Below are 114,803 nucleotides of genomic sequence, written 5' to 3'. Positions count from 1 at the left end.
TTTACCGAACAGATGCGTCTTGCGGGGGACTTGAGAATTTCCGGGGCAACTGGACCCGTTCTTGCATAGCAGCAAACGGGATCGGATGAGGGCAGCAGTTCTTGAGGGTCTTGTTCGTTACGACAGAGATGGACGACTTCGTCCGCGTCGGCGGACTCGGAGCCGTTTCCGCCGCCCTCCCCCGAGCGCTACGCCCCTTCGCCGATATCCGGATCATGCTGCCCGGCTATCGCGACATCATCGAGCAACTCACGCATATCCAGATCGTCGGCCGCTGCCCGCAATTCGCGGACATGCCCGCCTGCTCGCTCGGCCGTGCCGCGACCAGGGACGGCTTGCCGGTCTATGTGCTGTTGTGCTCGCAGCTCTACGATCGGCCCGGCAACCCCTATGGCGACGAGTCCGGGCGCGACTGGCCCGACAACGACATCCGCTTCGCGCGTTTCGCCTCGGCAGCCGCTGAGCTTGCCATGGGCAAGCTGGACAAGAATTGGGCAGCAGACCTGGTCCATGCCAATGATTGGCAGGCCTCGCTGGTGCCGGCCTATCTCGCCTGGCGCGGCGCCAGGTTGCCGTCGATCCTGACCATCCACAACCTCGCCTATCAGGGCCTCTTCCCGAAGGAGGCACTGCGGCGGATCGGCGCACCGGAGAGCTCCTTCCACATCGACGGCGTCGAGTTCTACGACCAGGTCTCCTTCCTCAAGGCGGGCCTCGTCTACGCCTCGCACCTCACCACGGTCAGCGGCACTTACGCGCGAGAGATCACCACGGCCGAATTCGGCTGCGGGCTCGAGGGCCTGCTCCGCCTGCGCTCGGATGCGGCCGAGCTCACCGGCATCCTCAACGGCATCGACGAGAGCTGGGACCCGCGTTACTGCGCGCAGCTCGCCCAGCAGTTCGGCGCCGGCGACTGGGTCGGCAAGAAGGCCAATGCGGATTACGTGCGCAAGCAGTTCGGGCTTGCGGTGTCGCGCGGACCGATGTTCGGCATCGTCGCCCGCCTCGTGCACCAGAAGGGCATCGACCTCGTGCTGGCGGCGGCCGACGAGATCATCGATGCCGGCGGGCAGATCGTGGTCACCGGCTCCGGTGAGCCGGCGCTCGAGCAGGCGCTGATCAACGCGCATCGCCGCCGTCCGGACGCCATCGGGGTCGCGATCGGCTTCAACGACGCCCAGGCGCGGCGCATCTTTGCCGGCAGCGACTTCACCCTGATGCCATCGCGGTTCGAGCCGTGCGGGCTCAGTCAGATGTACGCCCAGCGCTTCGGTTCATTGCCGATCGGCCACCAGACCGGCGGCCTTGCCGAGACCATCAGCGACGGCGAGACCGGCTTCCTGTTCTCGAAGCCCTCGCACGAATCCTTCCTCGGCGGCGTCCGCCGCGCCTTCTCGGCGTTCATGGCGCACGACCAGCTCGACACCATGCGCCGCAGCGCCATGGGACGATCGTTCTCCTGGAGCATCTCGGCCAGCAGCTACAGCGCGCTGTACCGCAAGCTGGCGTCGGTGTGAGCGCCGCGTACTCCGTCATTGCGAGCGCAGCGAAGCAATCCAGAGCCTTTCCGCGGAGGGATTCTGGATTGCTTCGCTGCGCTCGCAATGACGATGAGGAGAGCAGCGCACGCCCATCCATCACCGTCACCCTGAGGTGGCCGCTTCTTCAGCGGCCCTCGAAGGGCGACGGCCCGGCTGCAGCAGCGGGGCCGTGCATCCTTCGAGGCTCTCCATGGGACGCGTTGCGTCCCATGCCTCGCACCTCAGGATGACGGGGCGGATGATGGACCACCCGACCTCCCGCTGCGCACGTCCATCTGCGGCCGGCCGATCCAGGCGCGGTTGAGACAGCGGGTCATCCAGTCGGGCTGCGCTTCGCCCCGCAGCCGTGCCTGTGCTTCCTGATAGGGGCCGACATAGCGCAGCCTGTCAGGCAGCTTCGGATAGACGCGCCTGATCCAGCGCAGTGCATTGTCGGCGGATCGGATCTCGCGCTCGTCGAGCTCAAAACCAAAACCGGCACGCAAGTGCTCCGGCAACATCCTGGCCGTGAGCGCGCGATACCAGCGCGGCGGCCGCAGCCACGGACGCGCGCCCGTAAAAATCTGCGTCGCGATCTCGCGTGCCGCGGTGCTGACCGTCAGCGTGTCCGATTGCGTCATCGCCGCGGTGTAAGCGGCGAAGCCGGCCCAGTCCGCAGGCAGGTCGTCCGCCGTCAGTCCGAACAGCGCACCGAACGTCCGGCTCTCGGCCCAGTAGCGCTCGCGCTCCTCCGCCGAGAGCGGTGGCAGAACGAGGTCGTGCGCCATCAGCGCGGTGTCGACCAGCGTGGCGTGAACCCAGCGCAGCGATGGAATGTCGTTGGCGCAATAGCGCGAGCCCGCCGCGAACGGACCGACCGTCTCGGGCATCTCGCCGACGATCATGCTGTGGCGCCGGTGCAGCTGCCGCGACGACAGCATGGCCCGGTCGAGCGAGCCGAACACCATGGCGAAGACGATGTCGAAGGTACGATGGAAGCGGCCGATCGGATCGGCGAATGTTTTCGAATGCTCGGCGATGGCGGCGGCGACCCAGGGATGGGCGAGTTGCAGCAGCAGCGCGCGACCGGCGCCGAGGAAGTTCACGGCCTCCCGGTCGATCTGCCAGGTCACCGTGTCAGGACCGAACACGCCGGCAACCGGGCCCGCCGCGTCAGCGCGGACCTTGTCGAGTGCCGCTTCCAGATCTTTCTCAACGACCACTTGCGAGTCTCGCGACGAAGACGCCGCGACAATAGCCCAGATCGCGCGCTCGCGACATCGTCACGGCCCAATCAAATGACGGACAAGGCCCTCACTCCGCCGCAATCGGCATCTCGTCCGTATGCTCGTGCAGCACCACGCCGGCGAGCGGATCGAACTCGCCGATCCAGGGCCTGCGCGCCAAGACCGATCGCGTGTGAGCGTAGCCGGCGTGCCAGCGCCGCGTGATCCCCGACGGACTGAAGTCGATATCCTTGGTATGGGTCTCGTGCTCGAGCTGCGGCGCCAGCAGCCGCACCACATGCATGCGGGTCGAGCAGCCGTAGCTCATCAGCTCCCTCACCGCGGGATCATTCAGCTCGCCCTCGGGCAGCCGCGCCGCGAGCTGGTTGATGACATGGCGCAGGCGATGGGCCTGCTGCTGGCGCACGATCTGGCTGGCGATCCGGCTGGAATATTGCACGTCCTTGTGCCGGTTCATCACCTCCGCCATGGTGGCCGGCTCCGGCCCGACGGGATTCCACAGATGAACGGAAAAGATCAGCGAATCCCTGCGTGGATTGTCGTCGAACACCGCTTCGGTCGGCGTGTTCGACAGGATGCCGCCGTCCCAATACAGCTCGCCGTCGATGCGCACCGCTGGGAAAGCCGGTGGCAGCGCGCCCGAGGCCATGATGTGCTTGACCGTCAGCTCGCCGTCGCGGCTGTCGAAATAGCGCATCTCGCTGGTGCCGACATGAGCCGCACCGACCGTCAGGCGCGGCGCGCGGCGATTGGCCAGATCGAAATCGACCAGCTCGCGCAGCGTCTGCTCCAGCGGCGCGGTCGAATAGAAGCCGGCGTGATCGGCACCCAGCGGATATGAATCGCCGGCATGCGCCAGCGGATTGGGCCGGAAGAATCCTGGAATACCGTGGGTGACCGTCGACCAATAGGCCAGCTTCTCGTTGAAGCCGGGAAACGCGGCGCGCCAGTCCCAGACCGGCTGCTGCTCCATCCGCTTCCAGAACTCCCTCAGGCGCGCCAGCCGGTGCTCCCTTGCGTTGCCCGCAATCAGGCTCGCATTGATGGCGCCGATCGACGTGCCGATGATCCAGTCCGGCTCGATGCCGGCCTCGTGGAGCGCCTGGTAGACGCCCGCCTGGTACGAGCCGAGCGCGCCGCCGCCCTGCAGCACGAGAACGACCTGCCCCGGCAGGTCCAGACCTTTACGCTGCAAATTGTCCTGCATGCCGTTCATGTCTCGCTCCTGTCGAGCCTATGGTTACCATTCGTCAGGCGTAAGGCTATTGTTACGTCCTGCCGTTCTCGGCGATTGTCGGACCTTTTGGAAATGCCGGCTGGCTTCCATAACCATACGCATGCGCTATCGGGCCCGGGATGTCATTCTCCGTCCGGATCGGCTAGATTCCACTCGATCCTGCTGGGAGCCGATCCATGGAAATGCATCAGGTCCGCTATTTCCTCGCGGTGGCGCAGCTGTTGAATTTTACGCGCGCCGCCGAGGAATGCAACGTGACGCAGCCCTCGCTGACGCGCGCGATCAAGCAGCTCGAGGCCGAGCTCGGCGGCGACCTGTTCCGCCGCGAACGACCGGCGGCGCAACTGACCGAGCTCGGCCAGCGCATGCATCCGCTCTTGAAGCAGTGCTACGACGCCGCCACCGGCGCGCGCTCGCTCGCCTCCTCGTTCAAGAGCGGCGAGATCGGCGCGCTGCGCATTGCGCTGACGCATTCGATCGACCTGGCATTGCTCATCCCACACCTGAACGCGATCAGACGCCAGTTCAACCGGCTTGAATTCCGCTTCCTGCGCGGGACCAGCCGCGAAGTCGGCGAATTCCTGAAGAAGGGCGAGGCCGAGCTCGGCATCGCCGCCGAGATCGACGAGGCCTGGGAGCGGCTCGACGTGTGGCCGCTGTTCACGGAAGGCTTCGATCTCGTCGTCAGCAGGGAGCACCGGCTCGCCGGGCGCGATACGATCGAGCCGGATGATTTGCGCGCAGAGCAATTGCTCGGCCGGAATTACTGCGAGCATTCCAGGCGTATCTCCGCGAGCCTGCGCGAGCACGGCATCGACGTCGATCACGGCCACGAGATCTCGAGCGAGCGCGATTTGATCGAACTGGTCGAGGCCGATATCGGCATCGCCATGATGCCCCACACCTCGCCGGTGCCGGAGAGCGTCAAACGCGCGGCAGTCGCTGGGCTCGATGCGCGCCGCACCGTCAGCCTTTACGGCGTCGCCGGCCGGCAGCGCACGGCCGTCGCCAATGCGGTGATGCGGATGCTGCGCGGTGCGGACTGGCGGGAGATCGCGGGGTAGTCTCTACATTGTCGCCGCTCTTCCCTTCCCCCATAAGGGGCAATGGAAGAAAGCGTGCTCAATTCTCTCGGCTCGCGCGCTCCAGCGCCGCGATCAGATCGTCGATCTCCATGCGCTTGCGGAAATCCGGATCGACGAAGCGAGCCTTCACCAGTCCGTCACGGCCGACGACGAACACCGCGGGGATCGGCAACATCCAGCCGTCATTGCCATGAAACTTCGCCATGTCCTGATAGGACAGCAGGCCCTGGATCTCGGTGCCGAGCCAGATCGCGAGGTTGAGCGACAGCGCATAGCCGTTGTCGAGATCGGTCAGGATCGGAAACGGCGCGCCGGAGTCGGCCTTGACCTGCCGAGTGTATTCCTGCGTCTCCGGCATGATCGCGACGATCCGCGCGCCCATCGCCTCGATGCGATCCAGCGCCTGCACCACGGCGCGGACATTGAGCCGGCAATAGGGACACCAGTGGCCGCGGAAGAACATCACCGCGACCGGGCCTCGCTGCAGCAGCGCAGGCAGCGCGACGAGCGCTCCACTTTCATCCGGCAACATGAACGGCGGCATCGCATCGCCCGGACGCGGCGCGGTCTCGCCACCGCCGTTGCCGTTCAAGCGCACCACCAGGCGATCAACCGCCTCGCCATAGGCCGGAAACACCTCGCGGCTGGCATCGGCATAGGCGCGCAGCTGCTCGTTCAGCGTTCCCTCCATGTCGCGGCAGCGCTGGAAGGCAAGCCTGAGCTGCTCGGCGTCGGCTGCTGAGAGAGAGGACATCTTCCGCTCCGGCGTTTGAGGGACGAATACTAGTTTCCCGATCCGGCCGCCCGCAAGGGGCGGCCGTTGCGCGAGGTCCGGTTCAGTTCACGTAGAAATTGCCGGTGGGATCGAGCCGCCCCGACGTCGAGTACAGCGTGCCGTTGTCCATGAAGAAGACGGTGTCGGCGGGCACCTTCTTGGCGTTCTTCATCATGGCCTCGTGGTTCTTCTCGGCCGGGGCCATGGCCATCGCCGACATCTTGCCGGGCCCGCCATAGACGTAGGCCATGCCGGCCTTCAAATCCCAGGCCGCCTCCGAGAAGGCCGACGTGGCGATCACCGCGAAGGCGGCGGAAAAGATCAGGGTTTTTGACACTTTCGTCATGGGATGCTCCTCCGGATTGACGTGAAACGCCCGCCAATCGGGCGCCCGGTCATCGGACGCCAGATCCCCCGGAAGCGGAAATGCCGTTGCCCAATCGGTTCGATAGCCGCCGCGCATCAAGATAGCGCAGGGCTATCGCATCGAAAGCAAGCCGGCATTTCAACATCGGCACGGTCTCGACGAAGCTCCTGCCATAGCCGGCGACCAGCGAGGTTACGGCCAACAGAGGAGACTTCCCATGTTCAAGCAGCACATGTTGTCGCGCCTGATCTGGTCTGGCGCAGCCGTTCTCGGTGCACTGACAGTTGCGTCACAGCCGGCGCTCGCGGGCGAATGTCCGGCCGGCAAGATCAAGCCGAACGCGCAGCAGATGGTCGACCACAAGCCGGTCGGCGTCACCGACGTCACGCTCGGCGCGATCGACCTCGGCAAGCAGCCCGCCCATATCGAGGGCCGCGAGCTGCGCTTCCGCAAGCTGACCATCGAACCCGGCGGCATCGTGCCCTGGCACAGCCATGACGACCGCCCTGCACTGATCTTCGTGCAGCAGGGCGAAATCGTCGAATACGCCTCCAACTGCGTCGATCCGATCGTGCACAAGGCCGGCGACATCCGCCCCGAAGTCTACGGCACCTCGCATTGGTGGAAGAACCTCGGCAAGGAGACCGTCATTCTCTATGTCGGCGACGTCCGCAAGGATCCCAACGACCATCACATGTAACGAACGCACCCAGCCCCAGCGCACTCGTTACCGGATGTGGTGCCCGGGATCCCCCATGCCATCCGCATGCCGGGCGCCGCATTCCTCACAGGACAGTCACGCCATGACCGATCTTTCCGCTCCCATCAAACCGGCCGCGATGACGATGGACGCGCACTCGCCGGGTCTCGCGTTGCGCTCTCTCGTGATCGGCCTCACCGCCTTCCTGACCGTGGTCGACCTCTTCGCGACGCAGGCGATCCTGCCTTCGCTGACGCGGCACTACGGCGTCACACCGGCGGCGATGGGCTTTGCCGTCAATGCCAGCACCTTCGGCATGGCGACAGCCAGCCTCGTCGTCGGCTTCTTCAGCCCGCACATCAACCGGCGGACCGGTATCCTGCTCAGCCTGACGCTGCTGGCGATCCCAACCGGCCTGCTGGCGTCGGCGCCCAATCTTGCCGTCTTCACCGCCTTGCGGGTCGCGCAGGGCCTTTGCATGGCCTCCGCCTTCGCGCTCACCCTCGCTTATCTCGGCGAGCAATGCAGCGCCACGGACGCCGGCGGCGCCTTTGCCGCCTACATCACCGGCAATGTCGCCAGCAACCTTGTCGGCCGGCTGATCTCGGCGGCGGTCGCCGACGGCCTCGGCCTCGCCTGGAATTTCTACTTCTTTGCGGCGCTCAATCTGGCCGGCGCGGTGCTGGTGTATTTCACGATTCGACGCGTGCAGCCGATGCAGGCGATCATGCCGGCGGCTTCGCCGCTCGCCGCCACCATTGCGCATTGGCGCAATCCGCACCTGCGCGCGGCCTTCGGCATCGGCTACTGCATCCTGTTCGCCTTCATCGGCACCTTCACATTCGTCAATTTCGTGCTGGTGCAGCCTCCGCTGTCGCTCGGCATGATGGATCTGGGCCTCGTCTATCTCGTCTTCCTGCCGTCGGTCGTCACGACGCTTCTGGCCGGCAAGGTTGCCGCGCGGTTCGGTACGCGCGCCACGATCTGGTTATCGCTCGCGGTCGCCGGGCTCGGCCTGCCCTTGATGTTGGCGCCGCACCTGGGCGAAGTGCTCGCCGGCATGGTTCTGATCGGCGTCGGCACGTTCTTCGCGCAGGCCGCCGCGACCGGCTTCGTCGGACATGCGGCAACCGACAACCGCGGCATCGCCAGCGGGACCTATCTTGCCTGCTACTTCTGCGGCGGGCTGGTCGGCACGGCCGTGCTCGGGCGATTGTTCGACGCATTCGGTTGGCACGCCTGCGTCGCCGGCGTCGGCGCCGCCCTCGCATTGGCGGCCCTGCTCACCTTCGCCCTGAAGCCTAGCGCTTGACCGGCGCTTCCTGCGGCGGCTCGTCGTCGGCGATGGCGCGCCAGGCAGCGCCGTCGAGATCGTCGTACTGGCCGCTTCGGAGCGACCAGAGGAAGGCGACGAGACCGGCGCCTCCGAGCATCAAGGCCAGCGGTACCAGGATGACCAGGATCTCCATCACACGATCTCCCCCGAGGCGCTGCGGGCGCGCAGCGAGTTCAGCATCACCAGGATCGACGATCCGCTCATGGCGGCCGCCGCAATCAGGGGCGTCACGACGCCGCTCATCGCAACCGGCACGGCGAGCACATTATAGCCGATCGCAAGCCAGAGGTTCTGCCGCATCAGATGCAGCGCCTTGCGCGAGGCGTCGATGGCGGCGACCACGGGGGCCAGCGGCCGGCCGAGGAAGACGAGATCGGCGGTGGCCTGGCTGAGATGGGCGGCCGAGATCGGCGACATCGAGACATGGGCGGCCGCCAGCGAGGGCGCATCGTTCATGCCGTCGCCGACCATCAGCACCTTTACTCCGCGCCGCTTCAGCTCCTCGATCCGCGCGATCTTGTCGGCCGGCGTGACGCCGGCGCGCCATTCGGGAATGGACAGGGCGTGCGCCGCCGCCGTCACGGCCGGCTCACGGTCGCCGGAGAGGATCTCCATGCCGATGCCACGCGCTTTCAGCGCCGCGATCACGGCCTGCGCGTCCGGACGCAGGCCCTGGCGCACCGAGAGGATGAATTTTGCGGTCCCCTTGCTGAACGCGACTATGGACGCTTCGGGATCGAGGTCGTCGGTCAGGCCGACGAGGCCCTCGGCACCGCAAAAGGACGGCCGCCCAAGACGGATCTCGACACCATCCGCGGTCGCACGCACGCCCTGCCCGGCTTCCTCGACCGCACCGACGATGGGCGATCTGGCACCGGCAGCCTGCGCCACCGCGGCGGCCACCGGATGATGGCTCGACAGCGCAAGGCGCCCGGCGAGTTCGAAGATGTCGGCGGGGATATCGGCCGCGTTCATCACTTCGAGATCGGGCAGCGTCAACGTGCCGGTCTTGTCGAAGATGACATGATCGGCTTCCGCCAGCCGCTCGATCGCATCGCCCGCATTGAGCAGCACACCCGCCCCGAACATCGCGCCCGAAGCCACCGTCTGCACCGTCGGGATCGCGAGCCCGAGCGCGCAGGGACAGGTGATGATCAGGACGGCGACGCCGGTCACGATCGCATCATGCCAGCTTGCCCCCGCAATGACCCAGCCGAGAATGGTCAGCAGTGCTGTGGCATGCACCACCGGCGCGTACAGGCGCGAGGCACGGTCGGCGAGCCGCATGTAGCGCGAGCGCGCCTGCAGCGCGTTATCCAATAGCCGCGTGATCTCGGCGAGCAGCGTCGCCTCCGAGGCCGCCGAGACCCGCACCCGCAGCGTGCCGGAGATGTTCATCGATCCCGCATAGACCGGCGTGCCCTGCCCGGCCGTGACATAGAGCGTCTCGCCGGTGATCAGGCTCTGGTCGATCTCGGAACGGCCCTCGATCACGGTGCCGTCGACCGCACAGCGCTCGCCGGGCCGCAGCAGCACGATGTCGCCGGGATGGATCGCCGCCACCGGCACCTGCGAGATCTCGTCGGGTCCGACGAACTTGGCCGCGGTCTCCGCCTTGAGCGCGGCGAGATTGCCGGCGACCGCGCGGGTCCGCCGCCGCATGTTCTGATCGAGGAAGCGGCCGACCAGCAGGAAGGTCAGCAGCATGATCGCCGCGTCGAAATAGGCGTGCTCGGCGTGGTGGATGGTCTCGACCACGGACATGCCGAGCGCCAAGATCACGCCGATCGAGATCGGCACGTCCATGTTGGTCGTCTTGTTCGACAGCGCGCGCCAGGCCGACCGGAAGAACGGCTGGCCGGCATAGGCCGCCGCCGGCAGCGCGATCAGCGCCGACAGCCAGTGGAAGAAGTCGCGCTGCTCCGGCAGCATGTCCGAGACGTTGCCGGACCACACCGGAATCGACAGCATCATCACGTTCATGGTGGCGAATGCCGCGACCCCGAGGCATCGCAGCAGGAAGCGGGATTCGGCGACCTCGGCCACTTCCGCGCTCTCGGTTTCGAACGGATAGGCCTTGTAGCCGAGCTCCTCGAGCCGGTCGATGAAGCGGCCGGGGTCGAGCGTGCCCGCCTTCCATTCCAGCGCGACGCGGCGGTCGGTCAGATTCACGCGCGCCAGCGTGACGTCAGGAATGGCGGACAGGCCGCGCTCGATCTTGGCCATGCAGCCGGCGCAGTGAACGCCTTCGACCGCGAGGTCGATATGCCGGAGGCCCGCGCCCGCGTCGCGAACATAGTGAGAGAAATCGCGCGTGACCTGCATGACGGGATCCTTCAGTTCAGGATCACGCGGTTGCGCGAGAGGAACACACGCGCCCCTCGCGTCTCACCCTCGATCACCAGATCCCACTGCCCCGGCGCGACGGACGCGGCATTGCCGCGATAGACGCCGATGCCGGCTTCCGCGAGCTCGATCTGGAGATCGGCGCGCTTATCGGTCGGCCGCTCCAGGCGGCTGCCGAATTTCAATCCGGGGATCGGCTGACCGCTGGCGTCGCGTGCCTCGACCTGGATCGCGGCGCCACCGTCGGTGCGGCGCTCGATATGCGCACTGACCTGCCATTTGCGCGCGGCCTGGTCCTGTGCCGCCGAGATCTCGCGGTCATAGGTGAGGCCCGCTGCATAGGGACTGTCGACGTCGGTTCCGGGCAGCGTCGCGATCGCGAGCTTCATCATGGTCACGTTGACGCCGATCACGAGGCCGAAGAAGGCGACCAGCATCAGGAGCACCTTGGTTCCGGTCAGCGGCTTGGATGCCATGGCAGTCTCCTGGTCCTACGGCGCGACGAAATTGTCTGTGGCGGAGGCGACCTCGCCGAGGCCGATATCGGTGACGTGGAAGCGGACCGGGACCGACTTCTCCGGATTGCTGTCCGCCGGCGCCGTGACGAGCAGCCGCAGCTCGCTGGTGGAATCGCGGGGAATCACGACCATCGGTCGGTCCGGCGTCACGGAATCCACGCCGACGACGTGGACCGTCAAATTGGCCGGGCCGTCCGCGTCGATCGCGACGACGCGGTCGTAGCCGCTCTTGTTCAGCAGCCGCACCGTGTAGGCATTACGGATCGAGCCGTCGCTGAGCTTGACCGCGACCGGATTGCGGTCGTGCAGCACGTTGACGTCGAGCAGGCTGCGCGTCGCCAGCGTGTAGATCATGATGCCGCCGACCGCGGCGATGATCGCGCTGTAGACGATGGTGCGGGGCCGCACGATGCGGTAGATCGGCGCCTTGCCTTCCTGGCGGCGATGGATGTTGATGTCGTTGTCGTAGCCGATCAGCCGCTTCGGCCGGCCGATCTTGGCCATCACGTTGTCGCAGGCGTCGATGCAGAGCCCGCACTGGATGCATTCCATCTGCGGCCCGTTGCGGATGTCGATGCCGGTCGGGCAAACCGCGACGCACTGGTAGCAATCGACGCAGTCGCCGACCTGCTGGCCGAGCGCGCGCAGCTCGGCCGCCTTCTTCACCGAGGTGCGCTTCTCGCCGCGGTCGTAGCGGTAGGTGACGTTGAGCGCCCATTCGTCGGTGAGCGCGGCCTGGATGCGCGGCCACGGGCACATATAGGTACAGACCTGCTCGCGCATGAAGCCGGCGAGCAGATAGGTCGTCGCGGTGAGGATGCCGATCCAGATATAGGCGATCATCGGCCCCTGGAAGGTGACGAGCTCCTTCACCAAAGTCGGCGCGTCGTTGAAGTAGAGCACCCAGGCGCCGCCCGTCCACCAGGCGATCAGCAACCAGATCGAATGCTTGAGCACGATCTCGGAGATGCGCTCGAGCTTCATCGGATCGCTCGACGCGTCCTTCTTCATCCGCTCGCGCCGGTCGCCCTCGATCAGACGCTCGACGGCGTAGAACAGGTCGGTCCAGACGGTCTGCGGACAGAGATAGCCGCACCAGATGCGGCCGCCGATGGAGTTCATCAGGAACAGCGCCACGGCGGCGACGATCAACAGACCGGTGAAGTAGTACACCTCCTGCGGCCACAGCTCGATGAAGAAGAAATAGAAGCGGCTGTTGGGAAGATCGATCAGCACCGCCTGGCTCGGCGCGCCGAGGCCGCGATTCCAGCGCACGAAGGGCAGGAAGTAGTAGACGCCGAGGCAGAACGCCATCAGCCCCCATTTGATCCGGCGGAAAGTGCCGGAGACGCTCTGGGGATAGACCTTTTTGCGGGCGGCGTAGAGCGGCCCGTAATTGTCGTCTGATGTGAGCTCGTTCGGGTTCACGGTCTTGTTCATCGCGAAGTTTGTCTCGAAAAGGTGCGATTAAACCTAGACTCGACACCGCCGCATCAGTTGATCCAGCTCAAACGGGGGCGCTTTTGTTCGCCCCCGCTTGCCGCAAATCCGCTATTTTCCGCCGCCCAGCGAGTGGACGTAGACCGCCATGGCCTTGATGGTGGCGGGATCGAGCCGCCCCTCCCAGGCCGGCATCACGCCGGCGCGACCCTGGCTGATGGTCTCGATCAGCGCGGCTTCGTCCGAGCCATAGAGCCAGATCTTGTCGGTCAGGTTCGGCGCGCCGAGCTCCTGGTTGCCCTTGCCGCCGTCGCCGTGGCAGGCGACGCAGTTCTCGGCGAAGATCTTCTCGCCCTTGGCCGCATCAAAGCCCTTGCGGGTCGGAAGGCCCGCCAGCGAGCGCACGTAATTGGCGACCGTGACGATCTCGTCGGCCTTCAGCACGCCGTCCTTGCCGAAGGCGAGCATCTGGCCCTCATGCGTCTTGGCATGGCCGGAACGCGCGCCGAACTGGATGGTCTGCATGATCTGGTCGAGCGTGCCGCCCCACAGCCAGTCGTCGTCGTTCAGGTTCGGGTAGCCCTTGGCGCCGGCACCGCCGGAGCCGTGGCACGGCGCGCAATTGTCGCCGAACACGGTCCTGCCCTTGGCGCGGGCGAGCGCCAGCAAGGCCGGGTCCTTCTCGATGTCGGCGAGCGACGCCGCCGCCAATGCCGCCATCTTCTCGCCGCGCAGCGTCTCGAGATTGGCGAGCTCCACCGCGAGGGTCGCGCGCGTTGAATAGCCCAGCAGCCCGGCGGTGTTGGTGGTGATCAGCGGCCAGGCCGGATAGACGATCCAGTAGCCGATCGCCCAGACGATGGTGAGGTAGAAGGTGATCAACCACCAGCGCGGCAACGGCGTGTTGAGCTCCTTGATGCCGTCCCACTCATGTCCGGTCGTGGACCTGCCCGAAACGGAATCGAATTCGCTATGATGATCGGTCATGATCTCTTACTCCTCCCGCAACGGCAGGTGTGCGGCCTCGTCGAAGGCAGCCTTGTTACGGGGCCAAAAAGCGTAGGCGATGATCGCGAGAAAGATCGCGACGAACACCGGCGTCCAGATCGTGGTCACGAGACTGGACGCGAGATTGTCGAGGGTCAGGATGGCTTTCATCGTTGATGCCTTCTCAGCGAAGATTGGCTTTCTCGTTGTAGATCTTGAAGTCGACCAGCGTGCCGAGCATCTGCAAATACGCGATCAGCGCGTCCATCTCGGTCGGCGTTCCGGTCTTGCCGTCGAAATTGCGCACGACGGCCTTGGCGTATCGTTTGCTGAAGGCGTCGCTGCCGGCGTTATCCGGATCGGCCTGGGCTCTTAGATCGGCGCCCGCATTGGCGATCTGGTCGTCGGTGTAGGGCGTGCCGACGGCCTTCAGCGTGCGCATGTGATCGGCAATCGTGTCCGGATCGACCTCGGTCTGGCTGAGGAACGGATAGCCTGGCATCACCGACTGCGGCACGATCGCGCGCGGATTGGTCATATGGGTGACGTGCCAGTCGTCGGAATATTTGGCGCCGACGCGGGCAAGGTCGGGACCGGTGCGCTTGGAGCCCCACTGGAACGGGTGGTCGTACATGCTCTCGGCGGCGAGCGAGAAGTGGCCGTAGCGCTCGACCTCGTCACGCAGCGGCCGGATCATCTGCGAATGGCAGAGATAGCAGCCTTCGCGGACATAGACGTTGCGCCCGGCGAGCTCCAGCGGCGTGTACGGCCTGACCCCGTCGACCGCCTCGATCGTGCTCTTGAGATAGAACAGCGGCGTGATCTCGACGAGACCGCCGATCGCGATCACCAGGAGGATGCCGACGATCAGGACGATCGAGTTCTTTTCGAAGATTTGGTGGCGTGTCCAGAACGACATGGAAAACTCCTCATTCCGCCGGCTGGAGAGCGACGGGCATCTGGACTTCCGCTTCGCCCGTGCGAACGGTCATCCAGAGATTGTAGGCCATGATCAGCGAGCCGATCAGGAACAGGCCACCGCCTGCGGCGCGGATGATGTAGAAGGGATGCATCGCCTCGACGGTCTCGATGAAGGAATATTCGAGGAAGCCGAGCGAAGTGTAGGCGCGCCACATCAGGCCCTGGAGGATGCCGGACACCCACATCGCCGAGATGTAGAGAACGATGCCGAGCGTGGCGACCCAGAAGTGCCAGTTGACGAGCTTCAGGCTGTAGAGCCCCTTGCGATTCCAGGCCCACGGCACCAGGCAGTACAGCGCGCCGAAGGAGACGAAGCCGACCCAGCCGAGCGCGCCGGAGTGGACGTGGCCGATGGTCCAGTCGGTGTAGTGGCTGAGCGAGTTGACCACCTTGATCGACATCATCGGGCCTTCGAAGGTCGACATGCCGTAGAAGGCGACGGAGACCACCAGCATGCGCAGCACGGGATCGGTGCGCAACTTGTCCCAGGCGCCCGACAGCGTCATCAGGCCGTTGATCATGCCGCCCCAGGAGGGCATCCACAGCATGATCGAGAAGGTCATGCCGAGCGTCTGGGTCCAGTCGGGCAGCGCCGTGTAGTGCAGATGGTGCGGGCCGGCCCAGATGTAGAGGAAGATCAGCGACCAGAAGTGAATGATCGAGAGCCGGTAGGAATAGATCGGCCGGTCGGCGCGCTTCGGAATGAAGTAGTACATGATGGCGAGGAAGCCGGCGGTCAGGAAGAAGCCGACCGCGTTATGGCCGTACCACCACTGGAACATCGCATCCTGGATGCCGCCCCAGGCGACGTAGGACTTGGAGCCGAACACCGAGACGGGAAGCGCCGGGTTGTTGCCGAGATGCAGCACCGCGATCGTCACGATGAAGGCGAGATAGAACCAGTTCGCGACGAAGATGTGCGGTTCCTTGCGCTTGATGATCGTGACGAGGAAGACGAGCAGATAGACCACCCAGACGATGGTCAGCCACAGGTCCGCGTACCATTCCGGCTCGGCATATTCCTTCGACTGGGTGACGCCGAGCAGATAGCCCGTGCCCGCGACCAGGATGAAGAAGTTGTAGCCGAGCACGACGAACCAGGGCGCGAGGTCGCCGGCGAGGCGAACGCGGCAGGACTTCTGCACGACGTAGAAGGAGCTCGCGATCAGCACGTTGCCGCCGAAGGCGAAGATCACGGCCGAGGTGTGCAGCGGCCGCAACCGACCGAACTGGATCCAGGGCAGATCGAAGTTGAGCGCGGGCCAGGCCAGTTGCGAGGCGATGATGAGACCGACGAGGAAGCCCGCGATGCCCCAGAACATCGCCATGAACGAGGAGAACTTGATCGGCCCCATGTTGTAGTTGGGACGGCCGTTGATCTCCGCCGGCGGCAGCGCCGCCGGGCGCTCGAAGTAGCGGTTGATGATGCAGAACACCGCTGCCAGGCTCGCCGCCGCGCTGAGCGCGGCATGGAAGGCGAACGGCGCGTCGAGCGCCTTGGCCGAGGCAACCACGCAGAGGAACGCGGTGGCTGCGAACACAACAGCCAGGCCGCTTTCACCGATAGTCATGGATTTGGAGATGGAGGGCTGGCTCATGCGGATTCTCTCTGAAAGAACACGGGGCCAGAAACCACATTCACCCTCGCGGGGAATTGATTGAAATCAAGACAAATGGATTTCTGTTAATGTGAGACGCTGCCAGTCGATGCGCCCTCTCCCCTTGGCGCGGCAAACTCACTTGGGTGAGGGGTTGGCTGCGCGAGTCCAGAATCGTAGGGTGGGCAAAGGCGCACTTGCGCCGTGCCCACCATCTATCCGACACCGCGACAGACAGGGTGGGCACGCTTCGCTTTGCCCACCCTACGACTGCGGAGCCGCCGGCTCGACGTCAGTCCCTTGCCGTGGCCTTGAGCGCCTTGATGACGTCCTCGCGGGCGATGATTCCGACCAGCTTCTGCGCGCCGTCGAGCACGATGATGCTCCGGATGCGGTGCTCGACCATGATCTGGAGCACGCGCGTCAGGCGCGTGTCGGGACTGACATAGATGAACTCCGGCGTCATGACATCGCCGATCTTGCGGCTCATCAGGTCGTGATAGCGCGGCAGCATCTGGTTCGGGGTGAAGGCGAAGCACTTCAGGATGTCGAACTTGGTGACGATGCCGACGATCTGTCCGTCGTCCTCGACCGGATAGGAGTTGAAATCGTCGCGCTCGAACATCTCGCTGAGCTCGAGCATGTTGCGGTCGCGCTGCACCGTCTTGACGTTGCGCGTCATGTAGCTACTGGCGGTCTGCTCGAGAAATCTGTACACGGCGCGTCCTCCTCAACTCGCTATGGCCGACCGGCCGTCAGTGCGACAGCAGCACGCAACGCGTGGATTGCGTGACCAGATACTGGGTGACGCCGCCCAGGACCAGCTCACGGAACCTCGAATGACCGTAGGCGCCCGCGACGATCAGCCCGGCGCCGACGTCGCCGGCGACCTTCTCCAATTGCACGGCGGCGGGTTCGTTCCGCGCGGCCTCCGAGACGCGCGCGGTCGCGGTGATGCCGTGACGGGCGAGCCAGGCGGCGACGTCGGTGACGCCGGCCATCACGCTCGAACGGTCGTCGCCCTGCTCCGGAATCTCGACGATGGTGACGTCCCTCGCCTTGCGCAGCATCGGCAGCGAATCCGCCACCGCCCGCCGCGCCTCCGCCGTATCCTTCCACGCCACCAGCACGCTGCGCAGATCGAGCCAGTTGACCCGATCGGGCGCGACGAGAAGCGGACGGCCGACCTGCATCACCAGATCCCTGGGGCTTGCCAGCGCGAACGCGTCGGAGAAGGCCGGGCTCTGTCCGCCACTGACGACGATGTCGGCGCAGCGCGCCTGCGCCAGCGCAAAGCGCGCCGGAAAATCCAGGGCACTGCGCCACTCCACGTGCCCGCCGCGATTCTTCGTCGCGGCGCGGAATTGCGCCTCGAGACCCGCCAGGCGCCGCTTGACGGACGCTTCGCCCTCCTCGATCAGCCGCTGGGCCTCGGCGCCATCGGTGAAATAGAGCGGCGGGGTGAACTGCGCCGCGGCAACACCGACGATGGCGGCTTCGAATCGCTCGGCGAGCTCGCCCGCGACCTGAAGACGCGCCTCGTTGGATTGATCGAGCGCCAGGCTGACCATCACGGTCGCGTATGTCATCGGGATTCTCCGCACGGCAATGAACTGGCGCGAAATCTAGCCTCGCCGCGGCAAGGCAGGATGAGGTAGATCAAATTGCCGGGTGCCGGGTTGCGGGAAATCCGGCAATGGAATCAGACATCCGAACTTGCCTCCGGCCCGGCCATGGGCGAAATTGCCCTCATGTCTCGCTTGCCCGCCGCACCAAAATGGGAGCCGTCGATTGTCGCCGACCCGCGTAACGCATCCGCCGGACGATAGTCGCGGCGAGCATTTCCGGGTCCGGATCGAGGGATTCGGCGTCGGCACTTGGGATCTCGACCTCGCAACGCGGGAACTGGACTGGTCGGACACCGCCAGGAACCTGCTTGGCATCGCGCAGGACCAGCCGGCGAGCTACGAGCTCTTCCTGTCGCGGCTCGAGCCCCGGGATCGCGACCGCGTCGAAAGCGCGATCAAGCACGTCAGCGAACGCGGCGGCGGCTTCGACGTCTCCTTCAAGGTGGCGGGCGCCGCCAACGGAGGACAGTGGATTCGCGCCCGCGCCGGCCTCATTCGGGATGAAGCCGGCACGGCCCGCCATCTCAGCGGCATCTTCCTCGATATCGACGAGGAGAAGCAGGTCGAGAGCGCGCTCCGGACCCGCGAGACCCACCTCCGCTCGATCCTCCACACCATCCCCGACGCCATGATCGTCATCGACGGCCACGGCATCATCCAGCTGTTCAGCACCGCCGCCGAGCGCCTGTTCGGCTGGTCCGAGCATGAGGCGATCGGCCAGAACGTCAGCATCCTGATGCCGGAACCCGATCGCTCCCGGCATGACAGCTACATTGCGCGCTACCGCACCACCAGCGATCCCCACATCATCGGCATCGGCCGCATCGTGACCGGCAGGCGCCGCGACGGCACCACCTTCCCGATGCACCTCTCGATCGGCGAGATGCAGTCCGGCGGCGAGCCCTATTTCACCGGCTTCGTCCGCGATCTCACCGAGCACCAGCAGACCCAGGCGCGGCTCCAGGAGCTGCAATCCGAGCTCGTCCACGTCTCCAGGCTGAGCGCCATGGGCGAGATGGCGTCCGCGCTCGCGCACGAGCTCAACCAGCCGCTGGCGGCGATCAGCAACTACATGAAGGGCTCGCGGCGGCTGCTGGCCGGCAGCGTCGATCCGAACACGCCGAAGGTGGAAAGCGCGCTCGACCGTGCCGCCGAGCAGGCGCTGCGCGCCGGCCAGATCATCCGGCGCCTGCGCGACTTCGTCTCCCGCGGCGAATCGGAGAAGCGGGTCGAGAGCCTGTCCAAGCTGATCGAGGAGGCCGGCGCGCTCGGCCTCGCCGGCGCGCGCGAGCAGAATGTGCAGCTCCGCTTCAGCCTCGATCCGGGGGCCGATCTCGTTCTCGCCGACCGGGTGCAGATCCAGCAGGTTTTGGTCAACTTGTTCCGCAACGCGCTGGAGGCGATGGCGCAGTCGCCGCGGCGCGAGCTCGTCGTCACCAATACCCGCGTCGCCGACGACATGATCGAGATCGAGGTGTCCGACACCGGCTCCGGCTTCCAGGACGACGTCATTCCGAACCTGTTTCAGACTTTCTTCACCACCAAGGACACCGGCATGGGCGTGGGACTGTCGATCAGCCGCTCGATCATCGAGGCTCACGGCGGACGCATGTGGGCCGAGAGCAACACATCGGGCGGGGCGACATTCCGTTTCACCCTTCCGGCAGCCGACGAGAATTGATGCATGACGACCAAGGGACATGTCTACGTCATCGATGACGACGATGCGATGCGGGACTCGCTGAATTTCCTGCTGGATTCCGCCGGTTTCGGCGTCACGCTGTTCGACAACGCGCAGAGCTTCATCGACGCCCTTCCCGGCCTTGCCTTCGGCTGCGTCGTCTCCGACGTGCGCATGCCGGGCCTCGACGGCATCGAGCTGCTGAAGCGCATGAAGGCGCAGCAGAGCCCGTTCCCCATCCTGATCATGACCGGGCACGGCGACGTGCCGCTCGCGGTCGAGGCGATGAAGCTCGGGGCGGTCGATTTCCTGGAGAAGCCGTTCGAGGACGATCGTCTCATCGCGATGATCGAGGCGGCGATCCGCCAGGCCGAGCCGGCGGCCAAGAACGAGGCCGTCGCGCAGGACATCGCCGCCCGCGTCGCGTCCTTGAGTCCCCGGGAGCGCCAGGTGATGGAAGGACTGATCGCAGGTCTTTCCAACAAGCTGATCGCCCGCGAATACGACATCAGCCCGCGCACCATCGAGGTGTACCGGGCCAACGTCATGACCAAGATGCAGGCCAACTCTCTCTCGGAGCTGGTTCGCCTCGCCATGCGCGCCGGCATGCTCAACGATTGAGCCGAAGCAGATTGAGGCAAATCGGCTTGAGGCAAGTCAAGGCGGTTGCGCCCGCCTGTGCTAGCCAGTCAGAATGATCGAGATTGGCTCGCACCCTCAGCGACTCGCGATGGCGTCATCGGCAAAGCCCACTGTCTACGTGGTCGACGACGATGCCGCCGTGCTGGGCTCCCTGCGATTCCTGCTGGAAACCGACGGCTTCGCGGTGCGGACCTTCAGGAATGCGACGGCGCTGCTCAACGCCGCCGGAGCGCCGGGCGCGGACTGCTATGTGATCGACTACAAGATGCCCGATATCAACGGGATCGACCTCGCCGGCCGCCTGCGCAAGTCCGACAGCGACACGCCCGTGATCCTGATCACCGGCTATCCGGACGAGAACATCTCGACCCGGGCGGCGGCCGCGGGCGTCAAGGACGTGGTTTTGAAGCCGCTTCTCGATGAAAACCTGGTCAAGCGCATCCGCGGGGCCATCCAGGACCGCCGCGGCAAATGACCTACGGGATTCTACGTAGGTAAACGTCCTTAAGATAACGCGCGAAATTTCCGGATTGCGCAAACGCGGGTAGCGATGTTCCATCACAACGGAGATGGCGCAGATGCTGACCCAGACACTCAAAACCCCGGCGATCAACACCCAGATCGGTGGCAAGATTGCCCCTGCCCACACCGTTTCCGACCAGTTCGGCGCGATCACCGGCCATGTCGGCCTCGTCGCCACCGAGTTCTCCTACCGCAAGGACGAGGAGATCTATGGCGAGGACGAGCCTGCCGAATATGTCTACCAGGTCGTCTCGGGCGCGGTGCGCAGCTACAAGCTTCTCTCCGACGGTCGCCGCCAGATCGGCGCCTTCCATCTTCCCGGCGACGTGTTCGGCCTCGAATCCGGCGCCACCCACCGCCTCGCCGCCGAGGCCATCATCGACACCAATGTGCGCCTCGTGAAGCGCGCCAGCCTCGAGAAGGCCGCCGGCACCGACGTGCAGGTCGCCCGCAAGCTCTGGGCCATGACGGCGTCCGAGCTGCGTCACGCCGAAGACCACATGCTGCTGCTCGGCCGCAAGACAGCGATGGAGCGCGTTGCGACCTTCCTGCTCGAAATGGACCGCCGCCTCGCGGTTGCCGGCATGATGGCGCTGCCGATGTGCCGCCGCGACATCGGCGACTATCTCGGCCTCACGCTCGAGACCGTGTCGCGTGCGCTGTCCCAGCTTCATACCCAGGGCATTCTCGGCTTCTCCGGCGCCCGCCAGATCGTGCTGCGCAACCGCCAGCGCCTGCACAATCTCGACGCCTGACTTTCTTCCTCCCTGCCTACTTGGCCGGCCGAAGTCCTTCAGCCGGCCATTTCTTTGGTCACGGTCATGCCGGTGCGCCGGGTCTCCGGCATCACGAGCAGGATCAGCAGCAGCCCCGTCGCGGCAACGCCGGACAGCCCGATGAAGGCCGTGGCGTTGCCGAACTTGTCGCTGACATAGCCGCCGAGCGCCGTGCTCAGCGACGCGCCGATGCCGGTCGCAGTGCCGACGATGCCCTGCGCCAGGTTGAAATGGCCGCTGCCGAAGGCGACGTCGGCGACGATCAGCGGAATCATCACCGCGAACACCGCCGCGGTGATGCCGTCGAACACCTGCACCGCGACCAGCAGATAGGGATCGCGCACGGTCGCGAACAGCAGACCGCGAATCGTCAGCGCGCCGAATCCGATCAGCAGCAGCGGCCGGCGGCCCCAGGCTTGCGCCTTGCGCCCGACGGTCGGCGACAGCAGCGCCACGATCGCCTGCGGCACGATGATGCAGGCCGCGACCAGCACCGTCGCCCACTGGCTCGACCGCGCCGTCACCGCGCTCGCCATCAGCGGCATCATCGCCGCATTCGCGAGCTGCAACAGCAGCACGCTGAGGGCGAAGACGATCAGCGGACGCTGCCGGATCAGATGCCAGACATTGGTGTCGCCGCGGTCGGCGGCTTCCGGCGGCATCTCGCCGTGACAGCGCCTGATGTCGACCTCCTCCTCGCGGATGCGCGACAGCGCGATCAGGGTCGGGATCGCGAGCAGGAAGGTGACGAGGAACACCGAGCGGCTCGACAGTAGATATCCGGCGGTGCCCATCACGGCAGCGGCGACGCCGTTGCCGAGCGAGGCAAACCGCGCGTTGCGGCCGAGCCGCTCTCCGATCGCGAGCGGACCGACCAGGCCGAGGCTGATCGCCGCGATCGCCGGCCCCAGCACGCAGCTCGCCATCGCATGCAGGGTGGCGGCCGTCACCACCACGGCGAAGACCGGCATCGCGGCATAGGCGAGCGCGCAGGCGCCGATGGTCGCGATCGCGAGCGCTGCGACCAGCCGCTCGGATTTCGCCGCATCGATGATCGCGCCGCCCGGCATCTGTCCGATCAGGGCGACGATGCCGCCGATCGACAGCACGAGGCCGATCTCGACCTGGGTCCATTTCTGCGTCGTCAGGTAGACCGCGATGAAGGGACCGAAGCCGGTCTGCACGTCGGCGAGGAAGAAGATGAACCAGTCGAGGCCGCGCAGGCTCTGACGCGACGGCGCCGGAATGCCCATAGGCGGCGGCGCGGCGACGTTGTCCGGTTCAACGTGGCCATCGCGATCTGCATGGTTCGGCTTCCTGGACAACAGCACAGGCGGTCAGCCCTCCCGGCACCTCACTGGATCGATTGCAGCGGTTGAAGGCTGCCGGACGCGCCGAGCACGACCATCGGCGTGTCTTCCTTGTATTCCGGCGCTGCCGCGACCTGCGCCTTGGTCAGTTCCAGCGTGATGCTGTCCTTCTTGTTGGCGATCTTGCCGAACCGCATCGCGTTCCAGTCCACCACGATCTTGCGGCTGCCGACGCCGAGGAAGCCGCCGAAATCGATCACCGCCGCGCGCACGTGCCCGTCCCGGTCGACGATGACATCGACGATGCGGCCCATGTCCTCGTCCGCGGCGCTGCGCACGTCGCGGCCGAGCACGCCATGTGCATCGCTCGCGCCGATGATGGTGACCGACGGCGGCGGCGCGGCATCTTTTGGCGTCACAGGCACGGTGGAAGCCGGCGGCTGAGCCGTCGCCGGCGCATTCGCTTCACTGGGCGGAGCAGTCGGAGCCCCTGCAGGCAACTCCTCCGCAGCGCGGGATACCGCGACCGTCAGGCCTGCGACGATCGCGCTCAGGACTAACCATCCGGCCGCACGCATAACACCCTCCTCACCGCGCGCCGCTAGCGCGCCAGCACGATCGAGACCTGGATCTGGCCGCGCGTGCGCAACACCTCCAGCGCGACGTCGTCGCCATGGCGGCTGACGCGCAGATCCACGCTGGAATCGCCGAGGCGCAGGTCGTGCAGGATGACCTCGTTCAGGAACGCCGGCAGATGCGGATTGCGCAGGCGAATCTCGCCGCGCGCCACGTCGAACTCGATGCCCAGCGCCGCCTCCAGCAGCGTGAACGGCGTCGCGCTGGCCCAGGCCTGCGGCGCGCAGGCGACCGGATAGAGCGTCGGGCCGCGCCGCTTCTCGCGCCGGAAACCGCAGAACAATTCGGGCAGCCGGCGCAAATCCATATAGGTGGCGGCGTCGAACAGTCCCTTGAAGACATGCGCCACCGAATGCTTGAGGCCGTAGCGCGCGAGACCAAGCGCGATCAGCGCGTTGTCGTGCGGCCAGATCGAGCCGTCGTGATAGGACATCGGGTTGTAGCGCACCTCGCCGACAGCGACGGTGCGGATGCCCCAGCCAGAGAAGAAATGCGGCCGCATCAGGTCTGCGGCGACGAGACGGGCGCGGTCCTCCCGGATCATGCCGCTGAACAGCACCTGCCCGGCATTGGAGGTCCGCACCTTGCAGGGCCGCTTCTTGCCGTCGAGGGCCAGGGCGTAGGTGCCGAGCTCCTCGCACCAGAACGCCTGCTCGAAGCGCTCGGCCAGTGCCTTGGCTTCGGCCTCGAACTTGCGCACGAGGTCCGGCTTGCCGAGGCGCAGCGCGCACCGCGCCGCCAGCTGCTTCGCCATATAGACGTAGCCCTGGACCTCCGCGAGCGCGATATTGCCTTCCGCGAGCTGGCCGTCGGCATGGAAGATCGCGTCGTAAGAATCCTTCCAGCCCTGGTTGGCCAGCCCCTTCTCCGTCGCGCGCTGGTATTCGACGAAGCCGTCGTGGTCGGGATCGCCGGGACCGTCGATCCAGGCGAGCCCCGCCTCGATCGCGGGCCACAGCTCGATCAGGGTCTTCACGTCACCGGTGCGCTCGAAATAGCTGCCGGCGAGCAGCACGAACAGCGCGGTGGAATCGACGCTGCCGTAATATTGCGCGAACGGCACCTCGCGCAGCGCCGCCATCTCGCCGCCGCGCATCTCGTGCAGGATCTTTCCGGGCCCGGCATCGGCCAGCGGATCGATCGCCCTGGCCTGGAAATGCGCGAGCCGCCTGAGCACGCCCTTGGCGATCCGCGGATCGATCCACAGCATCTGCAGCGCGGTGATCAGTCCGTCGCGCCCGAAGGTCGTCGAGTACCAGGGAATGCCGGCATAGGGATAGCGGCCCTGCGGCGTCTCCGTCATCAGCATGTTGAGGTCGGCCATGGCCTGGCACAGCACCTCGTTGAAGATGTTGTTGGAGGTCTCGATGCTCGCCGCGCCCATGGTCGACTGCCGCATCTCGCGGCGGTGGGCGAGCAGGCCCCTGAAGAAGCGCGCCGGCTTCTCCGCGATCGGCCGGTTGCACGACGCCGCCACAAACAGCGATTTCGACTGGTGCGGATCGAGCTCGAGCTGCCAGGTGGCGGCATTGACCGAAAGCCGCGTCGGACGCGGATCGAAATGCAAACCCGTGGTGCGCTCGCAATCGTCGAGACCGCGATATTCGAACAGCACGTCGGTCGGCCCGAGCAACCGGCTCGTACCGGTCCCGCGGCGCGGGCGCCGCTCGCCGCGGACCTCGAACAGATCGGCGAAGTCGTTGTCGAACAGCAGCGTCAACTCGAAGCTGGCAGGCCGGTCGCCGTGGTTCTGCACGCCGATGCGCTGATAGGCGGTGCCGCGCCACAGGAAGACCGTGCGCACGATGTGCAGCAGGTCCTTTTGCAGCACGAGGCTGCCCTCGCGGTAGATGTCGGGGTTGGTGAGATCGACGGTCAGCGCCGAATTGTCGTCGCGCAGGTTGGAGCCGAGCAGCAGCGGCTGGAGATCGTCGAGCACGAGCTCCAGCCGCGCGAGATAACGGGTGTCGTGGTGAAACAGCCCGTCCGGCCCGCCGGCCGATGCGCCGATGTCGCCATGACTGTCGAGCACGATGAAGGTGTCATCGTGCTTGAGCGAGCGTCGCGGTCGCGCCGACGGCCCCGTCATCGGGATATAGAAGGGCTGCTCCACGACCTGCTCCACGGTCCGCGTCACAGAGACGAACTTGGTGACGACTTCGGATGCCATGAGCTGCTCCCCTGCGCTTGTTTCGAGACGCAACCAACGCGAACGCGACCGTCGGGCCTACGCGGCGACTTTCGCGAGCCGGCTCATCTCCTGCGTCACCAGCTCACGGTAGGGACCGTGGCCCTGCATCAGGCGGTCGGGCGCGCCGTCCTCGATGATCCTGCCGGCCTTCAGCACCACCACGCGATCGAAATTGCGCAGGGTCGCGAGGCGATGCGCAATCGCAACCACGGTGCGGCCGCGCATCAGGCGTGTCAACGCCTCGCGGATCGCCTCCTCGGACTCGCTGTCGAGCGCGGCCGTGGCCTCGTCGAGCAGCAGGATCGGCGCGTCCTTCAGGAAGGCGCGCGCGATTGCGATGCGCTGGCGCTGGCCGCCGGACATCTTCACACCGCGGTCGCCGACCATGGTGTCGAGGCCCTCGGGCAGGCTCTCGACGAAGTCGCAGCGCGCCGCGATCGCCGCGCGCAGCACCTCGTCGTCGGTCGCGTTCGGCCGCCCATACCGGATATTCTCGCGGATCGAGCGATGAAACAAGGAAATATCCTGCGGCACCACCGAGATCGCCTCGCGCAGGCTCAGCTGGGTCACCTTGGAAATGTCCTGACCGTCGATGGTGACGCTACCCTCGTCGACATCGTAGAAGCGCTGAAGCAGCGTGAACAGCGTCGACTTGCCGCCGCCGGAGTGGCCGACCAGGCCGACGCGCTGGCCGGGCTGCAGCCGCAGGCTGAAGCGCTCGAATATCTTCTCACCGCCGGGATAGCCGAAGGTGACGTTGTTGAACGCGATCGCGGCGCCGCTCTTGACCAGGGGGCCGGCCTCGGGATGGTCGCGCAATTCGTGCGGAACCAGAAGCGTCGCAATCGCCTCGGTCAGCCGCGCGACGTGCTGGGTGACGTCGACCAGCGCCACCGCCAGATCGCGCGTCGCATTGAGGATGGAGAGGCCGAGCGTGCATACCAGCACGACGTCGCCGGTGGTTGCCTCACCCTGCTGCCAGAGCGTGATGGCCCAGGCCATCAGCGCCACGGTCAGGACAACGGTCACGCCGGCATGGGTCAGCCGCAGCTTCTCGAGATAGCGCAGGCTGCGGCCGCGCGCGGTGAGCTCGCGATTGACGGTGGCATCGAACCGCTCATGCTCATGGCTGATGCCGCAGAAGGCGCGGACCAGCGGCATGTTGCTGATGACGTCGATCATCTCGCCGTCGACGACAGCCGCCTTGTCGGCGAAGTCGTCGTGCAGCGGCTTGCCGGCGGCGGCCAGATGGAACATCGCGATCACCATGCCGCCGGCGATCACGATCAGGCCGAGCGCCATGTAGGGACTGACGGTTCCGATCAGCATGATTGCCGCAATTGTGGCAATGCACGGCGGCAGGACGTTCCAGACGAACATGTTCTCGACCGTGAACACCGCGTTCGAGGTCGCGGTGATGCGGCTCGTCAGCATGCCGGGCATGCGATCTGAGAAATAGCTGGGCGCGTGCCCGGTCAGATGGCGAAAGATGTCGCGCCTGAGATCGCCGGTGACGCGAACGAAGGTAAAGCTCGCGGTCCAGCTCGCGATCCGCCATAGGAAGTTGTCGGCCGCGATTAGTGACATGAGCAGAAGGAATGCCAGCCATACACTGCCGCCATGCGAAGTTCCCGCCGACAGACTGTCGACCAGGGATTTGACGCCGTACTGCGTGCCCACGGAGCAGGCAACGGCCGCCACGACCGCGGTCAGAATCACGAGATGTGAGGCGAGGCGACGCCTGAGATAGCGCAAGACAAAGGCAAATGGCCTGCGCGCGTATCCAGAAAGCTGATCCATATGGCTATCGCCCCGTCGTTTTTGGTTTTTCAATTTGTACTGATCGACTTGAACATCGACCGCTTCGTCCCGGTTCCCGGGCTTGTGATCACGACATGCGGATGCGGACGATCTGCGAAGATGTCATGGCATCATCGCGACCAACGCCCAACGTGTCGAATAAGTAACGTTCGGGAGAAGGAACTTCGCAAGTGCGGGAACGTTCCCTTCGCTGGCATTGCCGGTGCCGTACAGGCGGGGGTTTCAACATCCATGATCGCAGAGGAGAAGGTGAGATGCGCATCGCGCAGGTAGCTCCGTTGACGGAGGCTGTTCCACCCAAGCTGTATGGCGGCACTGAGCGGGTGGTGCATTGGTTGACGGAAGAGTTGGTAGCCCTGGGACATGACGTGACGCTGTTTGCCAGCGGCGACTCGCAGACATCTGCAAAGCTCGATGCATTATGGCCGCGGGCGCTTCGCCTCGACGGTTCCGTACGAGACCCCAACGCCCTGCACATGGTGCTCCTGGAGCGCGTGCGGCAGAAATGTGACGACGAGGAGTTCGACTTCCTCCACTTCCATCTCGATTACTATCCGTGGTCGCTGTTTCACCGCCAGCCGACACCGTTCGTGACCACGCTGCACGGCCGGCTCGACCTGCCGGAGCATCAGCCCGTCTTCCACACCTTCTCCAAGATGCCTGTCATCTCGATCTCGAACGCGCAGCGGCGGCCGGTGCCGCAGGCGAACTGGGTGACGACGATCCACCACGGCCTGCCGGAGAACCTGCTGACGCCGAAGCCGGTGAAACAGGAATACCTCGCCGTGCTCGGCCGCATCGCGCCGGAGAAGGGCGTCGACCGCGCCATCAAGATCGCGACCCATTGCGGCATCCCGCTGAAGATCGCGGCCAAGGTCGATCGTGCCGACCAGGACTATTATGACGAGCTGATCAAGCCGATGATCGAGAACAATCCGTTGGTGGAGTTCATCGGCGAGATCAGCGATCACGAAAAGTCGGACTTCCTGAGCGGCGCGCTTGCGCTTCTACTGCCGATCGATTGGCCGGAGCCGTTCGGCCTCGTGATGATCGAGGCCATGGCCTGCGGAACGCCGGTGATCGCCTTCAATCGCGGCTCGGTGCCTGAAATCATCGACGAGGGCCTGACCGGTTTCGTCGTCGAGGACGTCATCAGCGCCGCCGGCGTCGTCAAGCGGCTTCCGCAACTGAGCCGCGCCGCGATCCGCAAGCAGTTCGAGACGCGCTTCACGGCGCGGCGGATGGCGCTGGACTACCTCGCCGCCTATCGCAGCCTGACCGAGGAGCAGGCACCGCGGATCAAGCTGGTCAGCAGCGCGGAGTAAGTAGACCCCCCAAAGGTGTCGTCCCGGACAAGCGCGCCCAAAGCGCGCGCCGATCCGGGACCCATAGCCACAGGGCGTAGTTTGGCGAAGACTCGGAGTGACCAGTTTCGTCCGACAACTTCTCCCTGGGGTTATGGGTCCCGGCCTTCGCCGGGACGACACTGAATGTGTGGTCCCTACCCCACCCCCGCCCGCTTCGGCTCGACGATCTCGAACATCCTCGGAAATTCGTCCATCAATCCCATCAGTTCGGCGAGCTTCATCGGATTGCCCGACAGCTTGACCTTGCCGGCAGCGACCGCCTCCGGAAAGCTCGTCAGCTTCGCGATGACTTCATCGAGCGTCGCGCGCGCCAGCGTGAAGCTGGCATCCGCGCCTTCCGCCTGCACGCCCTCGGCATAGGTCAGCGCGCAATTCTCCAGATTGAGCACGAAGGTCTCACCGGTGTCCGAAAAGCTCCAGTTCAGCACGATGTGCTTTCCTTCCGCCTTGGGGCCGTTGAGGCGGATGCCGAGCACGTCCCAGAGCTGCGAGGTGCGCAATGCGGCCAGCGTCTCGCGCGGCATCGGCGGGCGCGGCGGCGTCTTCGGCATGCCCTGGCGCAATTCCTGGGCGCCGAACAGATAGGCGTTGCGCCAGGTCGAGCTCTCGGCGGCATAGCCGAGCTGCTCCAGCGTATCGGCGAGCAGGCTGCGCGCCGCCGCATTGTCCGGCTCGGCGAAGACGAGATGGCCGAGCGCCTGCGCGACGAAGCGGAATTCGCCCTTGTCAAAATCCGCCCGTCCCCGCGCGAGGATGGCGTCCGCGCCGCCCATATACTCGACATACTTCTTGCCCGACGCCACCGGCGGCAGCGGATCGAGATTGACCGGATTGGCGTCGTACCAGCCGAGATATTTCTGGTAGATCGCCTTCACATTGTGGCGGATGTGGCCGTAATAGCCGCGGCCGTGCCAGGCGCCCTCCAGGCTCTTCGGCAGCTGGATCGTCTCGGCGATCTCGGCGGCGTTGAGGCCATGGTTCATCAACCGAATGGTCTGGTCGTGCGCGAACTTGTAGAGATCGCGTTGCTGGCGGATCATCGTGCCGATGCGCTCAGCTCCCCACACCGGCCAGTGGTGCTGGCCGCACATCGCCTCCACCTTGCCGTCCCACAATTGCAGCGCCTCGCCCAGATATTTGGACCACGCCAGCGCATCGCGCACATCGGCGCCGCGGAACGGCAGCAAATTGTGGAAATTGTGCGTGCAGTTCTCAGCTAAGTTCAAGACCCTGTAGCGCGGGATGAAGAAGTGCATCTCCGCCGGCGCTTCGCTGTTCGGCGCCATCTGGAATTCGAATTCGACGCCGTCGATCACGCGCTTGTCGCCGGTCGCCATGATCAGATCGGTCGGTCGCAGCAGCGCAACGCCGCCTGCCGCCATCGACTTGCCGAGTCCGTTGTCGACCTGCCCCCGCGTTCCCTTGGCAAGGAACGGCCCGAACTGATACTGCGCCCGGCGCAGCATCGCCGGGCCTGCGATGATGTTCTCGGAGACCGCGTGCTCCATGAACAGGTTCGGCGCGATGATCGGCACGCGTCCGGTCGCGAGCGCATCCTCCTCCAGCACGCCGCGCGCGCCGCCCCAGTGATCGGTGTGGGTATGCGTGAAGATCACGGCCGCGACCGGCTTGAAGCCGCGATGCCTGAAGTAGAGATTGAGCGCGGCGCGCGCGCCCTCGATCGACGTCAGCGTGTCCACGACGATGACGCCACTGTCGCCCTCGATCAGCGTCATGTTGGCGATGTCGAGCCCGCGCACCTGGTAGACGCCGGGCACCACCTCGAACAGCCCATGATGCATGTTGAGCCGCGCCTGCCGCCACAGGCTGGGGTTGACCGTGGGCGGCGCCTGCTCAGTGGACAGGAAGCCGTAAGGCTTCAGGCTCCAGACCGTCCGGCCTTGCGACGTGGAGATCTCCGCGTTGTCGATCGTGCCGAGGAATCCGCGCGCGGCATCGTCGAAATCCCGCGTGTCGGAAAACGGCAGCGCGTTCAGCATCGCATCATGCTGCGCAATGATCGACGGCGTTGCGTCCTTGGGTTCGTTGCTGGATGCGTCTGTCATTTTCTGCTTCCTCCCGGCCTGGCGCGATCATCTAACCGCATCTCGCGGTCGATTGCTATCGCTGGCGGAAGGACAGAAGCAACGGCGCCCTCTTCCCTTCTCCCCTTGCGGGAGAAGGTGGCGCGAAGCGCCGGATGAGGGGCATGTCTCCGCGAACTAGACGAGAGTTGAGCGAGCGGAGAGAACCCCTCACCCGTCTCGCGCTATGCGGCGATCCACCCTCTCCCGCAAGGGGAGAGGGTTTCAGAGTTCGCCGCTACATCCCCAGCAGCCGCGGCAGCCACAACGACAGGCCCGGCCAATACGTCACCACCACGAGGAATCCCAGCATCGTCAGCAGCCACGGCCACACCGCGACCGTGAGCTCGGTGATTCCCATCTTGGCGATGCCGGAGGCGACATAGAGGTTGAGGCCGACGGGCGGATGGCACAATCCGACCTCCATGTTGACCGTCATCAGGATGCCGAAATGAATGGGGTCGATGCCGAGCTTGATTGCGACCGGAAACAGGATCGGCGCCATGATCAGGATGATCGAGGATGGCTCCATCACGTTGCCAGCCAGCAGCAGCAAGAGGTTGACGACCAGCAGGAAGCCGATCCAGCCCAGGCCCTGGTCGATCATCCATTGCGCCAGCGCCTGCGGCACGTTCTCGTAGGTCATCAGGAACGAGAACAGCACGGCATTGGTGATGATGTAGAGCAGCATCGCCGAGAGGTTCGCCGACGACAGCAGCACCCGCGGCACGTCGCGCAGCTTCAGATCCTTGTAGATGAACACCGCGACGATGAAGGCGTAGACCGCGCTGACGGCGGCGGCCTCGGTCGGCGTGAACAGGCCGCTGTAGATGCCGCCGATCACGATCACGATCAGCAGGATGCCCCAGATCGACTTGCGGAAGGCGTCGAGGCGCTCCATCAAGGTCGCCTTGGGCATCCGCGGATAGTCGTTGCGCCAGGCGCGATAGAACGTCGTCATGCCGAGCAGCGTGGCCAGCGCAAGCCCCGGCACGATGCCGGCGATGAACAGCTTGCCGACCGAGCTGTTGGTCGAGACGGCGTAGAGCACCATCGGAATCGACGGCGGAATGAGAATGCCGAGCGAGCCCGACGTCGTGATCACGCCCGCGCCGAACCGTTTCGGAAACCCTTGCGCCACCATGGCGGGCAGGATCACCGAGCCGATCGCCACCACGGTGGCCGGCGACGAGCCGGAGATCGCGGCGAACAGCGCGCAGGCCACCACGCCCGACAGGGCGAGACCGCCGTACCAATGACCGACCAGCGCGGTCGCGAACGCGATCATCCGCCGCGCCACGCCGCCATGGGTCAGGAAGTTTCCGGCGAGGATGAAGAACGGGATCGCCATGATCTCGAAATTCTCGATGCCGGTGAACAGCTTCAGCGCCACCGATTCCGTGCGCACGTCGGTCAGCGTGAACATGAAGCTGAGCACGGTGAGACCGAGCGCGATCGAGATCGGCATGCCCGTGAGCATCAACGAGAGCAGGAGGGCGAACACGATGGCGACGCGGAGGCCTTGCGGCAGCGTGATCACGTGGCCCGCATGCGCGAAGCACAAGGCGACGATCAGGACCGGCAGCAGCATCAGGATCCAGCCGAGCGGGCTGCGCTCGTCGCGGACGACCTGGCTGCGCGTGACCGGCGCCGGATGAACCGGATCAGCCTCGACGCCTTCGACACCGGCCATGTCGTGATGTGGCAGCTCGCCGGTGCGGTAGAACGCCCAGGCGACCTGCAGGAAGCGGAAGCACATCAGGCCGGAGCCGAGCGGGATCGTGAGATACACCATCCACATCGGTGCTTCGAGGTCGTTGGACTGCTGGCCGGTCTGCCACATCTGGCCGACGAAGGCGGCGCCGAAATAAGCGACGATGGCGGTGAACAGCGCGCCGCACAGCAGGCCGAAGGTGATGACGCGCCGGCGCGACCCGCCGGGAAGGATGTTGACGAGCACGTCGACGCCGACATGGATGCCGGTCCGCACGCCATAGGCCGCGCCGAACTTCGCCATCCAGATGAACATGTAGATGCAGAGTTCCTGCGCCCAGGACAGGTCGAGCGAGGCAAGCCAGGTGAACGCGGCGCGCGCGGGCACGGCGAGGAAGGCCAGCTGTCGGGCTTCCGCCCATTTGGCGATATCGATCGACAGTCCCGCGCCGTAACGGTGCAGCACCGCGACGAAGATGAGCGACGTCGCGGCCGCGATCAACGTCGCGATCAGCCATTCCTCGAGATGATCGAGAAAACGATTCAGCACACGCAGCAACTTGGTCCCCCCGGTATTGGTTCGTCCATTCAAGAGCGAAACGGCCGGGAGTGCGATCACCCCCGACCGTTGGTGTTGTTCTCAGCAGGGCGCGGCCGTCAGTTCATCTTGACGTCGAGTTCCTTGGCGACGAGGTCGAGCACTTCCTGCCCGACCCGGCCCTTCGCCCATTTGTAGGTCGGCTGCATCGCCTCCTGCCACGCTTTGCGATCGGCGTCGGTGAGGTAATGCAGATTGGTCTTGCCCATCTTCTTGATCTCGGCCAGCGCGTCCTCGTTCTCCTGGCGCGCGATCGAGTTGGTGTAGTCGGTCGCCTCGTTCATCGCCTTGTCGAGCTGGGTGCGGATATCAGGCGGCAGGCCCGACCAGAATTTCGAGTTGACGATGACGGCATATTGCAGATGGGCGTGATAGGACACCGTGATGTCCTTCTGCACCTCGTAGAATTTCTGCGTCAGATAGTTCGACGCCGTGTTCTCGCAGCCGTCGACCACGCCGGTCTGCAGCGCCTGGTAGACTTCGGAGAACGCCATGATCTGCGGGATCGAGCCCACCAGGCGGAAATACTGATCCGCAACCTTCGATCCCGAGATGCGGAACTTGAGACCCTGGAAATCCGTCGGCTTCGTCAGCGGACGATTGGCAGAGACCATGTGGAAGCCGTTGTCCCAATAAGCGAGCCCGGTGATGCCCTTGGCCTCGAGCTTCTGGAACAGCCACTTGCCGATCGTGCCCTTCATCGCATTGGAATAGGTCACATCGTCCTTGAACAGCCAGGGCAGGTCGAGCGCCTCGAATTCCTTGATCCCGAGCGGCGCGAATTTCGCGGTCGATGGCGCGAGCATATGCACCGAGCCGAGCTGGAGCGCCTCGATCTCCTCCTTGTCCTTGTAAAGCGTGGAGTTGGGGTAGACCTCGACCTTGACCTTGCCGTCAGTGTATTTCTCGGCGAGTTCCTTGAACTTCAGCGCGCCCTTGCCCTTCGGCGTGTCATTGGCGACGACGTGGCTGAACTTGATGACGATAGGGCTCTGGGCCTGTGCGATGGCGGGGGCCACGAGAATGGCCGCGGCGGCAACCGCAAGGAGCAGCTTGCGCATGAAGAACCTCCCAACAACCTCTAAAACCGGGTCTTTTTTGTTTTGCAGTCCGGTTTGGCATTGTCAGTAGTGGCAGCAATCCGCCACCCGAACAACTAGACCTAAGCCCAATTTGCCGCAGCCAAGCTATCTTGACGACTGCTCGTGACGCAACCCGGCATCCGCTGCCGTCCCCGGCAGCGAGCGCTTATGTCGCATTGCGGCAATGCCATCAGCCTCTGCGCTGGGCAACGATGAACAGACGCCGGAACGGGAACAGCGTCTGCCCCGCCGCATTCTTCGGATACGCATTCGCGACACGCATCCCATAGGCCGCTTCGAAAGCGGCCTTCTCCTCGCCCTCGAGAACGTCGAGATAGCGCGTCAGCCACGTGCCCTTGGTCCATTCCTTCACGGGGTTCTCGCCTTCCAGCACTTGCAGATATTCGGTCTCCCAGATGTCGATATTGGCCGACATCGGCGCGAGAAGATCGTGATAGAAGGCCGGCCCCTCGACCGGCGGCGGGGTGACGAGATGCTCGACCTTGGCGCGCCAGGGACCGTCAAGCGCCGTCTCGCCGATCAGCACATGCGAGGGCGCGAGAAAATTGCGCGGCATCTGCACCGCAAGCATGCCGCCGGGCTTCACCTTCTCCATCACTGACGGGAAGAGTGCCGCATGATTGGGCAGCCAGTGCAGTGCGGCATTGGAATAGATCAAGTCATATTGCTGCGCCGGACGCCAATGGCCGAGGTCCTCATGCGACCATTCCACGCCAGGCGCGGCCTTGCGGCCGGCGGCAACCATCTCGGCCGAGCCCTCGACGCCGGTGACGGTCGCCTCCGGCCAGCGCTCCTTGATCAGCTTGGTGACGTTGCCGGCGCCGGCCCCGAGATCGGCGATCGCACGCGGGGCAAAATCGGGAATCCGCATCAGGAGGTCGACGGCGGGCCGGAGCCGGTGGCCGGAGAATTTCAGATATTGCTGCGGATCCCAGACCATCGTTCCAGCCTTTTCTTTTTCGTGTTTCCTTCAACGTGGCTCTTGGTTACCACTGCTCGTCCCGCTCAGGCAATTCGCATGGCCCGCGGGACGGGCAGGAAACGAGCAGCAACAAGCAAGAGCAAAAGCAAATAAGAGAGCGTGTAACCATGGACCTCGGGCTCACATCGAAAACCGCTGTCGTGACAGGCGCGAGCATCGGCATCGGCCGCGCCATCGCCAAAGGCTTGGCTGCCGAAGGCGTGCGCGTCGTCGGCGTGGCGCGGCGCACCGACCTGCTTGCCGAGCTGGTGAAGGAAGTCGGCTCCGGGTTGATCACGCCATTCGAGCAGGACGTGATGGCCAAGGATGCAGCCGAGAGGATCGCCGCCTTCGCGGTGAAGGAGCTCGGCCATGTCGACATCCTCGTCAACAATGCCGGCGGCAGCCGTCCCCTGCCCGTCGATGCCCCCGACAGCAAATGGGACGAGGCGATCGCGCTGAACTTCACCAGCTACCGCCGCATCGCGCATGCGCTGCTGCCGCAGATGATCGAGCGCAAATGGGGCCGCATCGTCAACATCACCGGCAAGTCCGAGCCCGAAGGCCTGAACGCCGCCTTCGCCGCCAAGGCCGCCGTCCACGCCTGGGCCAAGGGCCTGTCGCGCGAGATCGGCGAGCACGGCATCACCATCAACTGCATCCCGCCCGGCCGCATCATGAGCGAGCAGATCCGCCGCAACTATCCGCCTGACTATCGCGAGCGCTTCGCCGAGGAAGAGATCCCGGTCGGCTATTGGGGCGAGCCGGAGGACCTCGCCGCGCTCGCGGTGTTCCTGGCCTCACCGGTGGCGCGGTACATCACGGGCACGGTGATCCCGGTGGATGGCGGCTTGCGGCGGTATCAGTTCTAGGAGCGCAGGTTCTTGATGCGCGTCCGAAATATTGCTGCGTCGCCGAAGAGTGGAAGCATCGACAACGTTGATTTGCGTCAAGGGCCGGTCATTTGCAAAGGCTGTCGATGATGACGTTCTAGACTTGCGCCGTGACGGTCCGCATGACGACCGGCCTTTGGAGTGAGCGCGGTGAGCGGTTGGACGCGTTGGGTGCCCGGCATCGATACACTTCGCCACTACGAAGCTGATTGGCTTCGGCACGATGTTTTCGCGGGTCTCGTGCTGGCGACCATGCTGGTCCCGGTCGGAATTGCCTATGCCGTGGCGTCGGGCCTGCCTGGCATCCACGGCCTCTACGCAACCATCGTCCCTCTTCTGGCCTACGCGGTGTTCGGTCCGAGCCGCATCATCGTGCTCGGCCCAGACTCGGCGCTGGCAGCCGTCATCCTCGGCGTCATTGTTCCGTTGTCCGGCGGTGATCCGGCCCGTGCCGCAATGCTTGCCGCCATGATGGCGCTCGTTTCAGGAGCTGTGCTCATTGTGGCGGGCATCGCGCGGTTGGGGTTCGTGACCGAGCTCCTCTCCAAGCCGATACGGTACGGCTACATGAACGGGATTGCGCTGACCGTCCTGATCAGCCAGCTGCCGAAGCTGCTCGGCTTCTCGATCGAGAGCCAGGGACCGCTGAGAGACCTGTGGGCGATCGCCAGCGGGATCGCCGACGGCAAGATAAATTGGGTCGCATTCGCAGTCGGACTTGGCACGTTGATGGTCATCCTGCTGCTCAAGGACAGCAAACGACTGCCGGGAATCCTGATTGCCGTCGTGGGCGCGACCCTTGTCGTTGCACTGCTCGATCTCGGAACTGGTCATGGCGTGAAGGTCTTGGGGCCACTTCCTCAAGGTCTGCCGGCCTTCTCCATTCCCTGGATCGGCTATGGCGATCTGGTTTCGGTCGTGGCCGGCGGCTGCGCCATCGCTCTGGTCTCGTTCGCCGACACCAGCGTGTTGTCGCGAACCTATGCGGCTCGATTGGGCGACAAGGTCGATCCGAACCAGGAGATGGTGGGTCTCGGCGCGGCCAACCTCGCGACCGGCTTTTTCCAGGGCTTCCCGATCAGCAGCAGCTCCTCGCGTACGCCCGTTGCCGAGGCCGCCGGCGCGCGCACCCAGCTGACGAGCGTCGTCGGCGCGCTCGCTATCGCGTTTCTTCTGCTGCTTGCGCCGAACCTGTTGCAGCACCTGCCGAATGCCGCATTGGCGGCGGTGGTGATCGCAGCCGCGATCGGCCTGATCGAGATCAGCGACCTCAAACGAATCTACCGGATCCAGCGCTGGGAATTCTGGTTGACGGTGCTGTGCTTCGTGGGCGTGGCCGTGCTCGGCGCGATCCCGGGAATCGGCCTCGCCATCGCGGTGGCCATTGCGGAGTTTCTGTGGGACGGCTGGCGTCCGCACTCCGCCATTCTGGGGCGGGCGCACGGCGTCAAGGGCTATCACGACATCACGCGATATCCCGATGCCCGCCTGATCCCCGGACTGGTGCTGTTCCGCTGGGATGCGCCGCTGTTCTTCGCCAATGCCGAGTTCTTCAAGGAGCGAATTCTGGCCGCGATCGAGAAATCGCCAACACCCGTGCGCTGGCTGGTCGTCGCCGCCGAGCCGGTCACGAGCGTCGACGTCACCGCATGCGATACCGTTGCCGAACTGGACGAGGCGCTGCACGCCAGGGGCATCGAGCTCTGCTTTGCCGAGCTCAAGGATCCCGTGAAGGACAAGCTGAAGCGTTTTGGCCTGTACGCCCAGGTCGGCGAGGCCCAGTTCTTTCCGACCATCGGCTCGGCCGTCTCGCGCTACCTGGAAATCAACAACGTCGAATGGGAGGACTGGGAGGATCAGGTCGAGGTTGATTCGTAAGATGGTGGAGCGCAGCGAAACCCGTCGACAATGCCCGCCGTAAAACCCGATGGGTTTCGCAAGTGCTCCACCTATCCCACGCGCTGACCGAACTTCAACGAGAGATCCGCCAATTCAGCGTCGGGCCAGCAGGTGACATCGATCGCACAGCAAGAGACCGCCCGAAGGCGGTCTCGCACGCGGGAGAGAAGGCGCTCCGTCAAAGTTCAACCTGGATGGCAACGTTGGAGCGTACCCAATCCGATTGCCCGGCCTTCAGCCGCTTGGCTTGAAATTCAACAAAAGCCGGATCGGCGCCCAGCGACGCCAAGGTGCGGCCATAAGCTTCTACACTATCGAAGCGAGCGACGAAGGCGTAGTTCCCGACCTCGCCGCCGATCACCGACCAATAGCTGACATCGGCGCCGTGCTTCCTCCAGAGTGTCGCGCCGTCTTTTGCCAGCTGTAGGACGGTCGCAAGATCGCTACCGGGTCTTGGATGCGAAACGAACTGCATAATGACTGCAGGCATATTCCCCTCCAATAAAAAATAAGAATGATGGCGCCAGATGACCCGGCTGGTCATTTGGCCCGAGGAGAATTCCAAGCAGTGCACGCTCGAGCTTGATCTGGATCAATTCAATTTTCCGAGCCTGACGGCAGTCTGCCCGCCCTTGCGCTGAATGACGGCATTGCATGGAGATCGCCCATGATGGAGCAGCGCAATCGCGTTGTTCAGGTCAGCCGCTTCGGTGATCCCGAGACACTGGAGGTCGTCGACGCCCACCTGCCGACCGCTGGCCGCGGCGAGGTGCGCGTTCGCGTCCTCGCGTCGAGCCTCAATTATACCGAAGTGTTGATCAGGCGGCATCTCTACCCACAAACGATGCGCCTCCGTCCGCCATTCGTGATGGGCTACGATGTGGTGGGAGACATCGATCAGCTCGGCGAAGGCGTGCGCGACTTTCAGATCGGCGACCGCGTGGCCGACATGACGGTGGTCGGGTCGAACGCCGCTTATCGCACGCTTCGGGCCACCGACCTGACCCGGGTGCCGGCAGGCGTGGACGCCGCCGAAGCGGCCGCGCTGATCTTGAGCTGGACGACCGCGTACCAACTTCTGCACCGCGCGGCCGAGGTCCAGCAGGGCCAGCGCGTTCTCGTTCATGGGGCTGCCGGCGCGGTCGGCCAGGCGCTGCTCGTGCTCGGGAGACTGGCCGGCCTCGAGCTGTGGGGCACTGTACGCAGCGAGCACATGGCGCTCGTCCAAAAGCTGGGGGCAGCGCCGATCGACTACCAGCACGAGGACTTCACGCGGATTCTGCCGGGCGGGTTCGACGTCATCGTCGACGGTGTCGGTGAAGACGGCTATCGCCGCTCATACGCGGCGCTCAAGCCAGGCGGCCTGCTCTGTGCCATCGGCTTCTCGGCGAGCGTGCAGGCACAGCGTCGAATGCTCCCGATCGTGATGGAGATCGCGCGCCTGTATCTGTGGAGATTGTTGCCCGGCGGCAAGCGAGCCCGCTTTTACTCGGTCAATGCCATGCGGGCGCGACATCCCACCTGGTTCAAGGAGGACCTGGAGCAACTGTTCGGGCTTCTGGCAAGTGGTGCCATCCGGCCGCGCATCGCCGGGCGAATCTCCTTCGAGGAGGTCGCCGATGCTCACCGACGCCTCGAGGCCGGCGGTCTCGAGGGCAAGCTCGTACTTTGCCCTGATCTCTCCTCGCGACACAGCCGGCGCGCCGCCTGACGCGACCGGCGGCTGGCGATAATATTACGATGAGGCCCTCGACTTCTGGCGCCCGAGGCGTCAGCGACGCTCTGAGCTAAAAGTCACCCACGGGCCATGAGCGGCAGTCGAACTCAGTACGTGCTCTTGGTCCGGTGAACCATTGATAGCTGATATCCCGACGGCAGCTCAGGCCAACTCCGGACATTCCTTGGAGCCGCAGTCCTCCGCTCTTGACGGTATGCCGATCGGGTCTTCAGACGAAACCGCCTGTTTCTCAAGCACCTCAGGTGGCGTAGAATGCAGTTGCCGTTGAAGCGGGATGTGCCGAAGTCGCCGTTCGGGACGAACGAGCAGAACTAATGCTGTCGGCAGGTACGCATCCTTAAGAGACCGCCCCTTTTTCGGTCTCGCATGACCATTCACAGTCCAAGAATGCGTGAGCCGCTTCTGCGGCGCCGCGTTGCAGTAACTTCAGGAGAAAGCGATGAGCAAGATCAATCGAAGGTCTGCATTGGGAATCGGGTTGGCCGCGGCTACCGCCGCCGTGATGAAGCCCGCCTCCGCTCAAACCGCGGGCTACAAGGATACGACGCCGTGGCCAGGAGTGGTGGTGCGTGAATACGAGGGCGAGACACCATCCCTCATCCCCGGTTTCAAGACCGTCTCGATGCGCGACGTCATCATGCAGCCGGGGTCGAAGACCATGGGCCCCCCGATGATGAATGCCATGGTTTGCCACATCACCGAAGGGGAGCTTCGGCTCGATCAGGAGGGAAAGGTCTTTACGGGCAAGAAGAACTTTGTCTGGACCTGCAACAAGGACACGAAAGAGCAGGCGTACAATGACGGAAACGTGGTCGCAATTATGAGGATCACGGACCTAAAAGCTTAAGGCTCGTTTCTTCGAGACCGATTTGCAGATGCGGATGGCGTATTCGACTAACCGCCAGTGGTTACCGAGGAGCAGCACGGGCGGTCTCAAGGATGCTGCGCCGCCGTAGACAGCACCGCGTAGGATGGGCAGAGCGCAGCGAAACCCATCGACAACATCCGACATGAAGCGTGATGGGTTTCGCAAGTGCTCTACCCATCCTACGGGCTACGGGCTGCTGCTACGTTCGCGGCGCCGGCTGCGACGGGGATGGCGTAGCAGGCTGTTGCGATGGTGTGGCGGGAGGTTGCTGCTGCGAGGTGACGGGCTGCTGATCACCGCCGCCATGCGGGACGCACGTCCCCACGTTGCTCAACAGCCGTTTGGCCTCGGTCTCGCGAGCTTTCTTGTAGTCCCTGCGCCGGTCAATTCTCGTCGCAGCCATGCGATCCCACGCGTCGAACGCATCGGCGTAGTGCTGTCGCATTTGTTCCTCAGCGGCGAGGCATTCACTGAACTTGTCGAACACCAGATCGGTATTGACGGGTGAGACGCCGCCAACCAGGACCACAAGCATCCATTTCATGGCTTCTGCCTACATTTGCGCCCGCTCACCGGGAACGACCAACCGTCGGCAAAGTTCCCGACTGGGAAGGGGCGTCAGCGCGCCGCCTGACGCGACGCGCCGGCACGGTACACCTGCGTCCCGGCTGATGAGCTGCAAGAAAGGCGCACCGCGTAGGATGGGTAGAGCGCAGCGAAACCCATCGACACAGCCGACGTAAATCGTGATGGGTTTCGCAAGGGCTCTACCCATCCTACGGCCCTGTGGCTAACATCAGGGGCAGAGTGATCATTCACATCAAGGATCAAGGCTCGTGAACGCGAAGTCTCTTGCTAAGCTTGTTGGAATGGTCGCTATATCGGTGTTAGTGGCCACATTGCTTCTCGGTGGGAGCAAAGACGCGAACACCTTTGGTTTTGTTGGTCTCCTAGTAGCAACCTTCTGGGGAATTCCAGCCATCGTTGTGATCACGCTGTACCGCAATGTTGAAAGGCGCGATCATGATCGGTGACCTCTAAACGTCTGCTGGTTACAAACGATCTTCAACGAGAAGTACCTGGCAGGTCAGCTACCGGCTAACAGCTGACGTCGCGCGTCACTTTCCTAGCGTGGCGACAAACTGGCGGTGTCGCTCAAGCCACTCCGGCTTTTGCAAACCGATGACCTGCACGCAAAGCTCAACGCATTCATTGCAAATGGTACCGGCGGTTTGCTGGCCTTTTACGTTCACGGACACCGCGTTGACGACGGAAACAACTTCTCTCGGCTCCTTTCCACAAAAGGAGCAAACAAATTCCAAGTTCGCCATCCTCTGATCCTTCCGCCAGCCGAATTCGGTCACCCGGTGGTTCGCAGGTTGAGATGATCTTATACAACCATGCCGATGTCGGCGATGGGTCAAACGTGGTCTTTGATGAGAGGCGCTTGGCAGGTCGGTTACGGATCCAAAGCCGAAACGTCTGCCGAGCCGAAGAAACCTCGCTTTCGCCTCTGCAGCCGAGACTTGCGGCCCCTCTGCGCCCCGCTGCCATGCCCAAAACGCTTGATCTAGATCAAGCCCGCCACGGCAGCGCCACACCGGAATGGGCCCGATGGCCGCGCAGAACGCGCCGCCTCTAGCCAAGGAGATGATCGATCATGACCTCCTCGAGTTCCCTGCGTACCCTCGTCCTCGCTGCGAGCGCCCTGCTTCTCGGCACCGGCGCCCAGGCCGGGCCGATTCCGACGCATCTTTCGACGATGAAAGCGATGGTCGATCAGACCACGACGGAAGTGCGTTGGGTTGGCGGCTGGGGTGGCGGCTACGGCTGGCGTGGCGGCTATGGCTATCGCGGCGTCGGATGGGGTTATCGCGGCGGTTACGGTTATCGCGGCTGGGGCTATCGCGGCTACGGTTATCGCGGCCTCGGTTATGGACTGGCCGGCGCCGTCGTCGGCGGCGCGATTGCGCGAAGCGCTTATTATGGAAGCTATGGCGGCTACTATGGCGGTTATCCCGCTTACGGCTACGGCTACGGCTACCCGGCCGCGTCATATTATGATTATGGCAGCGACTATTGCGCGCCCTCCGGCAGCTACTGGGCCTACTAAAGCGCGATGAGATTTGGACGGATCGTCACCGCGCTTTAGGTTTTTGTTTTCTCATGATCTTTTCTGGAAAACCGCTTCGCACTTTTCCGGATCATGCCTTAGCGAAAGCGTATTCGCCGCGTCGGAGGATGGCTTGCCGCGGGCCACCATTCTCCGATGGGCCAATTCATATCGGCGGGCCGGCGAAGCTCATCCCTGGCCCGCCGGCGGGACGACATACAGCGTCAGTGCAAACACCGCATAGATGAAGATCATCAGGGCGCCGACGAACCAGGCCGAGCGTCCACTGGTGGTGATGAAGGCCGACGTCACCGTTGCAATCATCACCATGGTGACGGCGCCCGGCCAGAACTGCAGGTCCATCGGCTTCGGTCCCACGACGTAGCTGAGCAGCACCAGCGCGGGTGCGACGAACAGTGCGATCTGCGAGGCGCTGCCCAGCGCGATGCCGACGACCATGTCGAGCCGGTCCTTGCGCGCCGCGGCGAAGGCCACCGTAAATTCGGCGGCGGCGCCGACCATCGAGACGACGATGAAGCCGACAAAGGCCGGGCTCATCCCGAAGGTCTCCGCCGCCTTCTGCACCGATTCCACGAAGATTTCGCTGACCAGCGCGACCAGCACGGTGACGACCAGCAGCGTGCCGACGGCTAATCCGATCGGCCAGTGCGCCTCCTTGTCGTCGCCATGATCGGCGCTTGCAAACAATTCCTTGTGCGTTCCGAGCGAGAACAACAGGCTGAGCCCGTAAACGACGATGAGCAGGATCGAAATGCCGAGGCTGAGCTTGTTCAGGACGCCCCCGTCCTGCGGCAGGTGCGCGAGATCGGCGACTGCGGACGGCGCAAGCAGGGCGACGGTTGCCATCAGCAGCAGGCCGGACGAGAGCCGCGCGCCGGCGCGGTTGTACTCCTGCACGTGGTAGCGCAGGCCGCCGAGCAGCAGGCAGGCCCCTAACATGAACACCGCGTTGGTGACGATCGCGCCCGCAATCGAGGCCTTCACCAGCATGTACTGGCCTGCGTGCAGCGCCGCGATGGCGATGATCAGCTCCGTCAGATTGCCGAGCGTCGCATTGAGCAGTCCGCCCACGGCATCGCCGGTCTTCGCGGCGACCGCTTCGGTGGCGTGGCTGAGCAGCGCGGCCAGCGGCACGATGGCAAGCACGGCCAGCACGAACAGCAGCGTATGAGAATGCGGCGCCACCGCCTCGGCCACCAGCACGATCGGCACGAACACCAGCATCCAGAGCAAAGGGGTATCCCGGATTTCCCTGAGCAGAGTCTGCATGTCGGCCGCCCTTTCCATCGCTGCGCTGATGGAAAGGTCCGGCGGCCGCGGGGGCGAGTATTGATCTGGCTCAACGGAGAGGGCCACCTCGCCGGGGAGTGCCGCCTACCGCCTATTCATGAAGCCGCGTTTGCCAGTCCGGAGGCACCGCCCCGGCGGGTCCAGGCACCGGCTGATCCAACGGACGCGATTGCGGGCCTTGAAGCTTCGGGCCGGCGAAAGCCTGTCCCGTGCGATAGTCGTAAAACCATCGTTCGCCCGGCTCGAAGCTCGTGATGATCGGGTGACCTGTCGCCGCATTGTGTTTCGATGCGTGCTGATTGGGCGAGGCATCGCAACAGCCGATGTGACCGCATTCGACGCATCGGCGCAGATGCAGCCACCACCCGCCTGCAGCCGAGCATTCCACGCAACCCGTTCCGCTTGGCTTGGCTGCGAGGTTGATGCCATCCGTCTCAGGCTTCATAGGTCAACCCATTGCAAGTGCGCGCCGCCGGCGCAGATACATTCGCGCCGCGATCCGCCACGATCGCATCCTGCCAGTGTTTTGCCCGACGGGTCAACTTGATCGCGGCCGCGCATGCCGTCGCGACGCGTCGCGAAAATCCCTTATCGATCAAGGGCCGCTCTACTGTGCATGGGGTTGTTTTTCGACTTTTTTGTTTTAGTCCTCCAAAAACTCAGCAGCACTCACTCCGCCTGCAGGATCTCCGCGATCGCCGCCCCCGCCGCGATGGTGCCGAGCCTGCCGCCGACGTCGCGCGTCGCCCTGCCCTCACGAAGCGCCTTGGCTACCGCCGACTCGATCGCACGCGCCGCTTCCTCGTAACGAACGGCGCTCGTCTTCTCGCCATGCCAGGCCAGCAGCAGGGCCGTCGACAGGATCAGCGAGATCGGATTGGCGACGTCCTGGCCTGCGATGTCGGGCGCCGAGCCGTGCGCGGCCTGCGCCATGGCGTAGCGGTCGCCGACATTGAGCGAGCCGCCGAGGCCGAGGCTGCCTGACAGCTCCGCCGTGAGATCGGACAGGATGTCGCCGAACATGTTGGTCGAGACGATCACATCGAAGCGATCGGGGCTCCGCACCACATGCGCCATCATGGCATCGACCAGGATGTCGTCGACGTCGAGACCGGGATAGCCCTTCGCCGCCGCGCGGCAGATGTCGAGGAACATGCCGTCGCCGATCTTGAGCACATTGGCCTTGTGCACGATGGTGAGACGCCTGCGCCGCTTCATGGCAAGGCGGCAGGCGGCGTGCGCGATGCGCTCGCAGCACAGGCGCGTGATCCGGCGCAGCGAGATCACGACGTCGGGCGTGACCAGCATCTCGCCATTGCCCTGCTCCATGTTGCGGTCGGCGTAAAAACCTTCGGTGTTCTCTCGGACGACGACGAGGTCGAACGCGCCGAGCCGGCCGGGCCGCCCCTCATAAGTGCGCGCGGGCCGGACATTGGCATAGAGGTCGAGGTTCTTGCGGAAGTGCCTGGACGGGTTGATCTCGCCATGCGCCTCGTCCTTGAAGTCGAAGGTCGCGGTCGGCCCCAAGATGAGGCCGTCGGCGGCGCGGACGATGTCGAGCAGTTCGGGCCGCACGGTGGTTCCTGATAGCTTCAGGCTCGCATGCCCGACCGCATGCTCCTCGAGGCGCAGATTGAGCTGGAAGCGTTCGGACGCCGCGCGCAGCACGCCCGATGTCGCGGTCGTGATCTCGGGGCCGATGCCGTCACCCGGCAGAACGACGATTTGCATGGCGTTTCCCTGTCATTGCGGCAGCCGACGCGATCATACGCCAGAGCGCAGCCGCATCGCCTCACCTTCGTGCATACACAGCATGCAAGCATATGCCTGTGGCAGCGGCCTTCGGCGTAGTACATGCCAAAAGTCCGTTTTAGCCACGCCGCCGGAGCAACGCGCTCACGCAATGACAATCACGTTACCTGCCGCAGCGCGCGAGCCCGACCACATCACCGCCGACGGCCTTCCGGCTGCGCAGCGGCGCTGGGCGATTACCGCGATCTTCACCGCGCTGGCGATGGCCTCGCTCGACACCGCGATCGCCAACATCGCCCTGCCCGCCATTGCCGCCGACCTGCATGTCACGCCGGAGCAGTCGGTCTGGGTGGTCAACGTCTACCAGATCGCGCTGGTGGCGACGCTGCTGCCGCTCGGGGCGCTCGGCGAGATCGTCGGGCATCAGCGCATCTATCTCGGCGGCCTGATCCTGTTCACCATCGCCTCGCTGTTCTGCGCGGTGGCGTGGTCGCTGGACAGCCTGCTGGTCGCGCGCACGCTGCAAGGCCTCGGCGCCAGCGGCATCATGAGCGTCAACACCGCGCTGGTGCGCTTCGTCTATCCCGGCAGGATGCTGGGCCGCGGTTTCGGTCACAACGCGCTCGTGGTCGCGACCGCCTTCACCTTCGGCCCCTCGATCGCCTCCGCCATCCTCGCACTCGGCCCGTGGCCGTGGCTGTTCGCCGTCAACATCCCCTTCGGCCTGGTCGCGATCGGCATCGGCTTTGCGATGCTGCCGAAGACCCCGCGCGCCGATCACGGCTTTGACTTCCTCGGGGCGATCCTGGCGTCGGCCTGCCTCGGCCTGTTCATCACGGGCATCGGCAGCGCCGCGCATAATCTGTCGCCTGTCGTCGTCGGCATCGAGCTGGTCGCGGCCATCGCGTTCGGCTTCATCCTGACGCGCCGCCATGCCGACCATCCCGCGCCGATGCTGCCGATCGACCTGTTCAGCCGTCCGATGTTCGCGCTGTCGGCTGCGACCGCGGTGTGCTCCTTCGTCGTGCAGGGCCTCGCCTTCGTCTCGCTGCCGTTCTATTTCGAGGACGTGCTCGGGCGCTCCCAGGTCGAGACCGGCTTCTTCATGACGCCATGGCCGCTGGTGGTCGGCATCATGGCGCCGATCGCGGGGCGCCTCTCCGACCGCCACAAGGTCGGCCTACTCGGCGGCATCGGCCTCGTGCTGCTTGGCCTGGGCATGGCCTTGCTCGCGATGCTTCCGTCCAACCCCGCCATCCCCGACATCATCTGGCGGATGGTGATCTGCGGCATGGGATTCGGATTCTTCCAGGCGCCGAACATGAAGGCGGTGATGTCGAGCGCGCCGCCCCATCGCAGCGGCAGCGCCTCCGGCATCGTCGCGACCGCGCGCCTGACCGGCCAGACCACGGGCGCGGCGCTTGCCGCGCTCTGCTTCGCGCTTGCCGGTCACGACGGCGCAACCGTCGCGCTGGCCCTCGGCGCGGGCTTTGCCGCGCTCGGCAGCGTCATGAGCTTCTTGCGGCTCGCGGTGAAGTAAACCGCTCAGGCCAGGTGCCGGGCCGCCGTCACGTCAATGGCCGCCGCGGGGACGACCGGCTCGTCATCGATCGCAGCGAGGCGCGTATCGATGGCTTCGATGACCTTGCGCGAGAACGGCCCGAGATGCGCATAGGCCGCGATCATCTGCACCGCGATCCGCGCCGATGAGGTGTCGCGCTTGGCGCAGTTCATGAAGGTCTGCCACAGCGGCCCGCGCGCCTCGGGAAGCGCGGTGACCACGCGGTGCACCGTTTCCATCGCGCCGAGCCTGGCGCGGATGTCTCCTTCGGCGAGTTCGGGGCGCTGCCTGGAACGGTCGAGCAGCGTCATCAGGCGGTCGACCCGCCGCGCATACGCCGCCGGGCTGTAGATGTGCTCCAGAACGCGCTTGTAGTCGGTCAGGATGTCTCGCAACGGGCGGACCGGATCGAAGTTGATGCCGGCCGTGCACTGATCGGCACCGATGGTCGGCGCCACGTCGTGGCCCTGATGCAGCCGGCCCTCGCGCTCGAGGCGCCGCGTCAGCTGCGTGTTCGGCAACGCGTAGAGCAGGCCGACCATGGCGACCGGAATCGCGGCCTCCTCGATGAAATCGATCATCGCCTCCGCCATCGAGACCTTCTCGTTGTCGAAGCCGACGATGAAGCCCGCGGTGACGAGTATGCCGGCGGCGTAGATCTTGTGGATGCTCTCGGCGATGTTGCGCCGCGTGTTCTGCTTCTTGCGCATCGCGACCAGCGTCGCGGGATCCGGACTTTCGATGCCGACGAAGATGCCGAAGAAATTTGCGGCTCCCATCAACTCCAGCAATTCAGGATCGTCGGCGAGATTGACCGAGGCCTCGGTCGACAGCTCGAAGGGATAGTTGTGGGCGCGCTGCCACTCGGCGAGCTGCGGCAGGAACTGCCGCAACGACTTCTTGTTGCCGATGAAATTGTCGTCGACGAAGTCGAGATGGCCGCGGTAGCCCATGTTGTAGAGCGTCTCGAGCTCGACGAACATCTGCTCGGTCGTCTTGGTCCTGGGCACGCGGCCATAGAGCTCGATGATGTCGCAGAATTCGCAGGTGAAAGGGCAGCCGCGCGAATACTGCACGCCGATATAGAGATAGTCCTCGAATTTGAGCAGGTCGAAGCGCGGCACCGGCGTCTTGGTGACGTCGGCCTGGAATTTCGGCGCGGTGAAGACACCGGAGCGGGCCCCGCTTTCCCAGGCGGCGATGAACTCGTCGATGACGCCCTCGGCCTCGCCGAGCACCCGGAAATCGGCCCGCTCGTAGATGTGGGGGCTCGAGGTGGGATCGGGCCCGCCGACAACCACCGGCTTGCCGGCGGCGCGGCCGAGCTCGATCAGGCGCAGCGTATCGGACTGTTGCGGCAACATGCCACCGGTGAAGACGACGTCGGCCCAGGCGAGGTCCTCGTCACTGAAGGCTTGCGTGTTGCAATCGATCAGCCGGACCGTCCAGCTCTCGGGCAGCATCGCGGCAACGGTGATGAGGCCCAAAGGGGCGGCAGGACGCTTGACGCCCATCACCTTGCAGGATTCGCCAAAGCTCCAGAAGGACTCTGCCGAAAACAGCGGATAGAGCATCAGCACGTTGGGACCCGGCACCTTCATGGAACTCCTGTTGCGTCGGGTGCAGTGTAGCAAAGCATTTCCGTCTTGCACCCCGGCAAAAGGGACAAACTGTCGCCGCAACGCGGCGGTAATTGGGCCAAGAACCTGCGTTCATGGCCGGGTGTCGCTTCAGGCCGCATATCTGGCATTCCGGGGGGCTGGAACCCGGCCCGCCCCGGGGTGAGCCGATCAGGCGCGCTCGGTCGCCAGCATCTTCCGGCTGCTCGCCAGGACATCGCTGCACCAGGTGAAGAACGCGCCGAGAAACTCCCGGCCGGCCGCATCCGTGCGGGCATGCTGCCGCAAGGTCTCGAACCCCTTCTCCATCCGGGATGCATTGCGCGCGAGCAGCGCACGGATGTCGCTGCGAACGAGCGGGTCCTCCTCCTGCTCCAGCATGTGCACGTCCAGCTGGGTGACGTGGATGAACGAATATTGCGCGTGCAGCACCGCCGTCATCGGGCGCGGCCGGTCGACCACGATCGGGCTGGGATAGAGCTCGTCCTGCGGATTGCTGATGATCCGGATCGCATTCTCATTGGCGACGCCGAATGCCCGCAGCTTGTGATGCGCCATTTCATGAACGATCGCCTGCGCGGTCGCGAGCGGGCAGTTCACCGTCAGGCCGATGACGCCGAATCGCGCATCGACCGAGTGGCTGGCCGAACCGAGGCGGCCGGGCCCTTCGGTCGGCTGCTCGGTGTCGTGATAGCACTGGATCGTATGCACGATGTCAGGCCACTGCCTTGCGGCGAGCGGCCAGCGGCGGACGTAGTGAAGCGCCTGCTCCATTGCCGGGACCGCTTGCGCGTCGGGGACGAAGCGCGGCGCGGGCAGCAGCGGATCCTCGGTGCGCAGGGCAACCCTGCCCTCCGCGATGGTCGGCGCGCCGTTCACCGGAGGCCGCTGCGGCGGCAGCGGTCGCCACGGTGTCGGCTCGCTTTCGATCAAGCCGAGGGCGACCGCGGTGTCGTAACCGTCGGCCTGCGGTCGTGCCGTGCGTTCCCAGTCAATCGACGTCGCATTCATGGCGCGTTCTCCTTCGAACCGGTCAGTGCAGGCGATCATTCGCCGGCGAGAGCGCCGCAGAGACTCTCGCTGCCCGTCCAGGCAACAAGGCGAGCCCCATCGCTGCGGCATACGTAGTCATGTCCTTGAACCGGTGCAGCGAGCGGTCGGTGCCAATCACGATCACCGTTTTTGCGATCGCGCGGACCGCGGCCAGCGCGTCGCGGCCGCCAAGCTGCTCCGGATCGACGAAGGCGAGGTCGATTCCTTCGGGTACAAGGCGCGACAGCGCCGCAAGCGCCTCGATGCTGGACCCGCCCAGCACCGGCAAGGATGCGCCGAGGCACCGGCGCGCGGCCTCCGCGGCCGCAGCATCTTCCTCGGTGCCGTACAGTCTCAGCTTGGGCCTCGTCTGCGCGATCAGCTCCAGCAGGAGCCCGTCGCGGCACCCGACATGCACGGCTGACGTGGCGCGGCGCAACGCGGCGGTCTGCTCCCACACCACCGTGCTGAAGCGCGAGCGCATGGCGAAGGGGCTTTCGAATCCGGCCGCTTCAAATCCATTGCCGAGTTCGGCGAGGATGTTGGCGTTGTCCGCGGGTTCGACCGGCGCGGCCTTGCGTTTTTCCGGGCGCCTCACCGCGTGACGCAGCGGCCGAGCCCGCGCCGTTCCCTCGTCGGAGAGCCACGTGCAGCGGAAGGCCGCCGTCGTGACCTCGGCGATGCCGTTGACCAGCGAGGCATCGACGGCCCAATCGGCGATCTCTTCGAGCCATGCCATCTCTTCGACAAATCCGAGTTCGCGGCCGAGATCGAGGAACGCGCGGGAACGATCTCGCGTCGCGGAACAATGCGCCGAACACGGCGCGTGCCGTACCGGCCCCAGTCCCAGAACCGCGAGCGCGAGGTGAGCCGGCATTCGCGCCTTGTCGTCGCACGCGAGAAGGCTCGCCAGCGGATCGCTTCCGCCGTGCCGGAGGTAATTCGCCCAGGACCTTGTGCAGCATGCGGGATAGCCGAACCGCATCGCCGCTTGCTCCAGGCCATCCGCCGCAGGCCCCGCGATCAATGCATCGAGCGGCGGAGCACCGATCAGGAACGCATAGTCGAGCAGCCTCTTCGGCTCGTCGATCGATGCCTCAAGCGGCCAGTCCGCGGCATAGCCGAGCGAGGCCTTGAGCGGCTTCGCTTCGAGACCGATCGCGCGCGCCCGCTCCGTCAAGGCATCGACGCCATCATAGCCAGTCCACACCAGCGTCGCCGGAAGGCGCCCTTGGCGCACCATCTCGAATTCGATCGCGAGCGCGGCATGCCGAAGACGTTCCAGACGCGGCTGCCAGAGCGTACGGGCTTGCGGGCCGCTGAAGCTGATGCGTTGTGCAGCCGCCTTGGCGGCAACAGGCTCGCGCGGGGTCGCCGCAAGCGGAGGACGCGGCCATGTCAACCAGGCGGACGTCATGGTGCGTCCACCTGCTGGATCAGCGAATGCAAGGTCGGATTGTCACCGATCGACCAGGCCGCGATCATCTTGGCTTCGAGGTCGGAGCGGCGGTCCGACCGGCTGATCACGGTTTCCCCGTTCGCCTGAAGCTCGGTCTCGATGTCCTCGAACAGACCGAACCATACCGGGCAGTCGACCGAGCGCATCCGCCAGTCTCCCCCGATCGCCGTGCCCGGACAATTGCCCTTGCAGGCCAGAAAGAACCTGCAGCCCTGGCATCCGCCATCGGCCTGCGGCGTGCGATAGAGCGAGAGCTGACGCTCGAACGCCTCGCGACTCGCGCGCAGATGGGTCACGCCGTCCTTGTTGGTTCGGCCGCAATTGCCGAGCCGGCCATCGCTCTCGACGCCCACCACGGCGCGGGTCGCATAGGGATCGCAGGCATGGAATACGCACGAGGTGCGGGCGTCGTCACCCCGGAGCATCGCGGCCATCTCGGCGAAGATGTCGAACTGGATCGATGGCAGCTCCCGTTCGAGCCGGCGCAGTCGCCGCAGCGCCGCCAGGTTCTCCTGCGCGGTGAGTGCGAGACCCTCGCCGGCTTCCGTTTCGTCCTGCTCCAGCAGATGCAGGCGCAGCTTGCGCACACCGAGCCCGCCCAAAAATCCGATCCAGTCGCACAGCACGCCCAGCCGATCCGGCCCAGCGTTCATCCGGTTCAGCGTCACGATCACGTTCGGCGGCATACCCTCCCGGCACAGTGTCTCGATCGCGGCCTCGATCCGCGCGGTCGCGCGCCGCGTTGCCGGAAGGCTCCCGGCCCAGCGCGCATCGTTGAGCGGTCCCGGTCCGTCGATCGAGATGCCGATGCGCACGCGATATTTCCTGAAGAGCTCGATGTCGCGCTCCTCGATCAGCGTGCCGTTGGTCTGCATGCCGACACCGCCGTGACGGTCGAAGCCGAGCTGCATCAGGCGCTCCAGATCGGCCCGGCGCGTCATCATGATCTCGCCGCCGAACAGGCTGAACGGCTCGGCCAGCCGGTCCAGCGTTGCCATGATCGCGTCGAGATCGTAGCGCGTCGGAACGTTGCCGGCGGTGCGGATGCCCTCCTGATAGCAGTAGCGGCACTTGATGTTGCACTTGTCACCGAGCGGACGGACTTCGACGGTCATGGCTGCACCCGTTCCAGGTCTGCCGGCTCGTCGTGGACGTCCAACAAGGCCGCGCGAACAGCCGTGCGTTCGCGTGGCAGGACGAATCCGAGCGGAAACTCGGCGCGGGCATCTGCGTCAAAGATCTCGCGGCCGGCCTCCGTGACCAGCGACAGCATCCGACCCTCGATCTCGACCGCGAACCGCCGCGCCAAAACCGCGTCCATCGCGGCCTCGACCGACGCTGCATCGAAACGATCGGCGAGCTGCGCAACGGCGCTTGGCCGCGTGCAGGGATTGCGCAGCAGATTGAGCACGGCAATCTCGGCCGGTGCCGGGCAATAGAACGGCTGAAGCGCGCATGCCCGCGTGTCGCTGACGAGATGCGCGGTGCCGACGGCCGTCATCGCCAATTGCGGGGCAAAGGGCTGGTCGAACCAGCGCGCGCGCCAAGCAGCACTCGCGTCCTTGAGCAACACCAAGTCCTGCTCACACGCAGCATCGGGCGCATCCCCCTCAAAGAAATAGGCAAGGTTAGCGAGATCCTCGTCCGGGACGTCGTAGATCGCGCCATAGGCCGGCATCGGCGTGACATTGCGAAAACCGATCTCTGCGGCGCGCTCGAAATTGGGGCTGAAGCGGTCGAGCCGAATGCGGCCGCAGCCGACCGGCGGCTGCAGATGTTCCAGCAGCGGGACCATCTCGGCGACAGTGTCGTAAGCCTCGGGCGGCTCTCCGGGGAAGCCGTAGAGGATCGACCAGACCAGCCCGACGCCGAGCTCGCGGCAATTGCGCAGCAGGCGTAAATTGAGCAGAGCGCTCACGCCCTTGCGCATGAGATGCAGCACCGGATCCGACAGGCTCTCGATTCCGGGCTGCAACCAGACCGTCCCCGCAAGCGCCAGCGTCTCGAGCTGCGCCTCGTCCATGTTGGCCTTGATCTCGTAGAAGAAACGGAAGCCGCGCGCCGGGCGTTCGGCGAGTTGTCCCAGCACGCCATCGATGTGGGACATGCCCAGGATATTGTCGGTCGCGGCGAACCTGATGATCCCGAACTGCGCATGCAGCGTCTCGATCTCGTCGAGCACGCGCGGCGCCGACTTGGCCCTGAACGCCATGCCCTCCCCGTTCAGGCCGCAGAATGTGCAATGGTGTTTCTGGCCCCACCAGCAACCGCGCGAGGACTCGAACGGGATCGAGGGCCGCACACGCGCGGCTTCGGACAGCCCGGCCAGTTGCGCGAAATAATCGGCGTAGTCGGGAATCGGCAGCGCATCCATCGCGGTCGGACCGGCCGCTGCACCCGTTGCGGGCTGGTCGCGCGACAGGCATCCCGGCAGGCCGCGGGGCTGTTCGCCGCGCAGGATCGCCTCCACGGCCGGGCCGAACACGGTATCGGCCTCGCCATTGAAGACGTAGTCGATCTGCGCAAAATTCTTCAGCAGCACCGCGCCCATCGGACCGTGGCAATTGGCGCCGCCGAAGCAGACCACGACTGACGGATCGCGCGCCTTGACCGCGGCCGCAATCGCGAGCGAAGCCGCCGTCTGCTCGAACATCGAGGTGAAGCCGATGATTTTGGGATTTCGCTCGAGCAGCCGGTCGGCTGCCTCGGCGACGAAAGACGGGATCAGGTCGCGGCGGATCTCGTAGAGCTGCTCCAGCCCCTTGCGCGCGATGGCGGCGCCGAGCTCGCGGATGTGGCGCTGCGCCTGCGGCCGGTCGGGCCGCGTGCCCAGGCAATCGGCAAACAGCCAGTCGCCGGCCAGGAGCTGGCTCGGGAGCTTCTCCGCAAGCTGCTCGTTCAAATCGAGCCCGACGCGGTCGGCGAACATCAAATTCAGATAGAGCGTCTCGGCGCGAATGCCTCTCTGCCGCAGCAGCGCCTGCAACAGGCCGAGCGCCGCCGACGGCCGCACCACGGACATCACCGGCGCCGAGCAGAAGAGGACATCGACGCTCATGGGACGGCCGCAATGTTGGAAGGCACCGGTTGTCCGTCCAGCAGGATCTCGCAGGTCTCGATCTGGCCGCGGCGCGTTTCGGCAGCTTCGCGCACCCGCGCCAACAGCTCCGGCGAGCGGAAGATGCGATCGCATGCGGTGCAGATGCCGTCAAAGTCCTCCGCGCGCATCGGCACGGGGTCGTCGGCCGTGACAGCGGCGAGGATGGCGACGGGTCCTTCCAGCCGGATCCATCTATAGAGCGGGTCGTCCGCGGCCGTGCGCATGGCGGCTTCAATCCCTTCCTTCTCGATATGCCCCACCTTCAACGAGTCATAGTGAGGCAGCACGCCGCAACACGGCCGAATCCCGCCCTCATGATCGACCGTAACCGTATGAAGAACGGACTCACAGGGACCGCGATAGGCCGAGGCATGGTGAACGCGCCCGGCCTGCGTATCCGCGTCCGTGCCCTCGCCGCGGCCCGTCGAATTGGCGACGGTCTCATAGATGTTGACGCCGGGCTCGTCCTGAAGACCGAGATCGGCGCGCAGGCTCGCGGCGGTGATCTTCGAGCCCGCTTCAACCACCACCGCGATCCGAAGCAGCAGGCCGCACTCGCGCGCTGCCGCCACCGCATTAGCAATGAAATTGAGCGGCACGAACTCGGCATGGGGATCGTCGTAAGACAACGTCATTTCGGTGAGGCCGGCCGTGCGCAAACGCCGGACGGCCGCCGTCGCGCGCGCGGGCGACTTGGCCCAGAATGCGCTCGTGGTGATACCGGCGCGCAAGCCCAGTGATGCCGCCAGCGCGACGGCTTCGGCAACGATATCGGCATGCAGCATCGGATCGCCACCGACGAAATGGACGATCTCCATCGACGGGATTTCTGCGGCCTGGCGAATGCAGCGATGGACGTCAGCGGCGGACAGATGGCCGCCGTGAAACATGTCAGACGAAAAGCAGCAGTGCGAGCATTTGAGCGGGCATTTCAGGGTGACGTTGAGAACGAGATTGGCGGGCGTCACCCTCGCCGCACGAAAATCGGATAAGAATTGTGCGCCGAACGCCATGGCCGACGACCTCATATCCCGGCTGCCCGGCGAACCGGTCAGCCGGCCATCATGATCTGCCGACGAGATATTTGCCGACGCGGGATCAGAGGATGTCGATATGGATCGTTCCGGCCTGCACGCCGCCGCTCCGCGTGGCGAGCTTGCTCCGCAACATCGTCGCCGTCTGGTCGTCGAGCTGAACGCCAACGCTGCTCAGATACGAGACGGGATCCTTGCTGACGTCGCTGGCAAGGCCGAGCAGGTCTGCGTGTGTCGTGAGTCCAGAAGGCGACTTGGCTTTGAGATCGTTACCTGACGCGAGAACTTTTTCGAGATCAATCGTGACGATGCGGCCCATGGCACTTCTCCCTTAGGATGGACTAATGATCCACCAAACGCAAAGGTTGTACAACGCCCTGGGTTAGTCAAATTAATTCTGTGCGGCTAAGCGCTGCGGCCATGCACCGCCGTTCACACGCCGCAACACCGCGCGCCCAACATTCTTCCCCGCGCGTTTCGATCTCTTTGACGGCCACCCCTCGGACTCTTGATTTGAACAGTTCCAATTTGCCGGACACATTGCGCCCCTGAGTCTAATCGGTGGATTGGGCCAATCAGGGGACTGCGATGGCAAACCTAACAATCAACGGAAAAACCTTCACACTCGACGTCGAGCCGGATACGCCGCTGCTCTGGGCGATCCGCGAGAATGCCGGCCTGACCGGCACCAAATACGGCTGCGGCATCGCACAATGCGGCGCCTGCACCGTCCACCTCGACGGCGTGGCGATGCGCTCCTGCGGGATCACGGTCAGCGAGGCCGAGGGCAAGAAGATCACCACGATCGAAGGGCTCGCCGTCGGCGGCACGCTGCACAAGGTGCAGGAAGCCTGGATCGCGAAGGACGTTCCTCAATGCGGCTATTGCCAGAGCGGCATGATCATGGCTGTGGCGGCGCTGCTGAGCGAGAAGCCGAAGCCGACCGATGCCGATATCGACGAGGCCATCACCAATATCTGCCGCTGCGGCACCTTCCAGCAGGTGCGCGAGGCGATCCATACGATCGCAAGCGCCTAAGGAGCCGCCTCATGAACAAGCACGTCTCTCCCAAGATGAACCGTCGTGCCTTCGTCATCGGCAGCGCTGCTGTCGGCGCGGGCCTGGCAATCGGGCTCGACATCCCCTTCGGCGGCCCCACTGTGGTGCGCGCCGCCGACGGATCGCCCGAGATCGGCGCCTGGGTCGTGGTCAGGCCCGACGACACCGTCGTGATCCGTATCGCTCGCTCCGAGATGGGCCAGGGCTCGCTCACCGGCCTCGCGCAGCTCGTCGCCGAAGAGCTCGAATGCGACTGGTCCAAGGTCACGACCGAATATCCGACGCCCGGCCAGAGCGTCGCCCGCAAGCGCGTCTGGGGCGATTTCTCCACCGGCGGCAGCCGCGGCATCCGCTCCTCGCAGGACTATGTCCGCAAGGGCGGCGCTACCGCGCGCGTGATGCTGATCGAGGCCGCCGCCAATGAGTGGAAAGTGCCGGCCTCCGAATGCACCGTGGCCAGGGGCGTCATCACCCATAAGGCATCGGGCCGGACCACGACCTACGGCAAGGTCGCCGAGGCCGCCGCAAAGCTGACGCCGCCAGCCGACGTCAAGCTCAAGGATCCCAAGGACTGGACCATCGTCGGCAAAGGCCTGCTGCGGCTCGACACCGCCGACAAGACCACCGGCGCCATGACTTACGGCATCGACGTCAAGCTGCCGGGCATGCTGAACGCCGCGATCAAGGACTGCCCGGTGTTCGGCGGCAAGCTGAAGAGCTATGACGAGGCCAAGGTCGCGGGCATGAAAGGCGTCAAGAAGGTCGTCAAGGTCGGCGATACTGCGGTCGCGGTCGTGGCCGACACCTGGTGGCACGCCAAGACCGCGCTGGAGGCGCTGCCGATCGTCTGGGACGAGGGCGACAACGCCAAGGTCTCCAGCGAGTCGATCGCGAAATGGCTGGCCGAAGGCCTCGACGACGGGCAGCCCGCCTATGTCGGCAACAAGAACGGTGACGCGAAGGCGGCAATCGCCGGAGCCGCGAAGAAGGTCGAGGCTGTCTACAGCTATCCCTACCAGAACCACGCCACGATGGAGCCGATGAACGCCACCGCGCTCTACACCGCGGACAAGTGCGAGGTCTGGTGCGGCACGCAGAACGGCGAAGCCGCCTTCGCGGCGGTGCTGGAGGCTTCCGGCCTGCCGGCGGAGAAGTGCGACGTGCACAAGGTGATGCCCGGCGGCGGCTTCGGCCGGCGCGGCCAGACCGACTATGTCCGCCAGGCGGTCATGGTCGCCAAGCAGATGCCGGGCACACCGGTCAAGCTGCTGTGGTCGCGCGAAGAGGATATGGCGCACGGTCGGTATCACCCGATCACCCAGTGCAAGATGACCGGCGCGTTCGATGCCAACAACAACCTCGTCGCGCTGCACTACCGCTTGTCGGGGCAATCGATCCTGTTCTCGCTCCGCCCCGAAGCGCTGCAGAACGGCATGGATCCGGCGGCATTCCAGGGTGTCGCCCAATCCGGCGAGGCCGCGATCGGCTATTCGGTGCCGAACCTTCTGGTCGAGCATGCGATGCGCAATCCGCACGTCCCGCCGGGCTTCTGGCGCGGCGTCAACGTCAATCACAACGCGATCTACATGGAATGCTTCATGGACGAGCTCGCCCATGCTGCAGGCCAGGACCCCCTGGAGTTCCGCCGCAAGCTGATGGGCAACCATCCCAAGCATCTTGCGGTGCTCAATGCGGTCGCCGAGAAGATCGGCTGGACCACGCCGGCGCCGCAAGGCGTCTATCGCGGCATCGCGCAGGTGATGGGCTATGGCAGCTATGTTGCGGGCGCTGCCGAGATCTCGGTGACCGAGGGCAGCAAGATCAAGGTGCATCGCATCGTCGCCTCCACCGATCCCGGCTACATCGTCAATCCGGCGCAGGTGGAGCGGCAGATCGCCGGCTCCTTCGTCTATGGCCTCTCGGCGCTGTTCTATGGCGGCTGCACGGTCAAGGACGGCAAGATCGAGCAGACCAACTTCGACACCTACAATTCGATGCGCATCAACGAGATGCCGAAGGTGGAATCGGTGATGGTGCCGAGCGGCGGATTCTGGGGCGGCGTCGGCGAGCCGACCATCGGCGTCGCGGCGCCGGCGGTGCTCAACGCGTACTTCGCAGCGACCGGCAAGCGCATCCGCTCGGTGCCGCTGCGCGACCAGAACATCACCTTCGCCTGAAGCAACATGCTGCGGCGGCGAGAGATTGCCGCCGCAGCCCTTTCCAGATGCCCCTGATGACCACGCGCCCGGTGACACGGCGCAATGCCGTGTTCGGCATCACCATGGCGGCCGCAGCATTAGTGCGGCCATCGATTTCGTACGCGCAATCCACGGGACGTATCGTCGTGGTCGGCGGCGGTTTCGGCGGCGCGGCTTGCGCCCGCGCGTTGAAGCGCGCGCAGGGAGATTTGCAGGTCATCCTGATCGAACCCAACGCGATCTTCACCTCCTGTCCCTTCAGCAACGAGGTGATTGCGGGCCTGCGCGATATCGACGCGCAGCGATTCGGCTACGACAAGCTCGCAGCGGATGGCATCACCGTGATCGGCCAGGCCGTGACCGCAATCGAGCCGGACCGGCGCAGCGTCATGACGACTGACGGCGTCGCGCTGCCTTACGACCGTCTCGTGCTCTCGCCCGGCATCGACTTCCATGTCGAGGCCCTGCCCGGCTACGACGAGACCGCATCGGAAAAGATGCCGCATGCCTGGAAGGCCGGCGCGCAGACGCTGTTGCTGCGCAGGCAGCTGGAAGCAATGGAAGACGGCGGCACGGTCGCCATTGCAATCCCCGCCAATCCCTCGCGCTGCCCGCCGGCGCCCTACGAGCGCGCCAGCCTGATCGCGTATTACCTGAAGACGAAGAAACCGCGCTCGAAAGTGCTGGTCCTCGACGCCAAGGACAATTTCTCCCAGCAGCGGCTGTTCGAGAAGGCGTGGAAGGAGCTCTACGGTGACATGATCGAGCGCATCGGTCTGTCGCAAGGCGGCCGCGTGACCTCGGTCGATGCCGCGACCAGGACCATCGTCACCGAATTCGGCAACTACACGCCTGAGGTCGCCAACGTCATTCCGCCGCAGCGTGCCGGGCGCATCGCCGAAATCGCGGGCGCAGCGGACCACACCGGCTGGTGCCCGATCGATCCTGTGACCTTCGAGTCGAAGCTCGTTCCGAACATCCACGTCATCGGCGATGCCTGCCTCGGCGGCGGCATCCCGAAATCGGCCTCCGCTGCGAGCGCGCAAGGCAAGGCCTGTGCCGCGGTAATTGTCGCTTTGCTCGCAGGTGGTGCACCGGAGGCGCCGCGGCTGACCGGCGTCTGCTACAACACCGTCGCTCCCGGTTACGGCTTCTCGCTCGCCGGCAATTACCAGCCCAGAGGCGATATCTTTGCCGAGGTCGAAGGCGGCACGACGAGCCCGGTCGATGCTCCGCGCGAATTGCGCGCGCGCGAAGCAACTGAAGCCGAGCGCTGGTTTCAAACCATCACGGCGGACACCTTTGGCTAGAGCATTCGTGCACATCGCAGCGCTGATCGCCGCCAGCCTCGCCTTTGCCCGCGATGCGTGCGCTGACGAGCTTGTGCCCTACAAGATCGTCGGCGACAGCATTCCGCAATCGCTCACCGGCGCGCCCGGCGATGCCGCGCGCGGACGCGCGCTGGTGCTGGCGCGCACGACCACCTGCATCCTCTGCCATTCCGGTCCGTTTCCGGAAACACGGTTCCAGGGCGACCTCGCGCCCGATCTCACCGGCGCCGGGAACCGGTGGTCGGCGAGCCAGTTGCGGCTTCGGCTGGTCGATGCGTCCCGCTTCAATGCGGAGACCATCATGCCATCCTATTATCGCAACGACGGCCTCGTCCGCGTCGGGCGCAATTTTGCCGGCAAGCCGATCTTGTCGGCTGCGGAGATCGAGGACATCGTGGCTTTTCTTGCAACGCTTCGGGACTAGGCTCATGCCAACCACGCGACGACGATTTTTGAGCCTTGCCGGAGGCGTCACGGCTGCCGGGACGATCCCGATCATCACGCTGCGGCCGCTCGAGGCGACGCCTGCGATGCTCACCGCAGCGATCCGCAACGTCGTCGGCGAGGCATCGATCCGCACCGGCAGGGTGAAGCTCGACATTCCGCCGCTGGTCGAGAACGGCAATACCGTGCCGATGATGGTGAGCGTCGCCAGCCCGATGACGGCGACCGACTACGTCAAGAGCATCCACGTCTTCAACGAGAAGAACCCGCAGCCGAACATCGGCAACTTCTATCTCAATCCCTCCTCCGGCCGTGCCCAGGTCTCGACGAGGATCCGGCTCGCCGACACCCAGAAGGTGGTGGCGATCGCGCGGTTGTCCGACGACACCTTCTGGCAGGCCATGGCCGACGTGGTCGTGACGCTGGCCGCCTGCACCGAGGAGATGAACTGATGGCCGCGCTCATCAACGTTCCCGCAAAGGCGAAACGCGGCGACATCATCGAGATCCGTACCCTGACCTCGCACATCATGGAGACCGGCTTCCGCCACACCGCGGACGGCAGACTGGTGCCGCGCGATATCATCACGAGCTTCACCTGCCGCTACAACGGCGCCGAGATCTTCCGCGCCGACCTGTTTCCGGCGATCGCCGCGAATCCGTATCTGTCGTTCTTCACCGTGGCGAAGGAGAGCGGCAAGTTCGAGTTCGAATGGACCGGCGACAACGGCTATTCATCCACCGCCTCCGCATCGATCACGGTCGAATGATTTTTTGGCGCGCGATAGCGGCGGCGATGCTGCTGGTCACGGGCCCCGCCCTGCTCGCCGGCGAAATCCCGCCCGATGCGCGCCGCTCCGGCTATTCGTTCATGGGCCCGGACACGCGCGCCATGCAGGACGACGACACGTCCAATCCGGGCATGCTGTTCGTGCTCGACGGCGAGACGCTCTGGAGCAAGAAGACGGGCGACGCCGGCAAGGCCTGCGCGGATTGTCATGGCGATGCGCGCAGCAGCATGAAGGGCGTCGCGGCGCGCTATCCCGCCTTCGACAACGCGCTGGCGCGTCCCGTCACGCTCAACCAGCGCATCAATCTCTGCCGGGCCAATCATCAGCAGGCACCGCCGCTACCTTACGAGAGCCGTGACCTTCTGGCCCTGTCCGCCTTCGTCGGCCACCAGTCGCGCGGCATTCCGATCGCCGCGGGCGACGATCCGCGGCTCAAGCCATTCGTCGACCAGGGCCGCGACCTCTTCGTGCAGCGCGAGGGACAGCTCAATCTCGCCTGCACCAACTGCCACGACGACAACTTCGACAAGCGCCTCGCGGGCGCGCCGATCACGCAAGCGCAGCCGACCGGCTATCCGCTCTACCGCCTGGAGTGGCAGACGCTGGGGTCGATCGAGCGCCGGTTGCGCAGCTGCATGAGCGGCGTTCGCGCCCAGGCCTTTGATTACGGCTCGCCCGAGCTCGTCGCGCTCGAACTGTACCTGATGTCGCGGGCGCGCGGCCTGCCGATGGAGACGCCGGCCGTACGTCCCTGATCGTAGATTAGGACTAGGCAGGCGTGGTACGGCCGCTAGTATCCCTTCCAAAGAAAATGAGTCAGAGGGAGGGACTGCATTGGCCAACCACAACATCTCGCGCCGCACGCTGCTTAAGGGCACCGCCGCAACCGGCGCGCTCAGCCTGACCGGATTGCCCGCGCGCGCCGAGGTCAACTGGAAGAAATACGCCGGGACCAAGCTGGAGGTGATCCTCGCCAAGGGTCCGCGCGGCGACAACCTGCAAAAGAACATCAAGGAGTTCACCGAACTCACCGGCATCCAGGTCGAGTCCGAGCAGATTCCCGAGCAGCAACAGCGCCAGAAGGTCGTGATCGAGCTCACCTCGGGACGGCCGAGCTTCGACGTCGTGCATCTCAGCTATCACGTGCAGAAGCGGCAGTTCGAGAAAGCCGGCTGGCTCGCAGACATGACGCCGTTCATGAAGGACCCGACGCTGACCGCACCGGATCTCGTCGAAAGCGATTTCTCGGCCGCCGGCCTGCAATACGCCAAGAACGACAAGGGCCAGATGCTGTCGCTGCCCTGGTCGGTGGACTATTTCATCCTCTACTACAACAAGGAGCTGTTTCAGAAAAAGGGCGTCGCTGTCCCCAAGACCTTCGACGAGATGGTCTCGGCCGCCGAAAAGCTCACCGACGCCAAGGACGGCACCTACGGCTTCGTCGGGCGCGGCCTGCGCAACGCCAACATGACGTTGTGGACCAACTTCTTCCTCAACTATGGCGGCGAATTCCTCGACGCCAAGGGCAATATCCTCACCGATGGCCCGGAAGCGGTCGCGGCGACGAAGCTCTATCAGACGCTGCTGACGAAGGTCGCTCCGCCCGGCGTCGTCGGCTTCAACTGGATGGAGTCGATGGCTTCGTTCACGCAAGGACGTTCGGCAATGTGGATCGACGGCGTTGGCTGGGCGCCGCCGCTGGAAGATCCTGCGGCCTCGCGCGTCGTCGGCAAGGTCGGCTACACCGTCGTCCCCGCCGGACCGAAGGGGCAATATTCGGCCACCTATGGTGACGGCATCGGCATTGCCGCGGCGAGCAAGAACAAGGAAGCCGCCTATCTGCTTTGCCAGTGGGTGGTCTCGAAGAAGCAGGGCGCACGGCTGCTGCAGGCCGGCGGCGGCGTGCCGTTCCGCAACTCGATCCTGAATGACCCCGAGGTCCAGAGCGGCGTAAAGATGCCCAAGGAATGGCTGCAGTCGGTGATCGATTCCGCCAAGATCAGCAAGCTGGGCCTGCCCGTGATCATCCCGGTCGCCGAATTCCGCGATCTTGTCGGCGCCGCAATTACCTCGACCATCACAGGTACCGACCCCGCCACTGAGCTGAAAAAAGCCCACGAGCAGTTCCGGCCGATCCTGGAGCGCAGTGAAAAAGCGTGAGTGCGTTGACACAATCGACTCCGGCCGCGGCTCAGTCTGATGCCGCGCCGGAGAAGGAGCTGCGGCCGCCGTCCTACTGGCCCTTCGTGGTGCCTGCGCTGGTCGTCGTGCTCGCGATCATCATCTTCCCGTGGGTCTTCACCATCTGGATGAGCCTGAACGAATGGAAGGTCGGCTCGCCGACCACCTTCGTCGGGTTCTCCAACTATCTGCGGCTCACGAGCGATCCGCGCTTTCTCGAGGCGGTGGGCCACACGCTGGTCTACACCGTGCTGTCGGTGGTGCTGCCCCTGATCCTCGGCACGCTCTCGGCCGTGGTGTTTCACCAGAACTTTGCCGGCCGCGGATTTCTGCGCGGCGTCTTCATCATGCCGATGATGGCGACGCCGGTGGCGATCGCGCTGGTCTGGACCATGATGTTCCACCCGCAGCTCGGCGTGCTGAACTATCTGCTGTCGCTGGTCGGGATCCCCGCACAGCTCTGGGTCTTTCACCCCGCAACCGTGATTCCCTCGCTGGTGCTGGTCGAGACCTGGCAATGGACGCCGCTGGTGATGCTGATCGTGCTCGGCGGCCTCGCCGCGATCCCGACAGAGCCTTACGAGAGCGCGCAGATCGACGGCGCCAGCTTCTGGCAGGTGTTCCGCTTCATCACGCTGCCGCTGATCATGCCGTTCCTGTTCATCGCCGGCATGATCCGCATGATCGACGCGGTGAAGAGCTTCGACATCATCTTCGCGATCACGCAAGGCGGACCGGGGTCGGCCTCGGAGACCATCAACATCTACCTCTACAGCGTCGCCTTCACCTATTACGACCTCGGCTACGGCTCGGCGATCGCGGTCGTGTTCTTCCTGCTGATTGTCCTGCTCGCGGCGGTGATGCTTTACGCCCGCCAGCGCATGCTGTGGACCGAAATCGCGAGGGGCGCATGACACCCCGTCAGATCATCGGCAAAATCGGCCTGTGGCTCTCCGTCTTCATCATCGTCTCGCCGGCGATCCTGTTCTTCCTCTGGATGATCTCGCTGTCGCTCAAGTTCGAGGTCGACAATGCCGCCTACCCGCCGGTGTTCTTTCCGGATCGCATCGCCTGGAAGAACTATGCCGACGTGCTCGCCTCCAACCGCTTCCTGACCTATTTCATGAACAGCCTGATCGTCACCGGCAGCGCGACCGTGCTGGCGCTCATCGTCGGGGTCCCCGCCGGCTACGGCATCGCGCGCATGGCCGCGCATAAATCCGCGATCGTGATCCTGATCGCCCGCATCACGCCGGGCCTGTCCTACCTGATCCCGCTGTTCCTGCTGTTCCAGTGGCTCGGTCTGCTCGGCACGCTGGTGCCGCAGATCATCATCCATCTCGTCGTGACCGTGCCGATCGTGATCTGGATCATGATCGGCTATTTCGAGACGACGCCGATGGAGTTGGAGGAAGCCGCCCTGATCGACGGCGCCAGCCGCTGGCAGGTGTTCCGCCACGTCGCGCTGCCGATCGCAAAGCCCGGCGTCGCGGTCGCCTTCATCCTCGCCGTGATCTTCTCCTGGAACAATTTTGTGTTCGGCATCGTACTGGCCGGGCGCGAGACGCGCACCCTGCCCGTCGCGGTCTACAACATGATCTCGTTCGACCAGCTGAGCTGGGGACCGCTGGCCGCCGCCGCGCTGATCGTCACCTTCCCGGTGCTGCTGCTGACGGTGCTGGCGCAGAGGCAGATCGTCGCCGGACTGACGGCGGGGGCTGTGAAGGGCGGATAACAGATGAAACGGCCGGGCGACACGACGTCGCCCGGCCGGTTTTGTTGCTGTCGTCCGTTCCTACTCCGCCGGCGCGGCGTGCATCTCCGGATGCGCGGCGTAGTGCTCGGTGGTGCCGAGCTTGCTCGCCGCGAACAGTCCGGCCGCCATCACGGCGTAGGCAAATGCCACTGCGGGCGTGACGCCGAAGCCGCCGCCGATGCCGACGGCTTCGCCGTGCATGAAGCCGAAATAGGTCAGCACCGCACCGACCAGAGCGAACGCCGAGGCCTTCTCGAAATCGCGCTCGATGATGAAGACGCCGATCGCGCCGAGGATGAGGCCGCCGAGAATGGAGCCGCCGCCCATCACCTCGAGGCCGTGATAGAATACGCCCTGCTGCGGCAGCGCCGCGACCGCAGCCGTCTTGACCGCGTCGGCCTTGTCGGCCGCCATGCCGCCGACGGTTGCCGCCGCACTCATGGTCGAGGCCAGCATGGTGTCGATCTGGAGCTTGGCCCAGGCCGCCAGATGCGGCGTCAGCGCCAGCACGATCGCGGGCGCGTGCTTGACCGGCGTGGTCTGGAACGCCTGCGCGCCGATGAGCATGCCGATATAGAGCAGGATCGGCGAGATCGCGACAACGGGCACCAGCGCCAGCAGCACCGAGATGATGCCGAACCAGGCCAGCACCACCACCATGATGCCGGTCGCGGCCGAATAGCCGATGCGGCCGCCCATCGCCTTCCAGCCGGGATGACCGATATAGACCGCGTTGATGAAGGGATTGCCCATCAGGCAGCCGATTAGGCTGACGACGCCGTCGGCGGTGAGCACGCGCGTGGTCGGATATTCGTCGCCGGCCGCTTCCGCGCTCTCGACATTGTCCATGGCCTCGACGAGGTCGTAGATGCCGAACGGAATGGCCGTGACGAGGATGATGCCGAGAAATTCGAAGCCGGAGAAGACGTAGCCCACGGCGGGAATCGGCACCGAGAAGCCGAAGTTCGCGAAGGCTGCGCCAACGCCCGCAATGCTCAACCCGCCGAGGCCAAGCCCGAACAGGTTCGAGCCCCAGGCGATGATCATGCCGGCCGCAATGGCGACGAGGCCCGCGGGAATGCCGCGCCAGTATTTCACGCCGCCGAACCAGCTCACCAGGATGATGGCGAAGCAGACGAGACCGATCTGCGGCGTCATGTACATCTCAAGTGCAGGCCGCATCGAGATGAAGGTGACGGAGACGCCGGCGAGCGTGCCGAGCAACGCCGCACGCGGCGTGATTTTTCGAATGAACGGGGCAATGAAGCCGCCGATCATGAGGATGAAGCTCTGGAAGAACACCCAGACGAGACCGGCCGACCAGCCCTTGAGCGGATCGCCGGTCTTGAGCGTGATCGGCAGCATGATCACGAAAGTGACGATGAACATGTGCGGCACGCTGACGCCCGACGGCAGCGCGCAGACATCGTCGCGGCCGGTCTTCTGCGCGAGGCGATAGGCGAGATACGCATAATAGAAGGTGGACAGGCACATCATCAGCCCGAGCGCGGGCAGGATGCGGCCGAACACGAGGCTGTCAGGCATCTTCAGCACGAAGCGCAACAGGCCCGTGAGCACGAGCATGTTGACGAGGATGTTGGTGCCGAAGCCGAAAAACGCGTTCCAGTCGCCCGATGTCCATAGTGCCGGCTTGAAATCGGACTTGCTCAGATCAGATTTGCCGGCCGTCCCCGTCAATGTGCTCATGATAATACCCCTATGTGGTCGAAACTTTCATTGCCTCCAGAACTGCGGCTGAGTCCGCGACCCAGCCGAAGATGCCGCCCTGGGCCTTGATCATCCTCAGGCCCATCTCGTGAAACTCGGGGAAGTACGATGCGCAGCCGTCCGAAATGACGACGCAGCGATAACCGCGGTCGTTGGCTTCGCGCACGGTGGTGTTGACGCACACTTCAGTGGTGACGCCGCACACCAGGAGATTTTCGATGCCGTATTTCTCCAGCACGTCCGTGAGCTCGGTGGCGTAGAACGCGCCCTTGCCGGGCTTGTCGATCACGACCTCGCTGTCGAGCGGATAGAGCTCGGGGATGATGTCGTGGCCGGCCTCGCCGCGAATGAGGATGCGGCCCATCGGGCCGGGATCGCCGATGCGCAGGGACGGCGCGCCGCGCTCGACCTTCGCCGGCGGTGCATCGGACAGGTCAGGCAGATGGCCCTCGCGGGTGTGGATCACCAGCATCCCGGTGTCGCGCGCCGCCTTCAGCACGGCGCCGATCGGCTTCACCGCGCGCGCGAGCTGGCTGACGTCATTGCCCAGCGTCTCGCCGAAGCCGCCGGGCTCCATGAAGTCGCGCTGCATGTCGATGATGAGAAGCGCGGTGGCGGGCCAGTCGAGCTTGATCGGCTCGGGCTCGGCGCTGATGACGCCCGGTGTCGGCTTGGCTGAGTTCAACATGACGCAGGCCCCCACGAGAACTCTCTTTGCCAGGAGTTCTGCAAGCGCCGTGCCATTGTGTACAATAACGATCGGACCGACGGCGCGCGGAAATTTACTGCGCTGTCAGAATGTTATCGGAGGAGCGCGGGTCTGCTTATTCGCTGTGCGACGGCTTTACGGCGTGCATTTGCTCAAAGCATGAGCGACGGCCGAGCCCGCTTTTTTAGCGGGCAGTATCTCCGTACAGCCGCCGATACTCCTCCTCATACGGCGCATAGGAGTCCTTCAGCGTCGCCATGTTGAGCAGCATCGTCGCCACCACCGTACCCGCCTTGTCGAACACGCGCGTCTTTGCCCAGGCGCTTTCGGTGCGGCGGCTGCCGGAGAGCGCGACCACCTCGCGCTCGACTTCATATTCCTCGTCGACAAAGAGCGGGCCCTTCACCAGGCGGATCTCCTGGTCGGCGAACAGACCGACGGCCGGTCCCCTGGCCGGCAGCGGATCCTCCTTGGAGCGGTACTGGAACAGCACGCTCAGCATCTCCATCGGGATGATCGGCCTGCGCCAAGGATTCGCAAAAGCATTGTCCGCGCCCGAATAGTACGGCGAGCTCTCGGTGATGACCGCGAGCTTTTGTCTCAGGGAGAACGGATAGAGGTCGCCCATGTTCTGGTCGAATGCCATCCGCACCGTCTGCCGCTTGCTCGTCTGCGCCACCTTCACGTCGCGCAGGATGACGGGATCGGTGAGCGGCTTGAGCTCGCCAAGACGCGTCTCGAGCGCAGTCGCAACCTGTGCATCCCCGACCGAGGCCGTCCCGCGCAGCACCTCGGTGCCGTCGCGCTTCACCATCTGGATCTGGCATTGGCTTGTGCCGGGCAGCGGCTTCGACAGGATCGCCTGCACTTCCTCGCCCTCGTAGCAGACGCTGCGATAATGCGCGGACAGGCAGCCGCTCTCGAACCAGGCCTGCCCCCACAGCCGCGCGCCGAGCGGGGCGAACTGGCTGAAATGCGTCGGGCCTTCGATGGTGCCGCCCTTGAAGCCGAGCTTCTGGGCGGTGGCATCGTCATGGATGGAGGCGTGCGCATCGTAGGTTTGCGCCTGAAGCATCTGGCGCGGCTTGCGCCACGGCCCGATCAGCGCCTCGGCGGTCTCGGTGATCTCGGTTCCGAATGCGTTTGCAGTCATGGCTTTCCTCCACAGGCAGCCATGACTAACAGGACCGCCACGGATGCGGCCAGCGATATTGACTTCGGTGGTCCATGCTTTTGACTGGCAACACCCGCCTCGCAGGGCCGCACCTTTTTCCGCGGCGCAAAATCCCCGCCGGACCAAGAAGAACAAGGACATCGAAATGACGCTGATGCAGGTCGAGCTGGACGATAAATACCGGCTCGAATCGAAGCGGATCTTCCTGTCCGGAACGCAGGCCCTGGTTCGCCTCCCCATGTTGCAGCGCGAACGCGACCGGCTTCAGGGCCTCAACACCGGCGGCTTCATCTCGGGCTATCGCGGTTCCCCGCTCGGCATGTACGACCACGCGCTGTGGCGCGCGAAGTCGCATCTGCAGCAGCACGACATCGCCTTCGTCCCCGGCCTGAATGAGGATCTGGCGGCAACTGCCGTCTGGGGCAGCCAGCAGGTCGGCCTGTTTCCCGGCGCCAAGGTCGATGGTGTGTTCGGCATCTGGTACGGCAAGGGGCCGGGCGTCGACCGCTCGGTCGATGCGCTCAAGCATGCGAATGCGGCCGGCACCTCGCTCAATGGCGGCGTGCTCGCGCTCGCCGGCGACGACCATGGCTGCCAGTCCTCGACGCTGGCACACCAGAGCGAGCAGGTGTTCGCGGCGGCGATGATCCCCGTGATCAATCCGGCCACGCTGCAGGATTATCTCGACCTCGGCCTCTACGGTTTCGCGCTGTCTCGCTTCTCCGGCTGCTGGGTCGGCTTCAAGGCGATCAGCGAGACCGTCGAGAGCTCGGCGTCGATTGACAGCGATCCCGAACGCATCAAGATCGTGCTGCCCGATGATTTCGAGATGCCGCCCGGCGGCCTCAACATCCGCTGGCCCGATCCGCCGCTGGAGGCTGAGAGGCGCCTGTTCGGCCCGAAGATGGCCGCCGTGCAGGCCTTCGCCCGCGCCAACCAGTTCGACCGCATCATGCTCGATTCCAGGCCCGCAAGGCTCGGCATCGTCGCGACCGGCAAGGCCTATCTCGATCTGCGCCAGGCCCTCGCCGATTTGGGCATCACCGACAAGGACGCGCAGGATCTCGGCCTTCGCATCTACAAGGTCGCGCTGACCTGGCCGCTGGAGGAAAGCGGCGCCAAGCGTTTCGCTGAAGGTCTTCAGGACGTGCTGGTGGTCGAGGAGAAGCGCGGCTTCATCGAAGACCAGCTGATGCGCATCCTCTACAACATCGACGCTTCAAAGCGCCCGACCGTCACCGGCAAGCGCGACGAGCGCGGCGCGCCACTGTTGCCGAGCGAGGGCGAGTTGACGCCGACGATCGTGGCCTCCGCCCTCGTCGCGCGGCTGCGCAAACTCGGCCATCACAGCCCGGTGCTCGAGCAGCGCCTGGCGCGGCTCGAGGCCTTCGACAATCCCGTCACCACGAGCACGCAGATCACGCTCGCGCGCACGCCGTTCTTCTGCTCGGGTTGTCCGCACAACACCTCGACGCGCGTGCCCGAAGGCAGCCGCGCCATGGCCGGCATCGGCTGCCACGGCATGGCCCTGAGCATGCCGACCCGTCGCACCGATTTGATCTCGCATATGGGCGCCGAAGGCGTGAACTGGATCGGCCAGTCGCCCTTCACCACCGAGAAGCACATTTTCCAGAATCTCGGCGACGGAACCTACACCCATTCCGGCCTGCTGGCGCTCCGCGCCGCCTCCGCCGCCGGCATCAACATCACCTACAAGATCCTCTACAATGACGCCGTGGCGATGACCGGCGGCCAGCCGGCCGAAGGCGCCTTCAACGTCGCGCAGATCGCGCATCAGGTCTGGGCCGAAGGCGTCAAGCGGCTTGCGATCGTCTCGGACGATCCCAGCAAATACCCTGAAGGCAATTACTTCCCGCAGGGCGCGACCATCCATCACCGCCGCGAGCTCGATGCCGTGCAGCGCGAGCTGCGCGATATCAAGGGCCTCACGGTCATCATCTACGACCAGACCTGCGCAGCGGAAAAGCGCCGCCGCCGCAAGCGCGGGCTCTACCCGGATCCGGCCAAGCGCGCCTTCATTAACGAGCTGGTCTGCGAAGGCTGCGGCGACTGCTCGCAGGCGTCCAACTGCGTCTCGGTGCAGCCGCTGGAGACCGAGTTCGGTCGCAAGCGCCAGATCGACCAGTCGAACTGCAACAAGGACTTTTCCTGCGTCGAGGGCTTTTGCCCGAGCTTTGTGACCGTCCATGGCGGTTCGCTGAAGCGCATGAAGACCTCGGCCGTGGATTCCGGGCAGCTGTTCGCCGATCTGCCGCTGCCGCCGGCGCGTGAGCTCGACGGCCCCTACAACATCCTCGTCACCGGCATCGGCGGCACCGGCGTCATCACCATCGGCGCCCTGCTCGGCATGGCCGCCCATGTCGACGGCCGCGGCTGTTCCGCGCTCGATTTCACCGGCCTGTCGCAGAAGAACGGTGCGGTGATGAGCCATGTCCGCATCGCACGGAGGCCGGAAGACATCTCCGCCGTGCGCATCACCACCGGCGGCGCCGACGTCATCCTCGGCTGCGACATGATCGTCTCGGCCGGCCCGACCGCGCTCAGCCGCGCCGAGCGCGGAATGACCAAGGCCTACATCAACGCCGATCTGCAGCCGACCGCGAGCTTCGTGCAAAACCCCGATCTCGATTTCGAGATGAGTACGATGCAGACTGTCTTGCGCGATGCCGTCGGCGACAAGAACCTCGACATCATCGACGCCACGGGCATTGCGGCCGCGCTGATGGGCGACAGCATCGCGACCAATCCCTTCATGCTCGGCTTCGCCTTCCAGAAGGGCGCGATCCCGCTCTCGCTGGAGGCCCTGCTCCGCGCCATCGAGATCAACGGTGCCGCCATCGAGATGAACAAGCTCGCCTTCACCTGGGGCCGCCTCGCCGCCCACGACATGTCGCGCGTGCGCAGCGTGCTCCAGTTCAAGGCCCGCGCTTCCGCGACGGCGAAATCGCTCGACGACATCATCGCGACCCGCGCGGAGTTTTTGACCGGCTATCAGGACAGGGCGTATGCCGACCGCTACCTTTCGGCGGTTGCCAAGGTGCGCAAGGCGGAGAGCGCAGCTTCGCCCGCGTCCACCGAGTTGACGGAAGCCGTGGCGAAGAACCTGTTCAAGCTGATGTCCTACAAGGACGAGTACGAGGTCGCGCGGCTCTACACTGATGGCAGCTTTGACAAGAAAGTGTCAGAAAAATTCGATGGCGACTTCACGTTGAAGTACCATCTGGCACCGCCGATCTTCGCCAAGCGCGACAAGACGACCGGCCGTCTTCAGAAGCAGGAGTTCGGCGGCTGGATGGTTCATGCGTTCCGCGTTCTCGCAAAACTCAAGTTCCTGCGCGGCGGCGCGTTCGATCCGTTCGGCCGCACCGAAGAACGCCGGACCGAGCGGAAGCTGATCGAGGATTATCTGGCGATGATCGATGGGCGGGTCGCCGGGCTGAAGGCGGAACAGATCCCGCTGCTGGCACGGCTCGCGCGCGTGCCCGAGACGATCCGCGGCTTCGGCCATGTCAAGGAAGCCAACATCAAGCTGGCGGCGGCCGAGAGGGCGCGGCTTGAAGCGGAGCTGGAGAACAGCCGCTTTGCCGCGGCTGCGGAGTAGCGGCCGCATTGTCACCAAGCACACAGGTGTCGTCGCCCGGCTTGACCGGGCGATCCAGTACTCCGAGACGGCAGTGAAATACAGATAGGCCGCGGCGTACTGGATGCCCCGCCTTCGCGGGGCATGACAGCGGTGGGGATGGCTAGACTGGTGTTGTGGCGACGCTTGGTGGCAGCAGCACCACCCCACCCTCCGCCAGATGCCGCCCCGCGATGTACCCGAACGTCAGCGCCGGTCCCAGCGTAATCCCCGGCCCCGGATAATTGCCGTTCATGATCGAGCCCATGTCGTTGCCGCAGGCATAGAGCCCCGCGATCGGAGTGCCGTCCTCGCGCAGCACGCGGGCCTGCGCGTCGACCTTCATGCCGATCGCGGTGCCGAGGTCGGCGGGATAGATCCGCATCGCAAAGAACGGCGCGCGGACGATCGGCGCAACGCAAGGGTTGGGCTTGTGGGAGGCGTCGCCGAGATGGCGCTGGTAGATGGTGCTGCCGCGGCCGAATTCGGGATCGCGCCCCTCCTTCGCGTCGGTGTTATAGGCCGCGATCGTCGCAGAGAGCGTGGACGGCTTGATGCCGATCTTCGCCGCGAGTTGCGCGATGTCGGGGGCCTCGACCAACTCGCCACTCTTCACATAGCGCCGATAGCCGCGCGTAAACGGCTTGATGCGGCCGAGGCCATAGCTCCAGAGGAACTGACGGTCGCAGACGAGATAGAACGGCCGGTCCGACTCACCATTGCCGTCGCGCAGCATGGCAAGCACGAACTCGTGGTAGGACAGCGCCTCGCTGACGAAGCGGCGGCCCGCGGCGTTGACGGCGATCACGCCGGGCTTGGCGCGGTCGGTCACCGTATGCGGGAACACGCCGCGGCTGCCGTCGGCGCGGCGGAACAGCGAAGCCGGCACCCAATAGGCCGGGCTGGTCGCGTCCGTGTTGAGCGCGGCACCGGCTGTGGCCGCAAGCCGAAGCCCGTCGCCGGTGCCCGATATGTTCGTCGCCGAGACAAATCCCGCAGCCGCAGGGAAGAAGCGCTTGCGCAAAGCGGCGTCGTGCGAGAAGCCGCCGGTCGCCAGCACCACGCCGCGGCGCGCGGCAATCAGGCGGTCGCGGGCGCCGTGACGGATCACCACGCCGGCGACGCGATCGCCTTGCATCGACAGATCCTCGATATCGGCGCTGAAGAGGATTTCGACCTGCCGCGCCAGCAGCGAGGCGTAGAGCCGCGCGGCGAGCGCGTTGCCGAGATGCAGTGTCGTGCCGCGTGGGCTGCGCAGCCGCTGCAACGCGTATGCGGACACCAGCCGCGCCGCGCGCAGGGTCGAGCGCAGCGATTTTCCGACACGCCGCAGATGCGGAATGTCGAGCCGGTTGACCATCATTCCGCCGAACAGCGTGAACTCCGGCAGCGGCGGCCGCAGCCGCGCGAAGGCCTGGCCCAGCCGCGTGCCGTCGAAGGCCACCGGCTCGAGCACGCGACCGCCTGATGTTGCGCCAAGCCGCTCCGGATAATAATCCGGATAGACCTTGACGGGCTGGAGCCGCACCTCGGTATTGACCTCGAGCCATGCGACCGCCTCCGGTCCGCGCGCGAGGAAGGCGGCGCGCAGGCCAGCATTGGCGGGCTCGGGCACCGTGCTCGACAAATACTGGACGGCATCCGTGACGCTGTCCGAGAGCCCCGCCTCTTTCATCTTGGCATTGGCGGGGATCCAGACCATGCCGCCGGACCATGCGGTGGTGCCGCCAACGTAGGCGGTCTTCTCGATCACCAGCACGCGCAGGCCTTGGGCAGCCGCAACGGCCGCGGCCGTCATGCCACCGGCGCCAGCGCCGATGACCACGACGTCGTAGGTCTCATGCGCCGGCATCATGCGGCGGGTGTCCGGAGGCGGGGCATGACACCGTCATACCCCGCCCGCGAGCTTGCAGCTAGCGCTGCGGCTTCCGCTCGATCGGGTCGATGTCGATCGCCCGCAGGCGGCCGAGCCGCAGCACGTCCATGGCGAGACGGCGGCCGATGCGGTCGCGGTCGAGCACGCGGATCAGATCGTCGACGCCGTTGATCTCGACGCCGTCGAGCCTGATCACGACGTCGCCGGGCAGCAGGCCCGCCTTCGCCGCCGGTCCATCGGGCTCGATCTGCATCAAGAGCGCGCCCATCTTGTTCTCGACGCCGGCCAGCACCGCATGCCGCCGCGGCACCGGCGCGGTCTGCCCGGCGACGCCGATATAGGCGCGGCGGACATAGCCGTGGCGGATGATCTCCGACAGCACGAATTGCGCGGTGTTGCTGGCGACCGCAAAGCAGATGCCCTGCGCGCCGTTGATAATGGCCGTGTTGATGCCGATTACCTCGGCATTCGACGACACCAGCGGCCCACCGGAATTGCCGGGATTGAGCGCGGCATCGCTCTGGATCACGTCCTCGATGGTGCGGCCGCTGACCGAGCGGATCGAGCGCCCGAGCGCCGAGACCACGCCGGCGGTCACGGTCGACTCGAAGCCGAGCGGATTGCCGATCGCGATCACGAGTTGGCCGCGCCGGAGCGTCTTGGAGTTACCAAGCGCGGCATAGGGCAGATCGCGCACGCCATTGGCGCGCAGCAGCGCAAGATCGGTGTCGGGATCGACGCCGAGCACCCGGGCGTCGCCGACATGGCCCTCGACGTCGCGCAGCCGGATCTCCTTCGACGTACCGACCACATGGCTGTTGGTGAGGACGAGGCCGTCCGGCGAGATCACGATGCCGGAGCCGAGCCCGCCGCGCTCGCGGCCGTTCGGCACTTTCGGCCCGGTCTCGACGCGCACGACCGCAGGACCGACGCGGTCGGTGACGTCGATCACGGCATTGGAATAGGCGTCCAGCAGCGCCCGGTCATCGGCCGGAGCAGCCGCCGCCGTTCGCGATGACGGGGCGTCATCGGCGATATCTGAGGTGTAATCCAGCATGGCAAGAGTCCTTGAGGCTCACACAGATGGTGGCCTGTTCCCGCCAGCGCAAGGGACCCGTCTGGAGCGCAAGGCTGTGCTGCCCAGTGGACTGCCCAAGTGGCTAGGGCGCGCGCCGCAGCGTGCCCGCCCTCGCCTTGACCGGATCGAGCAGCGACCAGTCACCGTCGGGGAGCACATGGCCCTTCGGAAACGGCGCGCGCAGCTCCAGCCCGAGCGATCGCAGCACGCGGTCGTCCCGGTAGTAGCATTGCATAACGACGCGGACGAGCGTTGCTGCCGGCACGCCGCCGTGCTTGCGGAACTGCTGCGCGACGCCGTCGCGTGCGTCGGGCGCGAGCTCGGCGAGCGGCATCCCCGCGAGCCGCGCCAGATGGTCGAGCGCCGCCGCGACCAGCCTGGTATCCCGGCCAAGGGTTGCGAGGATGTCGGCCTGGATGATGTCGTCATCGGCAGCGGGGACGCGATATTCCTCGCTCGCTGGAATGATCATCGCGGCGATCGTGCGCAAGTCCTGGCGCTGCCGCGGCGTGAGGGTCATCTGCTCGGACATGTCGGTCCTCTAGTCGAACAAATTGGCGAGGCGCTGCTTCATCTGGTCGGCGATGTAGAGCGCGAGGGCCTGGATGGTGGAGGTCGGGTTCACGCCGCCGGAGGTGACGAAGATGCTGCCGTCGACGATGAAGAGGTTTTTGACGTCGTGCGAGCGGCCCCATTCGTTGACGACGGAGCGCTCGGGGTCGGTGCCCATCCGCGCCGTGCCGAGCAGGTGCCAGCCGCCCCATGGGATCGGCGAGTTGACGCAGATGTCGCTCGCCCCCGCCGTCTCGAGAAACTCCCGGCCGCGCGCCAGCGCATGCTCCATCATCTTCCGGCTGTTCTCGCTGATGGTGTAGTCGATCTTCGGCGCGGGAATGCCGTGGCTGTCCTTCAGGATCGGATCGAGCGTGACGCGATTGTGCTCCTCCGGGAGGTCCTCGCAGATCGCGGAGAAACCCAAGCGATGGCCGTTGAGCTTGCGGAAGACGCGGTGATGATCCGCGCCCCACGGCAGGATGCCCTTCTGCTCGCTGACGACGGCCTCGAACACCGGCCCTGCTCCGCGCACGAACTGAACGCCGTAGCCGCGCACGAAGCCGCGCGACAGGTCGGTGTCATACCATTCCTTGCTCCACAGGCAGGTCGGCGGCGCGCGGTTGGAGTCAGTCGGCTCCTTCACATAGCCGTAGATCTGCGCATAGGGATGGAACATCAGGTTCTTGCCGACGAGGCCCGACGAATTGGCCAGACCGTTCGGGAAGCGGCTTGAGGCCGAGTTCAGCAGCAGCCGCGGCGTGCCGACGCCGTTGCAGGCGATGATGACGACATGCGCCGGCTGGAACTGCTCGACGCCGTCCTTGTCGTAATAGACCACGCCCGAGGCCATGCCGTTCTCGTCGGTGGTGATCTCGCGCACCCGGCAATGGGTGCGCAGCTCGACGCCGGCGCGGATCGCATGCGGCCAATAGGTGATGTCGGTGGAGGACTTTGCGCCTTGCGCGCAGGCCGGCGTGCAATGGCCGAGATTGATGCAGCGCGCCCGCCCCTCATAGTCCATCGTCGCGACCGTCGTGTCCGACGGCCACCAGTGCCAGCCGAGCTCGTTCATGGCCTTGCCGATGATGGCGCCGGACAATCCCATCGGCTGCTGCGGCATTGGCGGGTGGGTCAGCGGCGAGAGCGGATCGCCTGAGAGCCCCGACGTGCCCATGATGCGGTCGTTCTCTTCGAAGAACGGCGTCAGCGCATCGTAATCGATCGGCCAGTCGTCGGCGACGCCGTCGAGCGTCTTCACCTTGAAATCGGACGGGTGCAACCGCGGCCAGTGTGCGGTGTACATCACGGTCGAGCCGCCGACCGCGTTGTAGTTCACCACCTTGATCGGCGAATTGTCGTCGTTGATCGGGTAGTCCTCGGGCCGGCCGCGAACATTGGGGCTCGACGACCACTCGCCGTAGAACTTGGCCTCCCAATCCCGGCCCGTACTGGGATATTCCGCCGGGTTCATCCAGCCGCCCTGCTCCAGGCAGAGAATGTGCATCTTGGTTTCGGCCAGCGACCACGCCACCGCCGCCCCCGATGCGCCGGCGCCGATGATCAGGACGTCCACGGGATCTTTCATCGCAACCTTGTCCTCCCCCTCGCCGCTTACCGGGCGATTCGGCCGTTCGCGCTCCGCGAGGCCGGCGAACGATAGGGTCAGAGCTGCGGCCGAGTAAAGCCGCGAGGCCGGAATGTCGCACTTCGCAGGGCGCAGACCATTGGTATCGCCACGTCCGGATGCTAGGAACAGGGCGCACGAGCAATCGATAGCGAGACCGCATGTCCTTCCGAAATTTCTTTGCCGCCGCCCGCGCTTTTGCGCTCGTTTTATTTTTCGTTTTGTCCGGATTTCTGGCGTCTTCCGAGCCGGTCTCCGCCCTGACCGCCGCCGCGACGGTCCGCGACGGCAATTCCATCCAGCTTGGCGACGTCACCTACCGGCTTGACGGCGTCGACGCGCCGGAGCTGGACCAGGTCTGCATCGACGACCACGCCGATCCCTGGACCTGCGGCATCGAGGCCCGCGACCAGCTGACGAAGCTGATCAACAAGCGCTCCGTGCGCTGCGACGATGTCGGGCCGGAAAAGAGCTTTGGCAAACGCCACCGCGCCATCTGCACGGCCGAGGGCGACAAGGCGACCTTGAACGAGCAACTGGTCAAGCTCGGCTATGCTGTCGCGCGCGAGCCGATCAAGGCGAACGTCAAGCCGGCGGCGTCCGAGGCGAAGACAGCCTCAGCCGGGATCTGGAAGGGCTGCTTTGTTGCACCGCAAGAATTCCGCAGCGGCAAGAAGGACGGTGCGCTGCTGGGCGCCGCCTGCCGCTCCGATCGCGACAAGGAGATCCGCGCCGTGCTGTTCCCGGACGAGCTGACGATGCCGCCGAGCTGCAGCATCAAGGGCAAGCTCGCGGTGCGCGCCCGCGTCACCGGAAATATCGGCATCTATCATTTGCGGGGCTGCCCAAGCTATCCCGCGACCACCAAGCCGGACCGCTGGTTCTGCTCCGAGGACGACGCCCAGGCCGCCGGCTTTCGCAAGGCCTATAATTGCCGCCGGCCAAAGTGAAAAATTCCTTCACGCATCCGTGAGTGGTAGTCCGAGACCGTATTGATCCGGAATTGAACCTCGGCGGGAGTTGCTGCACTTATCAAAGTGCGCACGCGCTTTGCGCGAGCGTTTCCTTGGCAGACGATCCTCATCGGATTGTCTTTGCTCGGGCGTTTCCTCCCTAGACTTGGGCCGCTTGTCACAACAAGCGGCTCTTCTTTTTTGGGGCGGGCCCTGCATCGTTCCCGCTACTGGCGCATCATGATCTGGTCCATCGGCGGCATGTTGCCATTCAGATGCGACATGATCCAGACGGTGCCGCCGACCACCAGGAACACGACCAGCAGCCCGAAAGCCAGCGCCAGCACGTTGTTGGTGTTGTCAGGACCCGTGGTGATGTGCAGGAAGAACACCAGGTGCACGCCCATCTGCGCGATCGCCAGCACGATCAGCGCGACCGGGATCGAAGGCTGCCAGACCAGATCGGTCCCGGCGATGAAGAACGACGTCGCCGTGAGCAACAGCGCGAGCACAAGGCCGACGACATAACCCAGGATCCGCTCACCGACACTGTGCTGCTCTTCCTCGCCCGGCGCGAGATCGTGCCCGGCCGGAATATGCGTCTGATCGCTCATGGGGCACCCCCAAGCAGGTAGACGACGGAGAACACCCCGACCCAGATGATGTCGAGTGCGTGCCAGAACAGCGCAAAGCACATCATCCGCCGCAGCACGTCGGCGCGAAAGCCCTTTGCAAAAACCTGGGCCATCATGGTGAGCAGCCAGAGCACGCCGGCGGAGACGTGCAGGCCGTGGCAGCCGACCAGCGAGAAGAACGACGTCAGGAAGGCGCTGCGCGAGGGGCCATAGCCGCGCGCGATGAGATCGGCGAATTCGCGGAACTCGATGACGAGGAAGATCACGCCGAGCAGGCAGGTCACGGCCATGCCAAGATAGAACCACAACCGGTTGCGCACATCGGCGGCAATGCTGGCCATCCCGCAGGTAAAACTCGACAGCAGCAGGCAGACAGTCTCGATCGCGACGTTCCGCTGCTCGAAGATCTCCGAGCCCTTCGGGCCATCCGCGGTCTGGCCGGACAGCACCGCATAGGCCGCAAAGAAGCAGGAGAACATCACGATGTCGGAGAGCAGGAAGACCCAGAAACCGTAGGCGGTGACGATCCGCTTCGACGCGGGCCCGGGATGCTCGATGACGACGCCGATGTGATGGGGATCGGCGCGGGCATGGCCGACGGTCGCTGTCATCGCCATCAGACCGCTCCCGCCATGCTGACGAGGCTGCGCCGCTCCTCGAGATTGACGCGATCGATGCGGGCGACCTCCTCGGCGGGAATGACGTATTCGTCATGATCGCGCCAGGCGAACACGACGAAGGTCGCGAACGCGCCGATACCGCCCAGGATCACCATCCACCAGATGTGCCAGATCAGCGCAAAGCCCATGATGCTGGCAAAGAACGCGCAGACGAACCCGGTCGGCGAGTTCCTGGGCATCTCGATGTCCTGATATTCGGGCACGTCATGCTCGAACGATTGCTGCTGGGCGCGCGCCTTCATGTCCCAATAGGCGTCCTCGCCGCGGACATCGGGATGGAAGGCGAAGTTGAACACCGGCGGCGGCGAGGACGTCGCCCATTCCAGCGAGCGGCCATCCCAGGGATCGCCGGTGCGGTCGCGCAGCGCCTCGCGATTGCGGATGCTGACCACGAGCTGCATGATCTGGCAGATCACCCCGATCGACAGCACGGCCATCCCGAATGCCGCGACGATCATCCAGGGCCGCCACGCCGCGACGTCGTAATGCTGCAGGCGCCTGGTCATGCCGAGCATGCCGGCGATGTAGAGCGGCATGAAGGTGATCCAGAAGCCTGTGAAGGTGAACCAGAACGCGGCCTTGCCCCAGCGCTCGTCGAGGCGGAAGCCGAAGGCCTTCGGGAACCAGTATTCGAAGCCGGCAAAGGCCCCGAACAGCACGCCGCCGATGATGACATTGTGGAAGTGGGCGACCAGGAACATGCTGTTGTGGAGCATGAAGTCCGCCGGCGGCACCGCGACCAGAACGCCCGTCAATCCGCCGATGATGAAGGTCACCATGAAGCCGACCGACCACAGCATCGGCGTCGCAAAGCGGATGCGGCCGCCATACATCGTGAACAGCCAGTTGTAGATCTTCACGCCGGTCGGGATCGCGATGATCATGCTGGCGATGCCGAAGATGGCGTTGACGTCCGGCCCGGCGCCCATGGTGAAGAAATGGTGCAACCAGACCATGAAGGAGACGACGCAGATCGCCATGGTCGCGAGCACCATCGAGCGGTAGCCGAACAGCGCCTTGCCGGAGAAGGTCGACACCACTTCGGAGAAGATGCCGAAGGCCGGCAGCACGAGGATGTAGACCTCGGGGTGCCCCCAGGCCCAGATCAGGTTCATGAACATCATGACGTTGCCGCCGGCCTCATTCGTGAAGAAGTGGAAGCCGAGATAGCGGTCGAGCAAGAGCATCGCGAGCGTCGCGGTGAGGATCGGGAACGCTGAGACAATCAAGAGGTTCGAGGCCAGCGTGGTCCAGCAGAACATCGGCATACGCAGATAGTTCATGCCCCTGGTACGCAGCTTCAGCACCGTGGTGACGAGATTGATGCCGGCGACCAGCGTGCCGACGCCGGAGATCTGCAGCGACCAGGCGTAATAGTCGACGCCGACGCCGGGTGAATAGGACAGTCCCGACAGCGGCGGAAACGCGAGCCAGCCGGTGCGCGCGAACTCGCCGACGACCAGCGAGATATTGACCAGCAGCGCGCCGGTCGCGGTCAGCCAGAAGCCGACCGAATTGAGCGTCGGGAACGCAACGTCGCGGACGCCGAGCTGGAGCGGCACGACCAGATTCATCAGCCCGATCACGAACGGCATCGCTACGAAGAAGATCATGATGGTGCCGTGCGCCGAGAAGATCTGGTTGTAATGCTCCGGCGGCAGATAGCCCTGCGACTGGTAGGCGACCGCCTGCTGGATCCGCATCATGATGGCGTCGCTGCCGCCGCGCAGCAGCATCACCGAGGCCAGCAGGATGTACATGACGCCGATGCGCTTGTGATCGACGCTGGTGATCCATTCATGCCAGAGATAGGGCAGATGCCCCCTCACCACGACCCAGATCAGCACGGCGAGGATCGCAACCAGCACCACCGCGCCGGCGACGAGCGGGATCGGTTGATCGAACGGAATGGCCGACCAATCGAGCTTACCGAGCATCGTGGCCTCCACTGTGCGGCCGGCCGGCAGCCGATATCAGCTCTGGGCCGGGCCCTGGCGGAATGTGCTGGGTCGCGATCAGGTCGAACAGGCGCGGGTCTTCGAGGCGGTAGGTCGGCCGGCCCCGCTCGATGCCCTGCTGCATCAGCTTCTTGTAGCTGTCCTCGTTCAGCACGGCATCGCTCTTCGCCGTGGTCGCCACCCAGTCGGGAAACGCCAGCGGCGAGATCACGTTGACGTCGAACATCATGTCGGGAAAGCCGTCGCCGGAGAAATGCGCGGAGAGGCCTTGCAACTTACCCTCATTGTCCGCGCGCAGGTTCAGCCGCGTGACCATGCCGTTCATGGTGTAGATCATGCTGCCGAGCTGCGGGATGAAGAACGTGTTCATCACGCTCGACGACGTCAGCTGGAAATTCAGCTCGGCGCCGGCCGGCACCGTCAGCGTGTTGACGGTGGCAATGCGCTGGTCCGGATAAATGAACAGCCATTTCCAGTCGAGCGAGACGGCCTGGATGCGCACCGGACTGCCGGTCCCCGGCACGGGCGCTGCGGGATCGAGCTGGTGCGAGCCGATCCAGGCGACGCCGCCGAGCAGGATGACGGTCAGCGCCGGGATCGACCACACCACCATTTCGACGCGGCCGGAGTAGACGAAGTCAGGCTGGTAACGCGCTTTCGGATTCGAGGCGCGAAACCAGAACGCAAAAGCCAGAATCGCGAAAATGGTCGGGACCACGATCACGAGCATGATGAAGACGGAATCGACCAGGATGGTGCTGTTGGCCGCAGCCACGGGCCCTTGTGGGTCGAGCAGATTCATCGGCAAGCCACTGGCGATTGGGAAGCCCCGGGAGAGAGCCTAGCGCGGAAAAGGCTCCGCAACAAACGCGATCCCGTGAGATCGGTTCCTGCGCAGCAGCAAACCAATGGCCGGCAGGTGCTTTTCGCGGGAGCGACGCAGCCATGCATGTTCTGTCTTCTGCCGCTGCTCCCACGTGCTATCGTGATGAAAAAGCAGGGAGAAAACGTCATGCGCATGAACGACAAGGTCGCCATCGTCGTCGGGGCCGGGCAAAGCCCCGGCGAAGGGATGGGCAACGGCCGCGCCACCGCACTGACTTTCGCGCGCGAAGGCGCGAAGGTTCTGTGCGTCGACCATCATCTGGAATCGGCGCAGGAAACGGTGGCGATGATCACCGCGAAAGGCGGCACCGCCGCAGCCTTCAAGGCCGACGTGACCAAGTCCGCCGACATCAAGGCGATGGTCAAGGACGCGCAGACGCGCTGGGGCCGGATCGACGTGCTGCACAACAATGTCGGCGTGAGTCTCTCCGGCGGCGATGCCGAATTGCTGCAACTGACCGAGGAGGCGTTCGACCGCGTCGTCGCCATCAATCTGAAGAGCTGCATCCTCGCGGCGAAAGAAGTGATCCCGATCATGCGCGCACAGAAGGGCGGCGCCATCATCAACATCTCCTCCATGGCGGCGATCACGACGTATCCTTATGTCGCCTACAAGGCGACGAAGTCGGCGATGATCGCCTTCACCGAACAGCTCGCCTACCAGAACGCCGAATACGGCATCCGCGCCAACGTCATCCTGCCCGGCCTGATGAACACGCCGATGGCGGTCGATACCCGCGCCCGCGAATGGCACAAGACCCGCGCCGAGGTCGAAGCCGAGCGCGACAGCAAGGTGCCGCTGCGCAGGAAGATGGGCACGGGCTGGGACGTCGCGAACGCCGCGCTGTTCCTGGCGTCGGACGAGGCGGGCTTCATCACCGGCGTGACACTGCCGGTGGATGGCGGGGCGAGCGTGAGACGGGGGTAGAAGCGAGCACGCTGCTCTTACCCTCCCCTGGAGGGGTCCGAGACGAGCGAAGCTCGCTCGTGGGTCGCTACGCATGAAGCGTAGCGCAATGCGTAGCGGGGTGGGGTGAAGATCCCTCCCCGTCCAACAGTGTCCGTGTGGAGAGATCACTCCACCCCGCTCGCGCTGCGCGCGATCGACCCTCCCCCTCCAGGGAAGGGTAAGATCAGTGCGTCACCCGCCAGATCGTGCCGTTGCCATCTTCCGAGATCAGCAACGACCCATCCTTGGCAACTGCCACACCCACCGGCCTGCCCCACACCTCCGTGTCACTCACGACAAACCCCGTGACGAAATCCTCATACTCGCCCGTCGGCTTACCGTCCTTCATGCGGATGCGGATCACCTTGTAACCGGTGCGCTTGGAGCGGTTCCAGGAGCCGTGCTCGGCGGCGAAGGCGTCGCCCTGGTACTCCGATGGAAACTGTGCGCCTTCATAGAACGTCATGCCGAGCGAGGCCGAGTGCGGCTGGATCAGCACGTCGGGCACCGTCACCTTGTCCTTGAGGTCGGGCCGCGCGCCGGCATGGCGCGGGTCTTCATTGTTGCCGATATAGAACCAAGGCCAGCCGTAGAACGCGCCCTCCTTCACGCTGGTCACGTAATCCGGCACGAGGTCGTCGCCGAGGCCGTCGCGTTCGTTGGTCGAGCACCAGGGCAAGCCTGTCTGCGGCTGCATTGCAAGGCCGACGCAGTTGCGGATGCCGGTGGCGTAGACCTTCCGCTCCTTGCCATCGGGATTGAAGGCCAGCACCGTGGCGCGCTCGAGCTCGCTCGCCCACGTTGCGCCAAGCGGCTGCGCCTTCGCCCACGCGTCCATCCCGCCCGGCGGCGTGCCCATGCCTTCGGCGACATTGCTGAGCGAACCCACCGAGACCAGCATGCGCTTGCCATCCGGCGTGAAGACGATGTCGCGGGTGGAATGGCCGCCGTCATGCGGCAGGCTTGCCACGATCGTCTGCGCCTTGCCGCGCGCCTTGAGATCGCCGGCCTGATAGGGAAAGCGGACGACGCTGTCGGTGTTGGCGACATAGACCCATTGCGGGTTGTCGCCATTTGGAAAGAAGGCGATGCCGAATGGCTGCTTCAAGCCGCTGGCAAACACCTCGTTGGTCGCGACCTTGCCGCCCTCCCCAGTGCGCAGCACGCGAATGGTGCCGGCCCGCGTTTCCGCGACGAAGACATCGCCGTTCGGCGCGACCCTGATGATGCGCGGCGCGCGCAAGCCTTCGGCGAACAGCTCGATCTTGAAGCCGGCCGGCACCTGGAGCGATGCCTGCGACGGCCGCGGCACCACGCGCGAGAAGCTGGCAACCGATGGCGTCGCATTGGGCCTGGCGAGGTCCTGCGGCCGGATCACCCTGACCGCGCCGGGCTTGTCGGCCCGCCAATCGCCATAGGCGTCCCTGCCCTGCAGCACCGGCTCGGCTTGCGCGCCGTTTGTGGCCGCAGCCAGCAATCCCGCCGCCAGTGCTGCGGTCCATGTCCTGCTTTTCATCTCGCCTTCCTCCCGGCCTGCATGTCTCGCACGTCAACGTCGATCGACCTGCAAATGGTCCGCGACAGGCAAATCGCCTGCCGCATCCCACATCAGCTCATGCCCGCACGATGTGCATCAGCCACGATCCATCGTACTGGAAAACACCGCGGATAGGTGCAACACATTGCAAGGGAGCGGCCGCCGGTTGCGGTCATCAAAGCTGCGGCGTCCATGCCGCACCTGATGGGGTGATCATGTGGGGATCCATCATATCGGAATGGGCGAGCCTGCTGCTCCGCTGGCTGCATGTGGTGGCGGCGATCGCCTGGATCGGCAGTTCCTTCTACTTCATCGCTCTCGACCTCAGCCTGAAGCCGAGGGATGATCTGCCTGACGGCGTGCAGGGCGAGGCCTGGCAGGTCCATGGCGGCGGCTTCTACCGGATCATGAAATATCTGGTCGCCCCCAGCCAGATGCCGGACGAGCTGACCTGGTTCAAATGGGAGGCCTACACCACCTGGCTGTCCGGCTTCGCGCTGATGGTCGTCGTCTATTATCTCGAGGCCGACCTGTTCCTGGTCGACAAGTCGATCCTCGATCTCACGCCATTCCAGGCCGGCCTGTTTAGCTTTTTCAGCCTGGCTCTGGCGTGGCTGCTCTATGAGGCCGCGTGCCGCACCGGGCTCGCCCAGCGCGAGCTGCCCTTCGCCATCGGCGGCTACCTGTTCCTGGTCGCGCTCACTTATGCCTTCACCCATGTGCTGAGCGGCCGCGGCGCCTTCAACCAGATCGGGGCGATCATCGGCACCATCATGGTCGCCAATGTCTTCACGCTGATCATCCCGAACCAGAAGAAGATCGTGGCGGCGCTGATCGCGGGACAGGCGCCTGATCCAAAACTCGGCAAGACCAGCAAGGAGCGCTCGGTCCACAACAACTATTTGACGCTCCCCGTGGTCGTGCTGATGATCAGCAACCACTATCCCCTGCTCTACGCCACGCGCTTCAACTGGATCATCGTCGCGATCATCCTGGCGCTGGGGCCGGTGATCCGCCACTTCTTCAATGAGCGCCATGCCGGGCGCCAATCGCCGTGGTGGGTGTGGGGCGTGGCAGCGGTGGGCGTGATCGCGATCCTTTTTCTGTCCGCGGCCGGCCCGCGCGAGGTGAAGACGGGCGCATTGTCGACGCCGGCCACGCTCGCCAATGTCGAGGAGATCGTGATGTCCCGTTGCAGCATGTGCCACGCGGCTGAGCCGGTCTGGGCCGGGATCGTGACCGCGCCGAAGGGCATTCTGCTCGATGCGCCCGAGCACATCCAGCGCAACATCCGCCTGATCGGTCGCGTGGCGGCTTGGTCCACCGCGATGCCGCCTGGCAATATCACCGAGATGACCAGCGAGGAGCGCGCCATCCTCGCAGCCTATATCGAGCAGGCCCGCTGAGGCCGTCACGCGTCGATCGCGCATTTCGCGGAATGAAATTCCGCATCTCCCGCCGATTTGAAAATGACTTGACCGCCCATCCGTCGTAGACAGGGACGACGGCCGCTGACGCAGCGGTCCAAGTCAGTCTGTATAAGTCAGTTTGCATTCGGGGAAGAGAACAGTGGCCCTCAAGAACGTCATCGGTATCGACCACGCCGTGGTCATGGTGAAAGACCTCGACAAGGCCGCCGAGAATTACCGGCAGCTCGGCTTCACCATCTCCCCGCGCGGCACCCACAGCGCGCATATGGGCACCGGCAACTACACCATCATGTTCGACCCCGACTATATGGAGCTGCTCGGCGTGCTGGTGGCAACCGAGCACAACGCGCCGGCCCGCGCCTTCGTTGACAGGCACGGCGAGGGCATCGAGCGCATCGCCTTCACCGCGGTCGATTCCGCCGCAGGCGCCGAGGAGATTCGCGCGCGCGGCCTGGAGCCGATCGGCCCGACCGATTTCGAACGGCCTGTCACGCTGCCGAACGGAACGGTCTCGGCTGCAAAATTCCGCACCTTCATGTGGCCGACCGCGGAAGCGCCCGGCGGCGTCCGCATCTTCGCCTGCCAGCACAAGACGCGCGAGACCGTGTGGATCCCCGAGCTGATGAAGCACGCCAATGCGGCCAAGCGGATCAAGCAGACGCTGATCGCAACGCCGGAGCCGGCGAAGGATGCCGCCCACCTCGCCCGGCTGATCGACCGCGAGCCGAAGCCGGACGCCGACGGCGCAGTTACCGTGCCCTCAGGTGGCGATCGTGCCGATTTCGTCTATCTGACGCTGGAGGAGCTCGGCAAACGCTATCCCGGCGTGCCGCTGGCCGGTCTCTCCGAGCGCGGCGGCGCAGCGCTGGTGCTCGTCAGCGGCGATCTCGCGGCGACCGAGAAGGCGCTGGGGTCGGCCGCGGTGCGGAGCGGGGCAGCGATCTGCGTGCCGCCGGCCAAGGCCAACGGCACCCTGCTCGCCTTCATTGCCGGCTGATTTTAACTAATTCTTTAACGTGCGTTTACCCGGCGGCTCTAGGATTCGCGGCAATCCAAGCCACCGGGGCCAAACGCATGTTCAAAGAGGGATCGCCGATCGCCTATGACGCGCCGGCCGAACTGAAGAAGTGGCCATCGCTGAAGGGCGAGAGACAGAAGGATCGGGGTCCGCCCTATCTCGTCTACAACGGCACGCTCGCCGACTGCGTCCGCGAGCTGATGGACAAGCCGATCAAGGGCATTTCGCTCTACGACATCATGACGAAGCCGCAGGCCGCCTTCGATCAGACCGTGCTGTCGCCCGGCGACGCCGCCGAGATCGCGATGCGCAAGGATTTTCCCAAGGCATAAGCGCGGCAGTCTGCGCACACTACGCGTGACAGCGCTGCGGTTCCCGAAGATCCGCGGGCCGATGGTGCATGTTCTGCGGCGGGAACACCGTACTAACACCGGGCGCTCGTTGGAATCGCAGCTTCGCCGCAATTACGGTTAATGAAGTCCTCGTCTCCGGCGCAACGCGCCGGTCGTTCCCCCACAGTTCGAGGACTCTTACCGAGATGCGATTTCTCGTCGCGGCTTGCGCTGCGTTCCTGATTCTGATGTGCGACGTCGGCTCATCGCCCTCCTGGCAGGCACCAAGCTTCGACAACTCCACTCCCAAGGCCGATCGCGCCCCCTCACTGGTTCCTCTGGTCGATCTCTTCCTCGCGAGCGTGCAGGCCATTGAGCTCGCGAACGCGCGCGCGGCTTACGAGGAGACGATCGAGCCGGCGCTCACGATCGAAGCCGTCGTGCAGGCCCCGGCTTCGCCAACCGACAAATTCTGTCACGCGCTGAGGGAAGCGGCTGAGGCCAGCGGCATTCCCGTGCCGTTCTTCGCGCGCCTGCTCTGGCAGGAGAGCCGCTTCCGTTCCAACGAGGTCAGTCCGGCCGGCGCGCAGGGCGTCGCGCAGTTCATGCCGGAGACGGCCGCCGAAGTCGGCCTCGATGATCCCTTCGATCCCATGAAGGCCTTGCCGGCATCGGCAAAGTTCTTGCGCAAGCTCCGCGACGATTTCGGCAATCTCGGTCTCGCGGCGGCCGCCTACAACGCAGGGCCCGGCCGCATCCAGAAATGGCTCGCCAGGGAAAGCGAGCTGCCGCGCGAGACACGCGATTATGTCCGCATCATCACCGGCACCAGAGCTGAGGACTGGACGGAGCGCGCTGAGGCTCTCGCGATCCGGATCGACCTGCCGCGCGAGGCGCCATGCGAAGGCATCGGCAGTCTCTCCAAGACGAAGGACATCGTCTGGGTGCCGGTGAACCTGACGCCGTCGGTCATCACCATCATGCGCAAGGCCGAGCAGGTGGCGGCGCGCCTCTCGGCAAACCGAGCGCGCAAGCGGTTCGCATCCCTGCTGCGGAAGAGCGCTTCGGCCAGCGGCAAGGCGCGCAGCATGATCGCGGCGCGCGCGGCCGGCAAGAACGCCAAGGCCCGCGCCATCCGGCTTGCCGCGCGCGAACGATCTTCGGGCTGACGCGCGGGTCGGAAAGCCGCTCGATTGAGCGGCTTCCCGGGATTTTCGGACTAGTCGATCTCCTCGATCACGAGACGTTCGCGAGGCTCGATGACGTAGGTCCGCGTATCGCGATGGATGTAGCGATATTCCCGCAGGTCTGGCGCGTCGCGATAGACCGTGCTCGGGAATTCCTCGACCTCGACAGTCTCGGGGACGCGGTCGCCGACTCGCATCTCGCTGCGTGCGGTGCTGCCGGTGGTCCGCGCTTCACTCCGTCCCTCGGTGCGGGACTTCGCATGTTTGCGGATCACTTCGCGATCGCGATCCGAGAACTTGCTGGCGCTGCGCTCGCGCGTGGTCGTCGTCGCGGTCGACTGCCCGGAATATGGAAGGACCGTCACGATCTTGTAGCTCGCAGGATCGACCACGACGATCTGATCCTTCACCAGCGCGAAGCTGTAACCGCGATATTGCGGCACGATCTCGACGACATCGGGCGGCAGCGTCGATAGCTGGATGTCGCGCGGCACCACCGTGCCGACATTCAGCGAGAAATTGACGTTGGTGAGCGGCCGCACGTTCAGGTGCGAGATCGAGGCGCTGATCCTGGTCTCCTGCTGGCGGTTGAGATTGACATCAGTTTGGGCGGCGGCCTGCGAATTGGTTCCCGCCCGCTCACCCTGCGCCTGATTGCTGGCCGGCGCATTCGGCGCCTGCTGAGCCTGGTTGGTCCCGGTCCCGCTCGGTGCCTGCTGCGCCTGGTTGCTGTTGTTCGACGGCGGATTGGACCGATCCTGCGCCTGGTTCGTGTTCGTTGCCGGTGGATTGGCGCTCTGCTGGGTCGCGGGCTGGTTCCCGGTTGTGCTCGGGTTGGCCGTCCCGCTTTGCGGTCGCGTATCCGTGCTGTTGGCAGCATTGGAGGTGCCGGAGCCGGCGTTGGGCCCTGACGGAGGTGTGGTGGTCTGCGTATTCTGCGCCGCCGTCGGTGATTGCTGCGGTTGCGATGTGGGCTGCTGCGTATTCGCTGCGCCCGACGGCGAGGTGGTGGACGGCGCGGCGGAATTCGATTGCGATCGCGGCGTCTGCTCGGGCTTCGTGTTCGTGCCAGGCGATTGCGCAACGGCGGCGCTTGCCAGCACCAGCCCCAGTGCAGTTGTTGCCAACAGTCGGATCATGCTTCACTCCCTTTGTCCGGTTCAAGTTTGGCTACTAACCGGCGCTGGGAAGCTCGGTTCCAGTTTTTCCCGGAACAGAGGCCGTGAGGGAACTTGCGATGCCATCGAAGAGCGCCGGGATCATCGCCTATCGAAAGCGCCGCGATCTCGAGGTTCTGCTCGTTCATCCCGGAGGACCGTTCTGGCGCAACAAGGATCTCGGCGCGTGGTCGATCCCGAAGGGAGAATACGCGGACGGAGAAGACGCAGAAATCGCCGCGCGGCGGGAGTTTGCCGAGGAGCTTGGACTTGAACTGACGATCCCATTGATCGCGCTTGGTCAGATCAGGCAGCGCGGCGGCAAGATCGTCACCGCATTCGCGACCGAGCTCGATGTCGATACCGGCAGCATTCGCAGCAACACGTTCGAGATCGAATGGCCGCCGCGCAGCGGCAAACGGCAGCACTTTCCGGAGGTCGACCGCGCCGAATGGTTCACGATCGAAGCTGCGCAGCAAAAGATCAACGCAGGACAGCGCCCACTGCTCGAACGCCTTGCGCGGCTGGTCGGCGACGGATAGGCCGCCCGCCGCTCACACCGGCTTGTCGTCGTCCGTCACCGGCGAGGTCACGACCAGGAAGACGAGGTCGGTCAGACCGGAGTTCGAGATCGCATGCTCGACGCCCGGCGGCAGGAAGATCACATCGTGCTTGCGCACGACATGGTTCTTGCCTGATATCTCCATCAACCCTTCGCCGTCGAGCACGTGATAGACCTGCTCCTGCACCTCGTGATGATGCCGCGCCACATAGGCCATCGGCTGGTACATCGAGATGCGATAGTCGATGCGGCGCGAGCCCGCCGTCTCCGGCATCACCAGCGGCTTTGACAGCGCACCGCCAAAATGGTTGGGGAATTCGCGCCAGGGCACTTCTGCGATGTTGCGGATGAAGGCGCCGCCAATCTCCTCGGCCATGATCGTGCTCCCTAGTTCACCAGTGCGCCACCGTCGATATAGACGATCGAACCCGTGGCAAAACCATTGGTCATGAAGCTTCCGATCTGGCGGGCGATGTCCTCGGCGACGCCGACGCGGCCGACCGGCAGTGCCGCCGCCGTCTTCGCCAGCATCTCCTTGCGCGCCGCCTCCGGCATCGCAGCCCGGATCGGCGTATCGATCACCCCCGGCGAGACTGCATTGACCCGCACCGGCGCAAGCTCGAGCGCGAGCGCCCGGGCGAGCGATTCCAGCGCGCCATTGGCCGCGCTGATGATCGCCGAGTTCGGCCGCGGCCGGACGCTGAGGAAGCCGGTGACCAGCGTCAGCGAGCCGCCCGGACGGATCTCGGCTTCGCGCGCCACGCGCCAGGCGCCCCAGAATTTTCCTTCCATCGTGCCGCGCACGTCCTCCATCGCAACCGTCTTGAACGGTCCGGTGCGAAGTTGCGCTGCCGTCAGCACGACGTGATCGACGGGGCCGGTGCGGCGAAACAGATCAGCGACACTCTGGTCGCTGGTGACGTCGGTGGGGATGGCCGTCACCTTCAGCCGCTCGGCGACGGGATCGAGCTTGGCGGCGCTGCGCGAAGCGATGACGACGTCCGCGCCCTCCGCCTTCGCAAGCTCTGCCGTGGCAAGGCCGATGCCTGAGGAGCCGCCGATCACGACGACCTTCTTGCCTGCGAGCGTCATTTCCATCTCCCGTCACTTTCTGAATTGGCGATTGAAAAGGCGTGCGATCAGCCCGGCTGGAAGCGCGTGCCGATGCCGGCCTTGCTCTGACCGAGGCCCGGCAATTCCCAGACGCCCGCGCCGGCCGGATTGACGTCGGCGGCGATGTCGACATCGATCAGATACGGCCTGTTGGCGGCGATGCCCTTGCGGATGGCCTCGCCGATGTCGCCGGCGCGGTCGACCCGCACGCCCTCCACGCCGCAGGAACGCGCCATCGCCGCGAAATCAGGATTGTAGCGCTCGCCGGTTTCAGGATGCTTGAAGTCGGTGGCAAGCTCACGGCCGCCGAGATAGCCGCGCTGCAGCCCGCGGATCGATGCGTAGGCGTAATTGTTCCAGACCACCCAGACCACGGGCAGATTGTATTCGACCGCCGTGCCCAGCACGTTGGCGTGCATGAAGAAGGCGCCGTCGCCGCATACCGAGACGCACGGACGATCGGGCGCTGCGAACTTCGCGCCCATCACGCCGGCGACACCAAAGCCCATCGGGCCAAAGCCCATCGAGCCGATCAGCGAATCCGGCCGCTTCGGCTTGCAGAAGCCGAGCAGCCAGTTGTGATGCACGCCGATGTCGGAGACGAGGATTGCGTCCTCCGGCAGCGCCTTGTCGATCTCGGCGGCCGCGCGCTGCGGATTGATCGGCGTGGTGTCGTCGGAAAAGCCCGGCGCGACGAACTTGTCCCACTCCTTGCGATAGCCGTCGATCTGCGCCAGCCATTTCCTGCGCGCGTCGGACTTCCTAGAGAGATTGTCGCGGCGGTCGAGCTCGGCGTGGACCTGGCGCAGGAAGGTGCGGACGTCGGCCATCAGGCCGAGCGCGACGGGATAGTTGCGGCCGATCTCTTCGGGATCGATGTCGACATGGATCAGCTTCGTCGGCGGGATCGTGAAGGAATAGCCCGGGATCCACGAGCTCGAGGTGCGATCGTCGAAGCGGACGCCGAGCGCCAGCAGCACGTCGGCCTGACGGGTCGCGTGATTGGCCTGGTAGTGCCCGGCGCGTGCGACGAGCCCCAGCGCCAGCGGATGATTGACGTCGAGCGCACCGAGACCGCTCGCGGACGCGGCCACCGGGATCTGAAGCCGCTCGGCCAGCTTGCGCAATTCATCGGCCGCGCCGCCATAGCGCACGCCCTGCCCGACCAGCATCACCGGCCGCTCGGCGGAGAGCAACATGTCGACCGCCTTCTCGACGCCGTCAGGATCGGCGCCGCAGCGGCTGGAGATGTTGGCGTTCCACTCGATCGCCTTCGGTGCTTCTTCCGCAGCGGACTCCATGAACACGTCGAAGGGCACGTCGACCACCACCGGCCCGGGCCGTCCGGTGATCATGGTCTTCCACGCCTGCCGCACCGCGAGCGGCACCATCTCGCCGCGCGTCGGCTGGAATACCTTCTTGCAGATCGTGCGCACCGTGGACGGGAAGTCCGCCTGATGGTGCCGGTACATCTCCTGGAATGCGCCGCGGTTGAACTGACTGGTCGGCACGTTGCCGGTGATCGCCATGAACGGCACGGAATCGAGGAAGGCGTTGGCGAGCGAGATCGGCAAATTCGCCGAGCCCGGCCCGCAGGAGGTGAAGGTCGCCGTCGGCCTGCCGGAGACGCGGTAATAGACGTCGGCCATGAAACCGGCGACGCTCTCGTGATGCACGGAGATGGTCTTGATCTCCTGAGAGCGCTCGTACAGCGCGTCGATGAACTGGATGTTGCCATGGCCGCAGAGCCCGAACACCTGCGGCACCTTCTCCTGGATCAGATAGTCGACAATGACCTGGGCGCCATTGAGCATGTTCTTCGACATCAACCCGTCTCCCTCTCGGCCCGACGACTTCTTCTGCACCGATGCGGGGAACGCGGCCGGTCATCACAGGGCCGCGGGAGCCTATTTCTCATAATGCTGTACGTCAATTTATATTGTGATAGTCTCCCCTCGAGGAAACGCCAAGCTCCGCGCCGACGGTCGCGCGGATTGCGTGCTAGTGTCGCAACAGCGGAGTCGCGACGATTCACGAGAAGGGGGCCTTGTCCTTGAAATCGCGCACCAAGCCCACGACCGAGAAGCCTGCAAGCCCGCGCAAGGCTGCGATTGCCAAGCTGGTCCCCGCACCCAGCGCCGCTGGCGACGTCGAGGCCGACGACAAGCAGCGCGGCGGCGGTGTGCAGTCGCTTGGCCGCGCCTTCTCGATCCTCGAAGAGGTCGCGCGCCATCGCGAGGGCATTGGCCTAGCAGAACTCAGCAAGCTGGTCGGGCTGCACAACTCCACGACGTTTCATCTGGCAAAGACGCTGGTCTCGCTCGGCTATCTCCGCCAGGAAAAGGACAACAAGCGCTACCGCATCGGTCGCCCCTTGTTCGCGCTCGCCGCATCCGCGCTCGACGAGATCGAGATGGTGAATGTCGCGACGCCCGTGCTGGAGGAGCTGTCGCGCCAGACCGGCGAAAGCAGCCATTTTGCCGTGCGGATGGGCGATGCGGTCGTCGTCATCGCGCGCACAAGCGGCCCCGGCGCGTTCCAGCTCACCGACCGCGTCGGCGTCGTGCGCCCCGCGCACTGCACCGCGCTCGGCAAGATCATTCTGGCCTCGCTCCGCCCCGAGCAGCTCAAGCGCTTCCTCGATCGCGCGGAGCTGAAACCTTCGACGCCGAAGTCCATTACCGATGCCGCCGTGCTGACGCGCGAGATCGCGGAAGTGCAGCGCACGGGCGTCGCCTTCGACGACGGCGAGTTCAATCCGGAAGTGCGCTGCGTCGCCGTGCCGGTCACCGATTTCACCGGGCAGGTGATCGGCGCGCTCGGCATTTCCGGCCCGATCTGGCGGCTCTCCAACCAGGCGCTGCACGCCGGCGCGCAGGTCGTGCAGGCCGCCGCCGACCGCCTGTCGGTCGAGTTCGGCGCCAAGGACCGGGCGCACAAGGCGTTCGCGCAGAAAGTCTGAACCGCGCGCAGGCGGCGATTTTGCCGGTTGACACCGGCAATGGCGTTCGGGATTATCCTCCAGCATTAAAAAAATATCTCTCACATTATCGGATGCCCGGTTTTGAAGAGAGGCACGATGCACCCGGGAGGAGATAGACATGATCCGCTACCCGCGACGGACGTTGTTACGGGCGGGCGCCGCCTTCGTTGGCGCGTCCGCACTGGGATTTCCCGCGATCGTGAGGGCACAGGCCGAGAAGATCCGGATCGGGCACCTGACGCCGCTCACCGGCTTCCTCGGCGTGATCGGCAGCTACGCACAGCTCGGGGTGAAGCTCGCGGCGGAAGAGATCAACGCCTCTGGCGGCATCCTGGGCAAGCCAATCGATCTGCTCTCGGAGGACTCGATCAACCCGGCGACCGCCGCGACCAAGGCGCAGCGCATGCTGGAGCAGGACGGCGCGGTGGTGCTGCTCGGCGAAATCTCCTCGGCCTCCTCGCTCACCATCATGCAGGTCGCCGAGCGCAACAAGAAAGTGTTCTTCTCGACCGGCGCGCGCTCGGACGCGCTGCGCGGCAAGAACTGCAACAAGTACTCGTTCCACTGCGACATCCCGAACACGGTGATGGTCAACGCGGTCGGCACCGCGCTGTCGCAAAAGGGCATGGTGAAGGGCAAGAAGTTCTTCACGCTGACCGCCGACTACATTTTTGGCCATGACCTCTTGAAGGCCGCGAAAGCCTTCTTCGGCACGCACGATGCCAACCTGATCGGCGACGAACTGATCGCGACCGACGCCACCGATTTCAGCCCGTATCTGCTGAAGGTGCGACAAGCGAAACCCGACGTGGTCTGCTGCAACCTCGCCGGCAACCAGGTGACCAATCTCGTCAAGCAATATGCCGAGTTCGGCCTGCCCTATCCTCTGGTCGGCTTCAATCTCAACACCGGCGATGCCTGGGCCGCGGGCGCGGGCAATCTCAGTGGCACCTGGCCGACGGTCTGGTATCACACGCTGGACAATCCCGCCTCGAAGGCCTTCGTCGCCGCGTTCAGCAAGAAATACGGCAAACCGCCGGAGAACCACGCCTGGATCGACTACGTTACGCTGAAGCTCCTGGCGGAGGCGATCAACACGACGAAGTCGACCGACAGCAGCGAGCTGATCGCCTATTTCGAGAAGCAGTCGCAGTTCGACATCGGCAAGGCGCGCAAAGCCTATTTCCGCGGCTGGGATCACCAGCTGGTGCAGGAGGCCTATCCGTTCACGGTGAAGCCGAAGGACCAGATGAAGGACCAGTGGGACATGCTGGTGCTGGGCGATGCAGTGCCGGCGGCAAACGATCCGCTCGAGACGATCTATCCGACCAGGGAGCAGAATCCCTGCGAGATGAAGGCCTGACGCAACGGGCCCGGCCGATAGACGTCAACGGCGCCGGCCCTGCCGGCGCCGTTCTTCATCAAAGCGATGGACGCAACATGCAGTTCGAGTTCTTGCTGGAACAGGTGGTGAATGGCCTCGTGCTCGGCGGCTATTACCTGCTCATCGCGCTCGGACTGTCGCTGATCTTCTCGGTCGGCGGCATCGTCAACCTCGCTCATGGTGCCTTCTATGCGCTCGGTGCCTATGTCTGCGTCGAGCTGACGAAACGCCTCGGCTTCGGAGCCTCCGTGGTGATCTCGCCGTTTGCCGTCGCCCTGCTCGGCATCCTCTTCGAACGCTTCATCCTGCGCCGCTTCTACACGGCCGATCCGATTCTCAGCCTGCTCGTGACCTTCGGCCTCGCAATGGTCGCAGAGCAGGCGATCCGCATGATCTGGGGCGCTGCGCCCGTCTCGACCGAGATCCCGCAGAGCTTTCGTGGCTCGGTGATCGTCGGCGACTTTCTGTTCTCGCGCTATCGCCTCTTGATCCTCGCCGTGGTCGCGGCGATCCTGCTCGGCGTCTGGCTGCTGCTGCAGAAGACCTCGTTCGGGCGCGTGGTCCGCGCCGGCATCCAGCGGCCGGACATGGTCGCGGCACTCGGCATCCGGCTGCAGCCCTACATGACCGCGATCGTGATGCTCGGCGTCGGCATGGCCGCGCTCGGCGGCGCGTTCTTCGCGCCGATCACCACGGTGCATCCGGCGATGGGCGCCGAGATCATGACCATCGCCTTCGTCGTCGTCGTGATCGGAGGTCTCGGCAGCTTCTGGGGCGTGGTCATCTCGGCCCTGCTCGTCGGCGTGGTGCGCGGCATCGCCATTCACTTCGAGCCTGCGGCCGGTGAAGCCTCGGTCTACATCCTGATGTTCCTGGTGCTGCTGGTGCGCCCGCGCGGCCTGCTCGGCGAGCGCATCGAGAAATTCGAATGAGGACCGCCTCCACGCCTGCGAAGCTGCAGCCGCTGCTGATCGCGGCCATTGCCGTCATCGCGCTGCCGTTCCTGCTGAAGGCATTCGGCCTGTCGCTGAACACCGGCACCTGGATCGTCGGCCTTGCGATCGCGACCATGGGGCTGAACCTCTGCATCGGCTATACCGGCCTCGTCTCGTTCGGTCACAGCGCCTGGTTCGGCATCGGCGCCTATGCCGCCGGCCTGATCCAGCTGCGTTTCTTCCCCGGCGAGATCTGGCTGCCCCTGCTGGGATCGATGGTCGTGGTCACGATTGCAGCCACCGCGATCGGCATGCTGATCCTGCGCCGGCGCGGCGTCTATTTCTCGCTGCTGACGCTGGCGCTGGCGGCCCTCGTCTACACCACCGCATTCCGCTGGACGAGCCTCACCGGCGGTGAAGATGGCCTCGGCGGATTGAAGCGCGGCGGCATCGGCACCGTCAGCTTCGACAGTGCGCTCAACTACTACATCGTCGTCGCCGTGATCGGGCTCGCCGTGCTGTACATGCTGATGCGCCTGGTGCGCTCGCCGTTTGGGCATGTGCTGGTCGCGATCCGCGAGAACCAGCTGCGCGCGAGCTTTCAGGGCTACCCGGTCGAGCGCTACAAGCTCGCGGTGTTCGTGATCTCGGCCGTCGTCACCGGGCTTGCCGGCGCGCTGATCGGCTTCCTGAACTATCTGGTTTCGGCCGAAGCGGTCTCGGTGCCGTTCGCCGGCGAGCTGCTCGCCATGGTCGTCATCGGCGGCATGCGCAGCCTGCTAGGGCCCGCGCTCGGCGCACTGTTCTTCATCCTGTTCAGAGAGCTGTTCTCGATCTGGACGTCGGACTGGCTGTTCTGGTTCGGCCTCACCTTCGTGGCCTTCGTGATGTATTCGCCCGGCGGCCTCGTCGGCATCGGTGCGCTGATCATGCGGCGCCTGCGTCCGCCCGCGGAAGAGTCAGCCGCGATGAGCCGGCGCAAGATCTATGACGGCCTGCCGCTGCCCGACTTCCTGCGGCCGGAAGCACTCAAGGGCACCGTGCTCGAGGTCAGCGGCGTCTCGCGAAAATTCGGCGGCATCCGCGCCGTCGAGAATGCCAGCATCTCCGTTGCCGCCGGCGAGATCCATGCGCTGATCGGGCCGAACGGCGCCGGCAAGACCACGCTGTTCAATCTGGTCTCCGGCCTCTATGCACCGGATCAAGGCACGATCCGCCTGCAGGGCCGCGACATCGCCGGCGTGCCGGCGAATGCGATCTGCCACCAGGGACTGGCGCGCTCGTTCCAGATCACAAACCTGTTTCGCGGACTGACCATCTATGAGAATTTGCGCCTGTCGCTGCAGGCGCGGCGGCCGATGCGCTTCAACATCTGGAACGACATCGACGCCTACGAAGGCATCCATGCCGAGACCGCGGCGCTGGTCAAATTCCTCGGGCTCGAGGGCATCGAGGAGATCGAAGGCGGCGAGCTCTCCTATGGCGGGCAGCGGCTGGTCGATCTCGGCATCGCGCTTGGCAGTAAGCCACAGGTGCTGCTGCTGGACGAGCCGCTCGCAGGGCTCGCCGCCGCCGAGCGCGAACGCGTCTCCAACCTCGTCAAGAACATCGCGGCCAACATTCCCGTGCTGATCGTCGAGCACGACATCGACCGCGTGCTCGGCTTCTCAGCTGTGGTCACCGTGATGAACCAGGGCGAGGTGCTGATGTCCGACTGCCCCAAAGCGGTGCGGGCCGACCTGCGGGTGCAGGAGATCTACACCGGCAAGGGAATTCCGCCAGTCGAGCATCGGCGCAGCCTGGAGGCGGCCGATGCGCGCGACACCGTGCTCCGCCTCGATCGCGTCAACACCTTCTACGGCAAGAGCCATATCCTGAGCGACGCCGCGCTCGACGTGCGCGAGGGCGAGATCGTTGCGCTGCTCGGCCGTAACGGCGCCGGCAAGTCGACGCTGCTGAAAACCGTCGCCGGCCTGGTGCCGGCCGCATCAGGTAGCATCGACTATCGCGGCAGCGACATCGCCCGCCTTCCCGCACCCGACATCGCCCGCCGCGGCGTCGGTTATGTGCCGCAGGGCCGCGGGCTGTTCGCCGGCATGACCGTGCGCGAAAACCTCGCGCTCGGACGCCTCGCCCGCAAGACCGACGGCAGCGATGGCGTGGTCTGGAACGAAGAGCAGATCCTGCACTATTTTCCGCGCCTGAAGGAGCGCATGAACGTCGCCGCCGACTATCTCTCCGGCGGCGAGCAGCAGATGGTGGCGGTCGCCCGCGCGATGTCGGGCAATGTCCGCCTGTTGCTGCTTGACGAGCCGTTCGAGGGCCTCGCGCCGGCGGTGACGCTGGAGCTGTTCAAGGTGTTCGACCAGCTCCGCAAGCACATGTCGATCGTGATCGTCGAGCACAATCTCGATCTCGTGCTGGCGCTCGCCGACCGCGTCTTCGCGCTGGAGCGCGGCGCCGTGTTCCACCAGGGACCGGCCGCGCCGCTGCTGAACGATCTCGGCTATCGCAAGCAGATCCTGTGGCTCTAGCTTGCCCTACTCCGCCTTGATGTTCGCGGCCGCCACGACCTCGGCCAGCTCCTTCGTCTCCTTCGCGATCTTGGCGGCGTAGTCGGCCGGGCTCAGCACGCTGACGACGCCCTGCGAGCCGAGCTTGTCCGCGACCGCCGGATCCTTGGCAGCAGTGACGATCTCCTGGTGCAGCGTCTGGAGGATCGGCGCAGGCGTCGCCTTCGGCATGAAGAAGCCGACCCAGAACGAGATGTCGAAGCCGGGATAGCCGGCTTCCGCGACGGTCGGCACGTCGGGCAGCGCCGGCAGCCGCTCGGCCGAGGACACCGCGAGCGCGCGCAGCTTGCCGGCCTTCACCAGCGGCACGGCGGAGAGCGGATCGAACACCGCGAGCACCTCCTGCGCGAGGATGCCGACCTCGGACGCCGCGCCGCCGCGATAGGGCACGTGGATCAGCTTGATGCCGGCCTTCTGGGCGAGCAGCTCCATGGCGAGATGCGCGAGGTTGCCGTTGCCGCCCGAGCCATAGGCAAGCGCGCCGGGTGCCGCCTTCGCCGCCGCGACGAGATCGGCGACGGTCTTGATGTCGGCAGTCTTGGGATTCTCCGGATTGACCACCAGCACCAGCGGCGCCGACACGACGGTGGTCAGCGGCGCGAAGTCTTTCTCCGGATCGTAGCGGATGTCCTTGAACAGCGTCTTGTTCAGCGTGATGGTGGACGAGTTGCAGGCGAGCATGGTGTAGCCGTCCGCATCGGCACGCGCGACGCCTTCGGCGGCGATCATGCCGTTGGCGCCGGCGCGGTTCTCCACCACGAAGGGCTGCCCGAGCTTGTTGCCGAGCCGATCGCCGACGATGCGCGCGACCACGTCGACGGGGCCGCCCGCGCTGAAGCCGACCATGATCTTCACCGGCCGCGACGGATATTTCTGCGCGAGCGCCTCGGTCGTCAGCGCAGCGGCGCATAGTCCGGCGATGAGCGCCAGCAGGCGAGCCGTTCGTTGCATTCGTTCTCTCCCAGCCTCGCACGCCGCTTGTGCATGTTTGTTGGTGCGGCACAGGCGAAGACCATGATGAGCGGCCACACCGGATTTCGCAATCGCGTTTCACGGGCGCGGTGCCGGACAATTCCGCCGCGCGGCACGTAAGAAGCGGTCTCAACAAAAAAGTGCGAAAACAACCCCATGCACAGTAGCCGGCCTCTGCCGGATCAAGGGCTTGCGAGGCGGACCCACGATTTCTGATTTTGCTAAATTAGTTTGACCCGTCGGGCAAAACAGTGGCAGAATGGCATCATCGCGATCACCGTGAGCGTCCGGCCCACCCGGCCATGGGCGCCTCGCGGCGGCTCCGCGTAAATCCCTCATCGACATCTGAAAATCGCAACCGCCGCGCAAAGCGCGATCGGCTTCGCTTCACGCGAGCCCGCGCGTGCACCGGCAAGGGACACATCGACATGACGACAGCTCTGGAACACACCAGCACGACATCCATCGCGGCGAACGGTTACGGCAGACCGGCAAGCCCGCGGATCAGGCTGCATCGGCGGCGCATCGCGATCGACCATCCCGATCAGCAAGCCGGCGAGCGCCTGCTCGCCGAGGCCCTCGGCGCGGTCGATCGCGACGCGCTGCAAGGCATCCTGAAGCAGCTCATGAAGGCGAGCGTGATCGGGCAGAAGCCGGACGAGGCCAATCTCGCCTTCATGGTCTCGATGATGAAGAGCATCGCGCCCAGGGATTCCATCGAGGCCATGCTCGCGGCGCAGATGGTGGCGGTTCACGCCATGGCGATGCGCTCCGCCTGCCGCCTTGCCTTCACCGACGACCTTGCGCAACAGGAAAGCGCCACGCGCGCCCTGACCCGGCTGGCCCGCACCTTCGCGGCACAGACCGAGGCCCTGAGCCGCCATCGCAACAGCGGCGAGCGCGCGATCACCGTGCAGAACCTGTCGGTGCAGGACGGCGGCAAGGCGATCGTGGGGAACCTCACGCAGCATGCGAATGTGATCGTTGCGGAGAGCCAGAGCGACTCGCGGCAAGGTATCGGCGCATGACCGGCCACACCCGCAACACCCTCCCGATGCGGGCCAGTCCGCGCTGTGGCGCCATGACCCGCAGCGGCACGGCCTGCCGTTCGCCGGCCGCGCACGGCAAGGCGCGTTGCCGCATGCACGGCGGCGCACCGGGATGCGGCGCGCCGCCAGGAAACCGGAACGCGCGCAAGCATGGACGGTTCGCTGGGGAAGCGATCAGCGAGCGAAGGCAGATCTGCTCTCTGCTGGACGAAGCGCACAAACTGCTGAAGGAGCTGACCTGATCTGCGCCGCCGCGTCATCCAGCGGTCACAGCGGCGCGTCGCCGGCATATCGGCCAGCCAAAAGACCGTCAAGGCGACCGGCAGCCCTCACCTGTCCTGCCGTCCGGCGGCGCCGCCAAGAAACAGCTTCCATGACTTTTCGAAATACAGCTTCCGCTCCTTGGCCGAGGCCAGCGGCTTGAATCCGAACATCGCCAGCGTGGTCGGGCCGACGATGATGCTGTTGATGAGAAAGTCGGTCAGGAAGTTCGTATCGCCCGAGACGAGGCGCTGATCGGACTGGGCTTTGGTCACGGAGGTCCGCAGTAGCGACATGATGGCGTCCGGCTCCGGCTCGGCGTCGTTTCCGGCAGCCACCATCATCTCGCTCGCGGCGATCCTCTTGAAGGCCACCAGCTCCGGATCGAGATTGATGTCGAGGAGACAACTCGCCAGCTCCTTGAGCTGCGCCAGGCTGTTCTGACCCGACTGCCTGACTTGAAGATCGGCAAGGAGCGCCATGATGCGGCGGCGGCTCCGCTCGAGCACGGCATCGAAGATCGCGCGCTTCGATGGGTAGCGCCGATAGATGGTATCCTTGCCGGCGCCGCATTCCGAGACGACGCGCTCCATGGATGTCGCGGCATAGCCGTCCCTGGCGAACAATTCTGCGGCAACCGCAAGGATCCGGTCTTCGATCGCCTGCGCTTCCGCCTTGGTCGGCCGGCCACCACGGCCTTCCCGCCTTGCGCCGACACGCTTGCTGACGGGTGCCTTGGCGGATGTCCTGCCGCGCCTGCCGGTCTTCACTGCCGTCTTCATGCCTTCCCCTGCGCGGTCCCGGAATCATCCGCTGGACTTTTAATAGTTCTAAATACTCGAAAATGCCAACCGCATAACTGGACAGTTCCGTCCCGTTTTGTTTTAAGCCGATCCGCAGATTTTGGTTGGGGTTTTGAAATGGGAATGACCGGGGGATCGCAGCGGACTCTGCGAGGTGCGGCACTTTTGCTAGGTTCTACTGCTTTTCTGGCGTTCGACGTGCCGGCCTTTGCGCAAAACACCGCGCTGCCGCCGGTCACGGTGGACGCACCGCAAGCGCAACGGGCGGCGCGCAACGTCGCGTCGCAGCGTCAACAGGTGACGACGCGGCGCAGCGCCCGGGCGAGGAGCAATCCGACGGCACCGGCGCCGGCCGCTCCCGCGGCGGCATCCGCAACAGGCCGGCAGGACACGCGCGACCGGGTGCTTGCCACCAACCAGTCGACGGCGACGAAGACGTCCACGCCCGTACTTGAGACTCCGCAATCGGTCACCACGGTAACGCGCCGGCAGATCGACGAGCAGAATCCGCAGACCGTCGGCAATGCCCTCAGATACTCGGCAGGCGTCCTCTCCGAAGTGGATGCGACCACGCGCTATGACAGCGTGTTCCTGCGCGGCATCGGCGGCTTCGGCATCTCGACCAATTTCGTCAGCTTCCTGGATGGATTGAAGCTGCCGCGCGGCCAGGCTTTCGCGGTGACGTCGATCGACGCGTTCCTGCTCGATCGCATCGAGGTCATCAAGGGCCCCTCGGCCGTCCTGTACGGGCAGATCAGCCCCGGTGGTCTCGTCAATCTGGTCAGCCGCCAGCCGAGCGACGTCCCCTACAACGAGGTGCGCATCGAAGGCGGCAGCTACGGCCGCATCCAGGGCGGCATCACCAGCCAGGGTTCGCTGGATGCTGCGCATCAATGGCTCTACAGCATCAGCGCGATCGGCCGGATGTCGGGCACGCGCTATGACGACGTGGACGAGCAGCGCTTTGGCGTGGCGCCGGCGATCACGTGGCGCCCGGACGCCGATACGCAGCTGACGGTATCCGGCTTCTATCAGCATGATCCCAAGGGCGGATATTTCAACTCGCTCTATCCGCAATCGCTGGCGCCGGCAGCATACCGGCCGTATCTCAATCGCAATCTGAACATCGGCGATCCCGGGTTCGATCGTTTCGACCGCGAGCAATCGGGTGTCGGCTATGTGTTCGACCGCCGCCTGAACGACGTCGTCAGCTTCCACTCGGCGCTGCGCTACGCCAAGGTCGATACCGACTTCCAGTCGCTTCAGATGTTCGGCCCGATCACCGCGGCCGGCACGATTCCCCGCGCGGCGATCCGGTCCACCGAGAGCGCCGACGGCATCGCCGCCGACAACCGCCTGCGCTTCGACTTCAGGACATCAGAGGTCGAGCACACCGTGCTCGCCGGCTGGGACCAGCAGAACGCGCGCAGCTCATGGCTCTATCAGTTCGGCGCCGCAACCTCGCTCGACGTCGTGAACCCCGCCTATTATCAGCCGGTGGGAACGCTGTTTCCGTTCATCAACAACGACCAGTCGCTGTCGCAGACCGGCATCTACGTCCAGGACCAGATGACGTTCGGCGGCTTTCGCCTGACGCTCGGCACGCGGCACGACTGGACCGAGCAGAACAACGACAACCGGATCTCGCTGGCCAAGACGTCGCAGGACAGCGACAAGCAGACCTATCGCGCCGGTCTGCTTTATCTCTTCGACAACGGTCTGGCGCCCTATGTCAGCTATTCGACGTCCTTCGAGCCGACCATCGGCGTCGGGCCCGGCGGCCTGCCCTTCGTGCCCACGACGGGCGAGCAGTATGAAGGCGGCCTGAAATACAAGCCGGCCTTTGCCGACATGCTGTTCACCGCCGCCGTGTTCGACCTGCGCCAGCAGAACACGCTGACGCCGTCGGCCGTGCCGGGCCTCAGCGTGCAGCAGGGCGAGATCCACTCGCGCGGCGTCGAGCTCGAGGCGCGCGGCAAGCTGACCGAGAACATCGAGATCATCGCGGCCTCGACCTTCCTCGACACCAAGGTCACCCAATCGACCGACCTCACGGCGATCGGCAAGCGCCCGCAGGCCGTGCCGACGCATTTCGAGTCGCTGTGGGCCAATTACAGCTTTCTCACCGGCGGCCTCGCCGGCCTGACCATCGGCGGCGGCGTCCGTTCGGTCGGCCCGAGCTATGGCGACGACATCAACAGCCTGGTTTCGCCGGGATATGTCGTGTTCGACGCCGCAGTGCGCTACGACCTCACCAATCTCGTGCGCGCCTGGAAGGGCGCGGAGGTCACGCTGAACGTCACCAACCTCTTCGACAAGAGCTACTACACCAGTTGCAGCTCCAACTTCTACTGCCAGTTCGGAAACGGCCGGCTCGCGCTCGCGGGCCTGCGCTACCGGTGGTGATCGCATGATGCTGTGCCGGCCATGACAGCGAGACGGCTGCGGTGGTGGTCCTGGATTCACAAGTGGAGCAGCCTGATCTGCACGATCTTTGCGCTGCTCCTTTGTCTCACGGGACTGCCCCTCATCTTTCACGAGGAGCTGGGACCAAGCCCCGCGATCGACGAGGTCGCCGATTCCGGCAGCCGCGCGTCCGTGGACACGATGATCGCCCAGGCGCTCGCCGGGCGGCCGGGTGAGGTCGTGCCGTATCTGTTCTACGATCGCGAGAAACCGATCGTGAAGATACCGACGGCCGCCAGCATGACGTCTGCCCCGGACACCTTCTTCTACAAGGTGTTCGACGTCAGGACCGGCAAGGCACTCAGCGCCGACCAGCCCAATGAGGGCTTCATCTATGTCATGCTGCGGCTTCATGCCGATTTGTTTGCCGGCATCAAGGGCACGCTGTTCCTCGGAGGCATGGGACTGTTGCTGGCCGTATCGATCGTCTCTGGCATGGTCCTGTACGGGCCGTTTGCGCGGCGCCTCAGGTTCGGCGAGATACGCAAGCGGCACAGCAACCGGCTGCGCTGGCTCGATCTGCACAATCTGCTCGGCATCATCACCCTGGCCTGGTTCGGCATCGTCACGCTGACGGGCGTGATCAATACGCTGGCGGCGCCGATCGAGCTGATGTGGCAGTCGAACCAGTTGATCGAGATGGCGGCGCAAAACAGCGGACAGGCGCAAGACGATCGCAGGGCACCGGTCGACCTGGTGCTCGCCAGGGTCCGCGCAGCCGTGCCGGGAATGACGGTCACGACGCTCGCCTTTCCGGGCAGCCCGTTTTCCACGCCCACGCATTACGCGGCGTTCCTGACCGGCGATACGCCGCTCACGAGCCGCATTCTCAAACCGGCCATCGTCGATGCGGCCAGCGGCGAAGTCGTCGCGGTTCGCGACATGCCATGGTACGCGACGGCTCTGTTCGTGTCGCAGCCGCTGCATTTCGGCGACTACGGCGGGTTGCCGCTGAAGATCATCTGGGCGATCCTCGACATCGTCACCATGATCATCCTGATCAGCGGCCTGTATCTCTGGCTCGCCAAATGGCGCTCGGGCCGTGCCGTCGTCGACGCCGTGGGAGCAGTCCCGGCTGAGCCCGCCCGATGACGACAGGCCGGACAAGGCAAGCGCCCTGGGCGATCCCGGCGCTGCTGGCGCTCGTGACGCTGTTCGGTCTGCTCGCGGCTCTGATCGGTGAAGGGGGTTTCTGGTGGCCCCTTTCGTGGGTGACGCTGGCGGTGCCTTGCCTATGCAGCGGATATTATCTCGTTCGCGGCCTGTTGCCGCCCGAACAATCCTGACACCGCGTCCGGTCCGCTCTCCGCACTGCCCGCATCGGGATTCGAAATGCCCGTTGCACACGGAACTTCTCGTACCGGCGCTACTTTGAATGGGCAACGGAAGCATGCCCGATGAATGCCGAAACGGAACTCAAATTCCGCCTTGCGCCGCGAAAGCTGTCATCCGTGTTGCGCGCCGGCGCATCGAACGGACGACGCGGCGACCGGTCCGAGCAGGATCTGGTGTCGATCTATTACGACACCGGCAAGCAGAAGCTCAGGCGACATGGTCTCACGCTCCGCGTCCGCAAGGCTGGCGATCGCTATGTGCAGACCGTGAAGGCCGGCGGCTCCGGAACCGTGACACGCGGCGAATGGGAACATGAGGTCGCAGGCGCGAAGCCCGACTTCGAGAAGATCAAGAACACGCCTCTTGCGGATCTCGCGTCCAAGAAACTTTCACGCAAGCTGCGGCCGGTGTTTCAGACCGAGGTCCATCGCACCACCGAGGCAAGGCGGGTGCGAAAGAGCCGGATCGAGCTCGCCGTCGACCGCGGCCGCATCGGCGCCGGGCGGCGCTCGCGGCCGGTCGCCGAGCTCGAGCTGGAATTGAAATCCGGGCAGGTCGCCGATCTGTTCAGACTGGCGCGCAATCTCGAACGCAGAACGGGCGCCGAGCTCGATCTGCGCTCGAAAGCGGAGCGAGGCTTTCAACTCGTGACGGGACACGGCGCAGGCGCGCAGCACGCCGGGCCGATCGAGCTGAAGGGCGAGCTCTCGCCGCGCAATGCCTTCGGCGTGATCGCGCATTCGACGCTTCGCCAGATTACGACGAATGCCGATCCGGTGCGGGAGATGGATTCGGAAGGTGTCCACCAGATGCGCGTCGGCCTGCGGCGCCTGCGGGCCGCGATCTCGCTGTTCTCCGACATCCTGCCGCGCGCCAGCACGGAACGGATCAAGGCCGAGCTCAAATGGCTTACGGGCGAGCTGGCGGCGGCGCGCGAGATCGACGTCTTCCTCAACGAGAGCATTCTGCCGATCGCCGGCCAGGGCGTCCCGAAACGCGGCGCTCGCGCGATCGCCAAGAAGTTTTCCGCGGAGCGAAGGGCCGCCTTCGCGCGCGCCCGCGAGGCCGTCGAATCGCCCCGCTACCGCCGCCTGCTGATCGACGTGATCGAGTGGATCGAGACCGGACAGCCCCGCGCCGATGACGACCAGTCGATTGCCGCTTACGCCGCGGCGGTGCTGGACCGCCGGATCAGGAAGGCGCGCAAGCAGGGCAAGCATCTGGACGATCTCGACCCGATGCAGCGTCACAAGCTGCGGATCAGGATCAAGAAGATCCGCTACGCCGTCGACTTCTTCAGGAGCCTCTACGGCAATCGCGACCGCAAGCAGCTCGCAAGCCTCTCCGGCCAGCTTAAGGCGATTCAATCCGCGCTGGGATCGCTCAACGACTTCATGACGCATCGCGAGCTGGCGACGGAGACGGCGTTGGCAGCGCCGCCGGCGAACCGGCGCGCGCAGGCTTTTGCATCGGGGTTCATCGTCGGCCGGGAGCGTGAGGCGGCGCGCAACCTGATGAAGGACGCCGCCGGGGAGCTGCATCGATTGCACCGGCTGCGCATCGCACCGGGCATATGACCACGAAAACCGGCACATTATCGGTCGTTGCAGACGTAGATCGGCTCCTTGCCGGATGACGCGCTGAAGCCGCTGCGGGCGTGGACGTGGTGGCGTCCGGCCGGCGTTCACCTAACTTGGGTTAAAGAGCGCCACAAAAGTTTCTCATTTCGCCCGGGCTCGCCGTCGTATTTTGGTCCAGGATTTTGTTCCTTCTCTGCGGCGGGGCAGGCTTCATGAACCTGGAGACCTGCGATGCGCCGTCATGTTGCGTTTGGTTTTGCTTTTACTTGTATTGTCGCGATTTCATCGGGCGCTGCCGATGCACGCCCCGCTCGATCCCTCCTCGTGGCAACGCCGCCCGAGTGCAACGTCACCATGCCCTGCGACTTCTCCGGCTCGAACATGCGCACGACGGCATCGCGACTTGGCGCGCCGCGCGAGGGCACGGGACGCGTTGCCATCATGCGGGTTGCAACAGTGGAAGGCACGGCCCAAGTCGTCGGCGGCCGCCCTACCGGCTGCCCGCGCTCTTTCTGCGGTTGCGCGGCGGCGATCCGCGTATTTGGCCACATCGTGCCGGGATTGAACCTGGCTGCGAACTGGCTGCGCTTTCCGCGGACCTCGCCCGCTCCCGGGATGGTCGCCGCGCGGCACGGGCACGTCTTCGTTCTGGAGCAGCATGTCGGGGGAGACGTGTGGATGGCGTATGACGGCAATTCAGGCGGCCGGGCCACGCGCATCCATGCGCGCTCGTTGCGCGGCTATGTGGTGGTGAATCCGCGGGTCGGGTGAGCGGGCGCCTACAGGCCCCGCGCGTTGATCCTGTCGCGCAGGCGATGACAGAAGTCGTCCAGCAGCGCCTGGAGCCTTTCGAAGTTGACCACGGTCCGGTCGGCTTGCGCGCGCTCGGTCGTGCCGGGCGCAAAAGCGCCGCGCAGGCGCACCAGATGGTTCAGCCGCTGGCGGCCGCTCGCCGCCCGGCTTTCCGCAAACTCGAGATGCTCGAGGTCATGGCCGAGCGAGTCTTCTTCCGCGATCAGCAGCTTGAGGATCGTGTCCCGGTTATGAGGCGGCAGATCGCCTCCGTTCAGAAGGCCGATATAGTGATCGATGTTGGCACGGGCGACATATCGTTGCATGACACTTCCCCCGGGTCGTTTTCGGCATGCCAGCACAAAGGGGAAATCGAGGCAAGCGGCTGTTGCGCGTCCTCGTAACACAAATAATCGCGCACAGCCTCAGAGGCGCGTGGCGTGGCCATTGCTCCGACTTGGCACGGTCGCCCCGATCGTGTAACGCCACAGGAAAATTGCCGGGACGGAATGCCGATGGGGACTGCTGCGACCGACGACGCGGGCGATGCCAGCCGCGCGCTGATCTTCGCGCTGGTAGCGCTCGCCTGCGGGCACATGCTCTCGACCTTGCTGCGCACGATTCCGGCCGTCAGTCTCGACCTGATGGCGGCGGATTTCCGCATCGAGCCGCAGGCGCTGGCGAGCCTGACCTCCGTCTATCATTTCGCCTTTGCGGCCTCGCAAATCCCGGTCGGCGCGGCGATGGACCGGTTTGGCGTGCGGCCGGTGTCGCTCGGCCTGCTCGCAGGAACCGTGCTCGGCGCGGTGGCCTCGGGGTTTGCGACCGGACCTGAGAGTTTTGCGGTCGGGCAGCTCATGCTGGGCGTCGCGACCTCGGGCATGCTGATGTGCCCGATGACGCTCGCCGCCAAGCAATTGTCCGCGGCGCGGTTCGGATTGTGGTCGGGCGCCATCCTCTCGATCGGCAATGTCGGCATGCTGCTGTCGTCGAGCCCGCTCGCCTTCGTGATCGACAATTTCGGCTGGCGCGCCGGGTTCTGGATCTCGGCGCTCGGCGGCATCCTCGTCGCGCTCGCGGTGTTCGTGCTGGTGCCGAGCCAGCCGGCCGAGCACAAGGACGACTCCTCGCCGTTGTCGCAGATGACGGAGGTGGTCAGGCTCGGCCTGTCGCGGCCGCTGCGCGGCGTGATCGCGCTGGCGCTGGTGTCGCTGGCGAGCACGCTGGTGCTCCGCGGCCTGTGGGGCGGACCATGGCTGATGGAGATCAAGGGACTGACGCGGGTCGAGGCCGGCAACCAGCTCGGCGCGTTCACGCTGGCGATGATCGCAGGTCCCCTGCTCATCGGCATGATCGATCGCAGGCTCGGCCGCCGCCGCGAGCTGGTCGCGGGCACTCACGCGGTCGCGGTGCTGCTGCTTGCGCTGATGGCGCTGGGAGCGCCGCACTTTGCCGTCGCATGGCTGTTCGGCGTGACCGTCATGCCGCCGTACTACGATCTGGCACTGTTCGTGCTGATCGGGCTCTTCACCTCCTCCCAGCCGCTGCTGTTCGGCATGTCCAGGCAACTCGTCGACGCGCAGGTCGCAGGCAAGGCACTCGCGGCCGTCAACCTCGCCTTCTTTCTCGGCACCGCGCTGATGCAATCCGTCACCGGCGCGGTGGCGGCGCTCGCCGGGCTGCCGGCCGTGCTGCTGTTCATGGCCGCGGCACTGGCGTTCGGCGTGCTGATCTTTTTGATCTACACGCGACCTGTCTGAGCCCCTTGCGAAATACGGAAGCACAGGGGATGCTGCGCCGCTACTCGCATCAAGGGAATTCCAGTCCATGCCTGTCGACCACAAAGCCGCCACCGATCGTCTCATGCGCTTCCTCGCCGTCGAGGGCGTCACCGGACAGGAGGCGGCGATCGGGCGTGAGCTCACGGCCGCGCTGAAGGAGGCCGGCGTGCCGGCCAAGGCGATCCGGCTCGACGATGCCAATACGCGCATTCCCGTGCCGACCGAGACCGGCAACCTCATCGTCGACCTGCCCGGCCGCGGCGCGCTGCACAACCAGCCGCGGATCATGTTCATGACCCACATGGACACGGTGCCGCTGTGCGCCGGCGCCAAGCCGAAGAAGTCTGGGCGCAAGATCGTCAACGAGGCCAAAACCGCGCTCGGCGGCGACAACCGCTGCGGCTGCGGCGTGCTGGTGACGCTGGCCGCCGAGCTGGCAAAACAGAAGCTCGATCATCCGCCGATCACGCTGCTGTTCTGCGTGCGCGAGGAGAGTGGGCTCTATGGCGCGCGCCACGTCAAGCTGGACGAGCTCGGCTCGCCGGTGATGGCGTTCAACTATGACGGCGGCTCGGCGTCCAACGTCGTGATCGGGGCGGTCGGCGCCGACCGCTGGACCGTCGAGATCTTTGGCCGCGCCTCGCATGCCGGCGTCGCGCCCGAGCGCGGCATCTCCTCGACCATGATCATGGCCCTCGCGCTTGCGGACGTGGAGGCCGGCGGCTGGTTCGGCAAGGTGGTGAAGGGCAAGCAGCAAGGCACCAGCAATGTCGGACCCGTCACCGGCGGCGAAGGCCGCCCCGCGGGCGATGCCACCAACGTCGTCACCGACTACGTCCATGTGCGCGGCGAGTGCCGCAGCCATGACGGAAAATTCTTCAAGGAGATCACCAAGGCCTACAAGGCCGCGTTCGAGAAGGCGGCCAAGAAGGTGACGAACGCACAAGGCAAGTCCGGCAAGGTCAAGTTCAAGGCCGAGACCGACTACTATCCGTTCCGCATGAAGGAGAACCTCCCCGTGGTGAAGCGCGCGATCGAGGCGGTGTCCGCGGTCGGCGGCACCCCGAACGTGCGCGCCGCCAATGGCGGCCTGGACGCCAACTGGATGGTCCGCCACGGCATTCCGACCGTGACCTTCGGCGCTGGCCAGAACGAGGCGCATACGGTCGACGAATGGATCAATCTCGACGAATACGATCGCGCCTGCGCGCTGGCGCTGCAGGTTGCGACGATGCGGTGAGTCAGGTTCGTAGGGTGGGTTAGCCGAAGGCGTAACCCACCACTGTTCGTATCCGCAGAGACAGAAGAGGTGGGTTACGCCAGCGGACTGCGCTACGCGCATCCGCTAGCTAACCCACCCTACGAAAAAAGAAAAAAACAGGGAGGCCATATGGCACGCATCGCAAAGATCGAGACCGGGCTCTACCGGATTCCCCTCCCCGTCACGCTGTCCGATTCCACGCATGGCGAGATCGCGGCGTTCGAGCTGATCACCTGCCGCATCCGCGATGCCGATGGTGCGGAGGGCGTCGGCTACACCTATACTGTGGGCCGAAATGGCGGAGCCACCGCCGACATCCTCGGACGCGAGATTCCGCCGCTGGTCGAAGGGCGCGAGGCCGACGATACGGAAGCGATCTGGCATCACGTCTGGTGGGCGCTGCATTATGGCGGGCGCGGCGGGCCGACGGTGCTGGCACTCTCGGCGCTCGACATCGCGCTGTGGGATTTGAAGGCGCGGCGCGCGAAGCTGCCGCTGTACCAGTTGCTCGGCGGCTTCGATGCGCGCGTGCCCTGCTATGCCGGCGGCATCGACCTCGATCTCCCGGTCGAGGCGCTGCTCAAGCAGACCGACGGCAATCTCGCAAAGGGGTTTCGCGCCATCAAGATGAAGGTCGGCCGGCCCGACCTTGCCTCCGATGTCGCCCGCGTGCGGGCGATGCGACAGCATCTCGGCGACGGCTTTCCGCTGATGGCGGACGCCAACATGAAATGGACGGTCGAGGAAGCGATCCGCGCCGCCCGTGCCTTCGTGCCTTACGATCTCACCTGGCTCGAGGAGCCTGTTATCCCCGACGACGTCGCGGGCCATGCCCGCATCATGCAGGCCGGCGGCGTGCCGATCGCGGCGGGCGAGAATTTGCGGTCGCTGTGGGAGTTCAAGAACTACATCGTCGCGGGTGCGGTGTCCTATCCCGAGCCCGACGTCACCAATTGCGGCGGCGTCACCGCCTTCATGAAGATCGCGCGGCTGGCGGAGGCCTTCAACCTGCCCGTCACCAGCCACGGCGCGCACGACATCACCGTGCATCTGCTCGCGGCCTGCCCGAACCGCTCGTACCTCGAGGCGCATGGTTTCGGCCTGGACGCCTATATCGAGCATCCGCTGGTGCTCGAGGACGGCAAGGCGCAGGCCGCCTCGCGGCCGGGCCACGGCATCGGCTTCGACTGGAAGGGCCTGGCGAAGCTGGCGGCGTAGGCAACGCGCTCTGTTGCACGCGAGCTATTCGCTGGCACCGGATGCACGGGCCGAGGATTTCGGTATGGTGGCGGGTCGCCACCATTCGAGAGACCTCCGCCTTGACACCCGAGCTGCACCAGAAACTGACCGCGTGGCGCCGGCATCTGCATGCCCACCCCGAACTGTCCCTCCAGGAGAAGGCCACCGCCGCCTTCGTGCAGGACAGGCTCACCGAGCTTGGTATTCCCTTCGAGGCTGATGTCGGCGGCCACGGCATCGTCGCGACCTTGAGGCGCGGATCGGCGCAAGGGCGCGTCGGCCTGCGCGCCGACATGGATGCGCTGCCGATCACCGAGGACACCGGCCTGCCCTACGCCTCGAAGACATCAGGCGTGATGCATGCCTGCGGCCATGACGGGCACACCGCCTCGCTGCTCGGCGCGGCGGCGCTGCTCGCCGCCGACACCAGCTGGAGCGGAACGGTCGATTTCATCTTCCAGCCGGCCGAAGAAGGATATGGCGGCGCGCGCACGATGGTTGCGGACGGGCTGTTCGAGCGCTTTCCGATGGAGCGGGTGTTCGGCTTCCACAACTGGCCCGGTCTTCAGGCCGGCAGCATCGCGGTCCATGACGGCGTCGTCATGGCCTCCGGCGGCCGCATCACCATCACCATCGAGGGCCATGCGGGACACGCCGGCATGCCGCATCTCACGCGCGATCCGGTGATGGCGGCCGGCCATCTGATCGTGGCGCTGCAGTCGATCGTCTCGCGCAGCGTCGATCCGCTCGACACCGCGGTGCTGTCGCTGTGCACGATCGAGGGCGGCACCGCGCCGAACCAGATCGCCGGACGCGTCACGATCCGCGGCACCCTGCGGTTTCATCGCGAGGAGATCAAGGACACCATCCTCAGTGGGATCGAACGGACCTGCGCCGGCATCGCCACGAGCTTCGGCGTCAAGGTCACGCCCGAGATCGTCATGGGCGTCGGCGTGGTGATCAACAGTCCGGCCGAGGCGGGCCTCGCGCGCCTCGCCGCCGAGAAGGTGCAGGCCCCTCTCCGCCGCGACCTCGCGCCGAGCATGGCCGGCGAGGACTTCGCCTTCTACCTCAAGCATCGGCCCGGCGCCTTCGTCTGGATCGGCAACGGCGAGTTGCGCGACGGCGCCGAGCTGCACGGCCCGCGCTACGATTTCAACGACGCGATCCTTCCCGTCGCGTCCAGCTGGATGGCCGAGGTCGCCAAGACGGCGCTGAGCGCGAACTAGCACTACTTTGGCAGATTGTTGATTTTGCCGCGTTTTATAGGATTCCCGAATCGATTTTTCAATGATTCATGG

Annotated in this window: 103 protein-coding genes and 1 pseudogene; 49 read left to right on the top strand and 55 right to left on the bottom strand. The window is 65.1% G+C overall.

Annotated features, from left to right (window positions below):
- Positions 1–101 precede the first annotated feature (101 nt).
- Positions 102–1,517, top strand: coding sequence for a glycogen synthase GlgA (gene glgA, locus XH79_RS30410; protein WP_271584022.1), 1,416 nt, complete (start codon positions 102–104; stop codon positions 1,515–1,517).
- A 245-nt stretch (positions 1,518–1,762) separates the two neighbouring features.
- On the opposite strand, the gene XH79_RS30405 is transcribed toward glgA, so the two are convergent.
- Together XH79_RS30405 and XH79_RS30400 are read right to left on the bottom strand one after the other, a co-directional pair.
- Complete coding sequence (locus tag XH79_RS30405; RefSeq protein ID WP_271584021.1) at positions 1,763–2,743, bottom strand: oxygenase MpaB family protein; 981 nt, start codon at positions 2,741–2,743, stop codon at positions 1,763–1,765.
- Positions 2,744–2,834: 91 nt separating this feature from the next.
- Positions 2,835–3,983, bottom strand: coding sequence for a patatin-like phospholipase family protein (locus XH79_RS30400; RefSeq protein ID WP_271584020.1), 1,149 nt, complete (start codon positions 3,981–3,983; stop codon positions 2,835–2,837).
- A gap of 197 nt (positions 3,984–4,180) precedes the next feature.
- On the opposite strand from XH79_RS30400, the gene XH79_RS30395 reads away from it, so the two are divergent.
- On the top strand, positions 4,181–5,068 hold the full coding sequence (locus XH79_RS30395; RefSeq protein WP_271584019.1) for a LysR family transcriptional regulator: 888 nt from the start codon (positions 4,181–4,183) through the stop codon (positions 5,066–5,068).
- A 58-nt stretch (positions 5,069–5,126) separates the two neighbouring features.
- Here XH79_RS30395 and XH79_RS30390 read toward each other — a convergent pair whose 3' ends face one another.
- Both XH79_RS30390 and XH79_RS30385 read right to left on the bottom strand, forming a co-directional pair.
- Positions 5,127–5,843 carry a peroxiredoxin-like family protein gene (locus tag XH79_RS30390; RefSeq protein ID WP_271584018.1) on the bottom strand — a complete coding sequence of 239 codons (717 nt, stop codon included), beginning with the start codon at positions 5,841–5,843 and terminating at the stop codon, positions 5,127–5,129.
- 82 nt (positions 5,844–5,925) lie between these two features.
- Complete coding sequence (locus XH79_RS30385) at positions 5,926–6,210, bottom strand: hypothetical protein (protein WP_212343484.1); 285 nt, start codon at positions 6,208–6,210, stop codon at positions 5,926–5,928.
- 238 nt (positions 6,211–6,448) lie between these two features.
- Between XH79_RS30385 and XH79_RS30380 the strand changes: the two genes are divergently transcribed.
- Together XH79_RS30380 and XH79_RS30375 are read left to right on the top strand one after the other, a co-directional pair.
- Positions 6,449–6,931 carry a cupin domain-containing protein gene (locus XH79_RS30380; protein ID WP_271584017.1) on the top strand — a complete coding sequence of 161 codons (483 nt, stop codon included), beginning with the start codon at positions 6,449–6,451 and terminating at the stop codon, positions 6,929–6,931.
- Positions 6,932–7,034: 103 nt separating this feature from the next.
- On the top strand, positions 7,035–8,243 hold the full coding sequence (locus XH79_RS30375; protein ID WP_271584016.1) for an MFS transporter: 1,209 nt from the start codon (positions 7,035–7,037) through the stop codon (positions 8,241–8,243).
- Here XH79_RS30375 and ccoS read toward each other — a convergent pair.
- The 10 genes from ccoS to XH79_RS30325 all read right to left on the bottom strand — a co-directional run bounded on the left by ccoS (position 8,233) and on the right by XH79_RS30325 (position 17,726).
- Positions 8,233–8,400, bottom strand: a complete 168-nt coding sequence (ccoS, locus tag XH79_RS30370; protein WP_008138466.1) for a cbb3-type cytochrome oxidase assembly protein CcoS — start codon at positions 8,398–8,400, stop codon at positions 8,233–8,235. The genes XH79_RS30375 and ccoS overlap by 11 nt on opposite strands.
- Positions 8,400–10,592 (bottom strand): cation-translocating P-type ATPase, encoded by a 2,193-nt coding sequence (locus tag XH79_RS30365; RefSeq protein ID WP_271584015.1) that lies wholly within the window; start codon positions 10,590–10,592, stop codon positions 8,400–8,402. Before XH79_RS30365 ends, ccoS begins: the two co-directional genes overlap by 1 nt.
- Positions 10,593–10,603: 11 nt before the next feature.
- Complete coding sequence (locus tag XH79_RS30360; protein WP_271584014.1) at positions 10,604–11,089, bottom strand: FixH family protein; 486 nt, start codon at positions 11,087–11,089, stop codon at positions 10,604–10,606.
- A 15-nt stretch (positions 11,090–11,104) separates the two neighbouring features.
- Positions 11,105–12,571: a cytochrome c oxidase accessory protein CcoG gene (gene ccoG / locus XH79_RS30355; protein ID WP_212343478.1), complete on the bottom strand. Its 1,467-nt coding sequence runs from the start codon at positions 12,569–12,571 to the stop codon at positions 11,105–11,107.
- A gap of 111 nt (positions 12,572–12,682) precedes the next feature.
- Positions 12,683–13,558 carry a cytochrome-c oxidase, cbb3-type subunit III gene (gene ccoP, locus XH79_RS30350; protein WP_271584013.1) on the bottom strand — a complete coding sequence of 292 codons (876 nt, stop codon included), beginning with the start codon at positions 13,556–13,558 and terminating at the stop codon, positions 12,683–12,685.
- Positions 13,559–13,564: 6 nt separating this feature from the next.
- The gene (locus XH79_RS30345) at positions 13,565–13,729 is read right to left on the bottom strand and encodes a cbb3-type cytochrome c oxidase subunit 3 (protein ID WP_212343476.1); all 165 of its coding nucleotides are present in this window, start codon (positions 13,727–13,729) and stop codon (positions 13,565–13,567) included.
- Between the two features lie 13 nt (positions 13,730–13,742).
- Entirely contained in the window at positions 13,743–14,477 is a 735-nt protein-coding gene (ccoO, locus tag XH79_RS30340) for a cytochrome-c oxidase, cbb3-type subunit II (protein WP_212343475.1), read from the bottom strand.
- 10 nt (positions 14,478–14,487) lie between these two features.
- On the bottom strand, positions 14,488–16,137 hold the full coding sequence (ccoN, locus tag XH79_RS30335; RefSeq protein WP_212343474.1) for a cytochrome-c oxidase, cbb3-type subunit I: 1,650 nt from the start codon (positions 16,135–16,137) through the stop codon (positions 14,488–14,490).
- 292 nt (positions 16,138–16,429) lie between these two features.
- Positions 16,430–16,855, bottom strand: coding sequence for a CBS domain-containing protein (locus tag XH79_RS30330; protein WP_271584012.1), 426 nt, complete (start codon positions 16,853–16,855; stop codon positions 16,430–16,432).
- A gap of 37 nt (positions 16,856–16,892) precedes the next feature.
- The gene (locus tag XH79_RS30325) at positions 16,893–17,726 is read right to left on the bottom strand and encodes a universal stress protein (protein WP_271584011.1); all 834 of its coding nucleotides are present in this window, start codon (positions 17,724–17,726) and stop codon (positions 16,893–16,895) included.
- Between the two features lie 202 nt (positions 17,727–17,928).
- Between XH79_RS30325 and fixL the strand changes: the two genes are divergently transcribed.
- The 4 genes from fixL (at position 17,929) to XH79_RS30305 (ending at position 21,365) form a co-directional block, all read left to right on the top strand.
- On the top strand, positions 17,929–19,446 hold the full coding sequence (gene fixL / locus XH79_RS30320; protein ID WP_271584010.1) for a sensor protein FixL: 1,518 nt from the start codon (positions 17,929–17,931) through the stop codon (positions 19,444–19,446).
- Positions 19,447–19,449: 3 nt separating this feature from the next.
- Positions 19,450–20,067 carry a response regulator FixJ gene (gene fixJ / locus XH79_RS30315; protein WP_271584009.1) on the top strand — a complete coding sequence of 206 codons (618 nt, stop codon included), beginning with the start codon at positions 19,450–19,452 and terminating at the stop codon, positions 20,065–20,067.
- Positions 20,068–20,140: 73 nt separating this feature from the next.
- Complete coding sequence (locus XH79_RS30310; protein ID WP_271584008.1) at positions 20,141–20,563, top strand: response regulator transcription factor; 423 nt, start codon at positions 20,141–20,143, stop codon at positions 20,561–20,563.
- Between the two features lie 103 nt (positions 20,564–20,666).
- Entirely contained in the window at positions 20,667–21,365 is a 699-nt protein-coding gene (locus XH79_RS30305; RefSeq protein ID WP_212343469.1) for a helix-turn-helix domain-containing protein, read from the top strand.
- A 38-nt stretch (positions 21,366–21,403) separates the two neighbouring features.
- Here the strand turns inward: XH79_RS30305 and XH79_RS30300 are convergent, their stop codons facing one another.
- The 4 genes from XH79_RS30300 to XH79_RS30285 are packed head-to-tail and all read right to left on the bottom strand — an operon-like array spanning position 21,404 to position 27,323.
- Positions 21,404–22,717, bottom strand: coding sequence for an MFS transporter (locus XH79_RS30300; RefSeq protein ID WP_271584007.1), 1,314 nt, complete (start codon positions 22,715–22,717; stop codon positions 21,404–21,406).
- Positions 22,718–22,740: 23 nt separating this feature from the next.
- On the bottom strand, positions 22,741–23,274 hold the full coding sequence (locus XH79_RS30295; protein WP_271584006.1) for a PRC-barrel domain-containing protein: 534 nt from the start codon (positions 23,272–23,274) through the stop codon (positions 22,741–22,743).
- 23 nt (positions 23,275–23,297) lie between these two features.
- Complete coding sequence (locus XH79_RS30290) at positions 23,298–25,502, bottom strand: amylo-alpha-1,6-glucosidase (protein WP_271584005.1); 2,205 nt, start codon at positions 25,500–25,502, stop codon at positions 23,298–23,300.
- Between the two features lie 57 nt (positions 25,503–25,559).
- Positions 25,560–27,323 (bottom strand): ABC transporter ATP-binding protein, encoded by a 1,764-nt coding sequence (locus XH79_RS30285; RefSeq protein WP_212343465.1) that lies wholly within the window; start codon positions 27,321–27,323, stop codon positions 25,560–25,562.
- A 275-nt stretch (positions 27,324–27,598) separates the two neighbouring features.
- On the opposite strand from XH79_RS30285, the gene XH79_RS30280 reads away from it, so the two are divergent.
- Complete coding sequence (locus XH79_RS30280) at positions 27,599–28,669, top strand: glycosyltransferase family 4 protein (RefSeq protein ID WP_212343464.1); 1,071 nt, start codon at positions 27,599–27,601, stop codon at positions 28,667–28,669.
- A gap of 176 nt (positions 28,670–28,845) precedes the next feature.
- Here XH79_RS30280 and XH79_RS30275 read toward each other — a convergent pair whose 3' ends face one another.
- The 5 genes and pseudogenes from XH79_RS30275 to XH79_RS30260 all read right to left on the bottom strand — a co-directional run bounded on the left by XH79_RS30275 (position 28,846) and on the right by XH79_RS30260 (position 35,149).
- On the bottom strand, positions 28,846–30,777 hold the full coding sequence (locus XH79_RS30275; RefSeq protein WP_271584004.1) for an alkyl/aryl-sulfatase: 1,932 nt from the start codon (positions 30,775–30,777) through the stop codon (positions 28,846–28,848).
- Positions 30,778–31,033: 256 nt separating this feature from the next.
- Entirely contained in the window at positions 31,034–32,326 is a 1,293-nt protein-coding gene (locus tag XH79_RS43160; protein ID WP_333938913.1) for a TRAP transporter large permease, read from the bottom strand.
- Positions 32,327–32,536: 210 nt separating this feature from the next.
- Positions 32,537–32,896: pseudogene (locus XH79_RS43155) on the bottom strand (TRAP transporter small permease); the annotation flags it as partial.
- A gap of 269 nt (positions 32,897–33,165) precedes the next feature.
- The gene (locus XH79_RS30265; RefSeq protein WP_271584003.1) at positions 33,166–34,167 is read right to left on the bottom strand and encodes a DctP family TRAP transporter solute-binding subunit; all 1,002 of its coding nucleotides are present in this window, start codon (positions 34,165–34,167) and stop codon (positions 33,166–33,168) included.
- A 211-nt stretch (positions 34,168–34,378) separates the two neighbouring features.
- Entirely contained in the window at positions 34,379–35,149 is a 771-nt protein-coding gene (locus XH79_RS30260; protein WP_271584002.1) for a methyltransferase domain-containing protein, read from the bottom strand.
- A 149-nt stretch (positions 35,150–35,298) separates the two neighbouring features.
- Here XH79_RS30260 and XH79_RS30255 point away from each other — a divergent pair, with 149 nt between their 5' ends.
- A complete protein-coding gene (locus XH79_RS30255; protein ID WP_271584001.1) occupies positions 35,299–36,042 on the top strand; it encodes an SDR family NAD(P)-dependent oxidoreductase in 744 nt (247 codons plus the stop codon).
- Between the two features lie 171 nt (positions 36,043–36,213).
- Complete coding sequence (locus XH79_RS30250; protein ID WP_271584000.1) at positions 36,214–37,941, top strand: SulP family inorganic anion transporter; 1,728 nt, start codon at positions 36,214–36,216, stop codon at positions 37,939–37,941.
- Between the two features lie 199 nt (positions 37,942–38,140).
- Here XH79_RS30250 and XH79_RS30245 read toward each other — a convergent pair whose 3' ends face one another.
- Positions 38,141–38,506 carry a hypothetical protein gene (locus tag XH79_RS30245; protein WP_271583999.1) on the bottom strand — a complete coding sequence of 122 codons (366 nt, stop codon included), beginning with the start codon at positions 38,504–38,506 and terminating at the stop codon, positions 38,141–38,143.
- 123 nt (positions 38,507–38,629) lie between these two features.
- On the opposite strand from XH79_RS30245, the gene XH79_RS30240 reads away from it, so the two are divergent.
- Together XH79_RS30240 and XH79_RS30235 are read left to right on the top strand one after the other, a co-directional pair.
- Complete coding sequence (locus XH79_RS30240; protein ID WP_271583998.1) at positions 38,630–39,673, top strand: medium chain dehydrogenase/reductase family protein; 1,044 nt, start codon at positions 38,630–38,632, stop codon at positions 39,671–39,673.
- Positions 39,674–40,139: 466 nt separating this feature from the next.
- Positions 40,140–40,547 carry a hypothetical protein gene (locus XH79_RS30235; RefSeq protein WP_212343455.1) on the top strand — a complete coding sequence of 136 codons (408 nt, stop codon included), beginning with the start codon at positions 40,140–40,142 and terminating at the stop codon, positions 40,545–40,547.
- Positions 40,548–40,767: 220 nt separating this feature from the next.
- On the opposite strand, the gene XH79_RS30230 is transcribed toward XH79_RS30235, so the two are convergent.
- The gene (locus XH79_RS30230) at positions 40,768–41,112 is read right to left on the bottom strand and encodes a hypothetical protein (RefSeq protein WP_212343454.1); all 345 of its coding nucleotides are present in this window, start codon (positions 41,110–41,112) and stop codon (positions 40,768–40,770) included.
- Positions 41,113–41,404: 292 nt separating this feature from the next.
- Here XH79_RS30230 and XH79_RS30225 point away from each other — a divergent pair, with 292 nt between their 5' ends.
- On the top strand, positions 41,405–41,602 hold the full coding sequence (locus XH79_RS30225; RefSeq protein ID WP_271583997.1) for a hypothetical protein: 198 nt from the start codon (positions 41,405–41,407) through the stop codon (positions 41,600–41,602).
- A gap of 84 nt (positions 41,603–41,686) precedes the next feature.
- Here the strand turns inward: XH79_RS30225 and XH79_RS30220 are convergent, their stop codons facing one another.
- Positions 41,687–41,899 (bottom strand): ClpX C4-type zinc finger protein, encoded by a 213-nt coding sequence (locus XH79_RS30220; protein WP_271583996.1) that lies wholly within the window; start codon positions 41,897–41,899, stop codon positions 41,687–41,689.
- Between the two features lie 329 nt (positions 41,900–42,228).
- Between XH79_RS30220 and XH79_RS30215 the strand changes: the two genes are divergently transcribed.
- Complete coding sequence (locus XH79_RS30215; protein ID WP_271583995.1) at positions 42,229–42,681, top strand: hypothetical protein; 453 nt, start codon at positions 42,229–42,231, stop codon at positions 42,679–42,681.
- Between the two features lie 189 nt (positions 42,682–42,870).
- Here the strand turns inward: XH79_RS30215 and cax are convergent, their stop codons facing one another.
- The 3 genes from cax to XH79_RS30200 form a co-directional block, all read right to left on the bottom strand.
- The gene (gene cax / locus XH79_RS30210; RefSeq protein ID WP_271583994.1) at positions 42,871–43,971 is read right to left on the bottom strand and encodes a calcium/proton exchanger; all 1,101 of its coding nucleotides are present in this window, start codon (positions 43,969–43,971) and stop codon (positions 42,871–42,873) included.
- A 112-nt stretch (positions 43,972–44,083) separates the two neighbouring features.
- Complete coding sequence (locus XH79_RS30205) at positions 44,084–44,437, bottom strand: UBP-type zinc finger domain-containing protein (RefSeq protein WP_271583993.1); 354 nt, start codon at positions 44,435–44,437, stop codon at positions 44,084–44,086.
- A gap of 224 nt (positions 44,438–44,661) precedes the next feature.
- A complete protein-coding gene (locus tag XH79_RS30200; RefSeq protein WP_212343448.1) occupies positions 44,662–45,723 on the bottom strand; it encodes an isocitrate/isopropylmalate dehydrogenase family protein in 1,062 nt (353 codons plus the stop codon).
- A 172-nt stretch (positions 45,724–45,895) separates the two neighbouring features.
- Between XH79_RS30200 and XH79_RS30195 the strand changes: the two genes are divergently transcribed.
- Positions 45,896–47,284 carry an MFS transporter gene (locus XH79_RS30195; protein ID WP_271583992.1) on the top strand — a complete coding sequence of 463 codons (1,389 nt, stop codon included), beginning with the start codon at positions 45,896–45,898 and terminating at the stop codon, positions 47,282–47,284.
- A gap of 5 nt (positions 47,285–47,289) precedes the next feature.
- Here XH79_RS30195 and XH79_RS30190 read toward each other — a convergent pair whose 3' ends face one another.
- The 7 genes from XH79_RS30190 to XH79_RS30160 form a co-directional block, all read right to left on the bottom strand.
- Positions 47,290–48,906: a B12-binding domain-containing radical SAM protein gene (locus XH79_RS30190; RefSeq protein ID WP_271583991.1), complete on the bottom strand. Its 1,617-nt coding sequence runs from the start codon at positions 48,904–48,906 to the stop codon at positions 47,290–47,292.
- A 189-nt stretch (positions 48,907–49,095) separates the two neighbouring features.
- Positions 49,096–49,935 carry an aKG-HExxH-type peptide beta-hydroxylase gene (locus XH79_RS30185; protein WP_271583990.1) on the bottom strand — a complete coding sequence of 280 codons (840 nt, stop codon included), beginning with the start codon at positions 49,933–49,935 and terminating at the stop codon, positions 49,096–49,098.
- A gap of 22 nt (positions 49,936–49,957) precedes the next feature.
- Entirely contained in the window at positions 49,958–51,373 is a 1,416-nt protein-coding gene (locus XH79_RS30180; RefSeq protein ID WP_271583989.1) for a hypothetical protein, read from the bottom strand.
- Positions 51,370–52,530, bottom strand: a complete 1,161-nt coding sequence (locus tag XH79_RS30175) for a radical SAM protein (RefSeq protein WP_271583988.1) — start codon at positions 52,528–52,530, stop codon at positions 51,370–51,372. Before XH79_RS30175 ends, XH79_RS30180 begins: the two co-directional genes overlap by 4 nt.
- Positions 52,527–54,473 (bottom strand): RiPP maturation radical SAM C-methyltransferase, encoded by a 1,947-nt coding sequence (locus tag XH79_RS30170; protein ID WP_271583987.1) that lies wholly within the window; start codon positions 54,471–54,473, stop codon positions 52,527–52,529. Before XH79_RS30170 ends, XH79_RS30175 begins: the two co-directional genes overlap by 4 nt.
- A complete protein-coding gene (locus XH79_RS30165; RefSeq protein WP_271584344.1) occupies positions 54,470–55,528 on the bottom strand; it encodes a radical SAM protein in 1,059 nt (352 codons plus the stop codon). Before XH79_RS30165 ends, XH79_RS30170 begins: the two co-directional genes overlap by 4 nt.
- A gap of 85 nt (positions 55,529–55,613) precedes the next feature.
- Entirely contained in the window at positions 55,614–55,868 is a 255-nt protein-coding gene (locus tag XH79_RS30160) for a hypothetical protein (protein WP_018646167.1), read from the bottom strand.
- Positions 55,869–56,137: 269 nt separating this feature from the next.
- Between XH79_RS30160 and XH79_RS30155 the strand changes: the two genes are divergently transcribed.
- The 10 genes from XH79_RS30155 (at position 56,138) to XH79_RS30110 (ending at position 65,287) form a co-directional block, all read left to right on the top strand.
- Positions 56,138–56,587: a (2Fe-2S)-binding protein gene (locus tag XH79_RS30155; RefSeq protein ID WP_271583986.1), complete on the top strand. Its 450-nt coding sequence runs from the start codon at positions 56,138–56,140 to the stop codon at positions 56,585–56,587.
- Positions 56,588–56,598: 11 nt separating this feature from the next.
- Positions 56,599–58,785: a xanthine dehydrogenase family protein molybdopterin-binding subunit gene (locus XH79_RS30150; protein ID WP_271583985.1), complete on the top strand. Its 2,187-nt coding sequence runs from the start codon at positions 56,599–56,601 to the stop codon at positions 58,783–58,785.
- A gap of 47 nt (positions 58,786–58,832) precedes the next feature.
- Entirely contained in the window at positions 58,833–60,116 is a 1,284-nt protein-coding gene (locus XH79_RS30145; protein WP_271583984.1) for an NAD(P)/FAD-dependent oxidoreductase, read from the top strand.
- The gene (gene soxX / locus XH79_RS30140; protein ID WP_271583983.1) at positions 60,109–60,561 is read left to right on the top strand and encodes a sulfur oxidation c-type cytochrome SoxX; all 453 of its coding nucleotides are present in this window, start codon (positions 60,109–60,111) and stop codon (positions 60,559–60,561) included. The genes XH79_RS30145 and soxX overlap by 8 nt, the downstream gene beginning before the upstream one ends.
- Before the next feature lie 4 nt (positions 60,562–60,565).
- Entirely contained in the window at positions 60,566–61,033 is a 468-nt protein-coding gene (locus XH79_RS30135) for a SoxY-related AACIE arm protein (protein WP_212343436.1), read from the top strand.
- Positions 61,033–61,350 (top strand): thiosulfate oxidation carrier complex protein SoxZ, encoded by a 318-nt coding sequence (gene soxZ / locus XH79_RS30130; RefSeq protein WP_212343435.1) that lies wholly within the window; start codon positions 61,033–61,035, stop codon positions 61,348–61,350. Before XH79_RS30135 ends, soxZ begins: the two co-directional genes overlap by 1 nt.
- Positions 61,347–62,126 (top strand): sulfur oxidation c-type cytochrome SoxA, encoded by a 780-nt coding sequence (gene soxA / locus XH79_RS30125; protein WP_271583982.1) that lies wholly within the window; start codon positions 61,347–61,349, stop codon positions 62,124–62,126. The genes soxZ and soxA overlap by 4 nt, the downstream gene beginning before the upstream one ends.
- A gap of 79 nt (positions 62,127–62,205) precedes the next feature.
- A complete protein-coding gene (locus XH79_RS30120; protein WP_271583981.1) occupies positions 62,206–63,531 on the top strand; it encodes an ABC transporter substrate-binding protein in 1,326 nt (441 codons plus the stop codon).
- Positions 63,528–64,466, top strand: coding sequence for a carbohydrate ABC transporter permease (locus tag XH79_RS30115; protein WP_271583980.1), 939 nt, complete (start codon positions 63,528–63,530; stop codon positions 64,464–64,466). The genes XH79_RS30120 and XH79_RS30115 overlap by 4 nt, the downstream gene beginning before the upstream one ends.
- Positions 64,463–65,287 (top strand): carbohydrate ABC transporter permease, encoded by an 825-nt coding sequence (locus XH79_RS30110; protein ID WP_271583979.1) that lies wholly within the window; start codon positions 64,463–64,465, stop codon positions 65,285–65,287. The genes XH79_RS30115 and XH79_RS30110 overlap by 4 nt, the downstream gene beginning before the upstream one ends.
- 60 nt (positions 65,288–65,347) lie before the next feature.
- Here XH79_RS30110 and XH79_RS30105 read toward each other — a convergent pair whose 3' ends face one another.
- From XH79_RS30105 to XH79_RS30095, 3 genes are all read right to left on the bottom strand, one after another.
- Positions 65,348–67,015, bottom strand: a complete 1,668-nt coding sequence (locus XH79_RS30105; protein ID WP_271583978.1) for a regulator — start codon at positions 67,013–67,015, stop codon at positions 65,348–65,350.
- Positions 67,016–67,025: 10 nt separating this feature from the next.
- Entirely contained in the window at positions 67,026–67,724 is a 699-nt protein-coding gene (locus XH79_RS30100; RefSeq protein WP_212343429.1) for a cysteine hydrolase family protein, read from the bottom strand.
- Positions 67,725–67,929: 205 nt separating this feature from the next.
- Positions 67,930–68,898, bottom strand: coding sequence for a hypothetical protein (locus tag XH79_RS30095; RefSeq protein WP_271583977.1), 969 nt, complete (start codon positions 68,896–68,898; stop codon positions 67,930–67,932).
- Between the two features lie 160 nt (positions 68,899–69,058).
- On the opposite strand from XH79_RS30095, the gene XH79_RS30090 reads away from it, so the two are divergent.
- Positions 69,059–72,541, top strand: a complete 3,483-nt coding sequence (locus XH79_RS30090; RefSeq protein ID WP_271584343.1) for an indolepyruvate ferredoxin oxidoreductase family protein — start codon at positions 69,059–69,061, stop codon at positions 72,539–72,541.
- A gap of 142 nt (positions 72,542–72,683) precedes the next feature.
- Here XH79_RS30090 and XH79_RS30085 read toward each other — a convergent pair whose 3' ends face one another.
- The 4 genes from XH79_RS30085 to XH79_RS30070 all read right to left on the bottom strand — a co-directional run bounded on the left by XH79_RS30085 (position 72,684) and on the right by XH79_RS30070 (position 77,653).
- On the bottom strand, positions 72,684–74,414 hold the full coding sequence (locus XH79_RS30085; RefSeq protein WP_271583976.1) for an FAD-dependent oxidoreductase: 1,731 nt from the start codon (positions 74,412–74,414) through the stop codon (positions 72,684–72,686).
- Positions 74,415–74,472: 58 nt separating this feature from the next.
- On the bottom strand, positions 74,473–75,492 hold the full coding sequence (locus XH79_RS30080) for a S1C family serine protease (protein WP_271583975.1): 1,020 nt from the start codon (positions 75,490–75,492) through the stop codon (positions 74,473–74,475).
- 103 nt (positions 75,493–75,595) lie between these two features.
- Positions 75,596–76,045 (bottom strand): hypothetical protein, encoded by a 450-nt coding sequence (locus XH79_RS30075; RefSeq protein WP_271583974.1) that lies wholly within the window; start codon positions 76,043–76,045, stop codon positions 75,596–75,598.
- 9 nt (positions 76,046–76,054) lie between these two features.
- Positions 76,055–77,653 carry a GMC family oxidoreductase gene (locus XH79_RS30070; protein ID WP_271583973.1) on the bottom strand — a complete coding sequence of 533 codons (1,599 nt, stop codon included), beginning with the start codon at positions 77,651–77,653 and terminating at the stop codon, positions 76,055–76,057.
- Positions 77,654–77,853: 200 nt separating this feature from the next.
- On the opposite strand from XH79_RS30070, the gene XH79_RS30065 reads away from it, so the two are divergent.
- Positions 77,854–78,642, top strand: coding sequence for a thermonuclease family protein (locus XH79_RS30065; RefSeq protein WP_212343422.1), 789 nt, complete (start codon positions 77,854–77,856; stop codon positions 78,640–78,642).
- 230 nt (positions 78,643–78,872) lie between these two features.
- Here the strand turns inward: XH79_RS30065 and cyoD are convergent, their stop codons facing one another.
- From cyoD to XH79_RS30045, 4 genes are read right to left on the bottom strand one after another with little or no spacing between them, the layout of a single operon-like run.
- On the bottom strand, positions 78,873–79,259 hold the full coding sequence (cyoD, locus tag XH79_RS30060; RefSeq protein ID WP_211413664.1) for a cytochrome o ubiquinol oxidase subunit IV: 387 nt from the start codon (positions 79,257–79,259) through the stop codon (positions 78,873–78,875).
- Entirely contained in the window at positions 79,256–79,897 is a 642-nt protein-coding gene (locus XH79_RS30055; protein ID WP_271583972.1) for a cytochrome (ubi)quinol oxidase subunit III, read from the bottom strand. The genes cyoD and XH79_RS30055 overlap by 4 nt, the downstream gene beginning before the upstream one ends.
- Complete coding sequence (gene cyoB, locus XH79_RS30050; protein WP_212343419.1) at positions 79,897–81,897, bottom strand: cytochrome o ubiquinol oxidase subunit I; 2,001 nt, start codon at positions 81,895–81,897, stop codon at positions 79,897–79,899. Before cyoB ends, XH79_RS30055 begins: the two co-directional genes overlap by 1 nt.
- On the bottom strand, positions 81,887–82,720 hold the full coding sequence (locus XH79_RS30045; protein WP_271583971.1) for a cytochrome ubiquinol oxidase subunit II: 834 nt from the start codon (positions 82,718–82,720) through the stop codon (positions 81,887–81,889). The genes cyoB and XH79_RS30045 overlap by 11 nt, the downstream gene beginning before the upstream one ends.
- Positions 82,721–82,930: 210 nt before the next feature.
- On the opposite strand from XH79_RS30045, the gene XH79_RS30040 reads away from it, so the two are divergent.
- Positions 82,931–83,731, top strand: a complete 801-nt coding sequence (locus tag XH79_RS30040; RefSeq protein WP_271583970.1) for an SDR family NAD(P)-dependent oxidoreductase — start codon at positions 82,931–82,933, stop codon at positions 83,729–83,731.
- 205 nt (positions 83,732–83,936) lie between these two features.
- Here XH79_RS30040 and XH79_RS30035 read toward each other — a convergent pair whose 3' ends face one another.
- On the bottom strand, positions 83,937–85,268 hold the full coding sequence (locus tag XH79_RS30035; protein ID WP_271583969.1) for a PQQ-dependent sugar dehydrogenase: 1,332 nt from the start codon (positions 85,266–85,268) through the stop codon (positions 83,937–83,939).
- Positions 85,269–85,504: 236 nt separating this feature from the next.
- Between XH79_RS30035 and XH79_RS30030 the strand changes: the two genes are divergently transcribed.
- The 4 genes from XH79_RS30030 to XH79_RS30015 all read left to right on the top strand — a co-directional run bounded on the left by XH79_RS30030 (position 85,505) and on the right by XH79_RS30015 (position 89,238).
- The gene (locus tag XH79_RS30030; RefSeq protein ID WP_271583968.1) at positions 85,505–86,695 is read left to right on the top strand and encodes a urate hydroxylase PuuD; all 1,191 of its coding nucleotides are present in this window, start codon (positions 85,505–85,507) and stop codon (positions 86,693–86,695) included.
- Positions 86,696–86,858: 163 nt separating this feature from the next.
- Entirely contained in the window at positions 86,859–87,716 is an 858-nt protein-coding gene (locus tag XH79_RS30025; protein WP_271583967.1) for a VOC family protein, read from the top strand.
- 77 nt (positions 87,717–87,793) lie between these two features.
- Positions 87,794–88,069 carry a hypothetical protein gene (locus XH79_RS30020; RefSeq protein WP_018646136.1) on the top strand — a complete coding sequence of 92 codons (276 nt, stop codon included), beginning with the start codon at positions 87,794–87,796 and terminating at the stop codon, positions 88,067–88,069.
- Between the two features lie 206 nt (positions 88,070–88,275).
- A complete protein-coding gene (locus tag XH79_RS30015; RefSeq protein ID WP_271583966.1) occupies positions 88,276–89,238 on the top strand; it encodes a lytic transglycosylase domain-containing protein in 963 nt (320 codons plus the stop codon).
- A 50-nt stretch (positions 89,239–89,288) separates the two neighbouring features.
- Here the strand turns inward: XH79_RS30015 and XH79_RS30010 are convergent, their stop codons facing one another.
- On the bottom strand, positions 89,289–90,395 hold the full coding sequence (locus XH79_RS30010; protein WP_271583965.1) for a DUF1236 domain-containing protein: 1,107 nt from the start codon (positions 90,393–90,395) through the stop codon (positions 89,289–89,291).
- 98 nt (positions 90,396–90,493) lie between these two features.
- Here XH79_RS30010 and XH79_RS30005 point away from each other — a divergent pair, with 98 nt between their 5' ends.
- On the top strand, positions 90,494–90,955 hold the full coding sequence (locus XH79_RS30005; protein ID WP_271583964.1) for an NUDIX domain-containing protein: 462 nt from the start codon (positions 90,494–90,496) through the stop codon (positions 90,953–90,955).
- A 12-nt stretch (positions 90,956–90,967) separates the two neighbouring features.
- Here XH79_RS30005 and XH79_RS30000 read toward each other — a convergent pair whose 3' ends face one another.
- From XH79_RS30000 to XH79_RS29990, 3 genes are read right to left on the bottom strand one after another with little or no spacing between them, the layout of a single operon-like run.
- Positions 90,968–91,351, bottom strand: coding sequence for a cupin domain-containing protein (locus XH79_RS30000; protein WP_212343409.1), 384 nt, complete (start codon positions 91,349–91,351; stop codon positions 90,968–90,970).
- Between the two features lie 11 nt (positions 91,352–91,362).
- A complete protein-coding gene (locus tag XH79_RS29995) occupies positions 91,363–92,067 on the bottom strand; it encodes an SDR family oxidoreductase (protein ID WP_271583963.1) in 705 nt (234 codons plus the stop codon).
- A 47-nt stretch (positions 92,068–92,114) separates the two neighbouring features.
- Complete coding sequence (locus XH79_RS29990) at positions 92,115–93,914, bottom strand: thiamine pyrophosphate-binding protein (protein ID WP_271583962.1); 1,800 nt, start codon at positions 93,912–93,914, stop codon at positions 92,115–92,117.
- Between the two features lie 221 nt (positions 93,915–94,135).
- Between XH79_RS29990 and XH79_RS29985 the strand changes: the two genes are divergently transcribed.
- From XH79_RS29985 to XH79_RS29970, 4 genes are all read left to right on the top strand, one after another.
- Entirely contained in the window at positions 94,136–95,050 is a 915-nt protein-coding gene (locus tag XH79_RS29985; protein ID WP_271583961.1) for an IclR family transcriptional regulator, read from the top strand.
- Positions 95,051–95,189: 139 nt separating this feature from the next.
- Complete coding sequence (locus XH79_RS29980; RefSeq protein ID WP_211410959.1) at positions 95,190–96,434, top strand: ABC transporter substrate-binding protein; 1,245 nt, start codon at positions 95,190–95,192, stop codon at positions 96,432–96,434.
- A gap of 77 nt (positions 96,435–96,511) precedes the next feature.
- Positions 96,512–97,387, top strand: a complete 876-nt coding sequence (locus XH79_RS29975) for a branched-chain amino acid ABC transporter permease (RefSeq protein WP_271583960.1) — start codon at positions 96,512–96,514, stop codon at positions 97,385–97,387.
- Positions 97,384–99,924 carry a branched-chain amino acid ABC transporter ATP-binding protein/permease gene (locus XH79_RS29970; protein WP_271583959.1) on the top strand — a complete coding sequence of 847 codons (2,541 nt, stop codon included), beginning with the start codon at positions 97,384–97,386 and terminating at the stop codon, positions 99,922–99,924. Before XH79_RS29975 ends, XH79_RS29970 begins: the two co-directional genes overlap by 4 nt.
- A gap of 6 nt (positions 99,925–99,930) precedes the next feature.
- On the opposite strand, the gene XH79_RS29965 is transcribed toward XH79_RS29970, so the two are convergent.
- Complete coding sequence (locus tag XH79_RS29965; RefSeq protein ID WP_271583958.1) at positions 99,931–100,914, bottom strand: Bug family tripartite tricarboxylate transporter substrate binding protein; 984 nt, start codon at positions 100,912–100,914, stop codon at positions 99,931–99,933.
- A 449-nt stretch (positions 100,915–101,363) separates the two neighbouring features.
- Here XH79_RS29965 and XH79_RS29960 point away from each other — a divergent pair, with 449 nt between their 5' ends.
- A complete protein-coding gene (locus tag XH79_RS29960) occupies positions 101,364–101,963 on the top strand; it encodes a hypothetical protein (protein ID WP_271583957.1) in 600 nt (199 codons plus the stop codon).
- A complete protein-coding gene (locus XH79_RS29955) occupies positions 101,960–102,226 on the top strand; it encodes an HGGxSTG domain-containing protein (protein WP_271583956.1) in 267 nt (88 codons plus the stop codon). The genes XH79_RS29960 and XH79_RS29955 overlap by 4 nt, the downstream gene beginning before the upstream one ends.
- 87 nt (positions 102,227–102,313) lie before the next feature.
- Here the strand turns inward: XH79_RS29955 and XH79_RS29950 are convergent, their stop codons facing one another.
- Complete coding sequence (locus XH79_RS29950; protein ID WP_271583955.1) at positions 102,314–103,027, bottom strand: TetR/AcrR family transcriptional regulator; 714 nt, start codon at positions 103,025–103,027, stop codon at positions 102,314–102,316.
- 144 nt (positions 103,028–103,171) lie between these two features.
- Here XH79_RS29950 and XH79_RS29945 point away from each other — a divergent pair, with 144 nt between their 5' ends.
- The 5 genes from XH79_RS29945 to XH79_RS29925 all read left to right on the top strand — a co-directional run bounded on the left by XH79_RS29945 (position 103,172) and on the right by XH79_RS29925 (position 109,200).
- Entirely contained in the window at positions 103,172–105,454 is a 2,283-nt protein-coding gene (locus XH79_RS29945) for a TonB-dependent siderophore receptor (RefSeq protein ID WP_271583954.1), read from the top strand.
- 21 nt (positions 105,455–105,475) lie between these two features.
- Entirely contained in the window at positions 105,476–106,606 is a 1,131-nt protein-coding gene (locus tag XH79_RS29940) for a PepSY-associated TM helix domain-containing protein (RefSeq protein WP_271583953.1), read from the top strand.
- Positions 106,603–106,800, top strand: coding sequence for a hypothetical protein (locus XH79_RS29935; protein ID WP_211412623.1), 198 nt, complete (start codon positions 106,603–106,605; stop codon positions 106,798–106,800). The genes XH79_RS29940 and XH79_RS29935 overlap by 4 nt, the downstream gene beginning before the upstream one ends.
- 111 nt (positions 106,801–106,911) lie before the next feature.
- A complete protein-coding gene (locus XH79_RS29930; protein WP_271583952.1) occupies positions 106,912–108,426 on the top strand; it encodes a CYTH and CHAD domain-containing protein in 1,515 nt (504 codons plus the stop codon).
- Positions 108,427–108,660: 234 nt separating this feature from the next.
- Positions 108,661–109,200: a hypothetical protein gene (locus XH79_RS29925; protein ID WP_271583951.1), complete on the top strand. Its 540-nt coding sequence runs from the start codon at positions 108,661–108,663 to the stop codon at positions 109,198–109,200.
- 8 nt (positions 109,201–109,208) lie between these two features.
- On the opposite strand, the gene XH79_RS29920 is transcribed toward XH79_RS29925, so the two are convergent.
- Positions 109,209–109,547 (bottom strand): hypothetical protein, encoded by a 339-nt coding sequence (locus tag XH79_RS29920; RefSeq protein ID WP_212343395.1) that lies wholly within the window; start codon positions 109,545–109,547, stop codon positions 109,209–109,211.
- Between the two features lie 189 nt (positions 109,548–109,736).
- Here XH79_RS29920 and XH79_RS29915 point away from each other — a divergent pair, with 189 nt between their 5' ends.
- The 4 genes from XH79_RS29915 to XH79_RS29900 all read left to right on the top strand — a co-directional run bounded on the left by XH79_RS29915 (position 109,737) and on the right by XH79_RS29900 (position 114,731).
- A complete protein-coding gene (locus XH79_RS29915; RefSeq protein ID WP_271583950.1) occupies positions 109,737–110,981 on the top strand; it encodes an MFS transporter in 1,245 nt (414 codons plus the stop codon).
- Positions 110,982–111,048: 67 nt separating this feature from the next.
- On the top strand, positions 111,049–112,242 hold the full coding sequence (locus XH79_RS29910; protein ID WP_271583949.1) for a M20/M25/M40 family metallo-hydrolase: 1,194 nt from the start codon (positions 111,049–111,051) through the stop codon (positions 112,240–112,242).
- 150 nt (positions 112,243–112,392) lie between these two features.
- Positions 112,393–113,481 carry a mandelate racemase/muconate lactonizing enzyme family protein gene (locus XH79_RS29905; protein ID WP_212343392.1) on the top strand — a complete coding sequence of 363 codons (1,089 nt, stop codon included), beginning with the start codon at positions 112,393–112,395 and terminating at the stop codon, positions 113,479–113,481.
- Positions 113,482–113,582: 101 nt separating this feature from the next.
- The gene (locus tag XH79_RS29900) at positions 113,583–114,731 is read left to right on the top strand and encodes an amidohydrolase (RefSeq protein WP_271583948.1); all 1,149 of its coding nucleotides are present in this window, start codon (positions 113,583–113,585) and stop codon (positions 114,729–114,731) included.
- The last annotated feature ends 72 nt before the right edge of the window (positions 114,732–114,803 follow it).

The organism is Bradyrhizobium sp. CCBAU 45389, from assembly GCF_028128625.1.
Classification (GTDB): Bacteria; Pseudomonadota; Alphaproteobacteria; order Rhizobiales; family Xanthobacteraceae; genus Bradyrhizobium; species Bradyrhizobium liaoningense_B.
This window is presented reverse-complemented; position numbering and strand designations above follow the sequence as displayed.

Coding starts and splice junctions, on each gene's coding strand:
- XH79_RS30240 (WP_271583998.1), top strand. CDS start 38,630: ATGATGGAGCAGCGCAATCGCGTTGTTCAGGTCAGCCGCTTCGGTGAT.
- XH79_RS29915 (WP_271583950.1), top strand. CDS start 109,737: ATGGGGACTGCTGCGACCGACGACGCGGGCGATGCCAGCCGCGCGCTG.
- XH79_RS30020 (WP_018646136.1), top strand. CDS start 87,794: ATGTTCAAAGAGGGATCGCCGATCGCCTATGACGCGCCGGCCGAACTG.
- cyoD (WP_211413664.1), bottom strand. CDS start 79,259: ATGAGCGATCAGACGCATATTCCGGCCGGGCACGATCTCGCGCCGGGC.
- XH79_RS30070 (WP_271583973.1), bottom strand. CDS start 77,653: ATGAAAGATCCCGTGGACGTCCTGATCATCGGCGCCGGCGCATCGGGG.
- XH79_RS30005 (WP_271583964.1), top strand. CDS start 90,494: ATGCCATCGAAGAGCGCCGGGATCATCGCCTATCGAAAGCGCCGCGAT.
- XH79_RS30260 (WP_271584002.1), bottom strand. CDS start 35,149: ATGGTCTGGGATCCGCAGCAATATCTGAAATTCTCCGGCCACCGGCTC.
- ccoO (WP_212343475.1), bottom strand. CDS start 14,477: ATGTCGTTCTGGACACGCCACCAAATCTTCGAAAAGAACTCGATCGTC.
- XH79_RS29920 (WP_212343395.1), bottom strand. CDS start 109,547: ATGCAACGATATGTCGCCCGTGCCAACATCGATCACTATATCGGCCTT.
- XH79_RS30305 (WP_212343469.1), top strand. CDS start 20,667: ATGCTGACCCAGACACTCAAAACCCCGGCGATCAACACCCAGATCGGT.
- XH79_RS30215 (WP_271583995.1), top strand. CDS start 42,229: ATGACCTCCTCGAGTTCCCTGCGTACCCTCGTCCTCGCTGCGAGCGCC.
- cax (WP_271583994.1), bottom strand. CDS start 43,971: ATGCAGACTCTGCTCAGGGAAATCCGGGATACCCCTTTGCTCTGGATG.
- XH79_RS29945 (WP_271583954.1), top strand. CDS start 103,172: ATGACCGGGGGATCGCAGCGGACTCTGCGAGGTGCGGCACTTTTGCTA.
- XH79_RS29950 (WP_271583955.1), bottom strand. CDS start 103,027: ATGAAGACGGCAGTGAAGACCGGCAGGCGCGGCAGGACATCCGCCAAG.
- XH79_RS30360 (WP_271584014.1), bottom strand. CDS start 11,089: ATGGCATCCAAGCCGCTGACCGGAACCAAGGTGCTCCTGATGCTGGTC.
- XH79_RS30150 (WP_271583985.1), top strand. CDS start 56,599: ATGAACAAGCACGTCTCTCCCAAGATGAACCGTCGTGCCTTCGTCATC.
- XH79_RS30220 (WP_271583996.1), bottom strand. CDS start 41,899: ATGGCGAACTTGGAATTTGTTTGCTCCTTTTGTGGAAAGGAGCCGAGA.
- XH79_RS30135 (WP_212343436.1), top strand. CDS start 60,566: ATGCCAACCACGCGACGACGATTTTTGAGCCTTGCCGGAGGCGTCACG.
- ccoG (WP_212343478.1), bottom strand. CDS start 12,571: ATGAACAAGACCGTGAACCCGAACGAGCTCACATCAGACGACAATTAC.
- XH79_RS29960 (WP_271583957.1), top strand. CDS start 101,364: ATGACGACAGCTCTGGAACACACCAGCACGACATCCATCGCGGCGAAC.
- XH79_RS30400 (WP_271584020.1), bottom strand. CDS start 3,983: ATGAACGGCATGCAGGACAATTTGCAGCGTAAAGGTCTGGACCTGCCG.
- soxA (WP_271583982.1), top strand. CDS start 61,347: ATGATTTTTTGGCGCGCGATAGCGGCGGCGATGCTGCTGGTCACGGGC.
- XH79_RS29990 (WP_271583962.1), bottom strand. CDS start 93,914: ATGTCGAAGAACATGCTCAATGGCGCCCAGGTCATTGTCGACTATCTG.
- XH79_RS29910 (WP_271583949.1), top strand. CDS start 111,049: ATGCCTGTCGACCACAAAGCCGCCACCGATCGTCTCATGCGCTTCCTC.
- XH79_RS30085 (WP_271583976.1), bottom strand. CDS start 74,414: ATGATGCCGGCGCATGAGACCTACGACGTCGTGGTCATCGGCGCTGGC.
- XH79_RS30385 (WP_212343484.1), bottom strand. CDS start 6,210: ATGACGAAAGTGTCAAAAACCCTGATCTTTTCCGCCGCCTTCGCGGTG.
- XH79_RS30325 (WP_271584011.1), bottom strand. CDS start 17,726: ATGACATACGCGACCGTGATGGTCAGCCTGGCGCTCGATCAATCCAAC.
- XH79_RS30075 (WP_271583974.1), bottom strand. CDS start 76,045: ATGTCCGAGCAGATGACCCTCACGCCGCGGCAGCGCCAGGACTTGCGC.
- XH79_RS30245 (WP_271583999.1), bottom strand. CDS start 38,506: ATGACCAGCCGGGTCATCTGGCGCCATCATTCTTATTTTTTATTGGAG.
- XH79_RS30080 (WP_271583975.1), bottom strand. CDS start 75,492: ATGCTGGATTACACCTCAGATATCGCCGATGACGCCCCGTCATCGCGA.
- ccoP (WP_271584013.1), bottom strand. CDS start 13,558: ATGACCGATCATCATAGCGAATTCGATTCCGTTTCGGGCAGGTCCACG.
- XH79_RS30285 (WP_212343465.1), bottom strand. CDS start 27,323: ATGGATCAGCTTTCTGGATACGCGCGCAGGCCATTTGCCTTTGTCTTG.
- XH79_RS30155 (WP_271583986.1), top strand. CDS start 56,138: ATGGCAAACCTAACAATCAACGGAAAAACCTTCACACTCGACGTCGAG.
- XH79_RS30010 (WP_271583965.1), bottom strand. CDS start 90,395: ATGATCCGACTGTTGGCAACAACTGCACTGGGGCTGGTGCTGGCAAGC.
- cyoB (WP_212343419.1), bottom strand. CDS start 81,897: ATGCTCGGTAAGCTCGATTGGTCGGCCATTCCGTTCGATCAACCGATC.
- XH79_RS30235 (WP_212343455.1), top strand. CDS start 40,140: ATGAGCAAGATCAATCGAAGGTCTGCATTGGGAATCGGGTTGGCCGCG.
- XH79_RS29975 (WP_271583960.1), top strand. CDS start 96,512: ATGCAGTTCGAGTTCTTGCTGGAACAGGTGGTGAATGGCCTCGTGCTC.
- XH79_RS30190 (WP_271583991.1), bottom strand. CDS start 48,906: ATGAAGGTGCCGGGTCCCAACGTGCTGATGCTCTATCCGCTGTTTTCG.
- XH79_RS29955 (WP_271583956.1), top strand. CDS start 101,960: ATGACCGGCCACACCCGCAACACCCTCCCGATGCGGGCCAGTCCGCGC.
- XH79_RS30275 (WP_271584004.1), bottom strand. CDS start 30,777: ATGACAGACGCATCCAGCAACGAACCCAAGGACGCAACGCCGTCGATC.
- XH79_RS29995 (WP_271583963.1), bottom strand. CDS start 92,067: ATGACGCTCGCAGGCAAGAAGGTCGTCGTGATCGGCGGCTCCTCAGGC.
- XH79_RS30035 (WP_271583969.1), bottom strand. CDS start 85,268: ATGAAAAGCAGGACATGGACCGCAGCACTGGCGGCGGGATTGCTGGCT.
- XH79_RS30205 (WP_271583993.1), bottom strand. CDS start 44,437: ATGAAGCCTGAGACGGATGGCATCAACCTCGCAGCCAAGCCAAGCGGA.
- XH79_RS30380 (WP_271584017.1), top strand. CDS start 6,449: ATGTTCAAGCAGCACATGTTGTCGCGCCTGATCTGGTCTGGCGCAGCC.
- XH79_RS30040 (WP_271583970.1), top strand. CDS start 82,931: ATGCGCATGAACGACAAGGTCGCCATCGTCGTCGGGGCCGGGCAAAGC.
- XH79_RS30255 (WP_271584001.1), top strand. CDS start 35,299: ATGGACCTCGGGCTCACATCGAAAACCGCTGTCGTGACAGGCGCGAGC.
- XH79_RS29925 (WP_271583951.1), top strand. CDS start 108,661: ATGCGCCGTCATGTTGCGTTTGGTTTTGCTTTTACTTGTATTGTCGCG.
- XH79_RS30395 (WP_271584019.1), top strand. CDS start 4,181: ATGGAAATGCATCAGGTCCGCTATTTCCTCGCGGTGGCGCAGCTGTTG.
- XH79_RS30365 (WP_271584015.1), bottom strand. CDS start 10,592: ATGCAGGTCACGCGCGATTTCTCTCACTATGTTCGCGACGCGGGCGCG.
- XH79_RS30310 (WP_271584008.1), top strand. CDS start 20,141: ATGATCGAGATTGGCTCGCACCCTCAGCGACTCGCGATGGCGTCATCG.
- XH79_RS30105 (WP_271583978.1), bottom strand. CDS start 67,015: ATGAGCACATTGACGGGGACGGCCGGCAAATCTGATCTGAGCAAGTCC.
- XH79_RS30145 (WP_271583984.1), top strand. CDS start 58,833: ATGCCCCTGATGACCACGCGCCCGGTGACACGGCGCAATGCCGTGTTC.
- soxZ (WP_212343435.1), top strand. CDS start 61,033: ATGGCCGCGCTCATCAACGTTCCCGCAAAGGCGAAACGCGGCGACATC.
- XH79_RS30200 (WP_212343448.1), bottom strand. CDS start 45,723: ATGCAAATCGTCGTTCTGCCGGGTGACGGCATCGGCCCCGAGATCACG.
- XH79_RS30345 (WP_212343476.1), bottom strand. CDS start 13,729: ATGAAAGCCATCCTGACCCTCGACAATCTCGCGTCCAGTCTCGTGACC.
- XH79_RS30195 (WP_271583992.1), top strand. CDS start 45,896: ATGACAATCACGTTACCTGCCGCAGCGCGCGAGCCCGACCACATCACC.
- XH79_RS30180 (WP_271583989.1), bottom strand. CDS start 51,373: ATGACGTCCGCCTGGTTGACATGGCCGCGTCCTCCGCTTGCGGCGACC.
- XH79_RS30045 (WP_271583971.1), bottom strand. CDS start 82,720: ATGAATCTGCTCGACCCACAAGGGCCCGTGGCTGCGGCCAACAGCACC.
- ccoN (WP_212343474.1), bottom strand. CDS start 16,137: ATGAGCCAGCCCTCCATCTCCAAATCCATGACTATCGGTGAAAGCGGC.
- XH79_RS30160 (WP_018646167.1), bottom strand. CDS start 55,868: ATGGGCCGCATCGTCACGATTGATCTCGAAAAAGTTCTCGCGTCAGGT.
- XH79_RS30095 (WP_271583977.1), bottom strand. CDS start 68,898: ATGACTGCAAACGCATTCGGAACCGAGATCACCGAGACCGCCGAGGCG.
- XH79_RS29940 (WP_271583953.1), top strand. CDS start 105,476: ATGACAGCGAGACGGCTGCGGTGGTGGTCCTGGATTCACAAGTGGAGC.
- XH79_RS30230 (WP_212343454.1), bottom strand. CDS start 41,112: ATGAAATGGATGCTTGTGGTCCTGGTTGGCGGCGTCTCACCCGTCAAT.
- XH79_RS29905 (WP_212343392.1), top strand. CDS start 112,393: ATGGCACGCATCGCAAAGATCGAGACCGGGCTCTACCGGATTCCCCTC.
- XH79_RS30110 (WP_271583979.1), top strand. CDS start 64,463: ATGACACCCCGTCAGATCATCGGCAAAATCGGCCTGTGGCTCTCCGTC.
- XH79_RS30000 (WP_212343409.1), bottom strand. CDS start 91,351: ATGGCCGAGGAGATTGGCGGCGCCTTCATCCGCAACATCGCAGAAGTG.
- XH79_RS30295 (WP_271584006.1), bottom strand. CDS start 23,274: ATGCGTGCGGCCGGATGGTTAGTCCTGAGCGCGATCGTCGCAGGCCTG.
- XH79_RS29970 (WP_271583959.1), top strand. CDS start 97,384: ATGAGGACCGCCTCCACGCCTGCGAAGCTGCAGCCGCTGCTGATCGCG.
- XH79_RS30280 (WP_212343464.1), top strand. CDS start 27,599: ATGCGCATCGCGCAGGTAGCTCCGTTGACGGAGGCTGTTCCACCCAAG.
- XH79_RS30290 (WP_271584005.1), bottom strand. CDS start 25,502: ATGGCATCCGAAGTCGTCACCAAGTTCGTCTCTGTGACGCGGACCGTG.
- XH79_RS30065 (WP_212343422.1), top strand. CDS start 77,854: ATGTCCTTCCGAAATTTCTTTGCCGCCGCCCGCGCTTTTGCGCTCGTT.
- XH79_RS29930 (WP_271583952.1), top strand. CDS start 106,912: ATGAATGCCGAAACGGAACTCAAATTCCGCCTTGCGCCGCGAAAGCTG.
- XH79_RS29965 (WP_271583958.1), bottom strand. CDS start 100,914: ATGCAACGAACGGCTCGCCTGCTGGCGCTCATCGCCGGACTATGCGCC.
- XH79_RS30185 (WP_271583990.1), bottom strand. CDS start 49,935: ATGAATGCGACGTCGATTGACTGGGAACGCACGGCACGACCGCAGGCC.
- fixJ (WP_271584009.1), top strand. CDS start 19,450: ATGACGACCAAGGGACATGTCTACGTCATCGATGACGACGATGCGATG.
- ccoS (WP_008138466.1), bottom strand. CDS start 8,400: ATGGAGATCCTGGTCATCCTGGTACCGCTGGCCTTGATGCTCGGAGGC.
- XH79_RS30055 (WP_271583972.1), bottom strand. CDS start 79,897: ATGGCGATGACAGCGACCGTCGGCCATGCCCGCGCCGATCCCCATCAC.
- XH79_RS30170 (WP_271583987.1), bottom strand. CDS start 54,473: ATGAGCGTCGATGTCCTCTTCTGCTCGGCGCCGGTGATGTCCGTGGTG.
- XH79_RS30165 (WP_271584344.1), bottom strand. CDS start 55,528: ATGGCGTTCGGCGCACAATTCTTATCCGATTTTCGTGCGGCGAGGGTG.
- XH79_RS30030 (WP_271583968.1), top strand. CDS start 85,505: ATGTGGGGATCCATCATATCGGAATGGGCGAGCCTGCTGCTCCGCTGG.
- XH79_RS30390 (WP_271584018.1), bottom strand. CDS start 5,843: ATGTCCTCTCTCTCAGCAGCCGACGCCGAGCAGCTCAGGCTTGCCTTC.
- XH79_RS30175 (WP_271583988.1), bottom strand. CDS start 52,530: ATGACCGTCGAAGTCCGTCCGCTCGGTGACAAGTGCAACATCAAGTGC.
- XH79_RS29980 (WP_211410959.1), top strand. CDS start 95,190: ATGATCCGCTACCCGCGACGGACGTTGTTACGGGCGGGCGCCGCCTTC.
- XH79_RS30100 (WP_212343429.1), bottom strand. CDS start 67,724: ATGTTGAACTCAGCCAAGCCGACACCGGGCGTCATCAGCGCCGAGCCC.
- XH79_RS29935 (WP_211412623.1), top strand. CDS start 106,603: ATGACGACAGGCCGGACAAGGCAAGCGCCCTGGGCGATCCCGGCGCTG.
- XH79_RS30265 (WP_271584003.1), bottom strand. CDS start 34,167: ATGCGCAAGCTGCTCCTTGCGGTTGCCGCCGCGGCCATTCTCGTGGCC.
- XH79_RS30015 (WP_271583966.1), top strand. CDS start 88,276: ATGCGATTTCTCGTCGCGGCTTGCGCTGCGTTCCTGATTCTGATGTGC.
- XH79_RS30375 (WP_271584016.1), top strand. CDS start 7,035: ATGACCGATCTTTCCGCTCCCATCAAACCGGCCGCGATGACGATGGAC.